Source organism: Streptomyces microflavus (assembly GCF_014650075.1).
GTDB classification, from domain to species: domain Bacteria; phylum Actinomycetota; class Actinomycetes; order Streptomycetales; family Streptomycetaceae; genus Streptomyces; species Streptomyces microflavus.
In genome coordinates, this window is sequence record NZ_BMUG01000008.1 from 342,499 (window position 1) to 455,512 (window position 113,014).

Annotated in this window: 115 protein-coding genes and 3 pseudogenes (1 of these 118 cut by a window edge); 77 read left to right on the plus strand and 41 right to left on the minus strand. The window is 69.7% G+C overall.

Annotated features, from left to right (window positions below):
- The 3 genes in view from IE264_RS24365 to IE264_RS24375 are tightly spaced (at most 7 nt apart) and all read left to right on the plus strand, a layout consistent with a single transcriptional unit that may run on beyond the window.
- On the plus strand, positions 1 to 51 hold the 3' portion of the coding sequence (locus tag IE264_RS24365; RefSeq protein WP_032755266.1) for a pyridoxal-phosphate dependent enzyme. The gene continues 1,047 nt to the left of window position 1, outside the view; the window shows 51 of its 1,098 coding nt (coding positions 1,048-1,098); its start codon lies off the left edge, out of view; the stop codon is at positions 49 to 51.
- Positions 48 to 1,271: an ATP-grasp domain-containing protein gene (locus IE264_RS24370; protein ID WP_032755264.1), complete on the plus strand. Its 1,224-nt coding sequence runs from the start codon at positions 48 to 50 to the stop codon at positions 1,269 to 1,271. Before IE264_RS24365 ends, IE264_RS24370 begins: the two co-directional genes overlap by 4 nt.
- A gap of 7 nt (positions 1,272 to 1,278) precedes the next feature.
- Positions 1,279 to 2,496 carry an MFS transporter gene (locus tag IE264_RS24375; RefSeq protein WP_032755261.1) on the plus strand — a complete coding sequence of 406 codons (1,218 nt, stop codon included), beginning with the start codon at positions 1,279 to 1,281 and terminating at the stop codon, positions 2,494 to 2,496.
- Here IE264_RS24375 and IE264_RS24380 read toward each other — a convergent pair.
- Both IE264_RS24380 and IE264_RS24385 read right to left on the minus strand, forming a co-directional pair.
- Positions 2,482 to 3,138: a sigma-70 family RNA polymerase sigma factor gene (locus IE264_RS24380; protein WP_373301935.1), complete on the minus strand. Its 657-nt coding sequence runs from the start codon at positions 3,136 to 3,138 to the stop codon at positions 2,482 to 2,484. The two genes, IE264_RS24375 and IE264_RS24380, sit on opposite strands and share 15 nt — an antisense overlap.
- 176 nt (positions 3,139 to 3,314) lie before the next feature.
- Positions 3,315 to 3,965 carry a hypothetical protein gene (locus IE264_RS24385; RefSeq protein WP_190167692.1) on the minus strand — a complete coding sequence of 217 codons (651 nt, stop codon included), beginning with the start codon at positions 3,963 to 3,965 and terminating at the stop codon, positions 3,315 to 3,317.
- A gap of 221 nt (positions 3,966 to 4,186) precedes the next feature.
- Between IE264_RS24385 and IE264_RS24390 the strand changes: the two genes are divergently transcribed.
- The 4 genes from IE264_RS24390 (at position 4,187) to lnt (ending at position 8,519) form a co-directional block, all read left to right on the plus strand.
- Positions 4,187 to 5,206, plus strand: coding sequence for a ferric reductase-like transmembrane domain-containing protein (locus IE264_RS24390; protein ID WP_032755258.1), 1,020 nt, complete (start codon positions 4,187 to 4,189; stop codon positions 5,204 to 5,206).
- Positions 5,207 to 5,241: 35 nt separating this feature from the next.
- A complete protein-coding gene (locus IE264_RS24395; protein WP_015607225.1) occupies positions 5,242 to 6,108 on the plus strand; it encodes a universal stress protein in 867 nt (288 codons plus the stop codon).
- A gap of 97 nt (positions 6,109 to 6,205) precedes the next feature.
- Entirely contained in the window at positions 6,206 to 6,685 is a 480-nt protein-coding gene (locus tag IE264_RS24400) for a nuclear transport factor 2 family protein (RefSeq protein WP_015607226.1), read from the plus strand.
- 238 nt (positions 6,686 to 6,923) lie between these two features.
- On the plus strand, positions 6,924 to 8,519 hold the full coding sequence (gene lnt / locus IE264_RS24405) for an apolipoprotein N-acyltransferase (RefSeq protein WP_032755256.1): 1,596 nt from the start codon (positions 6,924 to 6,926) through the stop codon (positions 8,517 to 8,519).
- Here lnt and IE264_RS24410 read toward each other — a convergent pair.
- Positions 8,440 to 9,348, minus strand: a complete 909-nt coding sequence (locus IE264_RS24410; RefSeq protein ID WP_032755255.1) for a Gfo/Idh/MocA family protein — start codon at positions 9,346 to 9,348, stop codon at positions 8,440 to 8,442. The genes lnt and IE264_RS24410 overlap by 80 nt on opposite strands.
- A gap of 123 nt (positions 9,349 to 9,471) precedes the next feature.
- On the opposite strand from IE264_RS24410, the gene IE264_RS24415 reads away from it, so the two are divergent.
- Positions 9,472 to 9,993, plus strand: coding sequence for a DinB family protein (locus IE264_RS24415; RefSeq protein ID WP_015607229.1), 522 nt, complete (start codon positions 9,472 to 9,474; stop codon positions 9,991 to 9,993).
- A gap of 249 nt (positions 9,994 to 10,242) precedes the next feature.
- Positions 10,243 to 10,581, plus strand: a complete 339-nt coding sequence (locus IE264_RS24420; RefSeq protein WP_308428523.1) for a hypothetical protein — start codon at positions 10,243 to 10,245, stop codon at positions 10,579 to 10,581.
- Positions 10,582 to 10,637: 56 nt separating this feature from the next.
- Here the strand turns inward: IE264_RS24420 and IE264_RS24425 are convergent, their stop codons facing one another.
- The 9 genes from IE264_RS24425 to IE264_RS24465 all read right to left on the minus strand — a co-directional run bounded on the left by IE264_RS24425 (position 10,638) and on the right by IE264_RS24465 (position 18,387).
- Positions 10,638 to 11,111, minus strand: a complete 474-nt coding sequence (locus IE264_RS24425) for a tetratricopeptide repeat protein (RefSeq protein ID WP_032755251.1) — start codon at positions 11,109 to 11,111, stop codon at positions 10,638 to 10,640.
- A 100-nt stretch (positions 11,112 to 11,211) separates the two neighbouring features.
- Positions 11,212 to 11,895 carry a uracil-DNA glycosylase gene (locus IE264_RS24430; RefSeq protein ID WP_032755724.1) on the minus strand — a complete coding sequence of 228 codons (684 nt, stop codon included), beginning with the start codon at positions 11,893 to 11,895 and terminating at the stop codon, positions 11,212 to 11,214.
- Between the two features lie 101 nt (positions 11,896 to 11,996).
- On the minus strand, positions 11,997 to 13,577 hold the full coding sequence (locus IE264_RS24435) for an ABC transporter substrate-binding protein (protein WP_032755249.1): 1,581 nt from the start codon (positions 13,575 to 13,577) through the stop codon (positions 11,997 to 11,999).
- A 118-nt stretch (positions 13,578 to 13,695) separates the two neighbouring features.
- Entirely contained in the window at positions 13,696 to 14,451 is a 756-nt protein-coding gene (locus IE264_RS24440; protein ID WP_015607233.1) for an SDR family oxidoreductase, read from the minus strand.
- A 20-nt stretch (positions 14,452 to 14,471) separates the two neighbouring features.
- Positions 14,472 to 15,233, minus strand: a complete 762-nt coding sequence (fabG, locus tag IE264_RS24445) for a 3-oxoacyl-ACP reductase FabG (RefSeq protein ID WP_015607234.1) — start codon at positions 15,231 to 15,233, stop codon at positions 14,472 to 14,474.
- Between the two features lie 193 nt (positions 15,234 to 15,426).
- On the minus strand, positions 15,427 to 15,810 hold the full coding sequence (locus IE264_RS24450) for a DUF3037 domain-containing protein (RefSeq protein ID WP_015607235.1): 384 nt from the start codon (positions 15,808 to 15,810) through the stop codon (positions 15,427 to 15,429).
- Positions 15,807 to 16,685, minus strand: a complete 879-nt coding sequence (locus IE264_RS24455) for a HipA family kinase (RefSeq protein ID WP_190167693.1) — start codon at positions 16,683 to 16,685, stop codon at positions 15,807 to 15,809. The genes IE264_RS24450 and IE264_RS24455 overlap by 4 nt, the downstream gene beginning before the upstream one ends.
- A 110-nt stretch (positions 16,686 to 16,795) precedes the next feature.
- Positions 16,796 to 18,031 carry a tyrosine-type recombinase/integrase gene (locus IE264_RS24460; RefSeq protein WP_032755243.1) on the minus strand — a complete coding sequence of 412 codons (1,236 nt, stop codon included), beginning with the start codon at positions 18,029 to 18,031 and terminating at the stop codon, positions 16,796 to 16,798.
- Positions 18,032 to 18,081: 50 nt separating this feature from the next.
- The gene (locus IE264_RS24465; protein ID WP_078657388.1) at positions 18,082 to 18,387 is read right to left on the minus strand and encodes a helix-turn-helix transcriptional regulator; all 306 of its coding nucleotides are present in this window, start codon (positions 18,385 to 18,387) and stop codon (positions 18,082 to 18,084) included.
- 793 nt (positions 18,388 to 19,180) lie between these two features.
- On the opposite strand from IE264_RS24465, the gene IE264_RS24470 reads away from it, so the two are divergent.
- The gene (locus tag IE264_RS24470) at positions 19,181 to 20,503 is read left to right on the plus strand and encodes a hypothetical protein (protein WP_190167694.1); all 1,323 of its coding nucleotides are present in this window, start codon (positions 19,181 to 19,183) and stop codon (positions 20,501 to 20,503) included.
- Between the two features lie 67 nt (positions 20,504 to 20,570).
- On the opposite strand, the gene IE264_RS38715 is transcribed toward IE264_RS24470, so the two are convergent.
- The 3 genes from IE264_RS38715 to IE264_RS24485 are packed head-to-tail and all read right to left on the minus strand — an operon-like array spanning position 20,571 to position 23,157.
- A complete protein-coding gene (locus IE264_RS38715) occupies positions 20,571 to 20,822 on the minus strand; it encodes a DUF6879 family protein (RefSeq protein ID WP_352396417.1) in 252 nt (83 codons plus the stop codon).
- Positions 20,771 to 21,673, minus strand: coding sequence for a phosphotransferase (locus IE264_RS24480; RefSeq protein ID WP_032755721.1), 903 nt, complete (start codon positions 21,671 to 21,673; stop codon positions 20,771 to 20,773). The genes IE264_RS38715 and IE264_RS24480 overlap by 52 nt, the downstream gene beginning before the upstream one ends.
- Before the next feature lie 32 nt (positions 21,674 to 21,705).
- Positions 21,706 to 23,157, minus strand: a complete 1,452-nt coding sequence (locus tag IE264_RS24485) for a helix-turn-helix domain-containing protein (RefSeq protein ID WP_491590527.1) — start codon at positions 23,155 to 23,157, stop codon at positions 21,706 to 21,708.
- Between the two features lie 334 nt (positions 23,158 to 23,491).
- Here IE264_RS24485 and IE264_RS38720 point away from each other — a divergent pair.
- From IE264_RS38720 to IE264_RS24510, 6 genes and pseudogenes are all read left to right on the plus strand, one after another.
- Positions 23,492 to 23,827 (plus strand): annotated as a pseudogene (locus tag IE264_RS38720) (ATP-binding protein); the annotation flags it as partial.
- Positions 23,828 to 23,880: 53 nt separating this feature from the next.
- Positions 23,881 to 24,114, plus strand: a complete 234-nt coding sequence (locus IE264_RS24490; protein WP_032755239.1) for a hypothetical protein — start codon at positions 23,881 to 23,883, stop codon at positions 24,112 to 24,114.
- Positions 24,111 to 25,265 (plus strand): GntR family transcriptional regulator, encoded by a 1,155-nt coding sequence (locus IE264_RS24495; protein WP_032755236.1) that lies wholly within the window; start codon positions 24,111 to 24,113, stop codon positions 25,263 to 25,265. The genes IE264_RS24490 and IE264_RS24495 overlap by 4 nt, the downstream gene beginning before the upstream one ends.
- The gene (locus IE264_RS24500; RefSeq protein ID WP_032755234.1) at positions 25,262 to 25,876 is read left to right on the plus strand and encodes a DUF6624 domain-containing protein; all 615 of its coding nucleotides are present in this window, start codon (positions 25,262 to 25,264) and stop codon (positions 25,874 to 25,876) included. Before IE264_RS24495 ends, IE264_RS24500 begins: the two co-directional genes overlap by 4 nt.
- A gap of 93 nt (positions 25,877 to 25,969) precedes the next feature.
- Positions 25,970 to 26,863, plus strand: coding sequence for an endonuclease/exonuclease/phosphatase family protein (locus IE264_RS24505; RefSeq protein ID WP_229887726.1), 894 nt, complete (start codon positions 25,970 to 25,972; stop codon positions 26,861 to 26,863).
- A 307-nt stretch (positions 26,864 to 27,170) separates the two neighbouring features.
- Complete coding sequence (locus IE264_RS24510) at positions 27,171 to 27,617, plus strand: DUF6082 family protein (RefSeq protein ID WP_032755230.1); 447 nt, start codon at positions 27,171 to 27,173, stop codon at positions 27,615 to 27,617.
- Between the two features lie 222 nt (positions 27,618 to 27,839).
- Here IE264_RS24510 and IE264_RS24515 read toward each other — a convergent pair whose 3' ends face one another.
- Both IE264_RS24515 and IE264_RS24520 read right to left on the minus strand, forming a co-directional pair.
- A complete protein-coding gene (locus tag IE264_RS24515) occupies positions 27,840 to 28,757 on the minus strand; it encodes a formylglycine-generating enzyme family protein (RefSeq protein ID WP_032755228.1) in 918 nt (305 codons plus the stop codon).
- A gap of 9 nt (positions 28,758 to 28,766) precedes the next feature.
- Positions 28,767 to 29,561, minus strand: coding sequence for an aminotransferase class IV family protein (locus tag IE264_RS24520; RefSeq protein ID WP_078657387.1), 795 nt, complete (start codon positions 29,559 to 29,561; stop codon positions 28,767 to 28,769).
- A gap of 220 nt (positions 29,562 to 29,781) precedes the next feature.
- Here IE264_RS24520 and IE264_RS24525 point away from each other — a divergent pair, with 220 nt between their 5' ends.
- The 17 genes from IE264_RS24525 (at position 29,782) to IE264_RS24605 (ending at position 49,349) form a co-directional block, all read left to right on the plus strand.
- Positions 29,782 to 31,287 (plus strand): ATP-binding protein, encoded by a 1,506-nt coding sequence (locus IE264_RS24525; RefSeq protein WP_078657386.1) that lies wholly within the window; start codon positions 29,782 to 29,784, stop codon positions 31,285 to 31,287.
- 70 nt (positions 31,288 to 31,357) lie between these two features.
- A complete protein-coding gene (locus tag IE264_RS24530) occupies positions 31,358 to 31,876 on the plus strand; it encodes a roadblock/LC7 domain-containing protein (RefSeq protein ID WP_032755226.1) in 519 nt (172 codons plus the stop codon).
- Entirely contained in the window at positions 31,873 to 32,283 is a 411-nt protein-coding gene (locus tag IE264_RS24535; RefSeq protein WP_032755224.1) for a DUF742 domain-containing protein, read from the plus strand. Before IE264_RS24530 ends, IE264_RS24535 begins: the two co-directional genes overlap by 4 nt.
- A gap of 7 nt (positions 32,284 to 32,290) precedes the next feature.
- Positions 32,291 to 32,923, plus strand: coding sequence for a GTP-binding protein (locus IE264_RS24540; protein ID WP_229887748.1), 633 nt, complete (start codon positions 32,291 to 32,293; stop codon positions 32,921 to 32,923).
- Complete coding sequence (locus IE264_RS24545; RefSeq protein WP_032755223.1) at positions 32,923 to 33,561, plus strand: GAF domain-containing protein; 639 nt, start codon at positions 32,923 to 32,925, stop codon at positions 33,559 to 33,561. Before IE264_RS24540 ends, IE264_RS24545 begins: the two co-directional genes overlap by 1 nt.
- An 87-nt stretch (positions 33,562 to 33,648) precedes the next feature.
- Complete coding sequence (locus IE264_RS24550) at positions 33,649 to 34,902, plus strand: acyl-CoA dehydrogenase family protein (RefSeq protein WP_032755221.1); 1,254 nt, start codon at positions 33,649 to 33,651, stop codon at positions 34,900 to 34,902.
- A 128-nt stretch (positions 34,903 to 35,030) separates the two neighbouring features.
- Positions 35,031 to 35,522 (plus strand): LuxR C-terminal-related transcriptional regulator, encoded by a 492-nt coding sequence (locus IE264_RS24555; protein ID WP_032755219.1) that lies wholly within the window; start codon positions 35,031 to 35,033, stop codon positions 35,520 to 35,522.
- 77 nt (positions 35,523 to 35,599) lie between these two features.
- Complete coding sequence (locus IE264_RS24560; protein ID WP_308428524.1) at positions 35,600 to 36,151, plus strand: hypothetical protein; 552 nt, start codon at positions 35,600 to 35,602, stop codon at positions 36,149 to 36,151.
- A 132-nt stretch (positions 36,152 to 36,283) separates the two neighbouring features.
- Positions 36,284 to 36,466: an FxLD family lanthipeptide gene (locus IE264_RS24565; protein WP_032755217.1), complete on the plus strand. Its 183-nt coding sequence runs from the start codon at positions 36,284 to 36,286 to the stop codon at positions 36,464 to 36,466.
- 167 nt (positions 36,467 to 36,633) lie between these two features.
- On the plus strand, positions 36,634 to 38,592 hold the full coding sequence (locus IE264_RS24570) for a lantibiotic dehydratase family protein (RefSeq protein ID WP_267884101.1): 1,959 nt from the start codon (positions 36,634 to 36,636) through the stop codon (positions 38,590 to 38,592).
- Positions 38,589 to 39,662, plus strand: a complete 1,074-nt coding sequence (locus IE264_RS24575) for a lanthionine synthetase C family protein (RefSeq protein ID WP_032755215.1) — start codon at positions 38,589 to 38,591, stop codon at positions 39,660 to 39,662. Before IE264_RS24570 ends, IE264_RS24575 begins: the two co-directional genes overlap by 4 nt.
- Before the next feature lie 36 nt (positions 39,663 to 39,698).
- Positions 39,699 to 41,741 (plus strand): methyltransferase, FxLD system, encoded by a 2,043-nt coding sequence (gene fxlM, locus IE264_RS24580; protein WP_032755214.1) that lies wholly within the window; start codon positions 39,699 to 39,701, stop codon positions 41,739 to 41,741.
- Positions 41,742 to 41,745: 4 nt separating this feature from the next.
- Complete coding sequence (locus IE264_RS24585) at positions 41,746 to 42,858, plus strand: hypothetical protein (RefSeq protein WP_032755212.1); 1,113 nt, start codon at positions 41,746 to 41,748, stop codon at positions 42,856 to 42,858.
- A gap of 234 nt (positions 42,859 to 43,092) precedes the next feature.
- Entirely contained in the window at positions 43,093 to 45,033 is a 1,941-nt protein-coding gene (locus tag IE264_RS24590; protein ID WP_032755210.1) for an ATP-binding cassette domain-containing protein, read from the plus strand.
- A gap of 90 nt (positions 45,034 to 45,123) precedes the next feature.
- Entirely contained in the window at positions 45,124 to 47,295 is a 2,172-nt protein-coding gene (fxlM, locus tag IE264_RS24595; protein WP_158706512.1) for a methyltransferase, FxLD system, read from the plus strand.
- A complete protein-coding gene (locus tag IE264_RS24600; RefSeq protein WP_190167695.1) occupies positions 47,292 to 48,557 on the plus strand; it encodes a M15 family metallopeptidase in 1,266 nt (421 codons plus the stop codon). The genes fxlM (IE264_RS24595) and IE264_RS24600 overlap by 4 nt, the downstream gene beginning before the upstream one ends.
- Positions 48,558 to 48,659: 102 nt before the next feature.
- Positions 48,660 to 49,349, plus strand: a complete 690-nt coding sequence (locus IE264_RS24605) for a PP2C family protein-serine/threonine phosphatase (protein ID WP_032755208.1) — start codon at positions 48,660 to 48,662, stop codon at positions 49,347 to 49,349.
- 25 nt (positions 49,350 to 49,374) lie between these two features.
- Here the strand turns inward: IE264_RS24605 and IE264_RS24610 are convergent, their stop codons facing one another.
- Positions 49,375 to 49,929, minus strand: a complete 555-nt coding sequence (locus IE264_RS24610; RefSeq protein WP_032755704.1) for a flavoprotein — start codon at positions 49,927 to 49,929, stop codon at positions 49,375 to 49,377.
- Positions 49,930 to 50,044: 115 nt separating this feature from the next.
- Between IE264_RS24610 and IE264_RS24615 the strand changes: the two genes are divergently transcribed.
- From IE264_RS24615 to IE264_RS24635, 5 genes are all read left to right on the plus strand, one after another.
- A complete protein-coding gene (locus tag IE264_RS24615; RefSeq protein ID WP_032755206.1) occupies positions 50,045 to 51,229 on the plus strand; it encodes a helix-turn-helix domain-containing protein in 1,185 nt (394 codons plus the stop codon).
- Positions 51,230 to 51,817: 588 nt separating this feature from the next.
- Complete coding sequence (locus tag IE264_RS38725; protein WP_078657382.1) at positions 51,818 to 52,291, plus strand: GntR family transcriptional regulator; 474 nt, start codon at positions 51,818 to 51,820, stop codon at positions 52,289 to 52,291.
- 207 nt (positions 52,292 to 52,498) lie between these two features.
- Complete coding sequence (locus IE264_RS24625; RefSeq protein WP_158706510.1) at positions 52,499 to 53,404, plus strand: hypothetical protein; 906 nt, start codon at positions 52,499 to 52,501, stop codon at positions 53,402 to 53,404.
- Between the two features lie 656 nt (positions 53,405 to 54,060).
- Complete coding sequence (locus IE264_RS24630; RefSeq protein ID WP_158706509.1) at positions 54,061 to 54,642, plus strand: hypothetical protein; 582 nt, start codon at positions 54,061 to 54,063, stop codon at positions 54,640 to 54,642.
- Positions 54,643 to 55,887 (plus strand): MAB_1171c family putative transporter, encoded by a 1,245-nt coding sequence (locus IE264_RS24635; protein ID WP_051821745.1) that lies wholly within the window; start codon positions 54,643 to 54,645, stop codon positions 55,885 to 55,887.
- A 15-nt stretch (positions 55,888 to 55,902) separates the two neighbouring features.
- On the opposite strand, the gene IE264_RS24640 is transcribed toward IE264_RS24635, so the two are convergent.
- Positions 55,903 to 56,724 (minus strand): helix-turn-helix domain-containing protein, encoded by an 822-nt coding sequence (locus IE264_RS24640; protein WP_158706508.1) that lies wholly within the window; start codon positions 56,722 to 56,724, stop codon positions 55,903 to 55,905.
- A 731-nt stretch (positions 56,725 to 57,455) separates the two neighbouring features.
- On the opposite strand from IE264_RS24640, the gene IE264_RS24645 reads away from it, so the two are divergent.
- From IE264_RS24645 to IE264_RS24680, 8 genes are all read left to right on the plus strand, one after another.
- The gene (locus IE264_RS24645) at positions 57,456 to 58,346 is read left to right on the plus strand and encodes a helix-turn-helix domain-containing protein (protein ID WP_032755200.1); all 891 of its coding nucleotides are present in this window, start codon (positions 57,456 to 57,458) and stop codon (positions 58,344 to 58,346) included.
- Between the two features lie 6 nt (positions 58,347 to 58,352).
- Positions 58,353 to 59,048, plus strand: coding sequence for a zinc finger domain-containing protein (locus IE264_RS24650; RefSeq protein WP_032755197.1), 696 nt, complete (start codon positions 58,353 to 58,355; stop codon positions 59,046 to 59,048).
- Between the two features lie 157 nt (positions 59,049 to 59,205).
- Positions 59,206 to 59,850, plus strand: coding sequence for a WhiB family transcriptional regulator (locus IE264_RS24655; RefSeq protein ID WP_032755195.1), 645 nt, complete (start codon positions 59,206 to 59,208; stop codon positions 59,848 to 59,850).
- Positions 59,847 to 61,469, plus strand: coding sequence for a hypothetical protein (locus IE264_RS24660; RefSeq protein WP_190167696.1), 1,623 nt, complete (start codon positions 59,847 to 59,849; stop codon positions 61,467 to 61,469). The genes IE264_RS24655 and IE264_RS24660 overlap by 4 nt, the downstream gene beginning before the upstream one ends.
- 501 nt (positions 61,470 to 61,970) lie before the next feature.
- Complete coding sequence (locus tag IE264_RS38080) at positions 61,971 to 62,597, plus strand: hypothetical protein (RefSeq protein ID WP_229887731.1); 627 nt, start codon at positions 61,971 to 61,973, stop codon at positions 62,595 to 62,597.
- Positions 62,594 to 64,315: a relaxase/mobilization nuclease domain-containing protein gene (locus tag IE264_RS24670; protein WP_051821742.1), complete on the plus strand. Its 1,722-nt coding sequence runs from the start codon at positions 62,594 to 62,596 to the stop codon at positions 64,313 to 64,315. The genes IE264_RS38080 and IE264_RS24670 overlap by 4 nt, the downstream gene beginning before the upstream one ends.
- 85 nt (positions 64,316 to 64,400) lie before the next feature.
- Positions 64,401 to 64,844 (plus strand): hypothetical protein, encoded by a 444-nt coding sequence (locus IE264_RS24675; RefSeq protein ID WP_032755189.1) that lies wholly within the window; start codon positions 64,401 to 64,403, stop codon positions 64,842 to 64,844.
- A 78-nt stretch (positions 64,845 to 64,922) separates the two neighbouring features.
- Positions 64,923 to 65,612: a hypothetical protein gene (locus IE264_RS24680; RefSeq protein ID WP_032755186.1), complete on the plus strand. Its 690-nt coding sequence runs from the start codon at positions 64,923 to 64,925 to the stop codon at positions 65,610 to 65,612.
- A gap of 337 nt (positions 65,613 to 65,949) precedes the next feature.
- On the opposite strand, the gene IE264_RS24685 is transcribed toward IE264_RS24680, so the two are convergent.
- The 3 genes and pseudogenes from IE264_RS24685 to IE264_RS24695 all read right to left on the minus strand — a co-directional run.
- Entirely contained in the window at positions 65,950 to 66,750 is an 801-nt protein-coding gene (locus IE264_RS24685; protein ID WP_032755691.1) for an SPDY domain-containing protein, read from the minus strand.
- Between the two features lie 2 nt (positions 66,751 to 66,752).
- On the minus strand, positions 66,753 to 67,034 hold the full coding sequence (locus tag IE264_RS24690; RefSeq protein ID WP_032755183.1) for a hypothetical protein: 282 nt from the start codon (positions 67,032 to 67,034) through the stop codon (positions 66,753 to 66,755).
- A gap of 77 nt (positions 67,035 to 67,111) precedes the next feature.
- Positions 67,112 to 67,465, minus strand: a pseudogene (locus IE264_RS24695) (SPDY domain-containing protein); the annotation flags it as partial.
- Positions 67,466 to 67,680: 215 nt separating this feature from the next.
- Here IE264_RS24695 and IE264_RS24700 point away from each other — a divergent pair.
- From IE264_RS24700 to IE264_RS24720, 5 genes are all read left to right on the plus strand, one after another.
- Positions 67,681 to 68,439 (plus strand): TnsA-like heteromeric transposase endonuclease subunit, encoded by a 759-nt coding sequence (locus tag IE264_RS24700; protein ID WP_032755181.1) that lies wholly within the window; start codon positions 67,681 to 67,683, stop codon positions 68,437 to 68,439.
- The gene (locus IE264_RS24705; RefSeq protein ID WP_032755178.1) at positions 68,436 to 70,328 is read left to right on the plus strand and encodes a Mu transposase C-terminal domain-containing protein; all 1,893 of its coding nucleotides are present in this window, start codon (positions 68,436 to 68,438) and stop codon (positions 70,326 to 70,328) included. The genes IE264_RS24700 and IE264_RS24705 overlap by 4 nt, the downstream gene beginning before the upstream one ends.
- Positions 70,325 to 71,377, plus strand: coding sequence for a TniB family NTP-binding protein (locus IE264_RS24710; protein ID WP_032755176.1), 1,053 nt, complete (start codon positions 70,325 to 70,327; stop codon positions 71,375 to 71,377). Before IE264_RS24705 ends, IE264_RS24710 begins: the two co-directional genes overlap by 4 nt.
- Complete coding sequence (locus tag IE264_RS24715) at positions 71,374 to 72,048, plus strand: TniQ family protein (RefSeq protein WP_032755173.1); 675 nt, start codon at positions 71,374 to 71,376, stop codon at positions 72,046 to 72,048. The genes IE264_RS24710 and IE264_RS24715 overlap by 4 nt, the downstream gene beginning before the upstream one ends.
- Before the next feature lie 231 nt (positions 72,049 to 72,279).
- Positions 72,280 to 72,603: a hypothetical protein gene (locus tag IE264_RS24720; RefSeq protein ID WP_032755170.1), complete on the plus strand. Its 324-nt coding sequence runs from the start codon at positions 72,280 to 72,282 to the stop codon at positions 72,601 to 72,603.
- A gap of 8 nt (positions 72,604 to 72,611) precedes the next feature.
- On the opposite strand, the gene IE264_RS24725 is transcribed toward IE264_RS24720, so the two are convergent.
- On the minus strand, positions 72,612 to 73,571 hold the full coding sequence (locus IE264_RS24725; RefSeq protein WP_229887733.1) for an alkylmercury lyase family protein: 960 nt from the start codon (positions 73,569 to 73,571) through the stop codon (positions 72,612 to 72,614).
- Positions 73,572 to 73,668: 97 nt separating this feature from the next.
- Between IE264_RS24725 and IE264_RS24730 the strand changes: the two genes are divergently transcribed.
- From IE264_RS24730 to IE264_RS38840, 3 genes are all read left to right on the plus strand, one after another.
- Complete coding sequence (locus IE264_RS24730) at positions 73,669 to 74,130, plus strand: heavy metal-responsive transcriptional regulator (protein ID WP_063605722.1); 462 nt, start codon at positions 73,669 to 73,671, stop codon at positions 74,128 to 74,130.
- Between the two features lie 181 nt (positions 74,131 to 74,311).
- Positions 74,312 to 75,625 (plus strand): hypothetical protein, encoded by a 1,314-nt coding sequence (locus IE264_RS24735; RefSeq protein ID WP_032755164.1) that lies wholly within the window; start codon positions 74,312 to 74,314, stop codon positions 75,623 to 75,625.
- A gap of 119 nt (positions 75,626 to 75,744) precedes the next feature.
- Positions 75,745 to 75,993: a DUF8825 domain-containing protein gene (locus tag IE264_RS38840; protein WP_078657380.1), complete on the plus strand. Its 249-nt coding sequence runs from the start codon at positions 75,745 to 75,747 to the stop codon at positions 75,991 to 75,993.
- A gap of 404 nt (positions 75,994 to 76,397) precedes the next feature.
- Here the strand turns inward: IE264_RS38840 and IE264_RS24740 are convergent, their stop codons facing one another.
- The 5 genes from IE264_RS24740 to IE264_RS24760 all read right to left on the minus strand — a co-directional run bounded on the left by IE264_RS24740 (position 76,398) and on the right by IE264_RS24760 (position 80,957).
- The gene (locus IE264_RS24740; protein ID WP_032755162.1) at positions 76,398 to 77,414 is read right to left on the minus strand and encodes a SpaA isopeptide-forming pilin-related protein; all 1,017 of its coding nucleotides are present in this window, start codon (positions 77,412 to 77,414) and stop codon (positions 76,398 to 76,400) included.
- A 35-nt stretch (positions 77,415 to 77,449) separates the two neighbouring features.
- Positions 77,450 to 78,193: an SPDY domain-containing protein gene (locus tag IE264_RS24745; protein WP_051821741.1), complete on the minus strand. Its 744-nt coding sequence runs from the start codon at positions 78,191 to 78,193 to the stop codon at positions 77,450 to 77,452.
- Between the two features lie 108 nt (positions 78,194 to 78,301).
- Positions 78,302 to 78,787, minus strand: a complete 486-nt coding sequence (locus tag IE264_RS24750) for a hypothetical protein (RefSeq protein WP_032755159.1) — start codon at positions 78,785 to 78,787, stop codon at positions 78,302 to 78,304.
- A 29-nt stretch (positions 78,788 to 78,816) separates the two neighbouring features.
- The gene (locus IE264_RS24755) at positions 78,817 to 79,680 is read right to left on the minus strand and encodes an SPDY domain-containing protein (RefSeq protein WP_032755156.1); all 864 of its coding nucleotides are present in this window, start codon (positions 79,678 to 79,680) and stop codon (positions 78,817 to 78,819) included.
- On the minus strand, positions 79,677 to 80,957 hold the full coding sequence (locus IE264_RS24760; protein ID WP_190167697.1) for an ATP-grasp domain-containing protein: 1,281 nt from the start codon (positions 80,955 to 80,957) through the stop codon (positions 79,677 to 79,679). Before IE264_RS24760 ends, IE264_RS24755 begins: the two co-directional genes overlap by 4 nt.
- A 103-nt stretch (positions 80,958 to 81,060) precedes the next feature.
- Between IE264_RS24760 and IE264_RS24765 the strand changes: the two genes are divergently transcribed.
- Genes IE264_RS24765 through IE264_RS24775 form a run of 3 tightly spaced genes read left to right on the plus strand, consistent with a single transcriptional unit; the run spans position 81,061 to position 85,044 of the window.
- Complete coding sequence (locus tag IE264_RS24765; protein WP_032755153.1) at positions 81,061 to 82,167, plus strand: tyrosine-type recombinase/integrase; 1,107 nt, start codon at positions 81,061 to 81,063, stop codon at positions 82,165 to 82,167.
- Positions 82,168 to 82,179: 12 nt separating this feature from the next.
- Complete coding sequence (locus tag IE264_RS24770) at positions 82,180 to 82,527, plus strand: helix-turn-helix domain-containing protein (RefSeq protein WP_032755150.1); 348 nt, start codon at positions 82,180 to 82,182, stop codon at positions 82,525 to 82,527.
- A 9-nt stretch (positions 82,528 to 82,536) separates the two neighbouring features.
- Positions 82,537 to 85,044: a site-specific integrase gene (locus IE264_RS24775; RefSeq protein ID WP_229887735.1), complete on the plus strand. Its 2,508-nt coding sequence runs from the start codon at positions 82,537 to 82,539 to the stop codon at positions 85,042 to 85,044.
- A 112-nt stretch (positions 85,045 to 85,156) separates the two neighbouring features.
- Here the strand turns inward: IE264_RS24775 and IE264_RS24780 are convergent, their stop codons facing one another.
- The 13 genes from IE264_RS24780 to IE264_RS24840 all read right to left on the minus strand — a co-directional run bounded on the left by IE264_RS24780 (position 85,157) and on the right by IE264_RS24840 (position 93,600).
- Positions 85,157 to 85,459, minus strand: a complete 303-nt coding sequence (locus IE264_RS24780) for a hypothetical protein (RefSeq protein ID WP_032755147.1) — start codon at positions 85,457 to 85,459, stop codon at positions 85,157 to 85,159.
- A gap of 32 nt (positions 85,460 to 85,491) precedes the next feature.
- Entirely contained in the window at positions 85,492 to 86,727 is a 1,236-nt protein-coding gene (locus tag IE264_RS24785; RefSeq protein WP_032755144.1) for an MFS transporter, read from the minus strand.
- Positions 86,724 to 87,257, minus strand: a complete 534-nt coding sequence (locus IE264_RS24790; protein ID WP_032755142.1) for a hypothetical protein — start codon at positions 87,255 to 87,257, stop codon at positions 86,724 to 86,726. Before IE264_RS24790 ends, IE264_RS24785 begins: the two co-directional genes overlap by 4 nt.
- Positions 87,254 to 88,096, minus strand: a complete 843-nt coding sequence (locus tag IE264_RS24795; protein ID WP_032755139.1) for a winged helix-turn-helix transcriptional regulator — start codon at positions 88,094 to 88,096, stop codon at positions 87,254 to 87,256. The genes IE264_RS24790 and IE264_RS24795 overlap by 4 nt, the downstream gene beginning before the upstream one ends.
- Before the next feature lie 41 nt (positions 88,097 to 88,137).
- Positions 88,138 to 88,551: a hypothetical protein gene (locus IE264_RS24800; protein ID WP_032755679.1), complete on the minus strand. Its 414-nt coding sequence runs from the start codon at positions 88,549 to 88,551 to the stop codon at positions 88,138 to 88,140.
- Between the two features lie 10 nt (positions 88,552 to 88,561).
- The gene (locus IE264_RS24805; RefSeq protein ID WP_032755136.1) at positions 88,562 to 89,008 is read right to left on the minus strand and encodes a hypothetical protein; all 447 of its coding nucleotides are present in this window, start codon (positions 89,006 to 89,008) and stop codon (positions 88,562 to 88,564) included.
- Positions 89,005 to 89,487: a hypothetical protein gene (locus IE264_RS24810; RefSeq protein ID WP_032755133.1), complete on the minus strand. Its 483-nt coding sequence runs from the start codon at positions 89,485 to 89,487 to the stop codon at positions 89,005 to 89,007. The genes IE264_RS24805 and IE264_RS24810 overlap by 4 nt, the downstream gene beginning before the upstream one ends.
- Before the next feature lie 100 nt (positions 89,488 to 89,587).
- The gene (locus IE264_RS24815) at positions 89,588 to 89,902 is read right to left on the minus strand and encodes an SH3 domain-containing protein (protein WP_032755130.1); all 315 of its coding nucleotides are present in this window, start codon (positions 89,900 to 89,902) and stop codon (positions 89,588 to 89,590) included.
- A 181-nt stretch (positions 89,903 to 90,083) separates the two neighbouring features.
- Positions 90,084 to 90,836, minus strand: a complete 753-nt coding sequence (locus IE264_RS24820; RefSeq protein WP_032755128.1) for a hypothetical protein — start codon at positions 90,834 to 90,836, stop codon at positions 90,084 to 90,086.
- Positions 90,837 to 90,859: 23 nt separating this feature from the next.
- Positions 90,860 to 91,549: a hypothetical protein gene (locus IE264_RS24825; RefSeq protein ID WP_032755125.1), complete on the minus strand. Its 690-nt coding sequence runs from the start codon at positions 91,547 to 91,549 to the stop codon at positions 90,860 to 90,862.
- Positions 91,550 to 91,569: 20 nt separating this feature from the next.
- Entirely contained in the window at positions 91,570 to 92,055 is a 486-nt protein-coding gene (locus IE264_RS24830) for a hypothetical protein (protein ID WP_032755124.1), read from the minus strand.
- Positions 92,052 to 92,603, minus strand: coding sequence for a DUF4913 domain-containing protein (locus IE264_RS24835; protein WP_032755121.1), 552 nt, complete (start codon positions 92,601 to 92,603; stop codon positions 92,052 to 92,054). The genes IE264_RS24830 and IE264_RS24835 overlap by 4 nt, the downstream gene beginning before the upstream one ends.
- A 241-nt stretch (positions 92,604 to 92,844) precedes the next feature.
- Positions 92,845 to 93,600, minus strand: coding sequence for a DNA-methyltransferase (locus tag IE264_RS24840; protein WP_032755119.1), 756 nt, complete (start codon positions 93,598 to 93,600; stop codon positions 92,845 to 92,847).
- A gap of 511 nt (positions 93,601 to 94,111) precedes the next feature.
- Here IE264_RS24840 and IE264_RS24845 point away from each other — a divergent pair.
- From IE264_RS24845 to IE264_RS24940, 20 genes and pseudogenes are all read left to right on the plus strand, one after another.
- Positions 94,112 to 95,233: a C40 family peptidase gene (locus IE264_RS24845; RefSeq protein ID WP_032755116.1), complete on the plus strand. Its 1,122-nt coding sequence runs from the start codon at positions 94,112 to 94,114 to the stop codon at positions 95,231 to 95,233.
- A 136-nt stretch (positions 95,234 to 95,369) separates the two neighbouring features.
- Positions 95,370 to 95,684, plus strand: coding sequence for a DUF6112 family protein (locus IE264_RS24850; protein WP_032755114.1), 315 nt, complete (start codon positions 95,370 to 95,372; stop codon positions 95,682 to 95,684).
- Entirely contained in the window at positions 95,684 to 96,376 is a 693-nt protein-coding gene (locus tag IE264_RS24855; protein WP_032755112.1) for a hypothetical protein, read from the plus strand. The genes IE264_RS24850 and IE264_RS24855 overlap by 1 nt, the downstream gene beginning before the upstream one ends.
- Positions 96,377 to 96,412: 36 nt before the next feature.
- A complete protein-coding gene (locus tag IE264_RS24860) occupies positions 96,413 to 97,786 on the plus strand; it encodes an SCO6881 family protein (RefSeq protein ID WP_032755109.1) in 1,374 nt (457 codons plus the stop codon).
- A gap of 81 nt (positions 97,787 to 97,867) precedes the next feature.
- A complete protein-coding gene (locus IE264_RS24865; protein WP_032755108.1) occupies positions 97,868 to 99,364 on the plus strand; it encodes an SCO6880 family protein in 1,497 nt (498 codons plus the stop codon).
- Between the two features lie 26 nt (positions 99,365 to 99,390).
- Complete coding sequence (locus IE264_RS24870) at positions 99,391 to 99,852, plus strand: DUF6238 family protein (protein ID WP_373301936.1); 462 nt, start codon at positions 99,391 to 99,393, stop codon at positions 99,850 to 99,852.
- Between the two features lie 28 nt (positions 99,853 to 99,880).
- Positions 99,881 to 101,395 (plus strand): VirB4 family type IV secretion system protein, encoded by a 1,515-nt coding sequence (locus IE264_RS24875; protein WP_032755102.1) that lies wholly within the window; start codon positions 99,881 to 99,883, stop codon positions 101,393 to 101,395.
- 14 nt (positions 101,396 to 101,409) lie between these two features.
- Complete coding sequence (locus tag IE264_RS24880; RefSeq protein WP_190167699.1) at positions 101,410 to 101,982, plus strand: hypothetical protein; 573 nt, start codon at positions 101,410 to 101,412, stop codon at positions 101,980 to 101,982.
- Between the two features lie 123 nt (positions 101,983 to 102,105).
- Positions 102,106 to 102,276 carry a hypothetical protein gene (locus tag IE264_RS24885; protein ID WP_190167700.1) on the plus strand — a complete coding sequence of 57 codons (171 nt, stop codon included), beginning with the start codon at positions 102,106 to 102,108 and terminating at the stop codon, positions 102,274 to 102,276.
- Entirely contained in the window at positions 102,266 to 103,315 is a 1,050-nt protein-coding gene (locus IE264_RS24890) for a hypothetical protein (RefSeq protein ID WP_032755100.1), read from the plus strand. Before IE264_RS24885 ends, IE264_RS24890 begins: the two co-directional genes overlap by 11 nt.
- 155 nt (positions 103,316 to 103,470) lie before the next feature.
- Positions 103,471 to 103,758 carry a hypothetical protein gene (locus tag IE264_RS24895; protein ID WP_229887737.1) on the plus strand — a complete coding sequence of 96 codons (288 nt, stop codon included), beginning with the start codon at positions 103,471 to 103,473 and terminating at the stop codon, positions 103,756 to 103,758.
- Between the two features lie 56 nt (positions 103,759 to 103,814).
- Positions 103,815 to 104,390 (plus strand): hypothetical protein, encoded by a 576-nt coding sequence (locus tag IE264_RS24900; protein WP_051821739.1) that lies wholly within the window; start codon positions 103,815 to 103,817, stop codon positions 104,388 to 104,390.
- Positions 104,391 to 104,407: 17 nt separating this feature from the next.
- Entirely contained in the window at positions 104,408 to 104,971 is a 564-nt protein-coding gene (locus IE264_RS24905; RefSeq protein ID WP_032755094.1) for a hypothetical protein, read from the plus strand.
- A 216-nt stretch (positions 104,972 to 105,187) separates the two neighbouring features.
- Entirely contained in the window at positions 105,188 to 105,760 is a 573-nt protein-coding gene (locus tag IE264_RS24910; protein WP_051821738.1) for a hypothetical protein, read from the plus strand.
- Between the two features lie 83 nt (positions 105,761 to 105,843).
- Positions 105,844 to 106,398, plus strand: a complete 555-nt coding sequence (locus tag IE264_RS24915; protein ID WP_032755092.1) for a hypothetical protein — start codon at positions 105,844 to 105,846, stop codon at positions 106,396 to 106,398.
- Between the two features lie 63 nt (positions 106,399 to 106,461).
- Positions 106,462 to 106,728, plus strand: a pseudogene (locus IE264_RS24920) (glycosyltransferase family 2 protein); the annotation flags it as partial.
- A 104-nt stretch (positions 106,729 to 106,832) separates the two neighbouring features.
- On the plus strand, positions 106,833 to 108,287 hold the full coding sequence (locus IE264_RS24925) for a site-specific integrase (RefSeq protein WP_032755089.1): 1,455 nt from the start codon (positions 106,833 to 106,835) through the stop codon (positions 108,285 to 108,287).
- The gene (locus IE264_RS24930; RefSeq protein WP_032755087.1) at positions 108,287 to 110,032 is read left to right on the plus strand and encodes a hypothetical protein; all 1,746 of its coding nucleotides are present in this window, start codon (positions 108,287 to 108,289) and stop codon (positions 110,030 to 110,032) included. Before IE264_RS24925 ends, IE264_RS24930 begins: the two co-directional genes overlap by 1 nt.
- Before the next feature lie 143 nt (positions 110,033 to 110,175).
- Entirely contained in the window at positions 110,176 to 112,200 is a 2,025-nt protein-coding gene (locus tag IE264_RS24935; RefSeq protein ID WP_158706507.1) for an integrase, read from the plus strand.
- 10 nt (positions 112,201 to 112,210) lie between these two features.
- On the plus strand, positions 112,211 to 112,708 hold the full coding sequence (locus IE264_RS24940; RefSeq protein ID WP_032755083.1) for a hypothetical protein: 498 nt from the start codon (positions 112,211 to 112,213) through the stop codon (positions 112,706 to 112,708).
- Positions 112,709 to 113,014: the final 306 nt, after the last annotated feature.

A 113,014-nucleotide genomic window follows, 5' to 3' on the forward strand; every position in this document is an offset into this window, starting at 1 on the left:
CCCGAACAGGGCTCCCCCGCCCCCGTACCGACCGTGGAGATGCTGCCATGACGATCGCCGCCCTGGAGTCCCTGTCCTTCGGGCTCGGCAGGATGGCCGAGGCCGCCGCGTCCACCGGGCACCGGCTGTGCCTGCTGACCGGCGACCGCTCGGTGTACCGGCACGAGCTGGCCACCCTGCCGGCCGGTGCGCTGGACGTCGTGGATGTCGACACCGACGACCCGGAGGCGGTCCGCCGGGCGCTGGCCGCCGTCCCCGCACTGGCTGGGCTGATCAACACGACGGACACCTGGAGCGTGCCCGCCGCGGAGCTGGCCGCCGAACTGGGGCTTCCGGGCCCGGACCCGGCGGCCGTCCGGCTGCTGCGGGACAAGCGCCGGGTCCGGGAGGCGCTGTACGCGCAGGGGCTGAGCCGGTCGGCCGCCGTGGCCGTACCGCCCGGGCCGGAAGGAGCGGACGCCGTCCTGCGTACGGTCGGACTCCCCGCCGTACTGAAGGACTCGGCGGGCACCTCCTCGCGCGGGGTGTGGATCGTGCACGACGAGGAGGCGCTGCACCACGCCCTGGCGGAGGCCGCCCGACAGCCGCTGAAGGGGGCGCTGTTCGCGGAGACCTTCCTCGCCGGTCCGCTGTACAGCGCGGAGACGCTGAGCTGGGAGGGGACCACCCGGCTGCTGGGGGTGCTGAGCCGTCAGACCTCCCGGGCGGCGGTGGTACGGGAGGAGGTCGCGGCGTTCCCGGTGGCGCTGCCGGACGGGGAGCGGGCCGCGATCGAGGCGTGGGTGGGGCGGGTCCTCGAAGTGGCCGGGCACCGCGGGGGGTTCGCCCATGTGGAGTTCATCCTGACCGCCGGGGGGCCGGAGCTGGTGGAGATCAACCGGCGGATCGGGGGCGCGCTGGTCGGGGAGGTGCTCTGCCGGACGCTGGGCACCAATGTGTACACGGCGATGATGGACGAGGCGCTCGGCCGCCGCCCCGCGCTGCTGGACGCCCCGCTCGACGGGCAGGGGCCCGCGTACGGCTTCGTCCTCGTCTACGCCGACCGCCCCGGGGTCCTGAAGGGCTGGCACGGCCTCGGCGAACTGGCCGCCTTTCCCGGGTCCGTGGAGTGGTACCCCGTCCGCGAACCCGGCGAGACCCTGGCCCATGTGGGCGACCAGCGGGGGTGCACGGGCATGGTGCTGGCCGAGGCGCCGACGGCGGAGCTGGCCCAGCACCGGGCGTGGAGTGCGGCGGTCCGGGTGCGCCCGGTGATCGCGGACACGCCGTGAGGGCGGGGTGAGCGCCGAACCGGCTTCGAAGCGGCGGCGGTTCACCGGTCCCCAGGGCTTCCTGCTGGCGGGCTCGTTCCTGATCACGCTGGGCAGCTTCGCCGTGCTGCCGTACATGTCGGTCCTGCTCCACCAGCGGCTCGGCCTCGGACTCGGCACGGTCGGCTTCGTCCTGGCGGTGGCCTCGCTGATCCAGTTCGCCGGGGGCGTGGTCGCGGGCCCGGTCGCCGCGCGGATCGGGCTGCGGCGGTCGATGCTGCTGGCGCTGGCGCTGCGGACGGCCGGCTTCGGCGCGTTCGTACCGGGGCTGACCAGTCCCGTACTGGCGATCGGCGCGCTGCTGCTGGTGTCGGCGGGTGCGGCGCTCTACCTCCCGGCCAACAAGGCCTATCTGGTGGACGGTTCGCCCGACCACGACCGGCCGCGGCTGCTGTCGGCGAGCAGTTCGGCGTTCAACGCGGGGATGGCGCTCGGTCCCCCGGCGGCCGCCCCGCTCGTACTGGGCTCCCCCGGCGTGCTCTTCACGTGTGTCGCCGGGCTGTTCGCGCTGGTCGGGGTGGGGCACGCGTTCCTGCCGCGCGACGGAGCGCGTCCGGTGACGGTCCCGGACCGGCCGCCGGGCGCCGATGGACCACGGTCGGGTCTCTCGCCGTTCCTGGTGACGGTGGTGAGCGTCTACGCGTTCATGTTCTTCCAGCACTACCTGGCGCTGTACGCGGTCCCCCGGACATCGGCGGGCTTCTACGGGGTGGTCCTGATGGGGTACGCGGCCCTCCTCGTCGTCGCCCAGCCGCTGCTGGCGGAGTGGATCGCCGCCCTGGGCTATCCGGCGGCGCTGCGGTGGGGGTTCGGGGCCATGGCGGCGGGCATGGCGGCGATCGCCGGGGGCGGGCACGTGGGTATCGCGGTGGGCGGGGCGCTGCTCTGTCTGGGCGAGATCGTGCTCTTCCTGAAGAACGACCTGGAGGCGCTGGCCCGTTCATCCGCGCCTCCGGCCACCGTGTTCGGCCGCCAGCGGCTCGCGGCGGGTATCGGCGCGTTCGCCAGTGGAGTGGTGGGCGGCCAGCTGTACGCGGCGGCGGAGTCGGCCGGTTCGGCGCGGGCGTTCTGGGTGGCCGTCTGCCTCCAGTGCCTGCTGCTGCCGGTGCTGCTGATGCGCCGGCGTAGCGCCCGGGGCCGGTCGGAGCCCCGGGCGGAGACGCCCGCCGGCCTAGGCGGTGGCTGAACCGGCGGTCGCCGTCACCCGGCCCCCCGGTTCCGTACGCCACTGCCCGGCCAGCTCCCGGCGGGCGCGCGCCACGCGGGAGCGCACCGTGCCGACGGGGCATCCCGCCGCGTCCGCCGCCTCGTCGTAGGAGAGCCCCAGCACCTGGGTCAGGACGAAGGCCTGACGGCGTGCCGGGTCCAGGCGGTGCAGGGCGTCGAAGACGGCGACCGACTCGTCGAAGCCGGGGAGGTGGCGCGGCTGGGCCCGTTCCGCGGCGCCCTGCCAGTCGGCGGTGTCGGCGGCCCGGGGGCGTACGGCGGCCGTGCGGTGGCGGTCGATGACGACGCGCCGGGCGATGGAGAGCAGCCAGGTGCGGGCGCAGGAACGTCCGGCGAAGCGGGCCAGTCCGCTCATCGCCCGCAGGTAGGTCTCCTGGGCGAGGTCGTCGGCGCCGGGGACGTCGGCGCTGAGGTAGGCGACGAACCTGCGGACGTCCTCGTAGGTCGCGCGGACGAAGCGGTCGGCGGCCTCCCGGTCGCCGCCGCCGGCGGCAAGGGCCCAGTCGGTGATCTGTACGTCGTTCTGGCGGGTGGCGTACACCCGGGTCGGCGGGGTGACCGGCGGGCGGGCGGGGAGTGAGGGGGTGGCAGTAAGGGTCACAGCAGTCCTTCGCGTCCTGGCGGAGCCGTGGTGCGGTCGGCGCCCGGCTCCGCGTGGCCGGCCGCTCGGACGGCCTGGGGCGGTCCGGCGGCAGCGGCATGCCTGTTACGGGTGTGGGCGCGAGCGCACACCCGTACCGCCACCGGGTCACACGGAACCGGGTGGGCGGCTGGAGGTCACAGGGAGAGGACGGGAAGCGGTGGACCGCGCCGGGAGATGGCGTGCAGGGCCAGGAGGTCCTGGGGGCGGCGGCCCGGCCTGCGGCGGGTGCGCCGCCGGACGGGTCGGCCCGCGGTGGGCGGGGTCGCCGACCAGAGGCGCCAGGCCGTCCGCAGCGGGGCCCGTACGAAGAGGGCCAGGGAGCGGCCAAGCCGGGCGAGGGCCACCTCGCCGCGCCACAGCCACCAGCCGCAGACCAGTCCGGCGACGGCGTGGGAGGCGGCCATCCCCGTGGTGAACACCGAGGCGTCGAAGGCCGCCAGCAGTTCCATCCGGTGCGGGGCGTCCCCGGCCGGGGACACGTGGGCGGCGTGGGGCATCACCCCGTGCGCGTGTGGGGCGCCCGCCTTGCCGGCGGCGGTGAAGCAGGCGTGCAGCCCCAACTGGCCCAGGACATGGGCCGAGACGGTGACGGGGGCGTTCTGGGCGCGTCCCGCGAGCCACCAGCCGGCGCCGGCGGCCGGCGGAAGGGCGGCGAGCAGGGGCAGCAGGGGCAGGGGCCTGTCGGACATCAGGGCGTGGCCGAGCCCGGACACGGCGACGCACACGACCGCGAACAGCGCGGTGCGGGCGAGGCGGAGTGCGGTTCCGGCTCCCATGGCGGCCATCGTGCCAGCCGCACCCACCTCGCGGAGAAGACCAGCAGATGCGGAAACAACGGGAGTTCACCCCGTTTGCCCCAGGCGTCACAGGTGTGATTCATGTCACACGACGTCCGGTGGAACTTTCCCCTCTCCCCCGCCGACTGCTCCAACAACGCGCCTGCACACGCCTCGTGGCCCGGGGCCGACGCATCCGCCCCGCCAGCCGACGTCCCCGAAGAGGCCGCATGACGAACCCGCCCCCCGCACCCGAACCGGCAGCGGCCGCCGAAGTCCCCACCGATTCCGCCGAGTTCGCATCGGCGGACAGCCGGCTCCCCGGCCCCCGGCAGCCCCGTCCTGACCGGCGCGTCACCCTCCGCTCCGATCTGCGCGCCTCCTGGCCCGACGGTCTCGTGGCACTCCTGGTGACGGCGGCGGTCTTCGTCCTGCTCTACATACGCATCCGCAACAAGACCTCCTCCACGGTCTCCGTGATGCCGTTCATGGCCGACGCGGGCGGCTTCTGGATGTACTTCCTCAGCCAGGCGTTCGGCTGGTCCGCGCTGCTCTGGGCCTGGGGAACGGTGATCCTCGGGCTCCTGCTGTCCGGACCGCGCCCGGGGCGCCTGCCCCTCTCGGCCCCCCGCCTGGAGCGCCTCCACCGCACCACGAGCCTCAACACCATCGCGCTGATCACGGCCCACGCGCTGCTCTTCGGCGCCGAACTGGTCCGCCACTCCACGGCGTCCTGGAACTCCGCGCTGACCACCGCCTTCATCGAGACGTTCGTCCCGGGCGGCTACGACTCGGGGACCGGGCAGATCGCCATCCCGGTCGGCCAGGCGGCCCTGTACCTCGCGATCCCGCTCGGCCTGCTCTTCTACGTACGCCACCGCATCGGCCCGAAGACCTGGCGCGTCCTGCACCGCTTCGTGATCGTGGTCTACGTGCTGAGCGTCTGGCACACCCTGCTGTACGGGACGAACGTCTGGTACGACGGCTGGTTCCGCACCAGCGTCTGGCTGCTCCAGCTGCCGATCGCCGCTCTGCTCCTCCTGCGCCTGCTGCGCCCGGCGCGCCGCTCCGAGAAGCTGCCCCTCTCGCCCGGTGCCACCGCCTCCCGGACGGGCTGGGCGCTGCGCCTGGGCGGCCGGCTCGCGGTGGTGGGGGTCATGGTGGCGCTGGTCGTGGTGGTGGTCAGCGGCAACGACGGCGGGCGGACCGTACCGCCGGACGACACCGCCTCCACCCACAACCACGACTGACCGGCAGCCGCACCCGGCGACGTACGCTCGGGTCCATGACCAACAACGATCTTCCCGTGATCGCCGCCGTCGACGGTTCCACCCACAGCCGGCAGGCGCTGGACTGGGCCGTGCGGGAGGCCGCGCGGCGCCGACTGCCGCTGGTGATCGTCCACGTCAGGCCGCTCACCCGGACCGTCGACGAGGAGACCCAGCTGCGCGAGGCGGACGAGCTCCTCGCCGAGGCCGTACGCCGGAGCGAACTGATCGCTCCGCAGGTGCGGCCCTCGACGCTGGCCCCGCTGGACTTCCCGGCGGCCGCCCTGGTCTCGCTCGGCCGTGACGCGTCGATGGTCGTGGTCGGCTCGCGGGGGCTCGGCGGCTTCCGGTCGCTGATCATCGGCTCCAACAGCCTGGCCACCGCGTCGATGGCGAGCTGCCCGGTCGTCATCGTGCAGGACGGCCGCCCGGACGAGGACGACCGGTCCGAGGACGAGGAGGCCTTCTCCGACATCGTCGCGGGGGTGGCGGCCGACGAGAGCAGCGAGGCGGTCCTGGAGTTCGCCTTCGCCACCGCGGCCACCCGGCCCGGGGCGCGGCTGCGGATCGTCCACGGCTGGACGATGTTCTCCTCCATGCTCGCGGGCGGACCGGTCTTCGACCGGGAGAGTGCGGCGGACTCGGCCCGGCGGGGTCTGGCGGAGCTGACCTCGGGGTGGCAGGAGCGGTACCCGCAGGTGGAGGTCGTACGGGAGCCGGTCAACGGTTCCGCTTCGCGCACCCTGGTGACGGCGTCCGCCACGGCGGCCCTGACGGTGATCGGCCGCCGCAGGGGCGGGGAGTCGCTCGGTCTGGGCCTCTCCCCGGTGGCGCAGACGACGGTCACGCACGCGCTGGGTCCGGTCGCCGTCGTGCCCTGCTGACGGGCCGGCTGTCGGGCCCTGCCGACCGGCCGCCCCGTCCATTTCCCGGCGGTGCGGGCCCCTTGGCGTGGCGGGCGGCCTGACCGAGACTTGACCGATGACACAGCGTGTGGCACTCGCGACCGTGATGGACCGGCTCGCCATCGATGACGTGATCACCGGATACGCCGTGACCGTGGACGACGGCGACTGGCCCGCGTACGAAGCCCTGTTCACCCCGGACGGCCGCGCGGACTACACGGGGGCGGGCGGGGTGGAGGGCCCGGCGGGCGAGATCGCGCGGTGGCTCACCGGGACGATGCGCCTCTTCCCGATCCGCCAGCACCTGATCGTCAACCGCCGGATCGACCTCCAGGACCTGGGCGGCTACCCGGGCGACCGGGCACAGGTGCGGGCCGACTACCTCAACCCGATGCGCCTGGCGCGGGAGGGCGAGACCTCTCCGGCCGGTGACACCGCGCCCGACTTCGTATCCGGCGGGCGGTACACCTTCGAGCTGCACCGTACGGAACCGGGCTGGCGGATCCGGAGCGTCACCGTCCACGAGAAGTGGCGCCGCACCCCCGGCACGGCCTGAACCGCCCTCGCACGGCCCGAACCGATTCCGGCACGGCGTGAGCTGTTCCCGGCACGGGCTGAACCGTTCCCGGCGGTTGGGATCCCCGCGCGGCCACGCTCCCTCGGCCAGAGGCCCCGGCCGCGTCCTGTGTCCGGCGGGGATCACCGCCCCCACACTGGGTACACAGAGCTGACCCGGCAGATCACGCGGCAGGTGACGCGGCTGCCCACCCGGCGCGGGACGAGGAGGGCACGGCATGCGGATGCGGAGCGGAGGGGTTCCGGCGTCCGGCTGGGTCCGCGGGGCCGCGGCGCTCCTCGCCGGGGCGCTGCCCGCGCTCGCGTTCCCCGCGCCCTCCCTCTGGTGGCTCGGCTATGTCGCGCTCGTCCCCTGGCTGCTGCTGATCCGCTCGGCGGGCACCACGCGCCGGGCTGCGCTGGACGGCTGGATCGGCGGAATCGGCTTCATCGTCGCCGTCCACCACTGGCTGGTGCCGAGCCTCCACGTCTTCATCGTGCTGCTGGCCGCGCTGGTCGGTCTGCTGTGGGCCCCGTGGGGCGTGCTGGTCCAACGGCTGCTCGGTGGCGCGCCCTCCGCGCTGCGGGCCGCCGCCGCGGTGGTGGCGGTGCCCTCGGGGTGGCTGGTGATCGAGCTGGTCCGCTCCTGGGAGGGGCTCGGCGGGCCCTGGGGGCTCCTCGGCGCGAGCCAGTGGGAGGTCGCCCCCGCACTCCGCGTGGCGTCGGTGGGCGGGGTGTGGCTGGTGAGCCTGCTGGTGGTGGCGGTCAACACCGCTCTCGTCCTGCTGACGACCGCGCGCACCCCGGCCCGGACGACCGGCGGGGTGCTGCTGGTCGTGTGCGCCCTGGCGGTGGGCGGGGTGTGGGCCTGGGCGCCGCAGCCGGTCACCACGGGGACGGCCAGGATCGCCGTCGTACAGCCGGGTGTCGTCGCCGGGCCCGGCAGCGTCGAGCGGCGCCTGGCCCGGGGCGAGGAGCTGACCCGTACGGTGGCGGGCCGGGACGTCGACCTCGTGGTGTGGGGCGAGAGCAGCATCGGGGCGGGTGCCTGGCGGGACCCGGGGACCTCTCGGCGGCTCGCGGCGCTCTCCCGGGAGACCGGGGCCGACCTGCTGGTCAATGTGGACGCCCGGCAGACGGACGGATCGGGCCGGAGCGGAATCTTCAAGTCGGCGGTGCTCGTGGGTCCTGACGGGCCGACCGGGGACCGGTACGACAAGATGCGCCTGGTGCCGTTCGGTGAGTACATCCCGGCGCGCTCCCTGCTCGGCTGGGCGACCTCCGTCGGCAAGGCGGCGGGCGAGGACCGGCTGCGCGGCGACCGGCAGGTGGTGATGACCCTGCCGGAGAGCGACCGACGGCTGCGGATCGGTCCGCTGGTCTGCTTCGAGTCGGCGTTCCCCGACATGAGCAGGCGGCTGACCCGGGACGGCGCCCAGGTCCTCGTCGCGCAGTCCGCCACCTCCACCTTCCAGGAGAGCTGGGCCCCGGCCCAGCACGCGTCGCTGGGGGCGCTGCGGGCCGCCGAGAACGGCCGTCCCGCGGTGCACGCGACGCTCACCGGGATCAGTGCCGTGTACGGGCCGCGCGGGGAGCAGGTCGGTGAGCCGCTCGGTACGGAGGAGAGCGCGGCGGCCGTGTACGACGTACCGCTGGCGCACGGCACCACGCTGTACGGCCGCTTCGGCGACTGGGCGGTCTACGCGGCCCTCGCCGCGCTGGCCGCGCTGTGCGCCGCCGAAGGGCTGCGGGCGCTCAGGAGGAGGCCTGCTCCAGGGACTCCCGGACGATCCGCTCGCACAGCTCATGGGTCGCCAGAGCGTCCTGAGCACTGAGCACCGTGCCCGCGCGGACCGCGTCCAGGAAGGCGTGGACGCACGCCTCGATGCCGCGCTGGCGGGCCACCGGCACCCAGTCGCCGCGTCGGCGGACGCTGGGCTGGCCCTTGTGGTCGACGATGTCGGCGAGGTTGAGGACCTGGCGCTTGGTGTCCCGCCCCGAGACCTCCAGGATCTCCTCGGTCGAGCCGTTCAGCCGGTTCATCATCCCGATCGCGGTGAAGCCGTCGCCGGAGAGCTGGAGCACCACGTGGTGCATCAGGCCGTCCACGATCCGGGCCCGCACGGTGGTGTGGTCGACGGGTCCGGGGGCCAGGAAGCGCAGGGTGTCAACGACATGGATGAAGTCGTCGAGCACCAGGGTGCGGGGGTCCTCGGGCAGCCCGACCCGGTTCTTCTGCATCAGGATCAGCTCGCGCGGGTGCTCGGCGCACTGGGCGTAGCTCGGGGCGAAGCGGCGGTTGAAGCCGACGGCGAGGCTGACGCCGCGCTCCTGGGCGAGGTTGACCAGCCGCTCGGACTCGGCGTACTCGTAGGCGATCGGCTTGTCGACATAGGTGGCGACCCCGGCTTCGAGAAGCCGTTCCACGATCTCGGGGTGGACGGCGGTCGGGGCGTGCACGAAGGCCGCGTCGAGCCCTTCGGCGAGCAGCGAGTCCAGGGTCGTGTGGCGGGCGCCGGCCGGGATGCGGTGGGTGTCGCCCACCGCGTCGAGCGTGGCGGGGGTGCGGGTCTGGAGGTGCAGCTCGACCCCCGGGACGGCACTCAGCACCGGCAGATACGCCTTCTGCGCGATGTCGCCGAGCCCGATGCAACCGACCTTCACAGGGGTCTCCCTATCGCCGTGCCGTGCTGATGTTCCGGTCCCGGCAGCATACGGGCCGCTGCCTGCCCGCCCTCGGCCGCCCGGGGAGGAAATGCCTGGCCAGGATCGTGATCATGGTTCAGGATGACCGGCATGACTGCCGCAGAACGCTCCGAACCCGCCATCGACGCCGCCGAACGCCCCATGCTGGAGGGCTGGCTGGACTACCACCGCGAGACGCTCGCCATGAAGTGCGCGGGCCTCACGGACGCCCAGCTGCGCGAGGCGTCCGTACCGCCCTCCGCGTTCTCCCTGCTCGGTCTCGTACAGCATCTGGCCGAGGTGGAGCGCTTCTGGTTCCGCGAGATCCTGGCGGGCGAGGAGCTGCCGGACCTCTACTCCACCGAGGAGGACCCGGACGGGGACTTCAAGGTCGCGGAGTCCGCCACCTGGGCCGGGACGGAGTCCGTCTGGCGGGCTGAGACAGCCGCGGCCCGGAAGAGCGCCGCCGCGTACGGTCTGGACGATCTGTCCCGGGGCGTCGGTTCGGCGGGCAAGCCGTTCAACCTGCGCTGGATCTATACGCACATGATCGAGGAGTACGCCCGCCACAACGGCCACGCCGACCTGGTGCGGGAGCGCGTCGACGGCGCGACCGGCGACTGACCGCTCCGGCCGCCCGCCCCGCCGTACTGCGGGGCCGGGCCGTGGCGCCGTGCTGACCGGGTCACTCGTGCGGGCCATTCCTCGCCCTCGGGCTGCCCGGACGCCTGCCCGCACCGCAGAGTTGGCCGCGTGCAGCGAACCAGATTCACCACGAGACTCCTGGTCGGATTAGCCGTCACGGCCGTCTCCGGTTGCGTGTCGGTCGAGCCGCAGGCGGGCCCACGGCAGCCTCCCGAGAGCAGCAGACCGGTGCAGGACGTGTTCCCGCAGGTCGTGCAGGAGCCCGGCCGCGAGGCGCTGGAGACCATCGTGGAGCCGAGCCCGTCGCCGGGCAGACCCGCTTCCCCCGCTCCTCGGCAGGCGGGGCGGGCCGCACCTCCCCCGGCGCCCCGGCCGGCCGAGCGGGCCTCGCCACCACCGCGACGGACACCGCCCCGGCAGGTGCCGCACATTCCTCCCGGCGTCCTGCCGTCCCTGCCGCAGACCCGGGGCGGCGTGCACGACGTGTGCGCGCTCGGCCGGGGGTACGGCGGCTGGCACGCGGGCAGCAGGGAGTCCAGGATCTGCGAGGAGACGTACGGCCGCTGAGCGCCTCCTCAAGGAGCCGGCGGGATCCGGGCCGCCCCCGCCCCGCTACCCCCGCCTCACTGCCCCCGCATCCGCAGCTCCAGCCGCTCGATGGCGGCCCGCACTCCCCCGCCGTAACCGTCGTCGTCCAGGACGCCCGCCGTGTCCCGGGCCTGGCGCAGATGGATGCGGGCCGCGTCGGGGCGCTGGAGCTTGAGGTAGTCCGCCGCCAGGTTGAGGTGCAGCGAGGGGTAGAACGCCTGGACCGCCAGGGAGTCCCGGTGCTCGGCGGGCCGCTCGTCGCTCAGCCCCTCGGCGGCCGTCAGGGCCCGCAGGTCCCAGGCGAGCTCGTCGCCGGGGTCGTCCTGGGTGTCGGCCATGTAGTGCGCGAGGGTGCAGCGGTGCAGGGCGTCGCCGTCGGCGCCGAGCTCCGCCCAGAGGAGGCCGAAGCGGTTGCGGGCCTCCTCCCGGTCACCGCCGTGGAGCAGCATGACCGCCTGGCCGATCCTGGTCATGACGGCGTCCTCGGACGCCTCCTGCTGCTCCACCACTGCGGTCTCCTCTTGGCCCGTCAAGCCGGTCGCGGTCCCTTCGACGCTAGCGCCGGTGGTCCGCAATCCCGCTCAGGCACGGGCGGCGGCCCGGTCGGCCTCAGCCGAGGTCGGGGATGCGCCAGTCGATCGGCTGGTGGCCCTGGGCCGCGACGGCCTCGTTGATCTGCGTGAAGGGCCGGGAGCCGAAGAACTTCTTCGCGGAGAGCGGGGAGGGGTGGGCTCCCTTCACCACGATGTGGCGCTCCTCGTCGATCAGGGGGAGCTTCTTCTGGGCGTAGTTCCCCCAGAGCACGAAGACGGCCGGGTCGGGCCGGTCGGCCACGGCGCGGATCACCGCGTCGGTGATCTTCTCCCAGCCCTTGCCCTTGTGCGAGTTGGCCTCGCCGCCGCGCACGGTGAGCACCGCGTTCAGCAGGAGCACGCCCTGTTCGGCCCACGGCATCAGATAGCCGTTGTCCGGGACCGGCAGGCCGAGCTCCTGCTGCATCTCCTTGTAGATGTTGCGCAGGGAGGGCGGTGTCTTCACGCCGGGCCGCACGGAGAAGCAGAGCCCGTGCCCCTGGCCCTCGCCGTGATACGGGTCCTGGCCGAGGACGAGGACCTTGACCTTGTCGTACGGCGTGGCGTCCAGGGCGGCGAAGACCTGCTCGCGCGGCGGATACACCGGCCCCTTGGTCCGCTCCTCCTCGACGAAGTCCGCCAGCTCCTTGACGTACGGCTTCTGCAGTTCTTCGCCGAGGACGCCGCGCCAGGACTCGGGCAGCAGGTCGATATCGGTCACGTCCACAACCTCCGGTGAGCAACAGGTTCTTGATCCCAGAACCTACCGCCCACCACTGACAACGGGCCCGGGGAGGCCGCCTCCCCGGGCCCGTACATCCGCTACCAGCTGGCCTTGCGGTACAGCTCCCACATCTGCATCACGGTCTGCGGGTCCAGTGCGCGCTCGCCGCCGCCGATGTCCTCGCCCGAGGCCACGTACAGCTTGCCCTGCCAGAGCGGCAGCAGCCGGACGTCCTCGACGAGGATCTGCTGGGCCCGCTCGAACTGCTTGCTGACCGCGCCCCGGTCGCTCTCCTGCCGCGTGGAGGGGATCAGCTGCTGGGTGATCTCCTTGTTGCGGTACGGGGTTCCGGTGACGCTCTCCTCGCCGACGAAGGGGGCGATGAAGTTGTCCGGGTCCGGGAAGTCGGGGAACCAGCCACGGCCGAAGACGGGGTAGTCGCCCTGGGTGAAGCCCTCCTGGAAGGTCTTCCAGGGGGCGCTCTCCAGCGTGATGTCGAAGAGCGCCGTCTTCTCCAGCTGCCGCTCCAGCTCTTCGAACTCGGGCTGCGTGGAGGAGCCGTACCGGTCGGTGGTGTACCAGAAGGTCATCTTCACCGGCGCGGTGATCCCGGCGTCGGTGAGGAGCTCCTTCGCCTTCTTCACATCCGGATCGCCGAAGGTGTCGAAGAAGCTGGTGGTGTGCCCGGAGATGCCCTTGGGGATCATCGAGTAGAGGGGTTCGGCGGTGCCCCGGTAGACCTTGGCGACCAGGGCGTCCCGGTCCACGATGTGGGCGATGGCCTTGCGGACGGCGGGCTTGGCGGCGGCCGGGTCCTTCGGGTTGAAGACGAGGAAGCGGATGTCCGCGCCGGTGGTCTCGATGATCTGGAGGCCGTTGTTGCCCTCCTTCTTGTCCTCCAGGCCGACGACCTCCTCGGCGGTCAGACCGCGGTAGGTGGCGTCGATCTCCTTGGACTTGAGCGCGTTCACCATGTCGCTGGACTTCTCGAAGTACCGGATGGTGACCGCGTTGTTCTTCCGGTTGGCGAAGCCCTTGTAGTCGGGGTTCTTCGTCAGCTCGGCGGTGACGCCGGCCTCGTAGGAGTCCAGGAGGTAGGGCCCGGAGCCGGTGACCTTGCCGTCGTCGCGGATCTTGTCCTTGGGGTAGTCGCCGGGGGCGACGAGGGACATGGCGGGCGTGGCCAGGATGAACGGGAAGGTGGCGTCGGACTTGTTCAGGTGGAAGATGACGGTGTCGTCACCCTTGGTCTCGATCCGGTCGAGCGAGCCGAGCATGCCGGCCGGGCCGCCCTTGAAGTGGATGTCCACGATCCGGTCGATGGAGTACTTCACGGCCTCGGCGTCGAGCTTCTCGCCGTTGGAGAACTTGAGGTTCTTCTTGAGCGTGCACCGGTAGGCCATGCTCGTGGCGTCGGTGAACGTGCAGGTGTCGGCCGCGTCGGGCTCGGGGCTCGTACTGCCGGTGGGGAAGCTCACCAGGGTCTGGTAGATGTTCCGCATCAGCTCCCAGGAACCGTCCCAGGCCGCCGCGGGGTCCAGGGTGGACGGGGAGCTCGTCGTCCCGACGGCTATCTTCTGGTTCTCTTCCGATCCGCTGTCGGAAAGAAGACCGCAGCCTGCCAGCAGAGAAAGGGATGCTAGGGCTGCAGCGGCCTGCAGACTGGCCCGGTAGAACACGTGCACGCTCCTCGATCAGCCATGGGTCGGCAGACCATACCGCAGCGCCCCGCCGGAACAATCCGTCGGTCCAGCGGGGCACTTGAGTCAATCAGGGCCAAACCGGTTCAGGCCACTCTCAGCCCACGCCGGCGTTGAGGAAAATTCCTCCGTCGACCACCAGGGTCTGCCCGGTGATCCAGTCCGACTGTGCCGAGGTCAGGAAGGCCGCGGCACCCCCGATGTCCTCGGGGACACCGAGCCTGCCGAGCGGATAGGCGGCAGCCGCCTCCGCCTCGCGGCCCTCGTAGAGCGCCTCGGCGAACTTCGTCTTGATCACCGCGGGGGCGATCGCGTTGACCCGGACGACCGGCGCGAACTCGTGCGCCAGCTGGGCGGTCAGGTTGATCATGGCCGCCTTCGACATCCCGTACGCGCCGATGAACGGCGAGGGGGCGACACCGGCGACGGAGGCGATGTTGACGATCGCCCCGCCGTTCTCCTTCTGCCAGGCCTTCCAGGTCTGCTGGGCGAAGCCGAGCGCCGAGATCACGTTGGTCTCGTAGACCTTGCGGGCCACGTTGAGGTCGAGCTCGGCCATGGGGCCGAAGACCGGGTTGGTCCCCGCGTTGTTCACCAGGTAGTCGACCCGGCCGAACGCCTCCATGGTCCGCTCGACCGCTGCCGCCTGGTGGGCCTCGTCGTGGGCCTTGCCCGGGATGGCGATGACCCGGTCGGCGCCGAGCCGCTCCACGGCCTCCTTGAGGGCGTCCTCGCCCCGTCCGGTGATGGCCACCCGGTCGCCGCGCGCGACGAACGCCTCGGCGATCCCGTAGCCGATGCCCCGGCTCGCGCCCGTGATGAGGGCGACTTTTCCGCTGTCCTGCACCGTCATGTCGTTCGCTGCCCTTCGGGTCAGTTGAGGGGGCCGCCGGCCACGTAGATGACCTGGCCGGAGACGAAGCCGGCGTCGTCACCGGCGAAGAAGGCGATGGCGTTCGCGACGTCCTCGGGGCGGCCGACGCGCTGGACCGGGATCTGGGTGGCGGCGGCGGCCTGGAACTCCTCGAAGCCCATGCCGACGCGGGCGGCGGTCTGCGCGGTCATCTCGGTGACGATGAAGCCGGGAGCGACGGCGTTGGCGGTGACGCCGAACTTGCCGAGCTCCTTCGCGAGGGTCTTGGTGAGGCCCTGGAGCCCCGCCTTGACGGCGGAGTAGTTGGCCTGGCCGCGGTTGCCGAGGGCCGAGGAGGAGGACAGCGAGACGATCCGGCCGAACTTGGCCTCCACCATGTGCGCCTGGACGGCCTTCGCCATCAGGAACGCACCCTTGAGGTGGACGTTCATCACGATGTCCCAGTCGGACTCGCTCATCTTGAACAGCAGGTTGTCGCGGAGCACGCCCGCGTTGTTCACGAGGATCGTCGGGGCACCCAGCTCGGCGGCGACCCGCGCGACGGCGGCTTCCACCTGGGCGCTGTCCGACACGTCACAGCCGACGGCGAGCGCGGTGCCCCCGGCGGCGGTGATCTTCTCGACGGTGTCCTTGCAGGCCGCCTCGTCGAGGTCGAGTACGGCGACGGCGCGGCCCTCGGCCGCCAGGCGTACGGCGGTGGCGGCGCCGATGCCCCGCGCCGCTCCCGTCACGATGGCGACGCGCTGCTCGGTGGTGGACATGCTTAGTTCTCCTCGCCCTTGGATAGCGGCCCAGCGGACGTCGTGGCCGTTCCCTGACAGAGAGGCCCGATGACTGAGCAACCGCTTAGTACCTTCAGCAGTCGAGACGCTAGAAGCCCTGGCACCCGGTGTCAACGGCGCGCGGCCCGGGGGGCCGCACGTCACACTCGGCGGCCCCGCCCGCGAACCGGGCTCAGCGCACCAGCAGGCCGAACAGCCGCTCCACCTCACCGGCCGGGTCGGTGGTGAGCCCGCTGTGCACGGCGCCGGGCTGGACGACCGTGGAGCGCGGCGCGATCAGCCAGCGGAAGCGCCGCCCGGCGTCGTCACCGGCCGCCTGACCGGCCCCCTCCCCGCCGCCGCAGACCCCTTCGACCGCGCGGAGGGCGGCCCGTACGCCCACCACGTCGGCGTCGGGGTCCAGCGCCCTCAGCTTCACCTCGTCCAGGTGCGTACGGGCGGCGACGAAGGAGTGGGCCCGGCAGTAGACGAGCACCCCCGCGTTGAAGCACTCCCCGCGCTCGACCCGGGGGACGACCCGCAGGAGCGCGTACTCGAAGACGTCGCGGCGCGTCATCGGCCACCCTCCTGGCCGGTACGGGCGGCTGCCGCGGCGCGGTCCTCACCGGCCGGCTGAGGCCGGGGTGGCAGGCGTTCGGTGAGCCAGCCCGGGGCCTGCGAGGGCCGGTTCGCGGCCGGCGCGTCCAGGGTGATCCGCTCGTGGATGGTGGCGGCCCGCGCCAGCAGCGGCGCCACATAGGCCCGGCGCAGCTCGTCGGTGGAGGAGAACCCGGGCTCGTCGGCCAGCCAGGCGTCGGGGACGTCGGCGGCCACCTCGGTGAGCAGCTCCTCGGTGACCAGCGGGGCGAGCTCGGCGGCCGCGGCCGCGATGTCCGGGGCGAAGGGGGCCAGGACATGGTCGGAGGCGTTGTACGGCTTCGCGGCCGAGGCCTGGGCGCCCGGCCAGTTGTGGTGCCAGATCATGGTGGCGCCGTGGTCGATGAGCCAGAGGTCGCCGTGCCAGACCAGCATGTTGGGGTTGCGCCACGAGCGGTCGACGTTGTTGATCAGCGCGTCGAACCAGACGACCCGCCCCGCCTCGGCCGCGCCCACCTCGTAGGCGAGCGGGTCGAAGCCGAGCGAGCCCGGCAGGTAGTCCATGCCGAGGTTCAGTCCGCCGCTCGCCTTGAGCAGCTCCTGCACCTCCTGGTCGGGCTCGGCGAGACCGATGACCGGATCGAGCTCGATGGTCACCAGTTCCGGCACCCGCAGCCCCAGCCGCCGCCCCAGCTCACCGCAGATGACCTCCGCGACGAGCGTCTTGCGGCCCTGGCCGGCTCCGGTGAACTTCATGACGTACGTACCGAGATCGTCGGCCTCGACAATCCCGGGGAGCGATCCACCCTCCCGCAGGGGCGTGACATAGCGGGTCGTTACGACCTTTTGCAACACTTTCCCAGGCCACCCATCTCTTCAACCTTGCAATCCACGGAAGTCGTCTCCGGAGCGTAGAGGCCGGGAACACAGGTCAACAGCGCTGGGGAGAATCTGGGGAGTTTCGACTAGCAAGCTGATACCCCGCGCTCCCCAAGCAGACCGTCGATGGTGCCGCGCCCCTTGCTTCCGGCCTCCGGCATGAAGTGAGCATAGTAACCGAGAGTGATCGCAGGCGAGGAGTGTCCGAGCCACCGAGCCAGGGTCACGACGGACTCTCCGGCTTCCAACATGATCGAGGCGTAGGTGTGCCGAAGCACATGGAAGCCGTCCTTCGGAGCCGCCGCCCACTGCCAGGCTTTCGCCCCCTCGGCGCGCGGCGGGATGACGCCCGCCTTGGCCAAGGCGGGCTTCCAGGTGTAGGTGTTCCATGTGTTCACCGCGACAGCGTTGCCGAAGCGCGTGGTGAGCAGCAGGGAGAACTTCTTCCTCTCCCCCTCCGGCTTGCCCCACGGCAGCTCTACTTCTACCGGCGGGAACGCTTCGATGTGACGCTTGAGTTCCTCGGCTACCGAAGGGGGCAGATCCACCGTGCGGATCTTCTTCCCCTTCGGCAAGGCGAAGTACAGCCTCCCGTGAATCGCCTGCACTTGGCGCCGAACGTGCAGCAGGCCGCGCCCGTGGTCGATGTCCTCGGGACTGAGCCCGAAGACCTCCCCCTGGCGGAGTCCGCACCCCAGGCCGACTACGACGGCGATCCTGTTCCGCTCACTGATGGCATCGCGGACGCGCAGTGCCGTGTCCATCGGCCACGCGTCGCGCCGCTCCCGTGGCGACTTGGGCCACCGCACGGATTTCGCGTGCATCGGGTTGCGCGCCAGGCGCTTGTCGTCTACGGCCGCTTCCAGGATGGAGGAGAGCTCGGACAGGATGCCGCGCTGGTAGTCGACTGACGAGACTGTCGACTCCAACTTGGTTATGAACGCGCGCAGATCCGTTGCAGCGATGCTCCTGAGCGGAAGCTGGCCCAGGTGCGGGACAATATGGAGACGCCACCTACGCTCCTGACCGTCCTGGGTCTTCGGAGCACCACCTCGCCCTGGTGCCCAGTGCGTCGCGATGTAGTCGGCCAGCGTAATGGACCCGTCGCGCGGGTCTACGAACTCGCCTCGCTCCTCGTCCGTGGCCGCCCGGCGAAGCCACGCCTTGGCATCCTCCAGCACCTCAAAGGATCGGTCTCGCACCCCAGGTATGCCAGCGACCTTGTACCGCTTGCCTTTACCGTAGCGAGCGGTCTTCTCCCTTCTCCCGGTGACCGGATCCTTCTTCTTCTTGAGCCACCGATCCTCGATATAGCCGGCCAAACAAGTCTCCTTTCAAGAGGGTACGAACCCGTCCGACAACATTCGATGCGTCAAGCACCGGGGTTCCCACGTCGCTGCGGAGCCGCGCTGAGTGGGTTCAAAGCAGGGTTGGAGCGAGAGTCCGCTCGTTCCTGGTCATGAATCCAGGCGTCGAGGGCCGTCCGCCGATACATGACGCGACCACGAGGACCCATGCGAAAGCTCGGCGGGCCCTGCCGTCGATGCCGCCAGACATAGAGGGTGTGCGGTGATATGCCGAGGTACGCGGCGGCATCCTTTACGTTGAGAAAGCAGGCGCGGCCCGCGCTGGCGGGGTCAGGCACAGCTGAGGGAGCGAGCAGCGATCGAGTAGGCATGGAGCGCTTCCTGTGAGAGACGAAAGAGAACGGGCACGGGCAGCCCACGTCCACTACGGCTCCACCGCCAAGCACAGCCGGATGCGAACACCTGAATGGTCCTGACGATCGCCGGTTTGGCTAACCGGCGATCGTCGGCTATGTTGCGCGCGCCCCGCCGATGAGGTCGCAGTACCTCGGATGGGTTTCCGTCAGTAAGCCAACCGGTACGAGCTCAGGGCCGGTGAGGCACCGTCTGCAACGAGCACCAGCGAACCGTCAGCTACTAGGCGATCCAGATTTCGCGCTACGCGGCGCTCGGGAACATTCACGGCCCGGGCCACGTACCTCCTCGCGGCCCGGGTGCGCTGCAATATGCACGAGAACTGCGCGGTCGCGATACCAGACGCACGGACCTCCTACGCAGAAACCACTCCAGGCCGCCAATCCCACAAGTCTGGGATTGCAATCTCTCCCTCCATTCCTGTCGATCACCTCCTCGTCCGCCTTGGCATTTTCGGGATGTTGTACGTTGACATGCTCCCGGCCTAGGTTCCAGTCTCTTGCCGTCAATCCTCGTCTGCCGTAAGCGAATGCCCGCTACCACCCCGCCGGGAAGTCGGCCACTTTGGGCGCGATAGGAAGTCCCTCCAAATGAGCATGCGGGGGGCGCCGGTCGCGATCCGCAGTCGCTGTCCGCTATTGCTGTGATGCGGACCGGATGAGGCACTGGTCCAGGGCCAGCCGGGAGGAAGCGCCGAATGTTCGGGAAAATCCCCGCATCCTCGTCTGCGGATGCGTCATGATCACGGGCATGCACCCTCGTGACGAAGAGATATGGCGGGCGATCGACCAGGGCCGCCGGGCGATCGACTGGGAGGCGTGGTTCGGTTGCCCGGAGGGTGCCGGCTACCTCTCCCCCGCAGGTCATCAGGTGACCGCCCGCGCCGTGGCCGGACTCACCGCGTTCTTCAACAGCCGCTGGCTGCCCAAGGCCGTGGTCCCCTCCCCCGCCCCGGGTCGGGCCAGCGACACCTTCGTCGGTCTGGGCCGACACGCCCCGGTGCTCCAGTTCATGGACGGAGCCGCCCCGGGAGCATGGGTGGAAGCAGTGCGGTGGTGGGCCGCATACGCCTATCTGGAGGAAGCCGCGGTGCCGGGCATTGCCTCGGTCAAGCGGGATGCACGCTGCGACGTCACCCTGTCCCGGTTCCTGCATTCCCAGACACAGGCCCGGCTCGCGCTCATGGGGGCGGCCCACGGACTCAGGGTCGAGCTGGAGCCGGCAAAAGCCAGTGGCGGCCCCGGCGATGTTCGTATCGGCCCCGTCTTCATCGAGGTCGTCACCTTCGCCGAAGATCAGAAGTTCCAGGACTACGAGAGGTTCCGCGAGAACGTCCGGGCTCATCTCTTCGCCCTGGACAGGGGCCGTGACATCTACTGGGAAGGTGACCTCCCCGAACTCCTCAGCGGCGGCGACTTCGAGACCTGGAAGAAGCGGACCGAGGAGGCCGCCCAACAGTGCGCGGCCTTGGAGGCCGCGGTCGATGTCCTCAGCAGCGCCGGGAGGCGGCTGACCGTCCACCCTGGCACGGCTCCCCAGGGCACCACCCTGACCGGGGACACCGTGGAGAGCGACCAGGGCAGGCGGCTCCTAAGCAAGGTGCACGGCAAGTGCGCCAAAACGGCGGGGGCAGGCACCGCCTGGATCTGGGTGGAGGACCACAGCGGTCTCTTCCACTTCCCGACTCCCTTCGCCGAGATGTCGCTCGCCGCCAAGACCGATGCGCTCGCGGACCTGTTGGGGCCGCTCCTGGCGGAGTACGTTCACGTCGCCGGGATCGTCGTCTCCAACGCGGCCCGCCGACGCCTGCCGCTTCCGCCGAACGAGGACGCGCTCCGCCCCGCCGCACAGGGCTTCCGGCGAGGACTGCCCCTCGACCGGGTCCGGGAAACGATCATGATCCCCCGACGAATCCTTCTGCCTGAACAGACCAGTCTGATCGCCCGAATGTGCGACGCCGAAGCTAATGCGCTCGACTGGGCTCTGGGGAAGCTCGGTGTTCCCCACGGTGTCGCATCGCTGCTGGCCGACTCCTCGACGCCGCAGCGGGTTTCTCCTCTGTGGACACCGTGAGCTTGCCGAGGCGGTAAGGCGGCTTGGAGGCGCCGTGCTTGAGTCCGGTGAGGGTGGGACGGTAAGGCTAGGTCGTAAACTCCTCGTGCGGGATGGCCCGTTCCCAGACGGCCTCGAACGCGGCGATCACCATCTTGACCGTGGCCGAGTCCTCGTTGAACTCGTGACCCGCCCACTCGCCAACACCGGTGAACCAGTGGAACAGCATGAGACGGCCGTCGATCGGCCAGAGGTCGTTGCCGGGGCAGCAGGGCTCTAGGCCGAACGCTAGAGGATGTTCCAGGGGAGCTGCGTGTCCCTCCTCCTGAGCCCGTCGAATCGCCGCCGGATCTCGCTCAAAGACTCAGGAGCATGTCGAACTTTTCGTGCGTTAGTGGTGATCATGCGCAGCTCCCGAATATCACGCAAAACCGAGTAGCCGGCGTATTTCGTTACGTCCCACCCGTAGGTGCTCGCGAAGGCTTGGTAGTGAGCTTGGCCGTAGCCGAACCGCCGACAGTGGACTTCGACCGTGACGAGGTCCCATTCCGGCTGACCATGGGCGACCGTGTCCCAGTCGCACAGCACCGCAGATCCGTCGGTGGTGTGCAACGCGTTTCGGTGCTGTGGGTCGCCCTGCATCAGTCCGGGGGGAAGCGCGAAGTCGACTCCCCACAATGCCCCCTCGAGTCGGTCTGCCTCCTCCTCCATGTATCGGATGGCTGCGGCAGGGAGACATGTGATCGCGGTCAGTGAGCGGCGGATCGCACGGATGTTGTCGTGCTCAGCAAGGGCGATCGGGGGCGGAGGCAGCGAGTGGAGCGCCTTGAGGGGACCGGCCAGCTGCCCGGCCGCCACCGGGTGCTCGGGTTGTGGCAGGTAGGTCCAGAAGGTGACAGAGTGCCCATCGACGATCAGCGGCTGATCGCAGGGGTGCAGCGGGGCGGTAGGAAAGCCTGCTTCGATGAGCCAGCGTACGAAGGTAACTGTGCGCGCAACGCTCTCGACGTCCGTTCCCTTCCGAGCGATCTTGGCCACCACCTGCTCCTTCTCCAGGAGGAGAACCGCGTTGGTGTGACCGCGCAGCAGACGCGCATCACGGCTGTCGAGGCCGGCCTTCGCGCAGGCCCGCTCTAGTACCTGGTACATCTCGAACTCGTCGAACCCACCCGGGGCCGGCGTGATTGTCATGTCGCACAGGCTTACCGACACGGGCCGTCCTGTCACATCCGGCCTGGCGGAAGCTCGATGATCTCAAGAAGCTCGCGCGCCGCCCGGCCTGTCCGTATAGCCGACGGAAGGACCTGTACAACCTCGCGGGCTCTTTCCTCCACGATCGGTGTGCGGTGGGCGGGGTCCATCCGCAGGAAGGTGGCGCCGGCCAGCTGGCACGCCTCGTCAGGGCTTCGGTCCCGCGCGTAGCAGATGGCTGCTTCAAGCCGGAGGAGGGCAGGATCGATCCCTGTCTTGTCCTGGTAGAGGACGAGCGCCTGATCCTGGACTTGGCGGGCCTCGCGCGTGTGCCCGAGGGCGGTCAGCGTCCCGCTCTTGTAGAGCAGGTAGCGGCGCTCCGGAAAGGCGAAGGCATCGTCCGCCGAGTCTCCGCCGAACTGTTCAAACACCTTCGTCGCGTAGCGCAGTGCGGCCTCGGCCTCGGCCTCGGCGCCAAGCTTGGCCAGGGCCCGCGCCTCTGCTGCTGCCGAGAAGGCGTGCGTGGCGCTGGTTCGTGCTCTGCTGCTGATCGCCCTGGCCTCCCGGCACAGATTCACCGCCTGGGTGATCGGACCGTAGTAGAAGGGCAGCATCGCGGCCTGAGCCCTGACGCGAGCTCGAAGCTCCGAGTTTCCGCTGTCGTCCGCAGCGGTACGCGCTGTGGCGTACCAAGATCGCGACCGCGTGAGGTCTCCAAGTTTCATGAGTGCGTCGGCAGTCAGCGTGGAGAGCATCGCAGTCAGCTCCGAGAGCCGAACTTGGACGGCGGCTGGCTGTCGGCATGCGGCCAGCTCCTCGGCCTCGGCAAGGAGGTCCAGAAGGCGGGTGAGCATCAGGGCCGGCGGGGTGGAGATGTACTCCTGGCTGGCCCAAAGGACCATCTCGTCGATGTGGTCCAGCTGGTTGGAGTTGACCGTCGCGGAGGCCAGGGTACGGTCCACCGCACGCCGCGCGGCGTCAACCCTGTGCGAGAGGTGCTCGGCAGCCGTCGGGATCCGCTCGCCGATGGCGGACATGGGGGTGATCTCGGCGCGGTGCCCATGCCGGGACTCTGCTCGGAGGACGATGCCAGCGACGGCCTCGGTGTCTTCCAGGCCCAGCCCCCCGGGCGAGCAGCCATAGAAGGCGGCGAGCACGAGCACGGTGGAACGAAGCGGTTGATGCCCTCCCGTTTCCCAGAGCCGCAGCTGTTCCACGGTGACCCGGGGGGCCCTGTCCAGGTCAGAGACGAGCTCGCGGATCTGGTCCGCTGCCTCGGTCAGGGTGAGGCCCATGGCCAGACGCTGTGCGCGCAAGGGGGAGACGGAGCAGTGCGTCTGAATCGTGCGGGCGATCTCGTCGGTTGACTGTCCGCGTTCGGCACCGCTCTCGCGTAACCGCTTTGCGCAGGACGGACGATGGGGTCCAGGGCCACGTCGCATGGAGTTGATTCCCTTCGAACTCGCCGACCAGCGTACTGACATGCTGTCCGCTCTGTTTCAAGAAAACGCGGCTCCGTCAAGTACGGCCCTGGAAATACGTGAAGCGTCACGCAAGCCGGTCACGTTTACGTGAACCGTCACGGTTGCCGCTCCTAGTGCACGGGGGCAACTCTTGCCCTCCTCGGGCTTCCCGAGACCACAAGCGGCTCGCCGGCCACGACACCTGACGGTCTTGGCTCGTGAGCCTGCGGGTGCCGCCACGCTCCGGACATCGGCCGGCGGCACCCGCCATCCAGGATTGGGGGTGCGCTCAATGACGTCGACTCGGAAGACCGGACAGTTCCTCGCTGTCCTGGCGCACGGTGTCGAGGCGGAAATGGCTACGATCCATCTCGCGAACTCGGGACAGGCCGTGCCCCAGTCGCGGCAGTTCCTTCAGAAAGAGCTCTTGGGTTGGGGATTCAGCCGCAAGGATGAGCTGACGGACCGCGTCCTTCTCGTGGCCAGCGAGCTGGTGACGAACTCCGTGCTTCACGGGCGAACTCGGCCAGCGGGAGAGACCGAAACGCTCGGGCTGTCGCTCTCCGTCAAACCCGGCGCGGCACTCGGCATCCTGGTGACTGACAACTCGCCGAATGTTCCCGCGCCGGTGTTCCGGCCCGACACCGCGGACGGTGGACGCGGTCTCCGGCTCGTCTCCGCGATTGCCGACCACTGGACGGCGGCTCCCGCGACACGTGACGGAGAGGTTGTCGGCAAGGGAGTGTGGGCCTTCTTCCGCTGGCCGGGCGAGGCGGAAGTACCACTCGTAACGAGCGGTACGTCGCCTACAGCGACCAGGACACCCTGCGGTGGATCCTCGCCACCCAGCTCGTCCGCGATCTCACCGGCTGCGAGCCGGTCGATGACCTCGACCCCCCGCTCAGGGCCGGGCAGGCACACGCCAGCCCCGCCGTGGGCCTCCCCTTACACGATGTGAAGGACGACAGCCCGTCATGACCACGCCCCTGCCGGAGCGCACCCTCCTCCTCGGACCGCCCTACGGGCATGTCCGGAACGCCCTGCGCGAACTCCTCATGGTTGAGCGGGCCGCGCCCGAAGCCAGCACAACTGTGGCACCGGTGCCCGTACAGCTGACCGATCTGGCTGACCAATGGGTGAAAGCCGCACACGCATGCGTCGCGGACATGGGGTCGGTGACGCAGCGCACCCGGTGGCAGGCCCTGATCGCGGCCGTCGAGACGAGGCAGGGCACCCACGCACCGGCCGGGACCGACGTGCCCGCGCTCTGCACGGCCCTTCGGAATCTCCTTCTCGCGATGCTGGAGTACAGCCGGTTGGAGCCGCCCGTGACCGGGATCAGCGACTACCTGCGTGGCCGGATCGCGGACGGCACCTGTCCGTCCGGCTCCCTGCTGGGAGCACGGCGTACCGCCGCCGAGCTGTGTCTCGCTCCCGTGTCCGTTGTGCGGGTCAAGCTGGCACTCGCGGACCTGGAGGTGGAGGGCCTGGTCGAATCGAACCGCACCGGCACACGGGTCACCGGCGCCCCCGCAGGGCGCTCGGAGCGCTCCGCGCAGGTGGCTCAGTGGCTGCGCACCCTGATCCGGGAGGGCGTCTACCCGCCGGGCTCGGCGCTGCCCCGGGTGGCCGATCTCACCCGCCCCCTGGTTACCCCGAGACCGGTCATCTCCTCGGCCGTGGCCCTCCTGTACGACGAGAGAACCGTGCGCTCCGGGGTGGGCAACCGGGCCGTCGTCGTACGGGATCCCGGGTTCGCCGTCGCCGCGCCCCTCGCCCTCACCACCGTCGGCCTGCGCCTGACGCTCGCCGGCTCGGCCGGGAGCGACACCAGCCCCCAGCGGGTCCGCGAGACCTGCCGCCGGGCCCGGTCCTGGTGTCACCACCGCATCACTCCAGCCCCCGGCAGGGTGCCCCATACCCACCGCACCCTGACCAGCATGGCCGCCCATCTGATCCCGGCCCCCCACGCCCACCACCAGACCCCCCAGGCCGAGGCGACGATGCGGCGAGCCGCCGTCACCGCACTCGCCCCTCAACCCGATGATCCGCAGGAGCAGTTGCGGCGCACAGCGTGCCTGGCCGCCGCCGTCCTCGAACTCCAGGATCTGGCAGGGGACTCCGCATGACCACGCCACCGATCGGGCTCCTGCCGGGCCCGCGCCGGCCGGACTTGGCCGCCGAGCTGATCCACTGCCTGGACGCGGCACGGGAGCACTGGCAGCGCCTCGCCCGCCAGCCCTTAACCGCCCGGCCGGCCGGGCTCGGTCCGGGCCGCCACACCGATTACCGCAACGCGGTGTTCCTCGGTCGGCTGATTGGCGACTACGGATGGCCCGACCTGCCCCTCGTCGGCCAGGACGCGGCCGAAGCCGCCTACCTGATCGCGCTGCACGCCGACCCCCGCCGGGACATTCAGGTCGCCGCGATGCGCGAGATGTACCAGGCCGTACACCGGGGCACCGCGTCGAAGCGGGACTGGGTACACCTGCACGACCGGGTCCTGTGCGCGGACGGGGCACCGCAGGTCTACGGCACGCAGCACCAGCTCGGCCCCGACGGTATCCCGGTCCGCCTGCCCGTCCGAAACCCGGAGGAGCTGGACGAGCGGCGGTCGGGGGTCGGGCTGCCCCCGGCGGCCGAGGCCCTGGCCACTCTCCGGCAGAAGCTCGCCGCCGAACCGCCCACCCACGCCGCGGCCGACGACCTGCCCACCGCCAACCTGACCGCCGCAGCATGACCGTGGGCACGGGCGACCGCTCCCCCATACCCCCACTCCGCCGTTCCCCGTACGTGACCTGAAGGGATTCTGATAACGCCGACGCCGCTGACCGTGGTCTGCTGGAACTTAGAGCGCAACGGCAAGGGCGACCCGGATATCCGACGGGCCGCCGACGAGATCCTGCGCCGCCTTGAGCCGGACATCGTCCTGCGGCAGGAGATGCTCGGCGCTGACGCGCGCGGCCACACGGTCTTCAACGAGCAGTGCCAGGCACTCGGGATGCGCGGCGTTCTCGGTCCCGGAGCCTGCACCGCCATCTTCTACAACCCGGAGCAGTTCGAGCTCGTGCGCGACTGGTCCACCGACCGCACCCCGGGCTTCGTCCTACCGCCCACCATCATCACCGTGCGCCTCACGGAGGCCGGGCCCGACGCGGTGCCCTTCAACCTCGCCAGCTACCACCTCGCCTACGGCAGTGCCCAGCAGCGCCTGCTGGAGGCCGAGTGGATGACCACCTGGGCCGACAAGGGGTGGACGGCCCCGGACGGCTGCCAGATCGTGCTGCCCTTCGCGGGCGGCGGCGACAACAACAGCTGCCCGGAGCCAGGCGCACCGGGCGACCTGCCCCTGCCCGTCCTCTCCGAAATCAGGGACCGGCCTCACCGTCTCCACCGCTCGCGCCGAGGCCCGGATGGTGTCCGCGTTCCTGACACCGAACCGGACCACACGCTCCGCGAAGCGGGCCTCGAAGACGTCGCCCGCTACTGGGCCGAGAAGGGCAACCCTGCCGCGCTGTCCCGCACCGTGAACGGCACTGCGACCCACGGCCCCGACACCCGGATCGACCGCATCTACGTCACCACCAGCCTCCTGCCCGCCGTGATCGGCGTCGAGGTTTTCGAGGTGCCGCTCGACGCGTCCGACCACCACGTCGTCGTCTGGAGGGTGAACCGCAGCGCTCTCGTCGACATGCTCACCAACTACGCGTTGTTTGCCCGCACCTGACCTTCTGAACTCCGCCGTACGGCCTTGAACTGTGCCAGGGCCGTACGGCGGACACGGGGTTGCCCCAGTACGCAGCGTCCGCGTCCCTTCCTCGCAGGACCACGGACTGAGGGAACGGCGCCCTCGCGCCCCGGTCGATTCGGACTTGAACACCCCGACTCGACCGGCCCGCTGTTCGTCTCCGCCCCGGCTGAGGGTCCGGGGCGGAGACGAACAGGCCCGCCGGGAACAGATCCCCGGCAGCCGAACCCGCTGCCCTTCCTCGGCCGAGGCGGGGCAGCACCGACCGAAAGGACTGTTGCAACCCATGAAGACCAGCAACGCAGTTCTCATCGCGGCCGCATCTGTTGCGGCTGTCGGCGTCGCCCACCTCGTCCAGAAGGACCGGCAGCACAAGCAGACCATCGACGCGACACTCTCGCGCATCCAGATCGATTGGCTGGCGCGGACCTCCCAGGATGAGCAGGAGGCCGCGCGTTGGGCGCCCGAGGGGATCGAGCCCAAGCAGTACCAGCGGATGCTGTCCGGCAACCGGCTGCTCTGCCAGTTCAGCCTCCGCTGGAGGCTGGGCCTGGTCACCCGCCGCCAACTGGACCTTTTCGCGGGCCACGCGATGGAGAGCGCCACCTGCCGCGACTACTGGAAGCAGTTCGGCTCGCTCCGAGTGGCCGAGGCCGTGGGTGACGAGAAGAGCGAAGTGTTTAACCAGGCCATCGGCGACGCCTACACCCGCGCCACGAACCTGGCCGCGTAGCAGACGGACGCCAAAGGGCTGTCCCATTCCGGCCTGCCGGGACGGGACAGTCGAACCCCAACCCCCGCGTCGACGTGTCCGGTCGTCAGCGTTCCGGAGAGGACTCCTCTCCGGAACGCCAACGAGTCACTTGGAGTAGTCATCACTCGAACCGTAATGCAGGGCAGCCAGGTTCATGACCCGCCGGCCAACCAGTCAGACCAGCTCGCCTTGGACGTTTCCCTACTGGTGGTCGACGCAGCGGAAGCCGGTGTCGTTGTCTTTCATCGACTCGACGGCCGTGTTGAGCAGCAACGGTGCTGCCCGGGCGATCGGGGACGTGAAGGCCGAGCCTTTCAGGTGGTATCGGCCGTTGCCGGGCTCTTCTGCGGTGGAGCACCACTCCCATACGTTGCCGCAGAGGTCGAAGACTCCGAACGGGCTGGCTCCGGACTGGTACCGCGAGACAGGGGTTGTGGTGTCGATCCCGGCCTCGGCTGTGTTCGCCTTGGCTGCCGTCGGCTCATTTCCCCAGGGGTAGATGCGTCCCCGCGGTCCGCGGGCGGCCTTCTCCCACTGCTGCGCGGAGGGCAGGGACTTGCCGGCCCATCGGGCGTACGCGGTCGCGTCGTGCCACGTCACCCACACCACGGGGTGCGTGGCAAGCGTGACGGGGCAGCGGCCATCGGGCCAGTGCTGGGGTGGCCGATGTCCGGTGGCCAGCACGAACTTTGCGTAGTCCTCATTGGTCGTCGGGTAGACATCCATGAGGAATGGCTCCAGCCATACCGAGTGGTTGCCGGGGCCGGAGAGGTAGATGCCTTCTTCGACGAGGGCCATGACCTTTCCGTCGACCGGATGCCGACGCGTGGTCGGATCCCTTCGCAGCAGTTCCTCGGCGCGCTGGTCGTGTTCAACAGCGGCGCGTTCGGTCATGAGCTCGGCGAACCGCTGCTGGACATCAGGCGGAGCTTGGGCGAGGAGCGTGTCCAGGGCCGACTGGTTGTCGAGTTCGAGTTCGATCGTTTCCCCCCGACTCTTCCATCGTGGGATCTGGCGAGGGTTCACACCGACCTGATCGGCGAAGTCCTTCTGCTTGCTGCGCATTGCGACGCGCAGCAACTCGGCCTCCCGCCCTGTCCACCTGAGTACCCGTGCCATGGTCTTGCTCTACAGGATTTCGCCGGGGATCGACAGGTACGTCTCCTGCAGGTGCCTCAACACCGGGTGATCTACGGGGAACTCGGTGTCGTCGATCGCGGCGAGGGGACGTACGCCGATCGAGGTATTCGTGGCGAAGGCCGCGGCCATTCCCTTCGCCTGCTCCAGGGTGACGGTCGCGGTGCGGTGGTCGCCTCGCTGCTGGAGCAGGGTCATGGTGACGCCGGGAAGTACAGGAGCCTCGGGCCACACGACGGTACCGGCTTGGTCCACGAACGCCACGTTCCAGGTTCCGCCTTCGGAGACGAAACCGTCGCGGCCGACGAACAGGGCGTCGTCGTAATCCGCCCTCTGAGCCGAACCCCGGGTGTGCAGGGCACCGAAGAGGCCGGTGTGCTTCACCTGCGGCAGGTCGCGCTCGTATACCTGGCTCTGGGCTCGCAAGGGGGCCGGAGGCAGTGTGCCGGCGCCGCGAACGGACACGAGTATGTGCGGCTCGTTGGCGGCGGCCGGGCGACCCATCTCGATCCCCGGATCGTAGATGGTGACTCGCACGACGCACGGGAGTGTCTGTCCCTCCAGCGCCTGGCGGACGCACTCGCGGACCCGGCCGATGTCCAGGGCCGCGCCCCACACGATCGTGCAATCACGTGTGAGGCGTTCCAGGTGAAGGGCCAGACCGCGGATGCTGCCGTCGGCGTCGACGCGCATGGACGTGAAGTGCCCAACGTTCGTGAGTGCCAGGGGAAGCAAGTCGTCTGCGGATACGGGCTTTCCATTGAGTGTCGCCATGCGGCCCAGCATGTCAGGACCACCTACTCCGATGGCACCCCAACCATGGTTACTGACGGGTCAACGTCATCTGAAAGTCATTCCCAAGCCATTGCGGCGGGGTGTTCGCTGGTCACCGTGCAACTACGTCGAGTGATCGACGGCGCGATCGATCCTGCGGGCCGCGACAGACCGCGCAAGGCCCTTACGTCGCAGAACGCCTAGCCGAACCTTTCCACTGACGAGGATTCCCATGTCTGACAGCGCGTTTCCGGCCCGGTCGACCGCCGTCAGCCACCGCCGACGGCGGTCGCTGCGGACCGATGCCTCCACGTTGCACCACGTCCGTCGTGCCGTGATCCTGCCGGTGCTGCTTCTCGCGGCGCTGCTGGGCGTGGCCTTCGCCGTCTGGTCGATGGGGGCGTTGCCTCCCGGCTGGTTACTGGTCGGGCTGCTCGGTGGGGTGGTCGGCGTCGCGCTGGTCACGGCCCGCGGAGTGCATATCGCCGCCGACGCCGCCGAGACAGCGGCGGAAGAACGGCGTGCAGCGGTACTGGCGGCCGTCACGGGGGCCTCGGCGGCCGTCGAGAAGTCGGTAGTGTGGTCGGCGGACGAGCTGTGCCGAGGGGCACGACCGCCGCTGCCAGATGTGGCGACCCTGCCACCGGCCCGTCCGAACGCCGAGGTCGACACCGTGTTGGGTGGGCTCCAGGCGCACGTCGTTGCCTCGCTGATACGCGTGCACGACGAGTCCCAGTCCGTGGTGCTTCTCGAAGTGCTGCGCGGCCTGGCCATGCGGGAGCACGGCTTGGTCGGGAAGGCCCTGGCGGCGCTGACCGAGCTGGAAATGCTGACCGACGACCCGGAGTTGTTGTCGAAGGTCTTCGAAATCGATCACCTCGTGACGCGGGTGCGTCGTCAGGTGGAGAGCACGGCGGTGCTGGGCGGCCGGTCCCTGCGCAGCGTGCGCCGACCGGTTCCCGTCGCGACCGCGCTGCGGGGTGCGGTCTCCGAGGTGGTGCAGTACCCGCGTGTGGTGGTTGCGGCCGGTTCCGTAGGCGCGGAGCTGGGTCTTCCGGGACATGTGGGTCCGGATCTGACGCACCTGGTGGCCGAGCTGATCGAGAACGCCTGCGAGTGCTCCGACCCGGCGAATCGGGTATGGGTGCGCGCGCAGCGAGTGCCGAACGGGCTGGCGATCGAGGTCGAGGACCGGGCCATCCCGATGCGTCCGCAGACCCGCGCGCAGATGAATCATCTTCTCCAGGCCCCCGACGAGGTCGACGTCAGCGGCCAGGTGCGTGCCGGGCAGCTCGGCTTGCTGGTCGCCGCGAAGATCGCCCAGACGCACGGGCTGTCGGTTCTCCTGCAGGAGAACGTGACGGGCGGCACCACCGCTCTGGTGGTCGTTCCGGACCGGCTCCTGGTCGCGATTACTCCCGTCGATGAGACGCAGGCCCATCGCCCGACGATCGGCCCCGCCGCATCACCGTCGACGCAGCCCGCCGTGACGACGGCTGGCCAGGTGAGCCACCCGGTCATCGGGCTACCGGCGGCAGGAGAATCGCAGCGCTCTGTCCCTGCGCCCGCTCTCCCCCGGCGTACACGTCTAGCTGGCGCATTCAGTCCGCCACACGAGCGAGAGCGGCCCCCCGCGACTGCGGCGAGGCCGGGACTCGCGGGCGCCTTCCGCGACGGCGTCGAGGCCGGCAGAAGCGCCGCCTCGCCCCCCGCTTCGGCCGGACAGCTCCGGCACTGACGATCCCCCTCACGCGCCCAGTCCCGTGGCTGGCCATGCCGCTGGCCCTTCCCCTTCTGGAGAGACACCCATGAGTACACCCCCTGAGACGAACTCCGCGACGACCAGCGTCTCGTCCGTACCCGCGGCGACCACGAACCATCAGCGGGAGGACATGGCCTGGCTGCTGCGGCAGTTCGTCGCCGATGTCCCGGGCGTCACGCACGCCGTCCTGCTGTCACGGGACGGGCTGCGCCTGCTGGACAGCGAGGTCGACAAGGACTGGGCGGACGAATTGTCGGCCGCCCTCAGCGGAGTGGCCTCCATCGCCTCCAACATCACCGGCCCGAGCCACAAGAAGCGGCCGGCCAGGCAGGTTGTCGTTGAGCGCGATGACTGCCTGTTCTTCGTTCAGAGCGCCGGTCAGAGCGCGGCCTTCGGAAAACACCCCGGCAACGAGCACGGTCTGGTGGACACGGTGCTCGCCGTCATCGCGGCCACCGACGCCGACGCCGGCAACGCCGGGTTCGAGATGGGGAGGCTGGTGCAGAAGTTCGCTCCCTTCATGCAGATCCCCGTCCGAGCCAGCGCCGGTGATGAGGTCCGGTGAGTACCCACGGCGACGCGGCTGAAGGGGCGTTCGTCCGCACCTACGTTCTGACGCGGGGACGCACCAGGCCGCGGCACCGGCTTGGCCTGGACACCGTGCTGGAAGCCGGTCCTGGACGGGCCGGACCGGGCCAGGCTGAGGAAAGCGCGAAGATCCTCTCCCTGTGCGGGGAACACCGACGTTCGGTGACCGAGCTGGCGGGACGACTCGGCCGCCCCGTCACCGTGGTCAAGATCCTCGTCTCCGACCTCCTGGACGCCCATGCGCTCAACGTCGCCGTCACCGATGCCTTTGCCGCCTCCGGGCCAGGTGCCGATGAACGCCCCACTCCGGAGCTACTGACGGCCCTCTCGGTGGCCCTGAAAAGGAGGTGGCCCGATGCCGCCGCATATCCCCAGGCTGGATGAGGTGTCCGTGGTGCCGCAGACTTCGTCCCGACCCGCGGCCGGTGCACCGACCGTGCTGAAGGTCGTGATCGCGGGGGGCTTCGGCGTCGGCAAAACCACCGCCGTGGGCGCCGTCAGCGAGATCACACCGCTGAGCACGGAGGAGTACCTGACCGAGGCGAGCGCGGACGTCGACAGCCTGGCGGGTGTCGAGGCGAAGGAGACCACCACGGTCGCCTTCGACTTCGGCCGCCTCAGCCTGCCTGACGCGCCCGTGCCTCTGGAGCTGTTCCTGTTCGGCACGCCCGGCCAGGACCGGTTCGGCGACCTCTGGTACGACCTCTCTCGCGGAGCCGTCGGCGCCGTCGTCCTGGTCGACACCCGCCGCCTGGAAAGCAGCTTCACCCCCGTCAGCTTCTTCGAAGACATCGGCCTGCCCTTCGTTGTCGCCGCGAACCACTTCGATGGAGCCCACCGCTACCACCCCGAACAGGTCCGCGCCGCGCTCGCACTGGCCCCCTCCGTACCGGTGGTGAGCTGCGACGCCCGCATTCCGGACCATGTCGCCGGCGTCCTGCTGACGCTCGTCAGCCACGCCATGACGAACGCACCGGCAGGCACCGCTCACTCCACATCCGCCACGACTCTCCAGGACGCTTGATGTCATACCAGCCCAACGGCCCCCGCCTCGTACCGCAAACCGCCCCAACGACACAGTCCTTACCGCACCGCGGCGTACGTGGCGGTGCCAACGGACGGTCCGCCATTGCCGGCGCCGCCGCTACGCAGCTCCCGCACGCAACCGCACTGGCACAGCGGGACGAGCTGCTGCAGCGCCTGGGCGTGTCCACCGCCGCCAGCCAGGACTTCGACGATATGGCCCGCGACATGGCCGAGCAGACGGGGTTCCTGTACGGGTTCGTCAATCTGTTCCTGGAGAAGCAGACCTTCGTCGGACTGCATCAGCCACCGCCGGACAGCGGGTACGTCATCGTCGGCCGCACCATGAGCCACGACCACGGCTGGTGCCCGGAGGTCGTGGCGCGCAAGAAGGCCCTCCCCCTGCACGACGTGCACGCCAGCCCGCGCTTCAGCGGCAACCACGTGGTCGACGCAGTCGGGATCCGCTCCTACTTCGGAGCCCCGCTCATCCACCACGACAGCGGCACCGTGCTGGGCACCGTCTGCGTCATCGACCCCGAGAAGCGCCCCCTGCACGAGGCCCGACGGCTCAGAGACATCGTCATCCGCGCCGGCGCACAGGTGATGGACCACATCGCCCCCGCACCCAGCCGCTAGACCGGTTCCACCACCCCCACCCGGGAGCCGCTAGCGATCCCCGGCCGCACCACCGCGCGACCTTCACCCAGGGAGAGGGAGACGACCATGCCCGCCACACCCGCCACACCGCCTCCGGCGCTGCGGCCCTACCTCACCGCCCGCCACGAACTGCTGTGGGCCGAGGCGGACGCCTTCGCGGCCGAGCACATCGCGCCGCGCGCTGTGCGGATGGAAGCCGCTCCGGGCCGGGTGGAACGCAAGGTCGCCGATCTGATGGCCGCGCGGAAATGGTTCGCCATCACCGTCCCCTCGGCCTTCGGGGGTCTGGCCGCAGGCCATGTGGCCAAGACGGTCCTGATCCACCGCATCGCCTGCGTCTCGGCAGCTGCCGCAGCCATCCTGCAAGCCACCCAGATTCCCGTCGGCGCCCTGCTGAACTTCGCCACCGTCGAACAGCAGGCCCGCTGGCTGCCCGGCGTGGCGGACGGATCGCTGCTCCTATCGATCGCGGTCACCGAACCGGCCGTCGGCGGGCACATCGGCGGGATCGAAACCACCGCCGAACGCACCGGCAATCAGTGGATGATCACCGGTACCAAGGCACACATCGGCAACAGCCACCTCGCCGGAGCCCACCTCGTGCTCGCCCGGACCGCCGAGGCGGGCGTGCGGACCTCAAAGGCGCTGACCGCGTTCATGGTCGAATCCGACCGCCCCGGACTCGCCGTCGCCAGCCACCGCCCCGGCCTCGGCCTGCACGGCTTCTCCGTCGGGCACCTCGACCTCGACCACGTCCGCGTACCCGCCGAGAACATCGTCGGCGAGATCGGCCAAGGGCTGAGCGTGGCCCAGAGCAGCAGCATCCTCTACGGCCGGCCCAACCTGGCAGCGGTGAGCCTCGGGATCCACGAAGCAGTCGTGGCCACCACGACCGCTCGCCTCAAGGCACGCCCCCGCTACCGGGGTTCCCTGTCCGACCTGCCGGTCCTTCGGGACCGCATCGGTGACATGGAGGCTCGCCTGCGGGCCGGCCGCATCCTCGCCTACCAGTCCGTGCACCTCCTCGATCAGGGCCTGTCCTGCGATGCCGACCTGATCAATGCGAAGTACCTGGGCCACCAGTGGGCCATGAAGTCGGCCCAGGACGCCATGGAGCTGCACGGCGCCCAGGCCCTGGACCGCGACTACGTCCTCCAGCGCCTGTGGCGCGACATCCAGCACACCTATCCGCCGGCAGGAACCGGTGAGGTCCAGCGAATACGCCTCGCCGACGCCGCGTTCGAGGAGGACCACATCCAGTGGTCCGAACGGCTGGCCGCCGACGTCGCCCGAGCCCAGCCTGACCCCACGGCCGCATGAACCCCCGTGCGCGGCGCCCCGTGGACTCCAGCCGCCGCGCGCGGGCCGGTGCCGCCGGACCCTGTCCCCCGCGGGGACCGGCGGCACCCCTTTCCGAGACCGTCAACCCAGCTGAGAAAGAGACACCCGTGCCCCTGTCCATGACGACCAGCGCACCGATCACACCGCTGAATCCTGCTGAGCATCGTGTCGCTCGACAGCTCGTGGACGGTCTCTCCACCCGGGAGATCGCCGCGAGGAGTGGCCTGTCGATCCATACGGTCCGTGAGTACGTCCGCGTAATCCGGCAGAGCCTCCACTGCCCGCCCCGCTGCAAGCTGCAGGTGGTCGTGCACTTCGTCCTGGCTTCCGGACAGGTCGCCCCGCCCGCAACGGAGCGGCCAGCACCAGTGCTCAACAAGGCACAGGGGTTGCTGCTGAGAGCGGTCGCTGAACACAGCGCTCCCGGCGACGTCGCCCTCGCTGCCAGGATCGCCCCCGTCGGCCTCCGGTCCGCACTCGGCGAACTGCTCGACAAGACGGGTGCCGATGACGTCACCCAGCTCGTCGTCCTGGCCCACGCGTGGGGCCTGCTGGGCACCAGGCCGGCCGACACGGTGGAGAGCGGGGCCGCCCGGTGAACACGTCATCCGCCGCGCCGTTCACCGAGCCGTCGCCCATGCCTCTGGGCCAGCCCGCGTCGGCAACCGTGTACGAGATGCGCACGCTGTCCACGGACGCCGAGCGGGCGGAGGCCGTCGCGCTTGTACAGGACCGTCAACGTTGGCTCTCCGTGCGCGGCCTGCGCGTACCCGCCCGAGCCGACATACCGGCCCTGTTCCGTGACCCGCAGTCCGTGCCGGCCGGGCTGTTCGAGGACGGTCTGCTGCGTGCCTGCATGGTCCCTCAGCGCATGTCCAGCCACGGATGGTGGGACAAAGGCTCGTGTCTCTTCCTGAGCTGCGTCCACACCCTGCCCGGCCAGGGTGACAACACCGTCCAGCTGATCACGCTGTGGGCTTCCGACTTCGCCGCCCGGCTGGGCCTGCCGCTCGTGCGAGCGGAGGTCTTCGCCCGTGATCCTCTTCACGATGATCCGATCGCCCCCTTCCTCCGTCGTGTCATCGACATGGGCTGGAACCTACAAGGAACTGGCATGGGACAGCACGGCGAGCCGGTCGCCCGGCTCGAACTCATCGCCGATCGTCGGCCTGGGCTGAGAGCTCTCATCGGCTGCCAGGTACAAACTCCGCAGCCCGCCCCAGCCTGACAGCACGGCCCACCGACTCCAGGCGCCGCGGCCCAGGCAACTTCACCGGCCCTCCCGTCTGGCAGCAGACCCCGGGGCCCGACCGGGTTCCGGTATCCCCACCGCACCATCCATCACTCCCAGGAGGCATACATGACCGCTATCCAGACCGAGAAGCCGGCCACCCCCGCGCAGGCGGATCTCATGGCACCCGACGACCCGTTCGCGCTCGACATCACCTTCATCGAGGGCACGCCGGCGACCGAGACGGTCCTGATGTGCAGCACCGGCGACACCTGCGGCAGCTCCTGCCCCAGCGCCTGCACCACCTCGTAAGCCGGGACACCCCGGTACCGCGTGCCGGACGGGGACTTCCCCGTCCGGCACGCCCCGCCCGTCACACCAGAATGAGGAGTGCGCTGATGACACGGCAACGGCCCAGACGGTACGAGGGCACAGGACAGGCCATGCTGCGCGCCGCGGTTCACGTCACCGCGCCCGCGATGCCGCCCTGGCCGGCGTCCACAGCGCCTGCCGAGGTGTGGCGCGCGTGGCTCAGTGCGGTGTGGTCGGATACCGCTTTTCGAGGCGCCGTGTCGCATGCGAGTCCTCACTTGGCCGAGCAGGTGCAGGCCATCATCACGGGCCGCACGCCGAAGGTGCGCCGGATGCGCCGGGCGGCGCTGGCCACCGCCCGCTACGCGATCCGTCACACCCACCGATCAACCCCTTTCGGCCTGTTCGCCGGAGTCGCGCAACTCGACTTCGGCCAGTCCGGGGCCGTCCGGTTCGGGGCTGAGCACCAGGTCGTTACCCGGCCCGACCCCGTCCGTCTCGACGAGATGCTGAGCGCTTGGGAGAGCGATGCCGGGCGCATGGCCGACGCCGAAGTCTGCGTCAACCCCCTTGTCCGGACGGTCGACCAGCAGGTCTACGTGCCATCCGAAGGCGATGCCGAGTTCCGGCTTGCCCTCGGCCCCGCGCTGCGTCTCGTCCTCGATTTGGCCCGAACACCCATCGCGTACTGCCAGTTGGCCGACAAGCTCAGCGCGGAGTTCCCCGCCTTGAGCAGCGTGGAGCGCGACAGGTTTCTGGGCGAACTGCTAGGGGTCCGGCTGCTGCGCTCCTCGCTGCGCGCCCCCGCGACCATCACCAACCCAGCAGACGTCTTACCGCCTGCGGTGAGTGCCCGGACGACGGACCTGATGACAGCTGGCGACCTGCGGCTGGATGCCGATGTGCGACTGCCCGTGCAGGTGCTGGCCGAGGCGGAGACGGCAGCGACCGTCCTGGCCCGTCTGGTAACCCATCCGAACGGGACACCGGCCTGGCGTCGGTGGACCGAGCAGTTCACCGAGCGCTACGGGGAGAACACCACGGTGCCGGTGGAGACGGCCACAGATCCCGGCCACGGCATAGGCTTCCCGGCAGGGTTCGTCACGGCGAGCGAACCGCCCCGGCCGATGTCCCGGCGGGACCGCCTGCTGCTGGAGCTGGCCGGTAGCGCCGCCGCCGAGGGCCGTCACAGCCTTGCGCTGACCGGGGCGATGATCGAGGAACTGGAAGCTGCGGCGGACGGCGAGTCCCAAGGGCCGGCGCCCCACCTCGAACTGGCCGCCCAAGTGCACTCCGCATCCGTTCAGGCCCTGGCCCGGGGCGACTTCCGGCTGCGCGTCCTGACCGTGTCCCGCTCGGCAGGATCGATGACCGGCCGGTTCTGGCACCTGTTTCCCGGCACCGAGACGGCGTACGCGAAACTTCCCACGGTCGATCCGGAGGCGGAACTCGCGCAGCTGTCCTTCCACGCCGGGCGGGTGCCAGCGGACCTGCTCACGCGCGCGCCGCAGGCACTGCCCCGCGTCGTGAGCGTCGGTGAATTCCGCCGCCCAGCTCCGCACGTCCTGTTCCCCCGCGACCTGTCGGTCACCGTCACCGGGGGCAGCGCGCGACTGGTGGAGTCCGCGACGGGCAAGCCACTGGAGTTGCTGGCCCCCACCGCCATCAACTTCCTGTGGAACAACTACACCCCGCCGATGGCCCGCTTCCTCGGCGAGATCAGCAGGGCCGCCTCCCCGCAGGTGACCTGGTTCGACTGGGGCGCCGCTTGGGCCCTGCCCTTCACTCCGGCCCTCACCTACCGGCGTACCGTCCTCACCGCCGCCCGGTGGAAGATCCGCAGCCGTACGCTTCCCCACCGCACCGCACCACTCCATGAATGGGCGGACCAACTGCGCTTCTGGCGAGCGCGATTCAGGGTGCCGGAGCGAGTCCTGCTCGCCGAGGACGACCAACAGCTCCCGCTCGACCTGTCCCACGACGTCGACCTGGACCTCCTGCGCGCGCACCTGGACGCCAGCCCCTTCGGTATCGCCACCCTGCACGAGGCGCCCCCGGCCGACGCCGACGGGTGGATCGGCGGCCGGGCCCACAGCATCGTCGTCCCTCTGGCCAGGCGCTCATGACCACGACGACGGTGCCCCGTACGCAGGACCTGTCCGAGGGAGCCCTGGGGATGGCCCTGCTCGACATCGAGCGCCGCGACCTATCCACAGCACGCCGCCACCTCGCCCAGGCCACCGCCCGGGGGGTCAGCACGGGCAGCAACGCCAGCCTCTTCCACGGCGCACCCGCCCTGGAGTTCGTCCTGACCCGCGCCCACGGGGCCGGGGACAATGTCCGGACGGCTGTCGACCGCGTCGTGGACGCCCGACTCGCCGCCGCCCAGCACCGTCAGGCGGCCGACGAGCTGCCCCACCTCGCCGAGTGGGACCTCATCCGCGGCCTGACCGGGCTTGCCGCCCTGCTGCTCTCCCGCCAACCTCCCGCTCCCCGGCTGCCCGACGTGCTCGCCTGCCTCGTCGCACTCGCCCACCCCACCCGGGGTAGCGGCCGACTGCTGCCCGGATGGTGGTCGGCGCTCGGCCCGGACGGGAAAGAGATGCCCGGCGGGCACGGCAACAACGGCATGGCCCACGGCATCGCCGGGCCCCTGGCCGTGCTCTCCCTCGCCCTGCGCGAAGGAGTAACCGTCCCCGGTCAGGAAGAAGCCGTCGGCACGATCGCAACCTGGCTCGACCGGCACGGCACCCACTACTGGTCCACCGCAGCCCACCTGGATGCCGAGCAACCGCCCGCACCGCCAGAACCGGCCCGCCAGTCCTGGTGCTACGGCCAGCCCGGCATCGCGCGCGCCCAGCAGCTCGCCGCGCTCGCCCTCGGCGACCCCGCCCGCCGCCGCACAGCCGAGGACACCGTCGAGACCATCCTGACCGACCCGCTGCGCCTCGCCCGTATCACCGACGCCACGCTCTGCCACGGCTGGGCCGGCCTGCTGACGCTCACCCGCGCGGTCGCCGCCGACAGCCCCGCCCCCGCACGTTTCAACCCAATCATCCAGGACCTGCACCGACAGCTCGCCACCAGTTGGGAACACCTGCCCAAAACAGGCTTCATGGAGGGCCGCGCCGGAGCCCAACTCGCCCTGCACACCACCGACACCACCGGCTGGAGCCGCGCCCTCCTGCTCACCTGACCCCCGAACCCGAACCCTGCAAGGAGCTTCCAACCGATGACCTTCCACGACGAGAACCTGCCGATCCCTGCGGAACGGTCCTGGTGGCACGCATCCGTGGCCTTCCCCACCCCGCACAGCGGCGCCGCCCGAACGTTGGCGACCGCGCTGGCTGGACAGCGCTTCCACTTTCTACGCAAGGACGCAGGCGTGCGCCTGCGCACCGAACAGCCCGTCACCGGCCTCCTGGACCAGCTCGTCGCTGACCGCGTGCTCACCGGCTGGACGGGCGGGATCTACGAGCCGGAGACTCATGCCTTCGGCGGTCCGGAAGGCATGGCGGTCGCCCACGACGTGTTCTGCGCCGACAGCCCGGCCGCGCTCGCCGAGACGGGTACCTCCGGAGCCCGCGAGCGCACCGTGATGCTGCTGTCCGCCATGATCCGCGCTGCCGGGCTGGACCCGTTCGAAGCTGGCGACGTCCACGCCCGATGGGCTGCCCTGCGGCCACCCGTCGCCCCGCCGCACGGGCCCGCCCTGGACACAGCCCTCTCCGCGATGCGGCGGCTGATGAACGCGGACGCCGCCCTGCGCCCCGACGCGGAAGCGGGCTGGACCGAGCGCGTCGCCGCGTTCGAGGACGCCGGCCGCCGCCTGCGCCTGCTCGCCGACGACGGCCGGCTGATACGCGGAATCCGGGGCGTCCTCGCCCACCACGCGATCTTCGCCTTCAATCGCGCGGGCATACCTGCCGAAACGCAGGCCGCCACCGCGTGGCTCGGCCGTCACGTCGCCTTCTCCACCGGAGAAGGCGACGTGTCTACCCGCAAGTCCGCTCCGGCGGAACCTAGCCTCCCTCGAATGGAGACAACCGTGACATCCGCAACCGACCCCCACCAGTACCGCGAAGCCCTCGCCCAGCGGCTCGTCGACAGCGGCCACCTGCACAGCCAGACGGCCATCGACGCCTTCCGCACCACCGACCGCCACGCCTTCCTGCCCGACGTCGACCTGGAGAGCGCGTACAAGGAGGACGCGGTCCCGATCAAGCACGACGACCACGGCGAGATGATCTCCTGCATCTCCGCGCCGTCCATCGTCGCCACCCAGCTCGAACAGCTCGGCGCCCAGCCCGGCCACAAGGTCCTGGAAGCCGGAGCCGCCACCGGCTACAACGCCGCCCTCCTCGGCAAGATCGTCTCCCCCGGCGGGCAGGTGTGGACCCTCGACGTCGACCAGGACCTCGTCGCCGGGGCGGGCAAACACCTCGCCGACGCCGGCATCGACAACGCCACCGCGGTGATGGCCGACGGCGCGGCCGGGCTGCCCGAGCACGCGCCGTACGACCGGATCATCTTCACCGTCGGCGCCGGCGACGTCCCCGTGAAGATCCTCGACCAGCTCGCCCCCGGCGGGCGCCTGGTCCTGCCGATGCGGATCCGCGGCAGCATCTCCCGCAGCTTCGCCTTTGAACGCGACGGAGAGACGTGGAAGACCGTCTCCTGCGAGATGGCCACCTTCATCCCGCTGCGCAAGGGCGTCTGCGACGACGTGTACACCCTCGTGCCGATGGCCGGGGAGGGCAACGTGCGTCTGGAGACGTTCAGCGAGCAGGATGTCGACCGCGACGCCCTGCGCACCGTTCTCGACCAGCAGCAGACCAAGCTCTACACCGGAGTGAAGTTCCGCCAAGGCTTCGCCTGGGAGTGGCTGTACCTGTACCTGGCCTGCGTGCTGCCCAACGGCCTCTCCCGGCTGCCGGGGCAGCGCCCCGGGTTCACCCCGCACTTTGGCTGGGGCTCCATGGCCGCCCTTGACGGCGGATCACTCGCGTACCTGACGATCCGCGAAGGCGAGGACAACGAGGGACGGTACTGGGAGATCGGCGTGATCGGTCACGGCGAGGTGGGTACCGACCTGGCCGAGCGCGTCGTCGACGAGATCCGCGCCTGGGACGCGACCGGTGGCAACGGCGCCCCCGAACCCGGCTTCCGGATGGCCGTAGCCGACTCCCGTGACCGGCTGGCGTCCAGCGACCCTCGCTTCGTCGTCGACAAGCCCTACAGCCGACTGGTCGTCGACTGGGCGCGCAAGGGCTGAACCGATGATCCCCGCGATAGCCAGCCGCATCCCCCTGGTCCGCCGCACCAAGGCGCCCGCGCTCCCCCTCCGGGAGCGCATCAACCACCTCACCGGGCTGACCGTCGCGCCCGCAGGTGCGAGCCACCACGACCTGGTGGCCCGCGCCTGCGGGGTCCTCAACTACGCCGCACTGATCGCCTCCGACGTCGGCTTACCCGGTCTGGCCGAGGATCTGTGCTGGCAGCAGCACCAGGTCTTCGCCGACGCCGGACGGCTCGACGGACAGATCGCCGTCATGTCGCTGATGCCGCTGGTCAACCTTTCCCGATTGCAGACCCGCGCTGGCCACGGTGAGTCCGCCTACAGGTTGCTGCACCGCCTCAACGAAGCAGCTCGGCACCGGACCAAGACCGACGTAGACGGCCGTACCGTCGACCTCTCGGCCCTGACCGGTACGGACGAGGACCACCGCACGGTCTGCCACGAGCTGTACATCGCCCTGCTCGTCGACGGCGCCCGCGCCCTCGCTCAGAGCAGCCGCTGGACCGAGGCCGCCGACGCCATGGCACGGCACCGCGGCATCGGCAACCGCCTCCTCGACGGCCGCCAGATCAAGATCATGGCCCTCATGGAGCAGGACCTGGACCAGCAGGCCCGCGACCTGATCGACACCACCCAGCCCACCGAGCCGTGGGAGAACCACGTCGCCGAACTCCTGCGCACCCACTGCCGCCCCGACCCGGCACACCTTCCGCCCGCCGACCTCGACCGAGCCCAGCGTTCAGCCGCCGCGCTCCTCACCGACCCCGAACCCTCGTACGCAGCGTTCCAGACCCGGGCGGGCCTGGCCGCTCTCGATATCGACGGCAGCGGGCCGCACACCGACTCGCTCGCCTCCGCTCTTGCCGCCGCGGCACGCCTCGACGCCTACGCCGCCCGGGAGGTCCTGGGCCACCCCGTCGCCGCCACCGGGTTGGACGAGGAGGCGAAAGACGTACTGAACGCGGTGACCGCCGCAGCCGGACTGGGATCCGGCGCCCTGTCCGCCGACCACCACGAGGCTCTGGCGTGCGCAGTCGATCACGCCGAGACCCAGCTGGGACTGCTGCTGCAGGCCGAACCGGCAGCCGGATAGGAGGCGTGGACCCGGCTGGCTCGCCGGCCGTCACCGGTGATGCGGCGGGCATCGGCGTTTCGGCCATTTCCCGCCCGCAGCCGCACCAAGCCAGTCCAGGGATCTCGCGCCCACGGGGTCACCGGGCGCAGGAGATAACTGGCTCCGCAGCACGACCGAATGACGTGCGTTCGATATCGCGGCCGGGTCGTTAGACCTCACGACTCTGCCGACGCGACCGTCCTAGGGGGAACGATGACCTCGGCCATCACGCAGGACCAGCCGCCGCGACCGGAGAAGGGAACCGCGCCGGACGACGAAACCCAAGGGGCCGGTGTTCGAGAGGAGGAATACCTCTTCCGCGACGAATCCCGGCTCCAGGCCGGCTCTCTGCTGACCTCCCGCACCATGGCGCGACGTCTGCCCTCGCTCGTACGGCGCTCGATCCAGATGGCCTGGCACGTGGATCGCGGAGCGACCGTCGGACTGCTGGTGTGTCAGACCGCGACCGGCGTCCTCGCCGCCCTCGGCCTCCTTGCTGTCACCGGCACCATCAACGCCCTTATCTCGTCCGGTGACATCACGCAGCGGCTCTGGGACGCCGCCCCGCAGCTGGCCGTGATCGCCGGAGCGGCCGGTCTGCGTGCGCTGCTGGGCATCACCGTGGTCTGGCTCACCGGCCGGCTGCGCCCGGTGCTCGGCCGGGCCGCGGAGCTGACGATGATCGAGGCCGCACTCGGCGCCGAACTGGCCGCGAACAACTTGCCCGGCTACAACGACGCGTACGACATCGCCGACCGCGGCGCGCAGGTCACTCCAGACCTCGTCGAAGAAGCACAGGACGTCCTCGCGGCGACTGCCACCCTCGCCGCCGGGGCAACCGTCCTGACCGTCCTGCACCCGCTGCTGTTGCCCCTTCTCTTCCTCGCCTGCCTGCCGCAGGCCGCGGCCTACGTGCGCTCCGCCCGCGTGATCTACCTCGCCGGACTGGAGACCTCGGGCCGACGCCGGATGCTGGGCAAACTGCGCTGGCACATGGCCTATCAGGAGTCCAGCGAGGAGATGCGCGCCTGCCTTGCCGGCCCGTTCCTGATTGCCCGCTACCGGCGGCTGGCCGCCTCGGTCAACGCCGCCGAGCGCACGGCCGCGAACACCGGTGCCTGGATGGGACTGACCGGGGCTGCGGCCGGCGGAGTCGCCTCGATCGCGGTGTGGGCGGCGCTGCTGTGGCTCCTGGCCTCGGGGCGGATGGACCTGGCTGCGGGCGGCGGCGCCGTCTTCGCCCTGCAGACCGCCACCGGCTCGGTGCGCGGCATCATCAGCGGCGGGGCCCGCCTGGTGCGCACCGGCTGGTATGTGCAGGACTGGCAGAACTTCCTCGACAACGCCCACGGCCAGGCCATGACCGACTCACGGGGCACCTCACCCGTGACCGCACCCCCGGAGCGCTTCGAGGTCCGCGACGTCACCTACCGCTACGACGGTGCCCCCAAGGACAGTCTGAGCAACGTCTCCCTGCACGTGAAGCGCGGGGAGATCGTGGCGCTCGTCGGGGAGAACGGCTCGGGCAAGACGACCCTGTCGCGCCTGCTGTGCGGACTGCTGCTACCCACCCAAGGCGACGTGGCCTGGGATCACAACTCCACTGCGGAACTCGACCCGTGGGGATCGTGGGAGCACGTTGCGCTGGTGCCGCAGAAGTTCACGTACCTACCGCTGACGATGCGCGACAACATCACCTTCGGCCAAGGCGACACCAGCGACGCGGCCCTCCTCGCCGCATGCGAGGCGTCCGGCGCCGCGGAGATGCTTCCCGGGCTCCGCTCGGGCCTCAACACCCTCCTGACCAGCGAGTGGTTCGGCGGCCAGCAGCTCTCCGGCGGACAGTGGCAGCGCCTGGTCCTCACCCGCGCATTCCACCGGCAGGCGTCGCTGCTCGTTATGGACGAACCCACGGCGGCCCTCGACGCCCGCGCCGAGCACCGGATCTTCACCGGCCTGCGCGAACTGGCCAAGGACCGAGCCATCCTCCTGATCACCCACCGCCTCACCAACGTCGCCGTCGCCGACCGGATCGTGGTCCTGGACGAAGGGCGCATCGTCCAGGAAGGAACCTACGCCCAGCTCACCCAGCAGCCCGGCCTGTTCCAAACCCTGTGGGCACTGCAGCGCCGGATGAGTGGCGACACCTCCTGACGCTGCCGCGCCCCTCCGCGCTCCCGGCCACAGACCGGCCCGATCTTGTGCTCCCTACCCCACCGCCTCAGCGCTCCCGGAAGGAATGCGGTGACGACTTCGCCCACCACCGACGTCAGCGACGCGAGCGAGCTACGCCACCAGCTCGTCGAGCAGCTCCAGACCGCCAAACACATCCGCTCCGCCGCTGTCGAGCGCGCCTTCCGCACCGTGCCCCGACACACCTTCGCCCCCAAGACCGCCGTGGAAGCGGCGTACGCCAACGACATCGTCGCCACCCGTCGCCGCGACGACGGCACCATTACCAGCTCCATCTCCGCACCCTGGCTGCAAGCCGACATGCTCGAAGCCGCCCGCCTCCAACCCGGCCACCACGTTCTGGAGATCGGCTCCGGCGGATACAACGCCGCCCTGATCGCCGAACTCGTCGGTCCGGCCGGCCACGTCACCACCCTCGACATCGACCCCTCCGTGACCGAGAGGGCGACCTGCTTCCTGGCCGAAGCTGGGTACGGCGCCGTCGACGTGGTTACCGCGGACGCCGAGCATCTGCCCGACGAGGTCGTGCCCGCGGGCGGATTCGACGCCATCATCGTCACCGTCGACACCTGGGACCTGCCCTGGATCGACGCCCTGGCCGAAGGCGGCCGACTCCTCGCGCCGCTGCGCCTGCACGGCTACCACTGGGCCATCGGCTTCACCAAGGCGAAAGGGGTCCTGCACAGCGACGAGCCGCTCGTCGTCTGCGGCTTCGTCGCCATGCAGGGTGACGGCGCCTGGAATCGCAACCGCCGCACCGTCCCCGGCACCGGAGTCCACCTCTCCTGGGAAGACGGCACCCCACTGCCCGTGGACCAACTCACCCCTGCCCTCACCGGGGATCCGACCGTCACCCGCACCGGCGTCACCGTCGGGGGCCAAGAGCCCTTCGACCTCCTCCAGCTCTACCTCGCCGGCGCACTGCCCGGCTTCTGCCGCCTGGAAGCTGACCCCGACAGCGACCACCCCCTGCTCAACCCACCGCCCCCGCACTGGCCCGCCGCCGCGATCGTCCGCGAAGCCTCCCTCGCCCGGCTGACGCATCAGCGCATCAATGACGGGGACGACGGCAAGGGCCGGTACGAGTTCGTCGTCCACGGGTACGGCGACCACGGTCACCGCGCCGCGCAAGAGATGGCGGAGCACATCGAGATCTGGCAGCGCCACCACCGCAGCGCCCGCTGCCCCCTCATCACCGCCCGCCCGGCAGCAGACCATGTTCCGGCGGGACCGGTCCACGCCCCGCACATGTTCGCCAAGAAGCACACCCACATCACCGTGGACTGGCCGACCTCGCCCGTCACAACCGCCCGCGAACCAGAGAGGGCCAATGCCTCGGCCCTGATCTACAACGACCGCGGCCAGTACCTGCTCCACCTCCGCGACTACTTCCCCGGCCAGATCTGGGAACCGGGCATGTGGTCCCTGCTGGGCGGCGGCCGAGAGCCCCAGGACACCACCCTGGACCACACCGTACGGCGGGAACTTAGCGAGGAAGCCGGCCTCGACCTCGCCGACCTGACCCCGTTCGGCACCGAGTACGCCACCGACGACGCCGGCGCGACCGTCCCCATCGCCATCTACACCGGCCGCTGGAACGGCGACCCACGAGAACTGCAGCTGACCGAGGGGGTGATGCTCGCCTGGTTCGCACCCGGCGACCTCCACCGCCTGCGCATCGCGGACACCACCAGCGAACTCGTACGCCGCCACGCCGCCAGCCTCCCGACGACGCGAAACGAACCCGCATCCGAGGAGGGACGCCGGACCTCGCCGCACGGCACGGTTCTCAACGTCGTCGGCGTCCACCTCTACCTGGAACGGCCCGACGGCGGCGTGCTGCTCGGGCTGCGCCACCCCAGCAGCGCCTTCGCGCCGTCCACGTGGCATGCCCTGGCCGGACACTGCCAGCAGGAGAACGCCATCGCCTGCCTGATCAGGGAGGCCCGGGAGGAAGCCGGCTTGCGCATCGAGCGCCAGGACGTCGAACTCGTCCACGTCGTTCACCACATCGACCATGCCGGGGACCGGCCCCGCCTGGGCCTGTTCTTCCGCGCGCGCATCTGGCGCGGCGAGCCGGAGCTGCGCGAGCCGGACAAGTGCACCCAGTGGAAGTTCTGGGATCCCGCCGCCCTTCCCGACGACCTCGTCCCGTACACCCGCACGGCCATCGAAGGCATCCAGAACGGCGAGCTGTACAGCGAAACCGGCTGGCCCGCATGACCGCCACACCGACCAGCGCGCCCCGTCACGTGCCCGCCGCGACGGCGACCGGACGTCCCGACACCCGCCTCGTAGTGATCCGCGGAAACTCGGCCTCGGGCAAATCGAGCGTCGCCCAGGGCCTACGCGATCACTACGGCCGGGGTATCGCCATCGTCGGGCAGGACGTGATCCGCCGAAACGTCCTGCGCGAGCACGACACGACAGGCGGCACCAACATCACCCTGCTCGGCAGGATCGCCCGCCACGCCCTGGACGCCGGCTTCCACGTCGTACTCGAAGGAATCCTGTACGCCGACCGCTACAGCCACATGATCACGTCCCTGGTCCGCGACCACCGCGGCATCTCGGCCTGCTACTACCTGGACGTACCCCTGGACGCGACGCTGGCCCGGCACGCCTCGAAGGCCGACGCCGCGTACCTGGAACAGGTCACCGACAGACACCTCACCTCTTGGTACCGCGTGTTGGACCTTCTGCCCGGCCAGCTAGAGACCGTGGTCCCGGCCGACAGCGCCCTGGAGGACACCGTTGCCCGGATCGTGCGCGAATCCGATCTGACCGCTGCCACCCCCGCCCAGCCGCCGCAGGCCAAGCCACCACAGGGAGACTCCATGCACCTGGTGCTGATGTCCGATCCGCACGTCGCGGCGATCCCGGTGCGCGAGTGCGGAGAGCCACTCGTCGACGTACGCGACAACGACTTCCGCGTCGACCCCCGCAAACAAGACCCACAGGGCGCGTTCGCCCACGTCAGAGAAGGCGTCCTCGCCCGGCTGACGCAGGCCCGCTCCCTCCTACCCGCCGGCATCGACCTGCTGTTCATCGAGGGCTACCGGCCGCTCGCGCTCCAGCAGCGCTACTTCACCCAATACCGTGACCAATTGGCTGCCGCCCACCACGACTGGACGCCCAAGCAGCTGCACGAGGCCACCAGCCAGTACGTCTCACCGCCGGACATCGCGCCGCACTCCGCAGGCGCGGCCGTGGACGTGACCCTCGTCGACCAGGACGGCCACGAACTCGACCTTGGCACCCGCGTCAACGCCTCACCGGAGGAGAGCGACGGGGCTTGCTTCACGCACGCCCCGAATCTCAGCGACCACGCACAGCGCCACCGCACGGTGCTGCTCAACGCTATGGAGGGCGCGGGTTTTACGAACTATGGGACCGAGTTCTGGCACTTCTCGGCGGGCGACCGGTACGACGCGCTGATGCGGCAGGAGCCGCACGCGCGCTACGGACCGATCGAACTGCCCTGATCCGCCGTGCGTTGCGGTGACCGGATGCCGGACAACCCGGTCTTCGCTCCGCCTGCCTAAGCACCCCAAGCACATCTATCACAACGCAGTAGAGGATCCGACATGACCATCATTGGCGTTGCCCAACGCGAAGGAACGGCAGGTTCGATCGCGGATGCTACGGCCAGCTACAGGTCCGCCAGTACCGCACACACAGCCGTGGCTCTGATCGACGGCTCAGGTCATGACGACGATGTGGTCCGACTGGCTCCGATGCTGGCGGAGACGGCCGCCCGCGTCGGAGCAGTTCGTGGCCCCCTTGCAGGTCTATTGTCGGCTGGAGCACTGGTGCACGATCCGGGTCCGATTCCGTCGGGCCCGGACGCGGTGGGTGTCCTCTACGTCAGGCGACCGGACGAACGCGGGTACGTGGTGTGGGTGGGAGACTGTCGCGCCTATCACTGGGACGGCAAAGTGCTCCAGCAGATGACCACCGACCACACCCTCGCGGCCTATCTTTCGCGGGCAGCCGGGGAGGCAGGGAACGTGCCCGTGACGGCGTTGTCCGATTTCGTCGGCATCAAGCTGGGCCAGGCTGTACCGGCGACCGTGCCGTTCGTCTCGGTACGAGCCGCTGGGACCTTGCTCCTCACCACCGACGGGGTCCATGACCAGGCACCGCACGAAGTGATTGAGGCTCTGGTCCGAGAACACGCCAACGACCCGCAGACCTTGGCCAACGCGCTTGTGGCAGCCGCCCACTCGAACTCGGCCGGCTACCGCGACGATGCGACGGCCGTCGTCGTCAGGTGATCTGTCAGCGCCCGTGCGTCGGAGCTTAGGTGTCCGTGGCCAGGTCGAGTACGTCGGCGACGGCGTCCAGAGCAGCCCGCCACGGGTAGGTGGCGGAGTTCCCCTGGCCCGGCATGTTCGGGATAAAGCCGCCTTCTCCGTACAACGCCCGAACCCCAGCTCCCTGGAGGGTGGCGATCGACCGCTCGAACTGCGGATGGGCGACGTATGCCCTGTTCACGCAAGGCATCATCGCCATGGGGATGCCCTTGCCGATACCTTCCGCGACCACTCCGACGAGCCACTTGTCGGTGATCCCTAGCGCCCACTGGTTGATCGTGGTGAACGTCGCTGGTGCGACAACGATCGCATCCGCCTTCGGCCACACGTCCGGCTGGCCGGGCATCCGGTAGTCCCAGCGAACCGGGCGACCGGTAAGGACGGCCAGCGCGTCGAGAGAATCTCTGAGCCAGCGGGCGGCCGTGGGTGTGAGTCCGAGGCACACCTCCCAGCCGTCGGCCTGCGCTTCCTCGATGACGCGGGCAACGTCAAACACTGGCGGAGCCGCGCTGCCGAACAGGTACAGGGTCGGTTTGGTCATGCCGCCCATCCGACCACAGCCGAGGCGCCATCGAGGCGGCGGCCGGGGAACCGGCGGTCCGAGGCAGCGGACAGCGCGTACCGTACGAAGGACGGGTCGGAGACGGGAGACCGCGGTGCCGAAGCAGAGCGGCGATCACACCGGTACGCGGATCCAGGAGCAGCGGAGGCTGGCGAGGCTGACACAACGGGTCTTAGCTGACCGGATTCCGTACTCGTACAGCTGGCTGACCCAGGTGGAGTGCGGGGCTCGACCGGCATCCGTGGACTTCACCGCGGCGGTCGCGCGGGCGCTACGGATCGACGTCACCGTGCTGACGGGGCAGCCGTACGTGACGCAGCTGCAGGAGGACCGGCTGGCGGAGCTGGTTCGGCCGATCCGTGAGGCCATGGACCTGTACGACCTCGGCGATGATCCGCTGGTCACCACGCGGACGGTCGCCGAACTCATCGCTGCTGCGGAGGAGTTGTGCGCCCGTGTTCGGGCTACTCGTCTACATGCGGCGGCAGCAGCGCTACCGGACTTGATCACGGAGCTGACCGCCCTGTGCTGGCGGGCGCCGACGACGGAACTCTGGCAGGCACTGGCATCCGCCTACCGCACCGCACACGACATCACCGTGAAGCTCGGGTTCTACGGCCTCGCAACGGTTGCGCTCGACCGGCTCGGCTGGGCCGCGGAGCGGGCTGGGGATCCATGTCTGGCGGCCATGAGGCAGTATTTCCGGGGGTTGGTGTATTTCCGCGAAGGCGAGTACAGCATCGGCTTGCGCCTGGTCCGCTCCGGCCGCGGCCTGCTCGGCTCGGACGGATCGAGCCGAGCAGCCCTCACCGTTGCCGGCCAACTCCACCTCGGAGGATCGGTACTGGCCGCCCGGGCAGGGGAGGCGGGCCTGGCCGCTGAACACATCGCGCAGGCACGTGAGCATGCCGGGCGGGTCGGCGACGCCAGCCGAGTGCATTGGTTGAACTTCAGCTCGACGAATGTCGCCCTGCACGAGATGAGCGTGGCGATGGAGATGCGCCGTTACGACGAGGCCCTTCGGCAGGCCAAGGCGATCCGGCTGCCGGCAACGGTTGCGACATCCCGTCGCGCGCACTTCTACATCGACCGCGCGCGCGTGGAGTTGGAGCTGGGCCGGGGCGAAGCGTCCCTGAAATCGATGGTGGCGGCACGGCGGTCGGCACCGGAACAGACCCGGTATCACCCTGGGGCCCGGGAGACGATCCGCGGGCTCGTTCACCTTTCCCGCCGGGCTCCAGAGCCACTGCGGGCGATGGCGACCTGGATCGGCATGTAAGTCCGCTAGCTCTTTCTCAAGTGAAAGAGTTTCCGGGGTTTCCGGCGGTCACGATGACGGCGTGAGCTCTGACACGGACCTGCCGAAGGAACTGCTGCACGGGCTGTCGCGCGAAGGAGTCGAGCAGGCCCTCGCGGCGATGGCGCCCCACGGCGGACCACCCGACGCGGAGGGCCGCGTGCAGCGGGGGGTGCTGGGTTCGCGGGGTCTGCAACTCCACTCAGATCGCACCGTGAGAGCGAGACGCCGCGGCGTCGACCGCAGAGGCGCTGCCCTTGTACGCACGCATGGCGCTCAACGGCGCCTTTCACGGCGTCATGGCCCGCTATCGGCTGCCGAATTGCGCGGCGGCCGTGGCGTACACAATGCGGCAAGGGCTCATCTGATGCCCCAGGCAGAGGGCCGCAGCACCGAATCCGGCACCCGCAAGGAGATGAGCAGCGCGGTGGACGCCAGGGCATCCACCGCCAGTCAGCGAATCCGACGTGCGGTGAGTCCGAGGCTGGCCGCAACGCCCGACGTACACCACGACCCGCAAGGGTTGAGCTCGCTGAGCACGACCGACCTCCCACTTTTCGAGGCTGCGGTATGAGCCGGAATCAACGGCCGAACTCATTGCCTGATCGGGTGGCCACAGAGCTACGCGCCCGAATCACCGATGGCCGTTGGCCGCCGGGCCGCGTGCTTACATACGCAGATATCCAGCAGCTGTACGGAGTCAGTCGCGAGACGGTGGCTGCAGCCCTTACGAGGCTGCGCGATGCAGGACTGGTGGAAACCCGACGCATGGGCACCCGACCCAGGGTCGCGGGAAAGAGTTGGCCCGCTGCCACAGGGACCTCGATTCAGGACGAGATCACAGCCCACGTTCGAGACCAGGTGAATCGCGGCGTCTACGGCCCCGGTGATCGCATCCCATCCCTGGAGGCACTCGCCGCCGAACACTCCGTTTCCGTGGCGACAGTCCGAAGATCGCTTTCCCCCTTGCTCGACGAGGGCGTCTTGATCACTATCCGGCCGCGCGGCACGTTTGTGGCAAACAGTCCCGCCGACGTAGATTGAGCAGCCGCTGCGCCGCTCTCCTATGGGCGCCACGCGCGTGTACGGGAACCGTCCGTTACGTAAGGCCGTAGAACGCCCGCCCCGTTATGGGGCCTCGTCTCCGGGTGGATTGGGCGCGTACTGAGGTGGCGAGCCCTCTGCATCCCCCCGGGCACACAGAGTGGCATTATGCGCGTTACGTCACATTCGGTTCATAACGTTCGCTATATGACGCAAACTGACGATATGGACATAGCCGCATCGAGTGGACTTTCGATACCGGACCTTGCCGCCCATCTGATGCGAACGGCGCCCACGGAGGAGCTGCAGCCGCCGGTCACACTCGGCACCCGCCCGGCGCAACCCCTGGTGCGATCGGGCACCGAGAGGCTTCGGCAGGCGATTCACGCGGTGAGCGAGAGCCTCGGCCCGCCGACGCTTTACGGCGGGAGCGCCGTCGGGCCTACGATTCGCTGGCGGACGCCATCACACACCGTGATCCTTGATTCACCCGATGCCGCAGAGGGTGGTCTGCAGCTCTCGGTGCGCCGGACCGAGGCCCTGGAGCTGTCCGAGGCCGCAAGCTTCCGGCACGCCACGGGGTGCGACACTGCGGACCTGCCCTTTCTGTGGCAGTGGCAGCCGATCCCGACCGCACCCCCTCCGCCCTCCGTACCCGTCGCACACGACTGGACGAGCCTGCGAGCTTCCCTCGAAGCCCTGCTCCGCGCCTGGTGTGAGCAGCTCGAAGCGCAGCTGGGCCAGGACGACGCCGGCTTCGACATCGTGGTCGACACGGAGGGCAAGCCGCGGCGGCTGGTGGTTTTGGTCAGCCCCGCAGACAGCCTGACGGTGCTTGTCGATGACCGGGACGGCGCAGACAGCGACGATCACCATGCCGAGATGACCGGCCGAGGGTGGCAGGACTTCATACCCCTGCATCGTTGGTGGGGTGCCTACTTCGAGCGCACATCGGCGGGGGCCGCCGCAGCAGCCGAGCTGATCGGCACGGAGCTACGGGCGCGTGGAGCCCAGACCCCTCACGACCTGCGCCTGGCAGACGTCGGAGCTGGCGAGGGCCACGGACTCCTGACCCTCCCGGCCCTCGGGATCACCCCCGCCCTCCCACGGTAAGAGCGCTGCAGCACAAGTGGATGAGCTACACCCCCGCGGAACTGACTAGCCGTCACCACATCCCGATGGATTACTGATTGCCTCGCCCGATTCCCCGGGTTGATCGTCGAGTGCTGCGGCCAACCCCGCATCGCGGAGTTGAGCAAAGTCCGCCCAGAAGCGGGTTGGGCTTCCGCCTTTGTGAACACCCTCCGAGGGGCGCATAATTGCGCACCGAGGTCGGATTACAGTCAACCGAATATTCACACCCACTTCCTAACGACCACCAGCTGTAGACCAGCGGGGGTCTAATGCCGAAGCCATGGGCGCGCTGGTACATTCTGCAACGCACAGAATTCTGCAACGCACAGAATGCGGAGTACCGGCGTAGAACAACCCAAACCTTGACGGGGACGTTAGGCATCCACTGTCCGCGACAAGACATTTTAGATCGCCCGCGTCAAGGTGATTCGCCTCACGTGAATTTCTAAGAAGTCTTTACCGTTTCGCCTGTCTCGGTCAAATCAGGCGAACCGGAATTCGACCTGCCCCCGCTTCCAAGGCACCAGACGACCGGCATATGGTCGGCCTTCCGGGATCTGCTCTTCCCACATGCCCCCTTTCGGCATCCGGGGAGGAGCTTGCAATCGCCCGGTTTCGATCGGATGGAAGCTGGGGTGAGAACCATGCTGCGGGCCTTGCGTGATGCAGGCGAAAGGCGCAAACTGCTCAGGTATTGCGCAAGGGAGGTCGCCGACCTGCCGGTCCCGGATCCGTTCTCCCTTCCCGCCCTGGTGGGCGCGATGGAGGCCGCCAGTGGACGCGGTATCCGGTTTGTTGCGCTGGACGCGCCTGAAGCCAATCTCCAAACGGCCTGCGGATTGCGAATCCGAGGCCCCGAGAGCACCTGGGTGATCTATCGCCCTCGGCCCACTCCGCACCAGACCGAGCACGTAGTGCTGCACGTCCTGGCCCACGAGTGGCTGGACCATGGCACCACCGTCCCGCTCGCCGAGGCGATACAGCCCCTGCCGACCGCTCTGCAGCACGGCGTAACGGAGGCATTCCAGGGGGCGCCTGTTCACGCACACGCTCGGTACCGAAGCGTGGACGAACGTGAGGCCGAGGCGTCCGCGTACCTCATCAAGCAACGGATCGGCCGGAGCCTTGAATCAGGGTATGACCTGGTCAGCAGGCTGGAGGCGACTCTGTCGCACCCTCTCGCGCGGCGCGGCCCTCGACCGGAAGAGGTCGCGTAGATGACCACCATGCTTTGGGCCGTGGCCATCGGAATGACCATCACGGCGGTATGGCGTTTCCCGGCTCTCAGGCACGGCGATCCGATGCGGCGAGCCTTGTGGGCGTGCTCGGCCGCCTTCGCCGCCACCGTATGGTGCAGGGTTCCGCAAGTGAAGCAGGCGCTGGACAACTCGCCCGTGACGGACCTCTCGGCCTTGCTGAAATACCTGACGTCCCTTGTCGCGATCCTCGCGGGCCTCCGCTACATCACGGCCGTCTACGGGGAGCCCTCGGGGGGCTCCGACCGGCACATTGCCATGAGCCGGCGCATCAGCCATGGGGCGCACACGTGTGCACTGGCGGCGATGGTCGTCCAGGTCGTGCTCTTCTTCACCGTGGTCGACCGGAGTCACCCGAGTACCGACTTCGCCTCCGCGCAGGCCGGCCAGTGGGGCGGCGCGCTCTTTCTGACGATCCAGTACACCTACCTCGGGGTGGCTGCTGCCACCTGCGGGTACCAATGGGCTCGGGCAGCCCGACGGGCCGAGAAGCGCGCGCTGAGGATCGGGCTGGCACTGATGGCAACGGCCATGGCGATCTACACGATCTATCCCGTTCTTCGCACCGTGACCATGTGGATCCCGCCAGAGGTCAGCGCGCTCACGATGCGCACGGTGGCTGATTCCGTGAACATGGTGGTCGCCTGCCTCTGGGCCGCCGGCGCCGCCGTACCGTCCACCATGGCGCTCTCGACCCGCTGGAACGCCTGGAGAGCTCTGCAGAAGCTTGAACCGCTCTGGTCAGACCTCATGAACGCGTTCCCGCACCTTGTGCTGGAGCGACCGGGAGCGAGGATCTTCGAGTCGCTGCGCTGCGTCCCCTCCCTCGACGTACGCCTGGACCGGCGGACGCAGGAGATCGCCGGCGGCATCGAGCTGCTGCGCCACCACGCCTCCCCAGACCTGCTTTACGTCGCCGAGGACCTGGCCGAGTCCCACGAGGACCCCGAAGCAGCGGCCGAAGCGTACTGGATCAGGGCCGCGCAGCAGAGTCAGAAATCGGGTAGGCGTTGCGCCGTACCCTCCAGGAGAGTGCGCGAGAAACCGTTGACCAGCGCTATCGCCGAAGCGAACTGGCTGGCGCGGGTCGCTGCAGTGCCCGTGCCCGACCGGCTGGTGCAGCTTCTGCACCAGCGGGCAGGCGAACCGCCCATCGACACTGCCCTTCAATCCGGCGGCCAGAGCTCGGCGGGCACTTGGGCGTGAGCAGTTTCGGCCGTGTCATGCTTCCGAGAGGTTGGCCCGCCCAGGGCTGAGCAGGCCCGACAGCAGGCTGATCATCTCGGGCGTGACGCCACCCTCGCCGCTGCGAGCGGCGAGGTCGACGTCGTAGCGACTCGCGAGGTAACGAAGGTCGTCCAGGACTCGGCGCTCGGGATCGTCATCGAGACGGAGCACGGACACGCCGAAGTAGCCGGCCATGCCGGTGATAGCTACGGCTCGGGCTACCCGAGCCCCCCCGAAGACGCGCTCGGCGGATATGCCGCGGAGCAGGGCTTCGACCTGGTCCCCTCGAACGACTTCGGTGCCAGCTTCGCTGTTGACTCCGGCCGCGATCGTCTCGGGCGACGGTGCACCGTCCGGGAAGCGGTCGCCGACCAGGGCGCGCAGTGCCTGGGTGAGCGGCGGCAACGCTGCCGGCGTGGGGGCTGGCACCTCCTCGCCGAAGGACCGGCGCTGGGCCGCAAGCAGCTCGTCCTCATCCACTCCGTACAGCGCCGCGAGGGGGGCAATCCACTCCTCGTTGAGCCGGCGAGCGCCGCGCTCGGCACGGCTCAGGCTGTACTTGCTGATCTGGAGCGCCTCCGCGGCGGCAAACTGCGCGTACCCAGCGTCACATCGCAGGTCGGCCAGATCGCACGCACCCTCGCGGGGGAAGAGAACGTCGATATCGGCGCGAACCCCCCGGGCGATGGCCGGGAGCTTCTCCCCGGCCGGGAACGTCCTCTCCGCCTCCCAGTCCCCGACGATCGCCTGCGACTTAGCCCCCACCGCAGCTGCCAGCTCGCGCCGAGAAACATCGACGGCGCGGCGCGCCCTCATCAACTGAGGGCCATTAAACCGGCGTGGCGGCAAGGCTCACACTCCTGAATGTGCTGGTGGGTGGCGGTGGAGCCGCACAATAGGGTCTTGCAACAGAAACATACATCAGATAGTTTTCGTTGCAGAGCCGGAGGGGGCAACCCTCCCACGGCTCACCCTATTCCCCTTCTCCATCAAACAGGCTCCCTGGGTGCCGCCGCTATCAGGCAGGACTCGCCCCTCATGCCCGCCGACCGAGGTCTGCCGTCAACACCGGCAAGCATCGCCCGGCAGCACTGCGGGCGGCCAGCCAGCCTCGTGACTCTCTGTGACTAGTGGAGGATTCTAGTACCAACTCTGGATCTTGCCGAGACTTCCTGCCATGTTCGTCGTCCCCGGGCAAGCCGCCCGGCAGAACGAGCGTGAGGAGTACGGCAGACCGAGATCGCGCAGCTCCGTAAACGGCGGCGGCGTCCAGGAGCGGGAACTCCCGGACGCCGAACGCTCAACGGCATGCCCGCCCCTGCAAGGGCGGAAATTGCCCACCATCACCACGCTGATCCCTTCCACGGGGCGCGTCAGCGTGGCAACACCAAAGGGGATTGTTGCATGCATCCTGCCCTGCGCAAAAGGCCAGTTCGCCTGGCCTGCGCGGCAGCCGCCCCGGCCTCGGCACCTGCGCGCGCCGAGGCCGCGTACGCCCACCCGGCCCAGAACGATCCACCGGCCCGATCCGTAATCGGGGGCACGCGATGAGCCGGGATGCCCGGGAATGGGTGTGGGAACACAGCTCCAGCCGCGGTGCAGCCCGTCTGATCATGCTGTCGCTGGCCGACCGCGTGACCGATGAGCAGTGCGTCTGCTGGGCCTCCCTGAGCAGCCTGGTGAAGCGCACCGGCGCCTCGAAAAGCACCGTGCAGCAGGCACTGGACCGGCTGCTCGACTCCGGAGAGCTGAACGAGCTGGTGGACCTGACCGGTCCCCAGCGCAGCACGGTCTACCACCTGCCCATCGCCGCCACGGCAGTGGCACAGGCCGTGAACGACCAGGAGACGGACTCCGACGAGGCTCTGGTGCCGGAGGCCGAAGCGCACCAGCCACTGCGGATCTCCGCCCTTCAGCGGTACGGAATCCGCCCCCGCGAGGTACCGGAATCCTCGGCGAAGGACCGGACACCGGCAGGTCCGGGAACCGGTACCCCGCACAGGAAACCGGTACATCGCCGTACCGGAGACCGGTACAGGGCCGTACCGGTCTCCGGTACACAGAACCGTAGTGAACCGAAGGTGAACGGTAAGTACAGCAGTGCTGCTGCCGCCGTCACCACAGTCGACGTCTGGGAGGTCGACCCAGCCACCCACACCTGGGCTGACCAGCAAGGGCACCTCGACCGACTCGGTGAAGAGGGCCTCGCCGCCGCCGACGCGAAGTGGCGGGCACACCGCTCCGAGTGGAAGCCACGCCCTGCCGCCTTCTGGGCTGCCGACTGGCGCTCCTGGATCGCCCGGGAACACGCCCCTCACCGGCCCACCACCCACAACGGGCCCAGCACCAGCCCTCCGGTCAAGGCCGGGATGACCCGCGCCGACGCCCACACCGCCGCCCTTCTCGCAGCCATCGACGCCCCGGCCGGATCGGAGTAGCCCGCCATGGACCGCCGCGAAATCGCAGCCCTGCTGGCCTACATCGGCCGACTCGACCCCCGCACCATCCGCACCGACGAGGGCGAAGCCCGCTACCAGGTCGACCAGTGGCACGCGCTCCTGGGTGATGTGCCAATGGCGACGCCGTACGGCTGGGACGCCCGCGTCGCCGCCCACCAGCACATCCGGACCTCGCAGTACCCGATCCTGCCCGCCGACATCGGGCGCCCGTGGGACAGCTACAAACGCGACCGCCTGAGCCGGCACACCGATCCGACCCCGTGCGTCGACCCGGACGACCAGGCCGCCTGGACCGCCGAACTCCTCGGCACCCGGCGCGCCGTGGCCGCCGGCCACGCACGGCCCGCCCAGGACCGGGCCATCACCAGCGGTCGCGCCGGGCCCGACCCGAAGCTCCAAAAACGCCTTCGGGAGATCGGCTCTCCCATACCTCCCGCTGCCCGAGCCGCACTTGCCCCTCTACGGCCGACGCGAGCAGCCCGCGAAGCCGCCGTTGCCCACGGGCATCCCGACCCGCTCGGCGTGCCATGCGACTGGTGCCAGGCACCTGTCGATGAACCCTGCCGCCGCAGGCGCGTCGGCCCCGACGGCACGACACGCGGCGGAGCTTTGATGCCCGCCCCGCACCCCAGCCGCCTCGACCTCGCCGTCCAGCAGGCACCCCAGCACGCCCCGGCCTGACCGGTCACCGGAGCCGAAGCCGAACGATCACGTGCGGCACGCTCCCCCACCACTTCCGACCGGCTGCCGACTCGCCCGCCGCAGCCGGGACCCGACGCCGCGTACGTCGGCCCGAACATCGGGTACGGCAACGCGCAGCAGCTCCACGGAGATCACCATGCGTACCAATCACCACGTCCCGGTCACCGGACTGCGCGGCATCGCCGACACCTTCTGGCAGCCCGACAGCGCCTGCTACGGCATGGACCCCGAGGACTCCGAAGCCGTCTTCTTCCCCACCCGCCGGGACCACGAGGCCATCGCCGAAGCCAAGGAACTCTGCGGCATGTGCCCGGTCGCCCGCGAGTGCCTCACCTTCGCTCTGGAGAACGACCTCACGGAGGGCATATGGGGCGGTCTCACCGAGGACGAACGGGCACCCTGGCACAAGGGACTGCCCGACCGGCTCGACTACGGCCGGATTGTCGCGTTCTTCAACGGCCGCGACGTGCACCTCACCGAGGCCGAGCGCGACATCGTCGTCGACCACGCCTACGCCCGCGGGTGGCGCCCCGCCCGACTCGCGACGGCTCTGAGCATCGGCACCAAGCACGCACGCGACCTGCTGCGCAAAGCCGAGATCAAGATCGTCGATCGCGACCTGACCCTGGGCGTGCCCCCCAACCCCTACAAGAAGAAGGCGAAGCGGAAGCGGAAGCGGCGACCAACGGCGGCCGTATCTGCAGCCCCGGACTCGGGCCAGCCGGTCACGCACACGGTGAAGTCGATCTCCTCGCACGCCCCTCTCGGAAAGGCCGCATGACCCACCACTCCGCCATGCCGCTCGGTGTCGCTCCCGAACACGTAGTGATCGCCATCGGTATTCCCGCCGCCGCCTTGGCACTCGTCGCGGTCGGCTGGCTGCTCGGACGTCGGCGGAGTCGGCCGACAAGGCAACGAGACAGCCTGGCAGTGACGGTCTCCTCGATCGCCGCAGCCGGGTGCACCGCCTACAGCGGCGAGACGAGCTGGGCGTTCGCCACCGACTATCTCGGCATGAACGGAGTTGCCCGAGCGGCGCTCTTCGGCGTCGCCGAACTCGGCCTTCTTGCACTTGCCCTGATTGCCCGCCAGCAGCTGCTGAACGAGGGAACGCCGGGACTCCCGGGAACCCTGGTCTGGGTCGTGACCGGAGTGATGGTGGTCCCCGCCTACGCCGAGAGCGGCCTGGTGGGCGGTTCGGTGCGGGCAGTCTTCGGCCCCATCCTGGCCGCCGTCCTCTGGCACTTCGTCATGGGCATCGAACTCCGGTCGCGCAAGCCGGGAGCTGCCTCGCAGAGCATGCTCGCCACCCTGGGGCGCGAAGTACGCGAACGGCTCCTGTCCCGCCTTGGGATCTCCGCCCGGGACCGCAACGCGGCACAGATCACCCGCGACCGCGCCACCTCCCGTGCCGTCGAGCTCGCAGCTCGCCTGGCCGAATACTCGCCGCAGCAACGGCAAAGGTGGCGCGGACGCCGGCTCGCCCGGCAACTGTCCAAAGCCCTCGGCCGTGCCGCGGTCGGGACTGACTCCCGGCAACGCGACGAACTCCTCGCCCGGCTTGCCGCCCGCCGCCACGCCCTCACCCTGGTCACGACTCCCCTACCGTCCCCGTGGACCTCGGACCGGGAAGACACGAACGCGGTCGCGCCCCGCCCGGAAGACGCGCTGGCTCTCTCGGTCCGCGCCCGCCGGTCCCCGGTCCCCGCACACTCCTACGGGGACCGGGGACCGGAAACGGCGGGCCCCGTCCACTGCGGCGGGGACCGAGCGACGGGGACCGAGGACTCGCCGCCCGGGACCGTGGACGGCGTACACAAGTCCCAGTCCCCGGGTTCGGAACCCGCCAGCAGCCGGGGACCGAGAAGTCCCGCAGCGGGCACCCGCGCCACCAGGAGCCAGGAACGAGCACAGGAGGCCCTTGTCCCCGACGAAGGACGGGTCGCGGGGACCGACACGGCGGTCACCGGCAAGCCCTCCGAAACGGCAGAAGTAGGGGCAATCAGGGAGAGCGGACCGGAGCACGTCGGCGGTAAGGGACCGAGAAGCGCCGAGTCGGGGACCGAACCCGCCCAGGACCGGGGACCGACCACCCCCGACACGGGGACCGAACCCGCCCAGGACCGGGGACCGACCACCCCCGACACGGGGACCGAACCCGCCCAGGACCGGGGACCGCGCCAGGTGGAGATGTCCATCGAGGACCTCGTCGAGCGGGTCCGTCCGCATGTGCCGGCCCTTCTCGCTCGGGACCGGAACGCCGCGGTCACCCGGGTCCAGGTACGGGAGATCCTCCGTGCCCAAGAGCTTCCCGGCGTCGGAAACAAGCGCATGGGCCGCGTCCTGAAGCAGCTTCGGGACGCGGCAGAGGAGTCAACCGCAGGGAGTGCCGCCGCATGAAGACCTGTTCCCGCTTCGCGTCGCTCCGTGCGGAGCACGAGATGGAGATCAGCTGTATGACCAACCACTCCACGTGGCACGTCGGCAGGCCGGCGGCGAAGTCGAGTGCCAGGCAGGCGGTATCAGCGAAGCAGCGGATGGCAAGGGCCCTGAGCAGCCACGTTCAACGGTGTCCCGAGTGCGGCTGATCGCACGTAAAGCAGCAGGTCAATGCTGCTCCGACCGCCACAGCAGCTACACGCCCCGTAGCGCTATCAGGAGGCATCCCTTGATTCCCGCCCCGATCCGACCAACCCCTTCCGTGGAGACCGAGGCGAGCGTCTGGGCAGACGTCCTCGTCCGCCGAGGCTTCCTCCATGCCGCCGTCCTCGCGCCGACTGGCCACTGGCTCATCCAGGAACAACCTGACGGACCAGTCCGCTGCCTCACCGACCCGAAAGGGGTGGTCGAGCTGGCAGCCGCCATCCAGCACCGAATCCGCTCCAAGAGGTCCCAGCGACGATGACGAACCCGAAGCCGGGCGACACCGCCCCGGAATCCAATCCCCGCTCCAAGTCGGTATCGGGGCGAGCAAGTTGGGGCGGAAGCATAGCTTCCGCCGATCCCGCCCCCGAGGGGGCGGGATCGGACCTGCACCGGGGGGCGCAGGTCCGTCAGGCTTCGACCGGGGGCGGATCGAAGCCGGGGCAGGAGGAGAAGCAGACGCAGCCGCGCAGCCGCCGAGAGCGCGCTCCGCGCTCCCGTCAGCGACCTCGTCAACCGCCCGAGAAGAAGCGCCTTCGCCAGCCCGCCACGCGATTCAACGAAGACGAGTACGCCCTGATCCGATCCGCCGCCGACCGCTGCAAGCTGTCGGTCGCCGGGTTCCTCGCCCGTGCCGCGCTCGCCGCCGCCCGCGACCTCGACCGAACCAGCGCCGAGATCGCCGACGAACGCGAAGTGATCACCGCCCTGTTCGACAGCCGCCGTCGGCTCGGCTGGGCCGGCAGCAACCTCAACCAGGCAGTCAAGGCGCTCAACTCCGGCGCAGAGGCTCCCCAGCTCGAAGCGGCCATCGCCGCGGTACGGCGTGCCGCCGACACTGCCCACGAAGCCACGACACGGCTGATCAAGCAGAACGGATCATGATCCCCAGCGTCAACCCGTCAGGGTCAGACACCCGAGGTCTCCTGTACTACCTCTACGAGACCGGCAAGTACGAAGACCACACCGATCCCCACCTCGTCGCCTCCTTCGACGGCATGTCCCCCGACCCGGGCCGCGATCCGAACGCCACCCTCACCGACCTTGAGCAGCTCCTGGACCAGCCCGTGATGGCCCTCGCCCAGCGTGCCCGGCCGGTCAAGCACGTGTGGCATACCTCCGTACGCGCCGACCCGGGCGACCGGATCCTGTCCGACGAGGAGTGGGCCGGCATCGCCCGCCGCATCGTTGCCGCCACCGGCATCGATCCCGGCGAGGGACAGCCCGGCTGCCGCTGGGCCGCCGTACGGCACGCCGACGACCACATCCACATCGTCGCCACCCTCGTCACCGAGGATGGCCACCGCCCCGACGACTTCCGCTCCGGCGCCCGCGCGCAGGCCGAAGCCCGGCTCATCGAGAAGGAACTCGGCCTCCACCAGGTGGCGCCCGGCGACGGCACCGCAGCGCAACGGCCCACCAAGGCTGAACTCCGCAAGGCGCAACGGCAGGGCCGCGAGCGCACCCCCCGCGAGGAACTGCGCGAAACCGTACGGCGCGCAGTGGCCGGCGCGACGAGTGACGAGGAATTCTTCGGCCGGCTCGCCGCAGCCGGTCTCCTGATCCGCAAGCGCACCGCCCCCTCCGGCGACCTGCTCGGCTACAAGGTGGCCCTGGTCGGTGACGTCAACGCCCAGGGCGAGCCGGTGTTCTACCCCGGTGCCCGCCTCGCCCCCGACCTCTCGCTGCCCCGCATCCGCGAACGCTGGTCCTCTGACTCCGAGGCCCCCCACCACGCCCAGAACGACGAAACGAGCCGTACGGGACCGAGCGCTCCCGCTGAGGCACGGCGCGGCACGGCATCTGCCGTCTGGCAGGCCGTACTCGTCGTCGAGCACGGCGACGACGCCGTCGCCGCCGCCCACATCGCCGCCGCCGGTGAGATCCTCGACGCCCTCGCGAAGACATCGGCCGGACACACCCGTCGCGAACTGCGCGACGCCGCGACGGCCTTCGAACGGGCTTCCCGCTCGCACGTCCGCGCCGTACGCGGGCACGATCGGGCACTGCGGCAGGCCGCCCGCGACCTCGTCCGGGGCGGGCCCGCTCTCGGCCGCGGGGAGGACGGCGCGACCACGGCGATGGCGATCGACATGCTGTTCTTCCTGATCTCCGCAGCCTCACACTGGCATGCACGGAAGGGCCACGCCCAGCAGGCCGCCGCAGCCCGACAGGCCGCCGAGCATCTCCGCAACGCCTACCGGACCGCCGCCGCCCATCCCCTCGCCGCACTCCACGAGCGTGGCCGTCATCTAGGCCGAGCGATGGCCGTACGGCAGGCCGCGGTCCTGCGGGACGCGGTACCGCAGCTCGCCGAACGGGTGCTCGACGAGCCGGGCTGGTACGCGCTCGCTGCGACTCTCGCCGATGTCGAAGCGGCCGGACACGATCCGGTCGAGCTGCTGGGCGACGCCGCCGGGCGACGGGAGCTCGACACCGCCGAGTCGATCTCGGACGTTCTCGTCTGGCGGTTGCGCCGGGCTGCGGGCCTGCCTGCCGACACCAGCGACCAGCTGGGCGGTAGCCCCGGAGGAGGGCCCTCAGTGCCTGTGGTGGGCCAGCGGGCGTCGAAGCGGACCGAGCGTCGGCGGGGACGACCGTGACTGTGAACTGTGTGAATTGAAGCCGGTGCGGGAGTTAGGGCACGATCATGTTGCGTGCAGGACAAAGCGAGGGAGGACGAGCAAGGTGTTCGAGCGAATACGTCGCCGCAAGGGGCCCAGTGAGATGGAGCGCCGGCACTTCGAGGTATGGGCGCGTCTGGAGGGCCAGGTGCCGCCAGAGGTGGAGCGGACACGAGCCGAGCTGCTGCGTGCCGCGGAACCGGCCGCGCAGGTGGACGACTTCCCCCCGCCGGAGCTGCGCGTCCCGAGCCACGACCAGCTGGACGGGAGGATGATGCCCTGGCCGTGGCCTATCGTCCTGGACGAGGAGCTGGTCGCCTGCGCCGAGTGCGGGACGTACCGGGACTGGCTCGTCCTCTCCACGCGCGACCAGGTCTGGCTGCGCTGCCGTGCAGGCCATCAACAGCACGAGCCGCGCCTCGACACGGCCTGGTACAACCGGAACGCCGGCCCCGCAGACGCGGCGCACGAGACGTTCGAGGACGGCCTCCGGCACCTCGGCCACTGACCCCCACTCCTACGACCCCAACGGGCCCCTGGGCCCGTACTGCCCAACCGTCACCTAGCTCCAAGGGGTCAGACCTCCATGCGCGTACGCGTCACCACGACCGCCCTCGGCATCACCGCCCTCGCCGTCCTCGCCCTGCCCGCCTGCTCCACCGATGCGAACCCCACCTCAACCTCCTCCTCGGCGGACAGCGGGAAGCCTGCCGCCGCCGACCAGGCCGAGGCTCCTCTCTCCTCCGCCTTGTTGGAGGAGCGTCTGCTCGACGAGACCGATCTCGGCAGCGGCTACACGCGCAAGCCCGAGCAGCCCGCCCAGCACGACGACGTCACCGTCCTCGGCTGCCCGGCGCTCAACGACCTCGGCGGCGCCGCGGCCACCGGAGGATCGCTCGACTTCACCCGACAGGCGAAGGCCACGTTCACCTACAACAGCGGCAGCTCCTCGGAGATCTCCGAGGAGCTGTACAGCGACGCACCCGCCAAGCTGTCCGCAGGTACCAGCCAAATCTTCGACGCGATGACCGGGTGCCCGGAATACCAGGTCCTCGTCGGCGACTCGGCGATCGACGTCACCACGCAGAAGGTGCCCGTACCGCCGCTCGGCGCCGAGCGGTGGAGCCAGCTGATGACCTTCTCCGCCGGCGGGCGCGACACCGTGGTGAAGCAGTCCGCGATCCGCGACGGCAGCGTGCTGGTCATCGTGTCCGGCTCGCCCGCCCTGGTGGACCGGCACATCGACAAGGCCCTCGCCAAGGCAGCTGACCGCTGAACCTGAGAGGCTCCGCGTGCCCCGGCTTCCGCTCTGCGGGCCGGGGCTCTGCTGTCCTCCACGAGGGCAGGACGGCTGCCCGCCGCAGTCCCTGTCGGCTGAGAAGCACGCAGCCCGGCCCCCTGGTGGAGGAGGCCGGGCTGCGCTGGTCGGACACCGGTCGCTTCGACGCACTGCCGGTGTGCTCACGGATTAGGCGAGGCGGGCGGGCCCGGGGGCGCCATTCCGACGGTGGTTGGGCTCAAGGGCCCGGGGCTGTCTTCGGGCGTACCAAGGGCCGCCCGCCTCTCCCGCTCTGGCCGAGAGCGGGGGCCTCCACCGCCCTACGGTGCACACCTCAACTCGCGGGAGCCCGAAGAAGTCGGTCCCGCGTGCTCTCGGGAAGGACCCGGCGAAGGACGGGCGCGCTGGAGCTGAGCGCCTGAGCGAACGAGGCGACGAGGTCGTGCGGCACTCCGGCGCTGAAGGACACGACCCACAGGAGGGACTCTCCCATTACCGGCTCGGAGAACGCCTGCCATCCCAGGGGGCCCATGTCATCGGCTTGCAAGGTCAGGGCACGGGGGTCACCGTCCTGGATGAGGGGTGGCACCTCGCCGAGGCTGATCTGGGTCGTGAGGGTGGCGTCCAGCGCCCGGGCACCGGGTTGGTCGTGGTCTCGGAACCATCCGCGCGCAGTCACCGCCTCCAGGACCAGCTCGGGGTCGCCGACCGGGAAAACGGGCTCGTCGCGTGCGTCGAGGGCGAGGAGGAAGTCGACGAGGACTTCGCCCGGGATGTCGAGGGTGAAGGAGGCCGTCCACTCGGCGAGCGGGGAGCTGGTGTCCGAGCGAGCGGAGACCTGCCAGGCGACCGGGCGCGCGCCCAGCTCCAGCGGCTCGTCCGGCAGCGACCATTGGGCCCACCGGAGGGTGTCCGGGCTGATGTGCAGGACGGTGCTGCGCAGGACCATGCGGTCCTCCTCCGCCTCCTCCGGCATGCGTCGTCCGCGGACGATCGTCAGGCTCGACCAGCCGAGTCCGGCAAGGGCGTCCGCGACGGTGTCGTAAAGACGTCCGTCATCCCCGGCGAGGTGGCGGGGGCCGACCCAGTATGCGGACGGGTCGTGCGGGTGATCGGGGTACAGGGGCGCCTCCAGATCTAGGTGCGGTTCGCGCCGGCGGAGCGGCGGGCGCGGCGTGGGGGTGGCTGGACGGGAGAGTGCCAGGCCAGCTTGACGGCGACGTCGGGCGGGAGATGCCCGAGCTGTGTGTCTGCGTCCCGCCCCTCGGCGAGGTAGACGACGGGGCGGCCAGTCTCGTCCGCGGACTGGATGAGCTGGTGCGGACGATGGGCCATCGGGAAGAACGGGTTCATCGCCAGGCGCAGCCTGGCGTGTGGATCGCAGGCGGACAGCAGCTCGATCGCTTCGCCAACGGTCATTTCCTTGCCCACTGCGAAGGGCCTCCTTGTGCTGGGGAACGAGGCTGAGATGCGCGCGCCCCGGAGTTCGAGGCGTCGACGGGCCGGGCGGTCTCCAGGACGCGGGCCACGGCGGCGGCAACGACGGCAGCCGGCGTCTCCCGGTCGAAGGATGCCTGGTATCCGGGCTCGTCTCCGGTACCGGTGACGACGAGCTTCCATCCTTCTCTCGGGGAGCCCCGGCGGCCCTTGGGATACCAGCCAAGGTAGAAGCGGCCGTCCTTGCTGGCGACGTGAACGTCGGCGCGATCATCCACGATGAAGTGGAAGTCCTTGGCGCGGAAGAGATCCGTCACATCGCACGGCTGGCCAGGGCCGAGCGACCATTCATGCAGACGGAGGTCCTCAATCGTGGTGGCGAATCCATAGGGGCGGGTCGTCGCCACAGTCACGGGCATCACCTCTCTGACCTGTGGTTTTCCGGGACGGTCGTCTACGTTGACATGCCCCTGACCTCGTTGGCCAGTCTTTCCGCGATCTTTCATGTCTGCCCCCGGCGAACTGCTGTCCTTTGTCATCCAATCGAGGCGTTTGACAGCGAACTCAGTCGTTTCGGCTTTTCTGACAGTGAATCTAGTCGGAGGGGCGATCACGCTGGGGGTGTCGAATGCCGGAATCGACAGGGGTGGAGAGCACCGCCCCGTACGTCGAGGTGTCGTGTCGTACGGACGACAAGCGCGGGAGTAAGCGACGTCGTCCGTTGCTGGACTGCGCGACGGACAGGTTCGAAGACGCGGTGCCGGTCCGGCCGTTTCGGTGGTCGTGGGGTGGGCGCCATTTCCCCGGGTGGTACTGGGCTGCGACAACAGGACAGCACGTCGGTTTCGAGTCGTGGTTGGAACGGGACCGGCTGGTGCTCATGGACTTCGATCCTGCGGTGGTGGGGATGGCGTCCCAACCGTTCTGGCTGCACTGGCACGACGGAGAGCGTGAACGCCGGCATGCCCCAGACTTCTTCGTACGCAGGGCCGACGGTTCGGCGGCAGTCGTCGATGTCCGCGCCGACGACTGGATCGCTCCACGGGACGCCGAAGCATTCGACTTGACGCGCCGGGCCTGCGCGGAAGTTGGCTGGACGTTCGAGCGGGTGGGGACGCCGAAGGCAGTGCTACTGGCGAATGTCCGGTGGCTGTCGCGCTACCGCCATCCCCGCTGCCGACGGGAGCCAGTCACTGCGCGGCTGCTGGACGTCTTCTCGCAGCCGGGGCCGCTGATGGCCGGGGCTGATACGGCCGGCGACCGGCTCGCAACACTGCCCGTGTTGTTCCACCTCTTGTGGAAACACGAGGTGTCGGCCGAGCAGATGGACATTGAACTGCTCGGGCCGCGCACGGTCGTGCGCCGGGCTGTAGGGAAGGCCGGATGACCAGCGAGGAGCGTCGGGTCCCGCCGACGGCGCGGATCGCGGAGTTCCCTAAGAGGGCTGCTGATCAGGCCCGTTGGTGGGAAGGACACATCCTGGAGGTGCTGCACGGACTGCCGCCGGATGCACCCCACGGGGCAGTGCCGCGACCGGAGTTCGACCCTCGGCAATGTTGCCTGGCCGAGCGGGAGCGGGCCAAGGCCGCCGAGCTGACAGCAGCGGGCCATCGGATGACGGCCAGCGGAGTCAAGCAGCGGCGCCAGCGTTATCAGCGCGACGGTCTGGTCGGGCTGGCGGACGGGCGGTCGGCCAAGAAGCTGCCGGACTTCGGCCAGATTTCCCCGTTGGTGGTCGAGGCGATGAGGCAGGCGATCGCTGAGACGACCGATGCCTCCTCGCGGACGGTCCGGTTCACCATTTGGCGGACGAAGGAGATCCTGGCGTCCCGCGACGATGCCGCCGGCATCGAATTGCCCACGGAGCGCACGCTTTATCGTCTGTTCGACAAGTTGGCGGTCGGCACGCACGCGACCGGTTCGGCGAGGACACGGCGCTCGTTGCTGGCGCGTCCGGCCGGCCCGTTCGGGGAAGTTCCGGCTATCGCGCCGGGCGAGCTGATGCAGATCGACTCCACTCCGTTGGACGTGTTGGTACGGCTGGATGACGGCATCGCGGAGAAGGTCGAGTTGACCGCGCTGGTCGACATCGCGTCCAGGTCGATCACGGCGGCAGTGCTGCGTCCGACAACGAAGGCAGCCGACGCCTCCGCCCTCCTAGCCCGCAGCATCACACCGGAGACGATGCGGCCGGGCTGGCCACAGGCGCTGCGGATGTCCCGGTCGGTCATGCCGCACCGGCGGCTGCTGGCCCTGGACGAGAGGCTGGAGCAGGCGGCGGCGCGGCCGGTGATCGTTCCAGAGACGATTGTCTGCGATCACGGAAAGGTGTTCATCTCGCACAACTTCCGTGCCTCCTGCCGCTTCTTGGGCGTCTCGCTTCAGCCGACGCACAAGGCGTCGCCCTTCGAGAAGGGTGTGATCGAGAAGACGCTGGGATCGGTGGCAACGCTCTTCGCGCAGTTCGTCGCGGGGTATACCGGCCGCTCGGTCGACCGCCGTGGCCGACATGTGGAGGACGGACCGCTGTGGTCCTTGCCCGAGCTGCAGGATCTGCTGGACGAGTGGATCGTCACGGTGTGGCAGAACCGGCGCCACGACGCGCTGCGCGATCCCAGCTCGCCGAAGCGGGCGTTCTCGCCGAACGAGAAGTACGCGATGCTGCTGGAGTCGTGTGGCTACGTTCCGGCCCCGTTGAGCGGTGAGGACTACGTCGAGTTGCTGCCGGAGCGGTGGCACGCGATCAACTCATACGGCATCCGGATCAAGCACCGCACCTACGACAGCCCGGAGTTGAACCCGCTGCGTCGTCAGCACTCCGGGGTCGCGGAGAGGAAGGGCTTGTGGGAGGTCCACTACGACCCCTATGACATCTCGCGGATCTGGGTACGCGACCGCCGAGGCGAAAGGGACCGGTGGATCACCTTGTTCTGGCGGCACCTGCACCGCGTCGGCGTCCCGTTCGGCGAGATGGCCTGGGACCACGCCCGCCAGCAGAATCCGAACGGCAGCGAAACCCAGATCGCGGAAGCGGCAGCCGCCCTGCTCAAGCGCGCCCACAACGGCCCTACCGGCGAGGAGCGCCCTCCGGGCAAACGGTCAAGGAAGGATCGCCGGGTCGCAGCCCGCACCCGAGCGACCGCCCCGAGCCAGAAAATCCCTGATCCACCGGCCGAGAGCGAGCCCATGGACGAGGACACGACCGACTCCGCGCTGGCAGAGGTCATCCCACTGGGCCTGTTTGACCCGCTGGCCGATCCTTGGAGGCGCACGTGACCATATCCAAACCGGCGGCCCGACGCACCACGCTGCAGGAGACCGATGCCGATACCGACCGGCAACTGAACACGTTGACTGGATGGCGCAGGTTCATCGACGGCCCACCCCCTCCCCCGGTCTTGGCACCGCGCAGTGCGTGGCAGCAGATGAACCCAACCGAGCGGGATCTCTATGACGAGTCCCGCCTTGACCATCACGCCCGGATGCTCACCGTCGCCACCTCGTTCATCGAGCGGACGGCGATCTGCGGTCGCCGTCTGGTGCTGCTGAACCGGCACGCGATCAGCGCCCGCCGCGGGCTGATCGTCTCCGGCCCAGCAGGAACCGGAAAGACCATCGCCATAACGCAGTTGGGGCGCTCCCAAGAACTCCTGGACCGGGCCCGGCACCCCCATGCCACCGACCGGATTCCGGTCGTCTACGTCACCGTCCCGCCCGCCGCGACCGCCCGCATGATCGCGACCGAGTTCGCACGCTTCCTGGGTCTGCCGGTGCGGGCCCGATCGAACATGACGGACATCATCGAGGCCGTTGTCGGTGTCTGCACCGACACCCGTACCGCTCTCGTGCTGGTCGACGAGCTCCACAACATCTCGCTCACCAGCCGCCACGGCGCCGAAGTCGCCGACACCCTCAAGTACTTCTCCGAACGCCTGCCCGCCACCTTCGTCTATGCCGGCATCGACATCGACGAATCCGGCCTGCTGTCCGGGACACGCGGCGCCCAGATCGCCGGCCGCTTCACTCTGATCCCCTCCCGCCCCTTCCCCTACACCAGCGAATGGAAGGGCCTGGTCGCCACCATGGAAGCCACCCTGCGGCTGCACGAACACCGCTCCGGCACACTCACCGACCTGGACCGCTTCCTGCACAACCACACCGGCGGCATGATCGGATCTCTCTCCCATGCCATCCGCGGAGCCGCCCTCGACGCCATCCTCACCGGCACCGAGAAGATCACCAAGAAGAGCCTCCAGGCCATTCCGCTCGACCACACCGCCCACACCACAGCGTCGATGGCCACGAAGACCGCTACGTCCCGATGAAAAGCGAACTGCCGCCCCGGTACGCGCCGCTGCCGATCCGACTCCGCCCCTGCCTCGGCGAATCCACCAACTCCTACATCCGGCGCCTGGCCCGCGCCAACCACCTCCAACCGAGCTTCCTCTACTGCTACCTCTGCGGCCCACCGCAGTGGTTCGGCAGGCCGCTCCTCGAACACCTCGCCACCACCGCCGGCCACTCGCCCGAAGCACTCGAACGGGCTCTCGCCGACGCCAACTCCCTGGGCGGCATAAGCAGACCACGCCGACGCCTCCCCAGGAGGAATCCCTTCGCCTGGCGCCAAGACCTGGCCCACCACATCGCCCAAGAGGCCCTCAGAGGGACGCAGATCCGCACGCTCGTAAAGCGCCACAACCTCCGCTGCTGGGACGTTCGCTTCGCCCTGGAGGTGCCACGCCTGACCGCCGCAGAGACGAGTCAGCTGACCGACCCCATCACAGGGGAACTCGCCGACCTGGTCGAGGGCATGATCGGCAGGAAACTCAACGGGAGGCAGATCTGGACAGAACTCATGGACCACCACGACTACTTGGTCACGTACGACAGCCTCCGCCACTACATCCGATACACACGCCCCCGAACCGCGTCAGTACGAGCCGGGTCGTTGGCATCCAACCCAGTCGCCCCAGGTCAGCGCGCTGCACACGACTAACAGCGGACCCAGTCGTACAGATGGGCGGACCGGCGCCCGAGACAGGCGCGAATGGCCGGGGGTCTTGCCGTGACCGCTGGGCGAGGGTCACGCTGGGCGGTGAGGTGTCGACGAGCCGTGGAGGCGGTCGTGGCCAAGGACTGTTCCGGCAGGTCGGGCCGTTGTGCGGCGTGCCTGCGGTGTGGGCGTCGCCCGTGTACGTCGTGGCAGGGACCCCGCAGCGTCGTCCGGTTGGGTCGGACGGTCATCACCTACCGGGCGTGCATGCGCTGGTCGCTGGTAGCCCCGGCGGCCGTGGTCGGGCTGCTGATCGGCGGCTCCGTCGCAGAGGTCCTGGTGCCGACCGGCACGGGGGCCGCATTCGTTGTCCTTGTCTGGGCGGCGTTCACGCTGCGGGTGATCCGTCTCGCTCCGGCCTGCCCCGCCCCTAGCGGCGGCCCTGGGCCTGGGGGCACGGGGGTGCGCGAGCCGCGCCGGCCCATGCCTGCCCCGCCCGCCGGCACGATCGCATTGCCGCTGCCCGAGAACCCGGCCGCGGGTGCCGCCGGCGCCTGACCTCGATGTCAGCTGACCAGCAAGGGGCCGAAGGTCTGGCGCCCGATCTGCTCGGCGCGTGCCTGGCTGGCGACCTCGCCCCGTACGTCCGGATGCTGCGTGGTCCAGGACTGTGCCGAGGCGGCGGAGGTGAAGAAGTTCAGGGTGTCGCAGCACACCGCGGCGGCCGGACCGTCGCAGGAGCGGCGGCCGACGAACACCACGGCCGAGGCTGGCTCCCACTCCATGCGGCCGTTTCGGCTGGTGACGGTGACCGCCTCGCCGGTGACCGGGTCGGACGAGGAGATCACCGCGTCCGTGGTGAGCATCTCGGGGATGCCCAGGGCATCGATCGCGCACATCGACCACACCTGCGTCCCGTCTGCCAGGGTCACCCGGTGTGCGGTCGGCGCGGCGGAGAACGGGTACGCGGCGTGGATCTGTCCGTCGTCGTCCAGGGTGAGGAAGTCTTCGCGCGCCAGCTCGGCCAGCACCTCCTCGGCGGTGCGTCCAGCGCCTGCCGCGACGGGGCCCAATTCGGTGATTCGTGGGGCTTGGCCGGTGGTGGCGAAGTGCCGCAGTACCGCCTGGTGCACCGCCCGCAAGCCGCAATCGGCCGGTGCACGCCGCCCGCGGCCGGCTCGGCCGATCGGATCGAGCAGGTCCTGCTCGCAGCAGCGCCCTTCCCCCGGCATGGACGAATCCGTGGCAGCCAGGGCCTGGCGAAGTTCGTCCGTGCTGGGGGCTCCGTCCACGAGGCCGTCGGCGTGCCGGTAGATCCGGCACGACACGCTCGGCGCGGCACCGGCCTGCCCGAACGGATCGGTGTCGTCGAAAAGGACGGTGGGCGAGCCAGTCATCCCCAGCTGGACCGCTTCCGTCTCGTCGTGCACCTCGACGAGCTCGACCTGTGCCGCGCGCCCCGACAGAGCAGCCTGGATACGTTCGTGCGCCACCGGCGCGTTCGGGCAGCCGGGCACCGTCAGCACCGTGATCCGCATGGTTCCTCATCCTTCCAGTTCAACGCCCCTCCCAGCGACGTTAGACCTTCCAGTGCACTGGAAGGTCAAGGGCTACGCTTGAGCTATGCGCATCGGAGAACTGGCCGACGTCAGCGGAGTGCCGTCCAAGACCATCCGCTACTACGAGCAGGCCGGACTGATCCCGGAGCCACCCCGGACGTCCAGCGGCTACCGCGACTACCCCGACGAGGCCACGACCCGCCTCACGTTCATCCGCGACGCCCAGCACGCCGGGCTCACCCTCGCCGAAATCCGCGGCATCCTCGCCCTGCGCGACAGCGGACAGGCCCCCTGTGACCACGTCGGCGACCTCATCCAGCAGCACCTTGCCGAGATCAACCGACGCATGGCCGAACTCCGCAAGACCCGCACCGCGCTGCGCGAGCTCGCCCAACGGGCCGCCGAAACCGACCCGGCATCATGCACCGACACCGACATCTGCCGAATCATCAGCACGCCCAACCGACATCGCGACGAGAGAACGAGTGGCTGGCCAGGGCACTCGACAGCATCAGCCTCCCGTTGACATTCAACCCAGTCGACCCAGGTCAGCTCGCTGCACACGACTAACTTCAATGTCAAAGGACACGAACTGCTGACGCACGTCATTTCGCGTCGAACCCACGGAGCCACCTGAAGGGAAAGAGGTGGCCGACGAAGGCCCTCCTGGTGCATGCTGGCCCGTTTCCCATCGCGAGGAGAAGTGCATGGAGATCCGGCCTCTTGCAGAATTGCGCGCCGCGGACAATCTGTCTCTAGCGTTCAACCCCTATGGGCTCGGCGGTCGTATGGAGCCCGAGGACGCTGCGGAATTCCAGCAGCACCAGATCGCGGACTGCGACCTGGCGGACGGCGTCGCGGCTGGAACCCGCGACTCCTTCGAGCGGCTGCGCACCGTCTTCGCCTATGGCGTGCTGTGCTACGACGTGTACACCCTGGTCGGTGACCAAGCACTCCTCATCTACGAGCAGGCACTGCGCGACCGCTTCATGGAATGGTGTGCCGGCACCATCACGTTCCGCCGTCCTAACGGCCCGGACGTCTCCTGCACCGTCACGTCGTACGACGACGTGCCGAAACTCGCAGGCAAGATGACGCGCGAGCGGACGAAGCTGGTCGTACATGCCCACGCCGTCGAGTTCAACGGAATGCTGCACGGACTCCGCCTCTGGGCCCGGGCCGCGGGTCTGCTCCGCGGGCGCCGCAGCCGCACGGTCGAGGACGCGCTCGCCAAGCTGCGCAACCACGTGGCCCATCCATCCGGCCACCATGTCGACACCCCCGTCGAGGCAGCCCGAACGGTGCGAGACCTGGCGGAACTGATCAACCAACTGTGGGGGCAGGCCACTACCGATGGGCGCCTCTACCCGGCCCCGCTGCGCCGGGAAATCGCCCTGCTGAGCTGGAACGAGTCCGGGCGTACGCGAATGGAGCCCGCAGGCGCGTTCATCCTTTCCGATCCCAAGGAAGACCAGAGGGACGAGGCGTACCAGCACGTAGTGGTGCGGTCCATCCCCTTCGTACCGGGCAGCCAATGGGATGACGCTCACTGGGCGGAGTTCGACACCCGGTACGAGACCACACGATTCCCGACGGACTACCTGTGGGGACCGGGCACCCGAGAGGAGGCCCGAGCCTGGCTGGACCGAGAGCGCCCCGAGGGGGACACCGTCGACTTCACCGACCGGGTGTTCCTCGTCCAGGACCACCAACGCCTCCTCCCACCGATGCGGCCGGCGGTAGCAGCCGGACTACCCGAGGAGGAACGCGCCGGGATCTGGCATGCCGTGCGCGCCGACTTCCCGGACGACGCCTTCTCGCACGTCCGAGGCTCCGCGGATCGCAGCACCGGTCACGCCCGCCGCCCCGGTGACTGCTCGGCCTGTTCCGCCGAACTCCTTGGCTTCGGCTCCCACGACGAAGCTCTTCGCGCTGCAGCAGCCGCGCTCGGCCCGATCCAGGCAGTACAGCTGCCCTCCGTCCGGCTCCCCCTGTCCCCCTTCCGGCCCCAGAGGCCGTGAGCGGTCGGTGCGACCTGCCCGCCGCGCGTGCCTAGCCCCTGCTCGCTACAGCGACGACGCACAGACCTCCTCACCTGGAAAGATGCGCAGTAAATCGAACACATGATGCAATAGCTAGTATGCGTTGCTCTGCTCTCCCCAAGGACTTGATCGCCGCGCAGTGCGCCTGGGAACGGACCTATCGGAGCCTTGCCGATCCGGCCAACCGGCAGCGGACGACCGCCTTGCGCCGCCGTTTGCTGGAGCTCTCGGCCCGGGTGTGGTGGCATCCCTACTGGGAGCAGGCCGGGACCGGGCAGCGGGCAGCGCTACGCCTCTCAGTTCGGGAGCTCGAATCGAGGACCGTAGGTAAGCACCCCGCACAGTGACTGCCGGGCAACCCGATCGTCGGCGACTGTCGTAACGTCCACCTTGCCGGACGGACAGGAGGCCGTACGGGCCCGCACACATGGCTAGAGCGGTTCATCGCCCTCAACCGGCCCGCGTGGTGGGCCCCTCGAAGCGACAAGTGGGCGGCTTGCGGGCATCCAGGCCAGATATGCCTGAAGCCCGACCGGATCGCGCCGCCTCCGAAGGCACCTTCGGACCGAGAGATGGAACGGGCGTGCAGTCTCCCGGTCGGCGGGCCTCCTGGCCTGCACGCATCTCGTACCGGCGGGGCCGGGCATCAAGGGTTGGTGTGCCAGGACGGTCCGCGGTGAACGACGAAGCCCCCGGATTCCAGGCAGTGGAATCCGGGGGCTCGGAGTCGTGGGCAGTCGCGAAGAGCGAGTCAGCTGTCGGTGGAGCGGTCGGCGCGAGTGGACGGACGGTTGCGGCGGGCCAGGAGGAGAGAGCCTCCGCCGACTGCGATCAGCACGGCCGCGCCGCCGATCAGCCACGGTGTGGCATCGGCGCCGGTGCGGGCAAGAGAGCCCGTCGGCGTGGAGTCACCGACCGGAGCTGCGGCGACGGATGAGGAGTCGGTATCGGGCGTGGGCCTGACCTTGGCCGGGAGCGTCGCCTCGCTCGTACCGCTGTTCGGCTTTCCGGGGCTGGACGGGGAGGGGGTGGGGGTGGGCTTGTGCGTCGGCTTCTCTGAGGGGTCGGGCTTCGGGTCGGTGATCTTCTTGGCGTTGGTGACGGTCACGGTGACCGGGGCTCCGGGGCCCGCGGTGAACGTCTTGGAGGGCTTGTGGAGGTCGTAGCCCGTGGGGGCCTTGATCTCCTTGACCCAGAACTCTGTCTTCCGGCTCGACACTGGCAGCTCTCCGGAGGCTGTGCCCTTGGGACCGGTGGTCAGGGTGAGCAGCGTCGAGGTGCCGGTGCCGATGTTGACGGTCGCGCCGGGCAGGAGTTGTCCGGTCTTGTCGTCCTTGGCCTGCAGGAGAACGGTGGCGGCCTTGAACGGGTCGGTGATCGTCAGCCGCGTGGTTGCGCCGGGGGTGATGATGACGTCCTGGTCGGCGACGACTCCGTGGAGCGGGCTGCCGGAATCCGTTTCCTTGAGCCGGTAGACGCCCGGCTCAAGGTCGGGGAAGGCCAGCCGTCCCCGGGCGTCGGTCTTCCCGCTTCCGGCTTCCTGGCCGGCGGAGTCGAGCAGCAGGAACGCAGCGCCGAGCAGCGTTTGCCCCTCCGGGTCCTTCTTGGTGATCTCCACGCTGCCCGCCTCCTGGGCCAGGGTCTCGGCGGGGGCGGCGGAGGCCGAGGGGGTCGGCTCGGATGACATGGCGCTGGCGGCTGGCGCCCAGGCGAGGGTGCCGGCCACCGAAATGGCGGCGACGGCGGATCGTACGAGACGTGCGTGCACGGGGAGGAGGGCTCCTTGACGGGTTGTGGGAGGTGTCATCGGGTCCGGCCGGGGGCCGGTCCCGAAGGGGGTGGAACCGCCACGGGCTGGTGCGCTGTCGCGGCTGCCGTGTAGAGGCGGTGTCGGAAGTCGAGCGGTACGTCCTTGACGGTGCGGTGCAGCGGTTCGGTGGAGATCAGAGAGGCGGTGAAGGCCGCGACGAGCGTGGCAGGGGCACCGCGCGGGAAGCGTGCCTTCCAGTGCGGATTGGCCCAGTCGCCGGCCCAGGCCGTCCAGGCCGCGCCACCTGGTCCACCGGATCTATCGGGAGCGAACCGGTGCCGCACGGCACCGAGGCCGTCCGGTGAGCGGAAGGTCTGCGTGCCGACCATCTGCACCTCGTGGCTCCAGCCGCGGGCGAACAACGGCGCGTACGCCGTGTACGGGGCCGTGTCATCGTCGAAGAGGCGGTCCCGGTCTCTGTAGCGGTCTTTGAGGTAGACATCGAGCAGTTCGGCGTGCACGTCGTGTAGGAGTTCGGCGGGGGTGGTGACGTCGAAGGTGATCTCCCATGCCTTGGGGCCGAAGGGGATGTGGTTCGCGCCGATGGTCCACGTTCCCTGACCTCTCGTGTCGGGTTCGAGGACGAGGCGGGTCCACAGCCGGGCGCAGGGGCTGCTGGAGAACGTCATTCCGTCGGCGGCCGGGTGAAGGTGCCAGCCGTCGTCGAAGGGGAAGGGCCAGATCGAGAGAAGGTCCCTCTCTCCTGGGCCGGCGAGGTGGCGAGGCAGGACCTTCACGTTCTGATCCGGGCCGAAGTTGTTGAAGGGGGGTCAAGGGGCGGGTCAGACTGCATGGCGGCTCCTGCAGGGAGGTCTCCGGGCGTTGAAGGCTGATCGGGACGCGGTTCACCGTCCGCGTGCTGCGTTCACGGCCGGTGCTCCGGGCGCCATGTGAACGGTGTGGTCGATCGCGCGGCTCTGACGGCGGGCGGCCCAGGCATCGGGGAACCAGACGGCGGTGTACTTCTCAATGGCGTCGCGCAGCCCCGTGGTGACAGCCCCGTGCCACGGCGGGCGTCCGGGGAGGTGGTACTTGTCGAAGGTGGCGTAGTCCTTGGTGTTTGGGCGTCGGTCGGTGGCCTCGTCACGGCGGTGAAAGGTCCCGTGGTCCAGGAAGCTGAGCACCACCGCGTCGGTCTCACCGCGGTCCGGGTGGACGACCGCCACGCGCAGCCCTCCGTAGGTGTCGGCGTGGATGGTCTCGGCGAAGTCGATCCGAAGCCGCAGGGGTGCGCCGGGGACAGGGGCGGCGAAGTAGGTGTTGCCCACGACGGTGTGGTCGTAGAAGGGGAGGCACAGCTCGGCGAAGAACTCGGCGGCTTGGAGGGACAAGTAGGTCTCCGGACGGGGTCGGTGTGGTCCTACCGGCGTGGGCCGGGCAGGGCAGGCCGGCTGGTGGTGCTCCAGCGCGGGACGCTGGTCGCGGGGAGTGCGGCCGGGCGGCGGGCTGCGAGGGCCCGCCGTACGTCGCGCGGTGTGGGAGGCGGCGGGAGGATCGGGGTGAGCTGGGCCATCCCCTTGATGTAGCTGTAGGTGTCCTGCCGCCATCGGAGCAGCGGAGCTGGATCGGCGACGCACTCGGTGACGGCGGTGAGCAGGGCGACGGGGGTGTCGGTGCTGGCCGTGGCGTACCAGACGGGCCGGTCGATGGACTTGCCCGCCCACAGCTGCCAACGGGCGTCCCGTGTTGACAGCTCGGCTTCCGGATCGAGATCACCGGTGGCGAACTCCATGCCGGCGAGTCCGTCCGGGGCCTGGATGGCGAAGACGCCCCAGCGCGGGCGGTCGATCTCCCACCCCTGCTTCAGGAGCGGGACGATGGCGAGGAAGGGATTGTGCTCGTCGATTCCGGCGACCGGCCGGGCCAGGTAGGTGGCCGGACCCTGCTCGTACGCCGTCGCGAGGGCGGTGGTGAACGCGGTCACGAACTCGGTCGGGGTGCGGTCGTTGAAACAGGCGCCCCAGGTCGGAGGGCCGAACGGGTCACGGTAGGCATTGATGCGCCAGAGCCCGTCGTCCTCTCCTCCGGGCAGGTAGCCGACGCGGACCTTGCGGTCGGGGGCGTTGGTGTAGGCGTTGCCGAGGTCGTCGTGCTCGATGCTCCAGCCGAGGTCGAGGAGCGGGGCGAAGGCGGGGTCGCCGGTCCCGGTGGTGGAGGCGAGGTGGCGCGGGGAAACGTAGACGTCGCCGTCGGTCTCGTGTTGCGGAGCGGGCTTCTGGGTCATCGATCCGCCCTGGTGGTGACGGTGATCTCGTCGGCGGCGGTGTCGAGGCGTTCGGTGACCTCGGCGGTGGTCCGGCCGGTGACGATGTAGAACCCGGCGCGGGCGACGTACAGGTCGCCGTCGGGCGGCAGGACGAGCTGGTCGCCGATCTCGCGGATCCACCGCACCTGCCGCAGCCACGGGGTGTGGGCGGCGAACGGCTGGTTGATGTTCCGTTCGGTGAGGGTGCCGGAGGTGTCCGGGTAGAGCATGCGGATGCCCGCCGCCCCGTTGCGGGTCGGGGTGAGGTCCGGTGTCCGCCCGCACGCGAGGTCGGCAGCGGCCCGCGGCAGGTCAACACCGGTGGCAAGGTGGACCAGGTGGCCGATCATGTCGCCGCCAATCCTGGCATTGACCTCGATCAGCCGGGGCCGCCCGTCAACGAGGCGCAGCTCGACGTGCTGCACTCCGTCGGTGATCCCCAGGGCCTTGACCGCCGCAGCGGCGGCGGGGGCGACCTGGGCCAGGAGCGGGTCGTGGGCGTCGACGGTGTGGCCGGTCTCGTCGAAGTACGGTGCGGGGCCCAGGTGCTTGCGGGTGACGGCGACCGCGGTGGTCTCGCCGCGGTGGGTGACGCATTCGACGGAGAACTCCGGTCCGTCGAGGTACTCCTCGACCAGGACGCTGGTGTCCTCGCGGCTGCGGCTGGCGCCCTGGGAGGCGAACGCGAAGGCGTCGGGCAGTTCTTCGGGGCGGTCGACGCGGATCACGCCGATGCTGGCGGCGAACGCGGCGGGCTTGAGGACGGCAGGGTAACCCAGCGTCATCGTCGCCAGGCCCGCCTCCAGCAGGGTCCGTGCCTTCATCGAGCCGGCGGACGGTACGCCGTGGCGGGCGAACAGGGTGCGGGCGGTGGCCTTGTTGCGGCAGGCTCGCATCACCTCGACGGAGGGCGAGGGCAGACCCAGCTCGTGGGTGAGGACGGCGGTGGGGACGAGGTTCCACTCGTCCCAGGTGACCACCCCGGCGAGGTCGTGGCGCTCGGCCAGATCCCGGCCGCCGGCGAGCAGTGCGGCAGGGTCGCTCAGGTCGACGACGGCGTGGCCGACGATGAACGGCTTCTCCCACGACGGCTCGGTGCCGGTGAGCAGGACGACGTCGTACGCGGCGGCCACCTGCTCAAGGCAGTAGCCGCGATAGGTCTCGTCACCGGGAGACACGACGAGGACGAGGGGGGTCCGCGCGGAATTGCGTTCGTTGCACGATTCGGAGGGGTTGAACGTGGTGGTCTGCGACATTGTGCGCGTTCCTTTCAGGGGAGGTTAGTGGCATTGACCTGCACCGTTGCAGGGATGCCTGCATTTGATGAATGATTCGCCCACCTAGTGGATGGGTGGGTCTGTGTCTGGAACGGTCGCGAGCGAGAGTTCAGCCCGGTTGGTTCTGCTATCTGGTGTCTCGCTGCTGCATCCCGAGGAAGCGGTCTTCGAAGCGATGCTGGAGGGGTGGGAACGGCAGCAGCGGGGAGGCCGCCAGCTGCAGCCCGACACGGTCCGGGGGCGACTGAACCTCATCCGCCGCTTCGGGAAGTTCACCAACCGCTACCCGTGGCAGTGGGCGGCGGCCGATGTCGATGAGTGGATGACCCACTTGACGTCCGAGCTACACCGGGCGGAATCGACAATCCGCGGATACCAGACGGGACTTCGTCTCTTCTGCGACTACATCACTTCGCCCCACTACCAGTGGCCGGCGGAGTGCGAGTCCCGGTTCGGCACCCATCCGGTGCAGGTCTGCCACGAGTGGAACACCGTCTCTCATCTGGTCGACTACGAGGGCGACCCCGACCGGCGGCCGATGACCCGCGAAGAGATCCAGCTCTTCTTCGACTACGCCGACGACCAGGTCGACCGCGCGATCCGGCTCGGCCGCAAGGGAGCCCTCGCCGCCTACCGCGATGCGACGGTCTTCAAGGCCATTTACGGCTGGGGCCTGCGCTGCACCGAGACCTCGAAGCTCGACATCACCGACTTCTACCGCAGCCCCAAAGCGCCCGAGCTCGGCCGGTACGGATCGCTCCACGTCCGGTACGGGAAACGGTCCAAAGGCACGCCGCCCAAACGCCGGATGGTGCTCAGCGTCATGCCCTGGGCCGTCGACGCGGTCGAGGACTACGTCGTCAACATCCGCTCGCGCTACACCTCGGCCTCGAAGAAGCCCGCTCTGTGGCTGACCGAGCGTGGAGGGCGCCTGCGGCCCCGAGAGATCGAGGAGCGCTTCGCCGCCTACCGCGACGCGCTCGGGCTGGACAAGGAACTGGTCCCGCACTGCCTGCGGCACAGCCACGTCACGCACCAGATCGAGGACGGCGCCGATCCCACATTCGTCCAGAACCAGGTCGGACACCGGTATCCGTCCACCACCGCCCTCTACACCGGCGTGAGCGGGGACTTCATGAACACAATGATGCGCAAGGTTTTGGACCGTGCCCTGAACAACGGGCAGTAGGGAGTCGTCGACGTGACCGCCAAACTGGACTACCGCTGGCACCTGCGGGAGATCATGGCCACCCGCGGCATGTTCTCCACCACGGACCTTCGCCCACTGCTGGCCGAACGCGGCATCGATCTCTCCCCCAGCCAGACGTACCGCCTGGTCGTCGAGCGGCCCGAACGGCTGAGCCTGAAGACGCTCATGGCACTGCTCGACATCCTCGGCTGCACGATGAACGAGCTGATCGAGCCCGTGGCCGTCCCCCGGGCGGGCCGCCGCAAGGCCGCCGCGGGCGGCACCATCGAACAGCCCGGCCAAGGCCCCTCCGGTGTAGGCGACTTCAGGCCCAAGCGCGCCAGGATCGTCCCCGAATAGGAGAACCACGTGGCCTCTGCCCCTCTGCCCCGCGTTGCCGTCGAGCCTGAACGCGTGATCGTGGAGGCCGTCCTGGCGGCCGAACCGGACCTGTCGGCCCCGCTGGTGGAGGCCATCCTCGTCGCGACGGTCAAACGCAGACCGGCTCGGCGCGAGCTCGCCGAGGCGCTGATGGCCGACCCCGGCCTGCTGACCTCCGGCCGCCCCGAAGGGCCGCGGGCCGTCGAGCGCCTGATCCGCGCACTTCTCGACCAGGGTGCCGTGAACCTGAAACTGCCGTGCTGCGCCCGCTGCGGCAACGAACGGCCCCTCAAAGCGTGGGACGGCGACCAGCGGATCTGTGGCTCGTGCCTGGCCCGCCGTATCGCGGTCGCCAACCCGTGCGTGATCTGCGGCAGCAGGAACTTCTCCGGCCGCGACCACCTCGGCCGGCCCCGGTGCCGTCGGCACACGCCGGACGAAGGGCTCGACGTCCTGACCGACCTGTGCAAGCGCATCTCCGTCCTCGCCCCGGGCCTGTCGCACTTGGACATCGCCGACGCCGTCCGCACCGCGGACAGCAGCCGCAACGGGCAGACCCGGCTCCTTCGCGCCCTGAACAAGGTGCCCGGATTGCTGAGTGGAGACGGCGCCCACGGACCACCACGAACCATCCGTCTGATCAAGGCCCTCGCCGACCGCGGAGCTTCGGCGCTGGTCATACCGCCATGCCCCTTCTGCCACCGCGACGTACCACTCAGCCACACGCGCCAGGACCTGCGCTGCTGCACCTTGTGCTGGCGTGCCACCCGCACCCAGGAGTGCTCGCGCTGCCACCGGGAGAGATGGATCGCCTCCCGGACAGCCGACGGCGCACCCCTGTGCGGGCCATGCGGACAGACCGACATCATCAACCAGCTGCCCTGCACCAGCTGCGGGAATACCGCTCACATCGTCCAGCGCACCGAGGACCAGGCCCTGTGCCAGCGCTGCTACCAGCGCCCCACCACGACCTGCTCCACCTGCGGACAGCTCCGGCCGTGCTACTACGCCACCACCAGCACCCCCAGGTGCGGGCCATGCCACTCCAAGGCGCAACCCCACAAGGTCTGCACCAGCTGCGGAACCGAACGCCGCGCTGTCTACCGAACCCCGGCGGGCGACCCTCTCTGCACGCCCTGCGGAGCCCCACGTGTCCCATGCGTCACCTGCGGACACACGCGCAGGGTCGCTGGCCGCACCGCGCAGGGCGAACCCCTTTGCGAGGGCTGCTGGGAGAGACACCCGCGAGCACGCCGCCCCTGCACCACGTGCGGAGCCGTCGAGAGGCTCTACCACCACGGCCTGTGCACCGCCTGCGCCGCTCAGCAAACGCTGCTCAGTCTGCTCACCGGACCCGACGGCGCCGTACGCGAAGACCTGACCCCATCCCTCCACGCCATGCGGCTCCTGCCGCCGGCCGCCGTCCTGCGATGGCTCAGGGGAGTACCGGCCCTGCGCGCGATCCTGAAGGAACTGGCCTCGGCTCAGGGGCCCGTCACCCATCAGACCCTCGACCTCTGCCATCCGCCGAAGGTCGTCAGCGCCCTGCGCGCTGTCCTGGTGGCCGGCGGCGCCCTGCCCGACCGGGACGAACATCTCGCCGCCCTCGAACAGTGGCTGCCCCGGACCTACGCCCGCATCGAGAACACCGCAGACCGCAAATCGCTTCGCAACTACACCGCTTGGAACCCCATGCGCCGGCTGCGCCGGTTGCCCTCCGGGAAGAAAGTCACCCACGGACAGGCCGACGCCGTCCGCCACGAAATCCGCAACGCCGTACGACTCCTGGAATGGCTCCGAGCCCAGGACCTCGCCCTGCGCGACTGCACGCAGGATCACCTCGACGCCTGGCTCGCCGACGGCCCCGACGCCCGTGCGCTCGTTCGATCCTTCCTCCTGTGGGCCCACCGCCACGGCCACGCCCGACCACTCGACGCTCCCAGCCTCAACAGCAACGCCGCGGTCAACCTGATCGCCCGGGACCAGCGCTGGAGCATGGTCCGCCACCTCGTCCAGACCACCAGTCTCGACGTCGTAGACCGCGCGGCAGGACTCCTCCTGCTGCTCTTCGGCCAGCCGCCGAGCCGCATCATCCAGCTCACCACAGACCACGTCGTCGACCACGGAGACAAGATCACGATTCGCCTCGGACGCACCCCAGCCGAACTGCCCGCTCCCCTCGACGACCTCATCCGCCAACTCGTCGACCGGCGTCAAGGTCACGCCGCCGCGAGGCCCGCCGAGGAGTCCAAGTGGCTCTTCCCCGGTGGACTCGTAGGCCGACCGCTCAGCCCTGCTCATCTGAGTAAGCGCCTGAAGGCCGCAGGGGTCCGGCCCCGCCTCGCCCGCAACACAGCCCTGATGGACATCGCGTCCGAGCTGCCAGCCGCCGTCGTAAGCCGCCTGCTCGGTGTCCACCAGAACACCGCCGACGCCTGGCGCCTCGAAAGCGAGGGCCCTGGAGCCGCATACGCGGCAGATCTCATCCGCCGCTGAGCATCCATTCCGCACGTTCTGACAACGCGGGTTACCAATACGAGCGGACAAGAAGGGGTGCTCCGTATCGGTGGACAGCAGGGGAAAAGACGAGAGAGCGGGTGCCGTCGGGTCAGGCGGCACGGCGGCGGCGCAGCTCGAACGCAGGTGCCCAGTGGGGGTGTTCGTCGATCAGCTGGCGTGCGTAGAGGGCGGTGTAGTTGTTGTTCAACCCGGCGACGCCGTGCGGGAGCTGCCCGCGCAGGTCCTCGAAGAGGTCCTTGAGGCTGATCCGGGTCGCGCCGGCGGCCAGGCGGCGTGCGGCCATGCGCTCCAGGGCCCGGTAGACGTGCGGGTTGTGGGCGTCGAAGGTGCGGAACTGCTCGGTGATACTGCGACCGGTCGCGCGGTGCGATCCGAGGATGGCGGTGGGCATGAGGATCTCCACAGGCTGGGGGTGTGCCGGGTTCAGGTGCGCAGGGCGGGGTCGGTGCGCAGGCGGGCGAAGGCGCAGAGCAGGCCGAGGGCCTGCAGAGCGGCGCACGCGGTGATGACGTGGCCCAGCGCGTCGGGCGGGGTGAGCGCAGTGAGCACGCCGGCGACAGGGAAAGGCAGCAGGAGGATGAGGATGGTCGCCGACAGGGTGCTGCCGAACTTCTCCGGCGGGATGAGCCGGGAGCGCAGGGTGCGCAGCACGACCGCCATGCCGCCCTCGGCCGCCATGAGGACCGCGACCAGGACCAGGTAGGAGCGGTAGTCGGGGGCCTGAGCGGCGGCGAGGCAGGCGAGCGAGGCGAGGGCCGCGCAAACTGCGCCGATCGGCCACAGACCGAGGCGGTCGAGTGCGAACCGGCAGATCGCAACGCTGAGGAGCGTGGCCGCCGCAGCCGCGGACCAGACCAGACCGACGGCGGTGGTGGACTGCCCGAAGTGCTGGACGACGATCACCGGGCCGGCCGCCTGGAGCAGCCCGGTGGCCAGGTTGGACAGGGTCAGACCGGTCACGAGCCAGCCGAGCGCGGGCAGCGAGCGGATCGTGCGCCACCCGGTGCGCAGGCCGGAACTCTGGTGCCCCTTCGGCGCACGGGCCGGCACTACGGGCGAGGGGGGTGTGCGCAGGGCGAGAAGCGCGGCGACCAGCGAGAGCACGGTGACAACGACGAGCATCGGCGGCGGACCGGCCAGCAGAAGCAGTCCGGCGAGCGCCGGGCCCGCCAGCATCGCTGTCTGGTCGATGCCGAGCAGGACGGCCTGCACCCGGTGGGCTCGCCGTCCCGCCCTGCGGCCGGCGGCACCGCCCGCGGTCTCGGCCGCGATGTAGCTGAACTCGGTGAGCACGCCGGTCATCGCGGCGAGCACCATCACGGTCCCGCTCGCCACGTGGCCGGACGGGTGCAGGTAGAGGACGACCGCCCCGGCGGCGAGCACCAACGCACGTCCCAGGGAGGCGAGGTGGAACACCACCGCCGCCCCGCGCCGGTCGACGACCGCTCCGGCCCACCCGAACGCCGCCAGCCTGGGGATCCACTCCAGGGCGAAGGCCAAGCCCGTCAGCGCGGCGGAGTTCGTGGTGGCCAGGACCAGCAGCGGAATGCCGTAGGTCGACATCGCGAGAGCCAGCGCGTCGGCCGTGCGCGGCAGGTAGATGCTGCCCATCAACCCGGTGGGGTGGCGGGCGTGCCGGGGTTCGACGCCTAGGCTCACGCGGCGCGCCCGTATTCGGGATCGGGTTCGAGGAGCGCGGCGATCTGCGGATGAGCGTCCAGCCACTGCAGCAGCAGAGCCCGAGGTCCGGACGGCGCCCAGCCGACCTCGGCATCGGCCAGTTCGACGCCCGACCGGCGGGTGGAGCCTCCTGCCGGGCCCGGGGCGGGGAGGGATTCTACGAGGCTGAGGGTGTGCCGGATGCGGCTCGTGAAGTCGCTGACGCGGGTCGGGTAGGCGTGGTGTCGGGCCCATCGGGCTATGGCGTCGTAGAAGTCGGCCAGCTCCACGCCGGAAGTCGTGAGTTCGAGGCCGGCGCCGGGGGCGGAGCAGACGAGATCGTGCACGCGGGCAACGTCCTTGATCCGGCGCAGGTGGTGCGTGGAGAGGTCGGGCAGGGTGCTGGCCAGCTTTCGCGGCGGGATCGGCCCGTTGTCGTCGATCTCGGTGATCAGCCGGATGAGTGCCGGTGAGGACAGGAAATCGGCGGCGGCGTGCAGGTTGGCGGAGGTGAAGGAGGAGGTGGTCATCGGCGCGGGCCTCCCGCCTGGATGGCCGCCGTCGGGCGGACAGCCGTGGCGTGGGAGAAGAGATCGCGGTTGTGCCACGTGGGGGCGGCCTCACCCGTCCGGGCGGGCGGGAGTGCCGCTGGGGCGGGTCGGGACTGGCTGCTGACCCACGGCCTCGGTGCGGGCTTCGCCTGGGGTTGCCCCCACACGGGGTGGTGGGCGGCCTGGTTGAGGGGCTGACCGGCGGACCATGCGGACAGGGTGCCGAGCACGGGGCCCAAGCCGTCGCCCGCCGCGGACAGCCAGTAGGGCCGGCCGATGCCGTCGGTGTCGACCAGGCCGTCGGCGACGAGCTGCCGCAGCGGCGGGTACACGTTCGTCCAGTCGCTCTTCGGCATCACGATCCTGGCCAGGGCCCGGCCGCTGACCTCTTGGCGGGACTTGAGCACCCACAGGATGGCTGCGGCATGGCGCCGGGTGAGCAGGGTGAGGCTGTCCTCGATCTGCTCGATCGCGGGCAGCGGGTGGTCCGCCTGCTCCAGGTGCTCCTCGGCCCAGGTGACGATCATCGGCAGGACCGGCAGCAGGGCGGCTCCGCGCTCGGTGTGGCCGTAGGTGACGTGCCGGGAGGAGTGTTCGGCACGCTCGACGAGGCCGGCGTCGCACAGGGTCCTGAGCTTGGGGTGAAGCTGGCCGCTCTGCAGCCAGGAGACCTTGGCCGCCAGCTCGCTGTACCGCAGCGGCGGGCCGGAGAGAGCCAGCATGATCCGCACGTTCCAGCGCGGGGTGATCATGGTGAGGGCCTCGGTGACCCGGGCGATGTCGGTGTCAGTGTCAGGGGGCAGAGCGGTGATGGCCATGGGAGGAACTCCTGGGTGTGTAAGGAGAGATCGCGTGCAGATCAGCGGCTGGGTGCCGTGCTCTGAGCCGGAAGAGGAGGAGCCGGAGCGGGCGGCGCGACAGTCGGCGGGGCCGGTGCTGGGGCCGGAACGGAAGCCAGGCTCTGCAGGACGGCAAGGACGGACTTCGCTTGGACGTCGCGTACGGCGACTGCCTCGGCGAGCCGACGAGATCCGTCGAGGAGGTGGGGAACTTCGTGTCGCCCGATCTGCCGCTCGGGGTGAATAAGCCGGGCGAGGTGGTCGCGGTGGAAGTCGATGCTGCGCTCGGCGAGAGCGAGGTCTTCGTGCATGCCGAGCAGGGCGGAGAGCATGCCGGGCGGCTGGTCCTGAGCGTGGGCTTCCAGGTCGGTGAGCGGTGCGCCGTACAGGTCCTCGATCCGTCCGGCTATCTCGGTGGACGTGAGGTGGGGCAAGCGGGGGCTTTCACGGTCGGGGGGCCGGGGCCGCCCCGGCACGCGGGGGTGCCGGGGCGGCCGAGGCGGGCAGGGTCGCGGTGGCCCGGTGCTGCGTGGTGCGTACGGGACGGGCTCGTTGATCGGGCGGAGGCATGGTGCGCAGCAACTCGCCCAGGGCGGCGCGGTACCCGTCGCGGGCATCCAGCGCGGCTTCCAGCCACTGCGCGTCGAAGCGGAGCTTGTCCGCCGACAGCTCGCCCATGTCGCGGTCCGGGTCCATGTCCGCGTGGACGCGGTCGCGGACGCGGACGCGGGCGACCTGCTCCTCTGTGAGCGCCAGGAAGGACCGCAGCTCCAGGGCTCGAGCGAGGGCGGGCGAGGCGTCGTGGCCGACAACGGCTTCGGACAGTACGGGGATCGGCTTCCCGAAGACCTTCTGGAGGTCGGCGTCCATGGAGCTGGCCTTTCGGCTCATCGGACGGGTCCTCCCGCTCGCCATGCCGATGCCGGCGCGGGTGTGCCCACGGGACGGTGGGGTGCGGTGGCCGGCACAGCGGGTCCGGTCCGGGGGCGAAGGCGGGCGAGGCGTTCGGCGGCGAGGCCCGTCTTGCCCGGAGCGTTCGGGTCGAGCAGCCATCGCACGACCATGGCCCGGCCGTCGCGGGTGGTGACGGCCGCGTTCACCCGGTGGGCGAGACCCACGGTCGGGTCGTCGACCTCGCTGGGCTGAGTCTCCAGCGCGGCGAGAAGGTCGTCCTCCGCCCGCTCCAGCACGGACTGGGCCTGGATGAGCAGGCCGTGCCACTTCACGACGTCGGTGGCATCTGGGTTCGCGGTCGGCTTCGCGGTGACTGCAGCCTTCAGCTGGTCCATGCCCATGGCGAAGCGCGCTTCGATTCGTTCGGTGAGCACGCCCACGACGTCCTCAGCGTCTTCGGATATGCCGTCGGACAAAAGAGAAACTCCTGTTCTTCAAGGGCCGATGCCTGGCGGAATGCGAGGGGTGGCCGTGCCCGGGCGGCTCAGCCGCTTAGGGGGTCTGGTCGGATTCCTGTCAGGACAGGCACATACGGACGTCGCGGTAGACGTACGTGCCGGACACCCAGCCCTTGACGCCGGTCGACTTGTCCGTGATGTAGAGCCAGTTGCCGCTCTTCTTGTGCACGCCGAAGCGGTGGCTCATGTAGAGAATGCCGACGGCGGTGGACTTCGAGCTGGCCTTGGACCGGATGGTCACGGCCTTGGTGTGGACCTCGTACGGCAGCGGCGGCAGGTGATGGCAGCTGTACGCCGGGAGCGCGGCTACGGCTGCGGGTGCCGCGCTGGCGGGAGTGGCGGACAGCATCGGCACGGCGAGCGCGCCGAGCATCACCGCGGATACAGCAATTCGGGTGGAGCGCATGCGAAAGAAACCTCCGTAAAGGCATAGGGGTTGAGTGGAAGGGCACCGCTGGAGTTGTTCCGGCGGCTGTATAAGAGTCCGGAGAATCGCCGGTTTGGCTAACCGGCGATCGTCGGTTATGTTGCGCCGCCCGCCCTGCGAAACGCGCTCAGCGCTTACGGCTGGGCGGGCGTGGAGTGGGGGTCGTCGTCGTACCGGTCGGGCGGCCGACGGTGGCTGCCGGCCGGACCGGCGGGAGCGGAGCGGCCGTACCGCTGTGCCGCTCGTTGCACCATTGCCAGGCGTCTTCGAGCCGGTTGAATCCGCCCTCGCGCAAGGTGTAGGTGTCCACGTCGGCAGCGACCTCCTCGACCAGCACGCGGAAGGGAGAGGGCGCCTGCTCGTCGAGGGCACGCAGCACGATCAAGGTGACCATGTCGTCCGGGTCGTCGTGCGTGTAGGAGTAGCCCATCGCGAAGTGGTCCCCGTCGCCCACCAAGCGCCGTTCCAGGGCCCGGGTGGCGTCGTCCGCGGGCCGGGGCCCGAACTCGTGGGTGAGGGCGATGGCTTCGGAGGGGCAACCACGGTGGATGAGCCAGGACTGGGCCATCGGCACCAGCGGCAGAGGGGCGTGCTCGAAGTCGAATGTCGACCTCTGCTGGTCTCGGCGCAGGTGGACGGCGAGATAGTGAGGATCGCCGGGGTGACCGTAGGTGGCGCTGCGGTCGAACAGCACGTAGTAGCTGTGCGCCCCGTCAGGGGTGTGGTGTTCGGCGAGCGGAACGAACGAGTCCTGGTTCACCGAGACGTGGAGGAAGAAGTCGCGGTACTTCCCTGCATCGGCGTCGAGGTCGTCGACGTGGAAGTCGAATTCTTCCCGGGCGACGCGCTGGTGGTCGGACGAGGGATCAGGGGAGGACAATAAGGGCCCTTCACGTCGGGAGGTCAGCGCCTCGGTGTTGGGGTGGAGGGCCATGCGCCGGTCGGGGCCGTTGTCTTCGGCCTCTGTGCCGTGGGAGCCCTGCGGGCAGCGAACAGCACGGCGCGCCCGGCGTCGGTGAGCGCGACCGGCTGGCCGGCGTGCACGGGGTGGCCGGTGTCCCGGACGACCAGGCCCGCGCTCTCAAGGCGCTGCAGCTTGGCGTGCGGGATGCGGGTGCCGGAGGCGGCGGTCACGGACATCCGGCCGGTCAGCAGGTGCTCGTAGAGCTTGGCTCCGCCGGCGATGGCGAGCAGCGCCGCCTGATCATCAGTCGAGAGCGTCCTCGCGTCGTGCGTCGGAGCTGCCTCGATGGGCTCCAGGGCGGCGATCACCGCCTGGGCAGCGGCGGCGCGGGCATCCGTGGCCTGCTCCAGCTGGCTCATGGTGCGGGCGATGCGCGTGAACAGGGGGGCGTCGACCTCAAACTCGCCGCTCGACAGCCGGTTGAGGAGCTTGAGGTAGAACACGACGCCGCTCTGGGCCTTGGCCAGCTCACGGTGCCGGTCGACCAGGTGTGCGTGGGACTCGTCGAGTACACCGCGGTCGCGGTAGCTCCACAGGGTGTCGATGTCGTGGCCGGTGGCGGCTTCGACGCGATGGTCGAGCGGGGAGACCGCACGCCGGGCTGGTGTCGGCGCGGGTTCAGGAGGCATGGGCGGGGGCTTCCGTAGGTTCAGCGGGTGTGATGGTCCGCGGGGTGGGGTGCGGGACGGGGCAGACCCGGCAGTGCGGTGGACGGCGGGCCGGGCCGGGGCACGGGGCCGCGCGCGGTCAACTGCGGCGGGCGGGAGCGGGCAGCGTGAGTGCGGGCGCTCAGCGGGCGTCGGGTCATCCCCAGCCGGGCACCCACCGTGTCGTAGATGTCGTTGCCCGCACGCGGCCGGACCGCGACAACGTGGATCTCCTTCTGATGTGCCGACTCCGCCGGTGCCGGGCGGAGGCCGTAGACGACACGCCACTCCTTGCGGGAGTCCACGAACAACTTCCGGTATCCCTCCAGGTCACCGTCCAGGCGCAGCCCGAAGCGCTGCGCCTGGACGACTTCCTGCAGGCAGGCGAGGGTGAGGTCGCGGATATCGCTGGGAGCCTGGAGGAGGTCGGTCAGGGCTCGGGGATCGAAGCTCAGGCCGAAGGCGGGCTGCCCCTGTCCCGCACTCATGACGTCGGCTCCTCCGGCTCGGCAGGCCCGGCGCCCTCCGCCTCGGCCGCCTTCTCCGTACGCACGGACCGCGGTGGGCCCGGCAGAAGACGGTGCGCGGGACGGTCGGGAGAGGTCATGCAGGCCGACAGCGGGCCGCCCGGTGCGCGGATCGCCGCGACAGCGTGGGTGAGGAAGTCCCGGTGCCATACGAACAGCCCGGACAACCCGGCGTCAGGCTCACGGTGCTGCTGGTAGGCGAGCCACAGCGCATGGAGCCAGGCCACGACATCGTCGTGCTCCTGCCACTGCAGGCACCAGGGTGCTGCGGTGGTGACCTCCGCCCCGTAGACCGGGAGGAAGAAGTCGTCGACCCAATCGGAGAGAGCATCGACCTCGTCCTCCCGTTCCTCTCCCGCCAGTTCCAGGATCGGGCGGGGCTCCGGCGGGGCAGCGGGCGGCGGTCCGCCGAGCCCCGGCATGCCGAACGCGGCGAACGGCGATCCACTGGGTTCCGGGGCGGAGGCGAGGTGGTCGAGCTGCTGGGCCTGCTGCGCCGACTGCTCCATGAGCCGCCGCACACTTGCTTCGATTTCCTCCAGCTGCTGATCGGGAATGCGAACCGGCTCCAACTCCCCATTGTGCTCTGGGCTTATGGGTTCGGGCATGAAAGGTTTCGGCCTCCTACGAGACGCGGGAAGAAGGGCGGACAGAGGGGCGTCGCGCGGGCCGGTCGGCGATTCACCAGATCTGCCGTACTGGAATTCCGCCTGGGACGCCGGTCGCCTGAATGGGCAGCGCTGTCGCAACTCAGGCGGTGAGGACCACGTCATCCTGCGTGAGGGTCTCGCGGATCGTTTCGGTGAGTCGGTCGGCCGCGATCGAGGCGTAGTGCTGGGTCTTCTCCACGCCGATGAAATCCCGGCCCTCCAGCAGGGCGGCGACGCCCGTGGATCCGGAGCCGGCACAGAAGTCGAGGATCGTGCCGCCCGGCGGGGAGATCTTGACCAGCTCGCGCATCACGGAGACGGGCTTCTGCGTGATGTGCTGGCGCTTGGACCCCGACGGCTGCGACGCGGAGTACATGCCGGGCAAGTAGACCGGGTTCCGGGAGCCGTCGATCGGGCCCTTGCTGGCCCACACGATGAACTCACAGTTTTGGGTAAACCTTCCGCGCTGGGGCCTGGCCTGCGGCTTGTGCCAGGCCAGGACGCCGCGCCACAGCCATCCGGCCGCCTGGATCGCGTCCGTCGTCGTCGGGAGCTGGCGCCAGTCGGTGAACAGCAACGCCGCCCCGCCGGTCTTCGTGAGGCGGTGGGCTTCGGTCATGATCTGCGTCAGCCAGAACGAGTAGGACCTCTGGTCCATGTTCTCGCCGGTGAAGTCGGCAAGGTCGTTCTTGGCATCGGCAGAGGTGTACTTCTGCTTCGCGGAGCGGGTGGTGCGCTCCTTCGCGGTCCGACCGCCCGAGTTATACGGGGGGTCAGTAATGACGGAGTCGACGCATCCGTCCGGAAGGCCGGCGAGAACGCTGAGAGCGTCACCCTGGTGCAGAGAAAAAGGCAAAGAGGAACCCCAAGTCGGGTGAGGGAATACGGTGGGACTCGCCTCCTCTCACAAACGTCCTCGCGGGCCGGAATCGGGCATGCAGAAGCCCAGGGCCACAGACCGAGGAAGGAGAGGGGGAGTCCAAAAACTGTAGAGGCGAATCCGCCGACGGCCAAGAAATGCCCGCTGAGGTGCCGGATTCCGGCACCTCGTGCCAGCCTTTTTGGTCAACCGCCGATCCGGGCCTACTGTTTTTGAACCGCCCGGCGCACACCGCCGCTGGCCACTCCCCGCCACATCTCCCGGAGGTACCCCCTGCCCCGGCACACCTAGCTCACGGCCCGGCCACGCGATACGAGCTGCAACTCGCCCGCACCGGCCAGCCACTGATCGCCCACCCCGGCCGCCGCGCCTTCCGAACGCCCCGCGCACGCGGCACGCCGGACACCGCACCCCGCAAGGACACGTTCATGACCTCTCGCTACCCGCCCCTGCCCGAAAACGCTGACCGGCGAGCGGCCCGCTCGGGTTGAAATGGCTCGCCGCCGCCATCGGCGTCGTCTTTCTCGCCCCGATCCCGATCGCCGGCACCAGCATGATGCTGGCCTCCGCCGCCGACGCCGTACAGAGCAACGGCCTCGTTAGTACCTGCCTGCCCGGCGTCGACACCGACAAGGTCACCGAGCAGGTCGGCAAGATCCTCGACGGAGCGTCCGGCAAGGACGTCCGAATCGAGGGCCTGGACCTGCCCGCCGAGCAGATCCCCCACGCCCAGACGATCGTGGCCACCGGCCTCTCCCTCGATGTCCCCACCAAGGGGCAGATCATCGCCCTCGCCACGGCGATGCAGGAGAGCCGGCTCCGCAACCTGGGCTACGGCGACCGCGACTCCCTCGGCCTCTTCCAGCAGCGCCCCTCCCAGGGCTGGGGCACCGCCCAGCAGATCCGCGACCCCGTCTACGCCTCCGAAAGGTTCTACAAGGGCCTGCTCAAGGTGAGCGGCTGGCAGCAGATGACCGTCACCCAGGCCGCCCAGGCCGTGCAGAAGTCCGGCTTCCCGGACGCGTACGCACAGTGGGAGAACCTAGCCACCGCGCTCCAGACCGCCATCGCCAAGACCTTACCCAACAGCGGTGCTGCGGACGGCAAGGACGCGGACCAGGACGAGAAACCGTCGTCCGGCTGTATGCCGGGCCAGGACGGTTCCGAGTTCGGCCGCATCCCGGCCGGCAGCGTCCCGAAGGGCTACTCGATCCCCAAGGACGCCGATCCGAAGGCACGCAGGGCCATCTCTTGGGCGATGCGGCAGCTCGGCACGCTCTACCAGTGGGGCGGGACCTGCAAGGACGCGCACGGCCCTGACCCCATGGGCCGCTGCGACTGCTCCAGCCTGATGCAGCAGGCGTACGCGCAGGTCGACATCACGCTCACCCGCACCACGTACACGCAGGTCAACGAAGGCAAGGCGGTCCCGCCTGCCCAACTGCAGCCCGGTGACCTGATTTTCGCCCGCGGCAGCGTCGACCGGCCCGAGCACGTCGGCATGTACATGGGCGCCGGCCTCGTCATCGAGGCACCCCGCACCACCAAGCCCGTCCGGATCACCCCGATCAAGGACTGGGACATCCTCGCCGCCCGCCGCGTCCTCTGACGCCGCCCCGCCCGGACACCACTCCAGGGCGTGCCACCGCGGCCCCTTCCGCGCCCCGAGCGCACCTCCCCCTCCGCATTCCCCTTCCCGCCGGCCCTCCCCTGGCCCGCGTACGCAAGGAGTCCCCGCCACACCTATGCCCTTCCCTCTCGCAGACCGCGTCATCCAGCTCGCCTACGACCCAGGAATCTCACCCAAGGGCGGCGGACTGCCCGGCCTCGCCGTGCTGAAGAACGTCGTCAACTCGATCAACCTCTTCGGAATCGTCGCCGTCGTCGGCGCACTCGCCGTCTCGCTCGGTGTGTGGGCCTGGGGTCATCACAGCGGTGGTCACCAGGCTGAGGCCAACGGCAAGAAGGGCGCCGTCGTCGCTGCCGGCGCCGCTCTCGGCCTCGGTGCCGCGAACGCTGTGGTGGCCTTCTTCTCCAACCTGGGGTCGCAGGTCCAGTAATGCAGAAACGACTCCCCTCCCTTTCGCCCTCCTCGTACGGCGCGGGCTGGCCGGCCAGCAAGCGCATCGCGATCGGCGCCTCGGCCGTCGCCGTCCTCCTCGCCATCGCTGTGGTCGTCGCCCTGCTGACGGGCGGCGGGAACGGCCATCGGGCTCCGGAAACCGCCGCGCCCGCCCCAACCGGCAGCCAGTCCCCCTCCGAGGCCGCCCCGAAGCCTTCCTCCGGATCCGGGGCGGCGCCCCACCCGCCGCAGATCGCCGAACCGGTCGCGTACGCCACGGCAGTGGCCAAGATGCTGTGGTCCTACGACACCCGTAGCACCAGCCGCGACCAGCAGCTCGCCGGCATGCGCGCCTGGATGTCCACCGAGACCACGTACGCCGACTGGGCCTCAGTCTCCGGACAGGTTCCTGATCCGGTGCTGTGGTCGCGGATGGCCGACCAGGATCAGCACGCCACCGCCCACGTCACCGAGGGGCACTACCCGTCCGCGTTCAAACAGGCGCTGGCAGATGACCCGTCCGCGATCACGAAGGCGTACATCTACGTCGTCACCGTCAACGGCAAACAGCAGATCGCCTGGAAGAGCGGCGGTGGCGGAGCCGAGGAACGGGCCGTGACCCTCGCCGTCCAGTGCCGCCCGAACCACGACTGCACCCTGGCCGCCATCGCCCCGAGCGTCACGCAGTGACTCGGACCTGAAAGAAGAAAGGAGGGGCAACTCCTCATGGCCTTTTGTGATCTCCCCCTGGCAGACAAGCTGTGCTCCGTCGGCGACGCGGTCGACTTCGCCTCGGACCCGGGCAAGGCCATCGGCGACTGGATGGCCAAATCGGCCGGCGAACTCGCCGCCGCCGCAGCCGACCTGGCCGCCGAGGCAGTCGACAGCACCACGAAGGTGGATCTCAATGCCACCTGGTTCGTCGACAACTACGAGATGCTCCTGCCGCTGGGCCTGGTTTTGATCGTCGCCACGTTCTGCGCGCAACTGGTGAGGGCAGCCGTCCGGCGCGACGGCCAAGCCCTGACACAAGCATTCACCGGCACCATGAGTGGCGTCCTGTTCGCCTTCTGCGCCATCGCCTTCACCACGGTCGCGGTTGAAGTCGTCGACGCCATCAGCGACGGCCTGTTCAAGACCGCGAACCTGAGCATCGAGAGCGCGGTGCGACGCGTCGTGAGGGTGAACCAGATCGCGGCCCTGACCAGCCTGGGCTGGCTGATCCCGGTCGTCGTCGGCCTCGGCGCCGCCACCGGAGCCTTCATGTACTGGTGCGTGATGATGGTCCGCAAGGTCGGCATCCTCGTCATGGTCACCTTGGCGATCTTCGCGTCGGCCGGTGGCGGCTGGGAAGTCGCCCGTCGCTGGCGCAAGGGCTGGATCGAAGCCACCGCAACCCTCGTCGCGTCGAAACTTCTGATGACAGTGATCTTCGTCCTCGGTATCGCCGCCATGGGCAAGACCGAGGCAGACGAGGGCATCGCCGCCCTGGCCGACGTCATGTCCGGCATTGTGATCATGGTCTTGGTGCTGTTGTGCCCCTATGCCGTCTTCAAGTTCGTGCACTGGGCGGCCGACGGGACCGACGGCGAGTCCATCCACCGTGCCGGTGGGGCTGGTGCGCAGATCGCGAAGGCGCACGCAGAGAAGGCCGGACGCAAGGCCGCCTCGATGGCGGCCACCGCCGGAACCGGTGGTGCCGCGGCCGGAGCGGGTGCTGCCCCGCAGGGCCCCGACGCCGGCGGGGGTGGTTTCCCCGGCGACGTCGCCGCCAACCCGAGCGGTGGAGGCGGAGGGGAGAAGGAAGGTTCGCAATCCGGCGGAACGGGCGTCTCGCCCGGTGGCGACGCCCTCAAGTCCGGACTGGAGAAAGCGGTTCAGCCCGCGCCGACCAGCGTGTCCGACGACACCAGTGGCCAGGTGGGCGGCAGCCAAGGGCCCGGCGGATCCGGCGCGAACGCCGCATCCGGCCAGGGCGACGGGTGGCAGTCCACCCCGCCGAGCACGACACCGCCGCCCCAGGGCGCACCGTCGTCCTCCGGCTCCCAGAACGCCACGTCCAGCGGGCCGGCCACGCCGCCGCCCCCGACCGGCCTCTGATCCTCTGCCCCATTCCCAGGGGCGGGACGTGCCCGCCACCTCCCGCCCCCGGGTTCCACCTGCGCCTCCAGGACCCGCCCCTTGACTGATCTCTCCGTCGCGCCGATCACGGTGAAGTTTCCCCACCGGTCCCGCCGCGGCATCCTCCTCGGCCTCTCTCTCCCTCAACTCGTCCTCGTGTCATGCTCGCTGGCCCTGCTGCTCATGACGGTGATCTCCACCGGGCTGCTCGGTGCCGTCGCCCTCGCCCCACTGTGGGCGGTCTCCGGGGCACTCGTCGTGATCCGCCGGCACGGCCGGTCCCTCATCGACTGGGCGCCGATCGTCATCCGCTACGCGCACCGCCGCCGTACCGGCCAGACGCTCTGGCTCGCCCGGCCCCTCACCCGGCCGCGGCAGGACGGTGTCCTCCACCTTCCGGGCACCACCGCCTCGCTGAAGGTGGTCACCCCCGGTGATTCCGCCAACGGCGCCTCCGCCGTGCACGACCCGCACCAGCAGACGCTGACCGCCATCGCCCGTGTCACCAGCCGGGCATTCGCCCTCCTCGACCCCGCGACCCAGAATCACAACGTGTCCAGCTGGGGGCGTGCGCTGGCGGGGATCGCCCGCACCGGGCACATCGCCACCGTTCAGGTGCTGGAACGCACCGTGCCAGACAGCGGCGACACCCTGGCCCGTCACTGGGCCCAGAACGGCCAGCCCCAGGCCCCGGTCGCGGGGCAGATCTACTCCGAGCTGGTCGCCTCGGCCGGTCCCGCCGCCGCCCCCCACGAGGTCTACCTCGCCATCTCCCTCGACCTCAAGGCCGCCCGGCGCCTGATCTCCCAGGCCGGCGGAGGGCTGCCAGCAGCCTTCACCGTCATGGAACAGACCACGTCCAGCATTGCCCAGGCCGCCCGCAACGCCGGTCTCCAGGTGACCGGGTGGCTCACCTCGCGGGAGATCGCCGCCGTCATCCGCACCGCCTACGACCCGAAGGCACTCGCCGCCCTCCAGCAGTGGTCCGAAACCGGCCGTGCCGAAGCAGACCCCGCAGCCGCCGGTCCCGTCGTCCAGTTCGAGGAGTATGACCGCCTCTCCACCGACAGCGCACGGCACACCACGTACTGGGTGGAGAACTGGCCCAGGACCGAGATGGGAGCCGGATTCCTCCACGGAATCATGTTCACCCCCGGCGTGCGCCGCAGCCTCTCCCTCATATACGTGCCACAAGGGCTGGAGTCCGCGCTGCGCGACGTCCAGCGGAAGAAATCGGCGATCATCTCCGACGCCAACGAACGCGCCCGCCGCGGACAGGTCGACTCCGAGGTGGACTCGGTCGAGTACGCCGACGTCAAAACCCGCGAACGCCAGCTCATCGCCGGACATGCGGACGTGGCGCTGACCGGCCTGGTCACCGTCACGGCCGAGACCGACGCACTCCTCGACGCCGCCTGCGCCCAGATCGAGACCGCCGCCATCACAGCCGGGGTCGACCTGCGACGGCTGAACTACCAGCAACCCAGCGCCTTCACCCTCGCCGCTCTTCCCCTTGCCCGTACCGAGGCGCAGAGGAAGTACGGTCTCGCCGCCTGAACCGGCCCACCCGAAAGGCCCCCTTGATCCACACGCCTTCCGCGCACGACGATGCGCACCCCTACCTCCGCGCGGCGACCGCCGGAGTGCGTCACCACACGCGAGCGCTGACACCGTCGGAGACGAAGCCGCGCAAACCGGCGGACCGCCCGAACCTCGACGTGCTGCACGCACACCTCGCCGCTCTGCTCCAGCTCCTGGACCGGCTCGCTGACAGCACCCGGCCCCCTCACCCCGCCGCCGGCCGTCACCTCGCCACCGCACACACCCGGCTCTGGCAGGCCACCAGCGAAGTCCACGCTGCCTTCCACCTGCTGCCCAGCACCACCGTGGCAGAAGCGGAGGCGAGCGTCTGCCACCCGGAGCAGTTTCCGGAGGGGCCACCCGTACTGACGGTCTGCCAGCGTCACCTCGCCGCCGGGCACGTCGTCCGCCGCAAGACCACCCCCACCGACCTCCGTCCACACACCACGGCCTGCGTGCGATGAGGACCGTCAGCAGAATCGAGGGACTCTGATGAGCCACCGGCCCGGCCGGCGTTCCCGCCGAGGGTCCGCCAGCCCGCTGTTCACCCCCCACGGGGCCGACCGCGCCAGCCGCAAGGTGGCCCGCCAGCAGCTTGCCGAAGCCACCGCCAAAGCACGTGCGGAGGCCGGCGCCCACCAGAGGGACACCCCGTCCACCGAGCCCGAGATGCCTCCAGCTCTCTATCCACCCGGCGGACGCCCCGGTCCTGCCTCCGCCCGATGGAACCGGCTGAAGCTGCCCGCCCACCGCATGACCACCGCGGTCGCGGCGGGTGCTTATCCTTTCCTCGCCGAGGGCGGCCTCGGCGCCGAGGGCGTCTACATCGGCCGCGATGTCCATGCCGAAGCAAGCTTCGTCTTCGATCCGTTCGAGCTGTACGGACGCATCGAGGGCTTCACGAACCCGAACGTTCTGCTGGCCGGGGTCATCGGCCAGGGCAAGAGCGCGCTCGCCAAGTCGATCGCGCTGCGTTCGGTGGCCTTCGGGGTCCGCATCTATGTGCCCTGCGACCCCAAGGGCGAGTGGACCCCTGTTGCGGAAGCGCTCGGAGGCCGGTCCGTCGCCCTCGGTCCCGGGCTGCCCGGCCGCCTGAACCCCCTGGACGCGGCCCCACGTCCACAGAGCGTCTCCGAAGCCGACTGGGTCGGGGAGATCCGCAAGCGCAGGCTCCTCCTCCTCGGCTCCCTGGCCCGGACCGTCCTGGGCCGGGACCTCATGCCCATGGAGCACACCGCCCTGGACGTCGCGCTGGACGCCGTCGTCACCCGCGCCGCCGACGCACACCGCACCCCGCTCCTCGGCGACGTCGCCGCTACCCTCAACGACCCAGCCGCGCTCCACGAGGCGGCCGGCATGATGTCGGGCCAACTCGGCGACGCCGCCCGCGACCTCGCCCACGCCATGCGTCGGCTCGTCCATGGCGATCTGGCCGGAATGTTCGACAGTCCCTCCACCGTCGACTTCGACCCGACCGCGCCGATGCTCACCATCGACCTCTCCCGGCTCGGCGGATCCGGCGACGACACCGCACTCGTCCTCGCGATGACCTGCGCCTCCGCCTGGATGGAGTCCGCCCTCTCCGACCCGAACGGCGGACGGCGCTGGATCGTCTACGACGAGGCGTGGAGGCTGATGCGACACGTCGGCCTGCTGCAACGCATGCAGGCCCAATGGAAGCTGAGTCGCGGCCTCGGCATCGCCAACCTCATGGTGATCCACAGGCTCAGCGACCTGCTCACCGCCGGCGACGCCGGATCACAAGGCAGGGCCCTGGCCGAGGGCCTTCTTGCGGACTGTTCCACCCGGATCATCTACCGCCAGGAGACCGACCAGCTCCACGCCGCGGCCTCCCTGCTCGGCCTCACCTCCGTCGAGATGGACGCCATCGCACACCTCGCCCGAGGCAGGGGCCTGTGGAAAGTCGCGGGTCGGAGCTTCATCGTGCAGCACCTCCTGCACAGCTACGAGCTGACGCTCTTCGACACCGACTCCCGTATGCACTGAGGAGAAAGAAGCCCGTGAGGCCCGACTTCGACCGCGAACTGATACCGCGCGACGACGCGCTCCACCTTATCGGCGCGCTCAACGTGATGAAGGACAAAGCACACAATGCCGCCCACCAATGGGAGCTGCTGGACGAGGACGGACGCGTACCGGCTGCGCCGTCGTACACCGTGCTCCTCCAGCACGCCACCGACGCACAAGACCTCTCCCGCGAAGTCCTCCGGCTCACATCCGAATTCGCCCGAAGCCCCCACCACACCACCCGCGACGGCAGCACCGTCCTCAAGAAGCTCGCCTCGGCAACGACCGCGTCGAGCCACGCTCCCCCGTACTTCGCCAAGACCGCGGAGTACGCCCTGTCCCTGCTCCGGTCCACCACCCCGGCCGACCGGCAGTACCTCTCGAACAACATGGTGCACGACCACGCCACAGGCCGCTCCTATCTCCGACGCACCTCGGAATCCCTCCGGGACGCGGCTAAGGAACTCCACGACCACCTCGGCTTCCAACGCTTCCTCGCGCAGCTAACCCGTCAGGAAAGTCCGCCGGCGCCTCCGGCCCCCAGGCCGGGCGGTCGACCCCGCTAACCGCGCCGAGCCCGCAATCCCGATCCACTCGCATCCCCAAGGAATCCTCTGAAACGCCCCCCTCACTTCAGCGACGCCGACTGGGCCGAGTACCAGCAGTGTCAGGCTGAGCATGACGACCTCATGGAGCAGGTCGCGGACCGCGAAGCCCAGCTGGAAAGCGAACTGATTCCGACCTACGACGAGTACGAACTCGACTTCAGTCCCGTTCCGACGCCGGACGCCGACCCCGCCCGCCGGATTCGTCCGCCGAGCCGATCTCCGGCCTCCCGCAGGAGAAGTCGTGGCCGCTGACGAGCAGAACACACCACCCGCTCACCAGGCGGTTCCGATCGCGCCTCTTCCCGACCACCGCAACGTGAACACCTCGTGGTGGCAGGAGCTCTGGCGCCGGCACGCCCACGTCACCACACCGCTGCGGCAGCGCGGGCTGTCGTGCGACATCGAGTTCGGCCTCAGCGCCTATATCGTGCGCATCCCGCTCCCCGATGACAGCTACCTGATCATCGGCCCGCCTCAGGAGCCCGTATCCGGCCGTCCGCCGGGAGACCCGGAGGGATGGATCGCGACCCGGGAACACCCCATCGACCAATCGGTGTTCGAGGTCGTCTACGACTCTTCTCCCTCCGACGATCCCGGCGCCCCCCAGCGGCCCGAGGCCCGTCACGGCGGCAGTGCCGAGCCGCTGATCGCGGCGATCGACCAGCGACTCGCCGAGCTCGGGCTGCTTCCCAGCCCGGAGCTTCACACCTTCGAGGTCACCCAGGACGCCACGGTCAGCTTCACCCTGCAGGCCCGGAACCTCGCCGACGCCCACGAACGCATCGCGGACCTCGAATCAACGGAAGCCGTAACCGACACCGCCCTCGACGGTGGCACTCGTCTGACCCACATCACGTACGGCAGCGTCCACGACACCGACATCACAGCCGGAAGGAACGCCGCCACCGGCGTGGCTACGGCGTGCGGTGACGCCCTTCTGGAACTCACCGACCAGATCAACGGCAGCACGTCCCACGTCCAGGTCGCCGCTCTGCTGCGCCAGGTCCTGGACCCGGATGACGGGGTGCTGGCACGACTCGCCGATTCCCTCGAAGCTGCGGCGGACAAGGCGAAGGAAGCGGTGGAGGATGACGGGTTCGACCTGTCCCACGACCTCGCCGACGCCGCCGCCGAGGTACGCAACCTCGGAGAGGACCTGCAGACCACCGAGGCCCGGATGCGGACGCTGACCTCGCCCGCGCCGGGTCCTCCTCCCCCGCTTTCCCTGAGCCGTACGCCGCCCCTTCCTCCTCGCCCCCTCCCGACGACACCCCCACGGCACACACGCTGACCCGGAACGAAGACGTGAACGAACAGTCACAACGCCCCATACCTCCAACTGCCCATGGGCACCAGCTCGTTCTCAAAGCCCTCCAGAAGCAACCGAATGCGCTTCGGACCCTCCACTCGCCCGACAGTGCAGAGAACGAACTCGCAGAACTCGTGGTGCGTGCCGCACGGAATCTCGACAGCCTGCAGAGCGAGCTGGTCGACCGCTGCACCTGGGCCGCCGACGACCTGACCCGTGTCGCAGCCGGAACCGCCGCGGCGAACCCCCTGGGCATCCTGCAGACCTCGGGCACTCAGATCGACATCCTGGCTGCACGCCGCGCCGACGCCATCACCCACCTCAAGTCGGCGTTGGCCGCGTACCAACGCGCCACCACTCCGCACTCCCAGCGCGCCGTCTCCGTCCCGCCCTCCCCGTCCCGAACACCACGACAGACGCGCTGAGGCTGCCCCGGGACCATCGCCCTCACAAACCAATCCGCAGACCGGAAGCCCCTCCTGTGCCGCACACCACCCTCGAAACCCTCGCCTCCGGCATAGCCGCGCGCCTGCCCGGCGGCTGGACCAGCACCTACCAGCACTACGCCCTTTACGAACACCAGTTCCCCACCACCAACCGTCTCTGGGACACCGGACACGTCCAGCACATCGCCAGCACGCACGTCCTCGGACACGGTGCCATCCTTCGTGGTCCCGAAGGTCAGGAGCTATACGTCACCGACCGGCCCCGATACCTCCACGAGATTGTCGTCGCCCCACTCGAACCCGACCGGGCCGGGATCAGGCCCCGCCACTTCGACGGCGTCGAGGAACCGTCCGGCATCGCCGTGCCCACCGACCCCGTACGCGCCGCCGCAACCGTCACCCGTCGGCTCCTCCCCCGCTACGAGCAGGCTCTGCTGGAGGTCCTCCAGCAGGTGGAGGATCTACCCGAGCCGGCCCACCACGCAAGCCGGGCCCGCACCGCCCCGGTCATCACCGGCCTCGGCGAGCTGGAGGCCGGGCTGTCCACGACGGCGCTCGCCCGGCAGCCAGCTTCCACCCTCGGCGGCCGGTCCCCCATCCGCAGATCCTGAGAGCTTCCGTCGGCACGATGCACCACTCTCTGGACGACAGTGCCGCGCTGCTCAGCATCGCCGACGAGCTGCACGGAGCGGCGGCCGAGATTCCGATCTCCACCGCCACCGGGTACGGCATCGGACTCGCCGAGGACCTTGAAGATCAGATTCGCCGCCTGGGGCTTCTGCTCGCCTCCTTCGCCAACACGGTGGCTGTGGAGAGCCGGGCGCCACGAACCCAAGGCGGCCCGGCGGCCAGAGCACACCGACGAGTGATCATGGAGGCTCACGCGGCGGGCAGCGTTGGAAAGGCGCTCGCCGACCTCGCAGAGGCCATGGTCCAGGTCGCGATCCTCCAGGACCGCCCCAGCCTCTACCACCCAGCCGGACGCGCGGACACCCTCCGGTCAGCACACGCCGCCCTCGACCGTTTGTTCAACAGCGCCCAAAATCGTCTTCACCACGCCGGGCACCAACTTCAGCGCAGCGCGGATCACCTCTACCGCCCCGTGGCACCGGTCACCTCCAACACCACGGAACCGCGCGTCCCTCCCCGCCCCCCGGCTTCGGCAACAGGGCGCCGGTCCAACAACCGCTGATCCGCTCGCGGTCATCCGCCACAACATCTGGAAAGTAGACGCCTTGGCTCAACACCCCAGCCTCGACGAGTTCGTGCAGGGCCTCGCAGACCGGCTCCCCGGCGGGTGGCGACCTCACGGCCCGACTCCTGCGTCCGCAGACGCAGTCGGCACCCGGCTCTGGGACATGGGCCCCTCGGATACACCGGGACCGTTCCCGACCGGCCCGTATTTTCCGTGACCACCTCGCTCGCCGGCCATCAGCTCTATGTCACTCCGCGGCCGGGCCGCGGGGACCAGTTCGTCGTGGCACCGCTCCTGCCCGCCGGCACCGAACACGCACACACGAACGACGTCCCCGCGCCACGAGGTATCGCCGTCCCTGCCGACCCGGTCAAAGCTGCAGCGCTCATCCGTCGACGTCTGCTCTTCAACTTCCGCCTCGCCGCCATGAAAGCCCAAAGCAATACCAGCTCCGGACCAGGCATACCCGTCGCCATCACGCTGGACCCGAACGGCCGGCCCGACGTACTGGTCGCCAATGCCCGCGGTCTGTACGAGCTACTCGGGCGCGAGGGGTTTCTTCTCGATCCAGCGACCGGCCGCTGCCGACTGCCTGAAAGCGTCCGTGAACCGTCGGAGGTCGGCTGGCGGACCAACCGGGCGGTACGGAAACTGGAGCGCCTCGGCTTCAGTGTCACGACCCAGCTGGCCGACGGACGCACCTTCCGGTACTCCGTTCAGGGCCACGCGGCCACGGCCGAAGGCCCGGTCACCGGCTACGCGCACACGCCACGCCGATCACGCTGACCAGGCCACTGCCGGCCGCAACCAACGTGGTCGGCGCCCGCAGCCCTGGACAACGCCTCGCCCCTCTCTGACCGGGATGTCCCATGGATCGACCTGACTTCGAACCGTACGACAACGTCGGCAGGACGGCCGAACAGATCGCCGCCTCGTACACCGGCACGGCCACACGCGACGACCTGCGGCGCTGGTCCCGCAGGGATTCCAAGGAGTTCCTCGCCCAGCACCCTCTGCCCGGCACTCCCCCGCCGGCGCTGGACCCCGGCCCGTACATCGCCGCCCTCGCCGCAGCCAGGACGCCCGCAGAGGTGAGCGCCGTCACCCAGCACCTCCTGGACGCCGTCTTCCCCACCGTCCGCGAGGTCAGCCACCTCCTCGTCGACATCGCCCGATGGGAAGGACGGCACCGGTCCGCCGCCCCGGACTCCCCGCCCAAGATGCTGATGACCGCCGCCAGTCGCTGCCTGGACGCCCTGGCCCTCGCGGACCAGGCCGACATCCGAGCCCTGCGCGACGAGTACGACCCTTCCCCCAAGCCACCCCAGCCGGGCACGGAGTCCGCCCCGGGCGTCCCCTCGTCTCCACCGGCCTCACCGCCCGCGTCAGCACCGCACCGCCCCGCCCCGCGGCCTACCCCGTGAGGGCCGCCGAACGCCCGCTCAGCCACTGGCTCAATCCGGAGAAGTCCCCTGCACACCGCCCCCCTGATCACCGTCGTCATCGCCAGCCAACTACGCGATGACCGGCTCGACTACTTGTCCGCCATGCACGCCAGCCTCACCCGGCAGTCGGCGCCGTGGGAGGCCGTGATCGCGCTCGACGGCGCCTCACCGGACCGACTCCCGGCCCCGCTCGCGCAGGACCCCCGCGTCCGCACCCTTGTCCTGCCCCGGGCGGTGGGTGCCGCCTGTGCCCGCAATCTCGCCCTCAACCTGGTCCGGACGCCGTACGTGAACTGGGCAGATGACGACGTAGTTGCTGCTTAACGGCCGTGTCGCATTGCCAATCCCAATTCATATAGGGCCTGTTGCAGTGCGTTGCACTCTGCTGTGTCGGAAACCTATGGTCTCCAGCCATGCAGAAGATCAGCTTTTCGGCTTCGGGCTGGGAGACCTGGGATGTGGCGCGTCAGCCGCTGATCCGCGAGCAGATGCCGGTTCTCATCGACGATGATTTGCTCTTTGAGGACGCCCCCGGGTCCCCGCGACCGACGACGGTGGCGAACAGGTACCTCGCGGAGCTCCCGATCAACGGCGCGCCGGCGGTACGGACATGGGAGAACAGCGCTGGGTGCCTGTCTGCGTGGCTCACGTTCCTTCAGGAGCGCGGGGTTCATCCCTTCGCTGATCGCCGGGAGTTGCGTGGTGCGCTGAGCATGTACACCGAGTACCGACTGGCTGGCCCCCTGAAGGCGCGGTGGGACCACACCACGTGGAATCTGCACGTGAGCATCCTGTCCGCCTTCTACGACTGGGCGAAGGACGAGGGTGTGCTCAGCGTCGTGCCCTTCACCTACCGCGTGGGGCACAGGATGGCCCACGGCGTCCTGGAGAAGGTCAGGAAGAACATGGCAAAGCTGGGGCGCCCTCGGCCTCACACGACGATCAAGCATCTGGAGTGGGACTTCGCCGAGCTCTTCGTGCGAGCACTCGCTGGTCTTGACCCGCTCGGTGAACCTGACCTCCGCTACCGCCGCCCTCGGGAAGGCGCCCGGAACGCCGCGATGGGTGGCTTCGTACTGTCCAGCGGGCTGAGGCGGAAGGAGTTCACCCACCTGACGACCTACGAGATCCCGCCGCTCCCAGCCCGCCCGACGACGCTTCCCGTGCTCTTCCCGCTCGCGTACGCGATCAGCAAGGGCGAGAAGGACCGTACGACGTGGATCCACTACGAGCCGCTGGCCACGATGCATCAGTACATCGACCTGGACCGGGCCGCTTCGGCGGAGGGCTTCAGGTGGCGGCCCCCGTCGAAGCTCGGCGAGCCGCTGTACGTCGAGGAGCCCGACTGGGAGGGAGCGCGCCTCAACGGGGTACGTCGCTCCTGGAAGAGTCTGCGGCCGGCCGAGCGCCTGTGCCTGATCACCCCCGAGGGCCAGTCCCCGCTGGTGGGCCTGCGGTCCACCGGCGAGCCGTTCGTCGACTGGGCGACCGTCTTCCGTCGGACCTCGGCGCGCATCCGCGAGAGATACGAACCCCGGTTTCCGACCGTGGCGCCCCACCGGCTGCGCCATTCGATGGCGATGCGAACCTTGGAACAGCTGATCAAGGGCTACTACGCACGGCTTGCCGACCTGGTGGAGGACACCAATGCCGATGCGGCGCTCGCGCTCTACCTGCGCAAGCACGAGCCGATGCTCATCCTGCGTGACCTGCTCGGTCACTGGAGCGTGACGTCCACGGAGCTATATATCGCTCGCCTGGACATCACCCGGATCTACAAAGATCTCCATCAGGGTGCGCTCGCCAGGATCGACAGGGCCGCTGCAGCCGAGGCAGACGCCGAGTTCGACGGCGAGGTGAACGCCTGATGCCCGCCACCATCGTGCATGAGCCGCTGGGTGTCCACTTCACCTTCGTCGACGGCACCGACTGGACGGTCAGGCTCGCCGGGTTGCCCAACCCGCAGCTGGCACGCGACCTGGCGGTAGGTCTCGCGGCCAACGCCCATCCCCACGGAGGCATCAAGAGGCGGGCCACGGCCAATGGTTACGGGATCGCCGCGCGAAGGATGGTCCACGCGCTGTCGAAGGACGGCTTCAGCGGGCCCGCCTCCGAGCTGACGCGCGGCGTGCTGATGCGGTTCTGGATGGCCAGCAACCACACCCGGGAGCGAAACACCCGTCAGCTCCTCAAGGACCTCGACTTGGCCACCGGGTGCTTGCGCCCGGATGTCCGCGCGTACCTCGACGGCGAACCTGTCCAGGCCCGGCCCGTGCTGAGCACGTACAAGGCGTACACCGAAGCCGAATGGGAGCGGTTGGAGACGACGTGCAGAAAGGCGGTCGACGAGAGCTACGCCCGCTACAAACTGGCGGTCCAGAGCGGCAAATGGGGCTCAGATCCACTTCTCACCGATCGGAAGGACGCGGAGGAGGACTTCGCGTGGCTCATGCTCCGGCGCGGCCCGCTGACGTACAACGCATACCTCGACTACTTTCGGGCCCGCACTGGTGAAAAGCGCGGAATGCGCAAGACGTTCTCCACCACTGGCTGCTCAGCCGCGCAGCAGGTGCGGGACGATCTCTTCCCGAGCCGCCCGATCATGGCCGCCTACAAGGCGCTGCTCGGCGTGTACTGCGGCGTCGTGCCCGACGGAATCGCCGACCTCGGCGTCGGCGATGTGGAATGGGCGGGCGACGCGAGGATTCTGCTGTCCTATGTGAAAGGCCGTACGACACGGGAGAGTTCGGTCCTGACGGGTCCCGCGGTGCGTCTGCTGGAGCAGTGGCTGGATCATTCCTCCACGCTGCGGCGCTTTGCCGCCGACGACCTCAAAGAGGAGCTGTGGATCGGCGTCACCGAGCACAAAGCTGACGCGGCCCGCGATCATGTGAAAGGGGCGCATCGGCGCAAGTTCGTGGCACTGAGCGGGCTGGTCGATGACCAGGGCCGAACGTTCTCCATCCATGGAGGACGCATCCGGCACACCTACGACGAGCGGCTGGCCCGTCGTGGCTGGACCGGTCGCGCGTTGATCGATCCGAACCACAGTGCGCGCACCGAGGGAGATCACTACGCCACTCCCACCGACCCCGACCAGCTCGACGACATCGATTCGATCATCAACGACGGGCAGGCCGACATCCTGCGCAAGGCGCTTCCGCCCGTCGTTCTGACCAGCGAGAGGGCCGCACAGTTCGCGGCTGACTTTCCCGACGAGGTACGGCGCTTGGGCCTGGATACGGCCGCTATCGCCGAACTCGTCGGCGGCGAGCGCGATGTGTTCACCGCGGCCTGCACCAACCAGCTGGCCGGAGTCCATGGCCCGGCCGGGAAGCCGTGCCCGGCGCGCCCGTGGGTGTGCCTGCTGTGTCCGCTGGCGGTGTTCTTGCCGCGGCATGCGTCGAACCTGCTGCGGCTCAACGCCTTCTTCGCCCGCCAGTTCCAGCAGATGACGACCGACCACTACCTGCGGGTGTTCGGCCCGTACGCGCACCGGCTCACCCACGACATCCTGCCGAAGTTCTCCACGGAGGCGAAGGCGAAGGGCGCGCTGGACCTGGCCGACGACGACAGCGAGATCCCCCTGCGGCCCGAGGAGGCCACCCGATGAAGCTCCCCCGCCCTCTGCGGGCCCCAGCCACGATCACCCGCCGTCCCGTCTCCGCTTTCGCCGGCTGCTACGTCCACGAGGCCATCGGACTGGCACTGCTGCCCGGCTCCGTACGCTCGCGGTTCGAGGATGACCTGTGGGACTTGTGGGGCCTGGCCGACAAGCCCCGGTCCATCAAGCAGCACGAGCTGACCTGGAACTTCTTCAAGATCGTGAACCCGAAGTGGCGTGTGGTCGCGAAGGAGATTCTGGTCGCGCTGCTCGCCCCGCAGCACGACAGGGTGCTGGAGTGCGCTCTGGCGCTGCGCAAGAACCGCAGTCCCCGTACCTGTAACCGCTTCCTGCGGCAGTTCACCGCGTGGTTCAACTGGCTCACCGCGAACGGGGTCGCTTCCCTGGCGGAGGTCACGCAGGAGCACTGCGACAGGTTCGCCGCCGAGGCACAGTGGTACATCCCCAAGCCGGGTGCAGCACCGGTCCAGGCGGAGCCCGAGACGCTGGCCGAGAGCGTCCGTGTCGTACAACTGATCACGCTGTACGGCGACCTGCTGTCCACGGACAGCTACCGGGCGGGTTTCGTCCCGTGGGACGGTCGGAGCACGATTAAGGTCGTCGGCGGCACGTGGCTGCGGGCCAATCGCACCCCCTCGGTACCCGATCACCTCCTGCAGCCTGTGCTGGCCACCTGCCTCTACCTGGTCAACACGGTCGGGCCGCACCTCGCCGATCTCGTCGAGAAGGTCCGCGAGGACGCGGCCGTGGCGAAGGACTTCCCGCGTGGCACGCTGGCTCACGTCCCGGACTTGAAGCGCCTGATCGCCCAGATGCGCGCCGATCGCGTGCCGTTGCCGCAGGCCGACGGTCGAGCCGACAGCCTGCGCATCAGCACCGGCGACCTCGCGCCCCTGAAAGACCTTGCGTGGTATCGCCTCGCGTACCAGGTCGGCACCAGCACCATCGCCGGAGATTACCTGCGCGAGAAGATCGCGCCCGAGCTGCTCGCGCTCGCCGAGGACGTGGGCTTCGAGAACTACTGGGCACGTACCGCACCCAAGATCGCCCGGGAGGAGGACGGCGCACTGGTGCCGTGGACGGCCCCGCTGTCCGACGCCGGAGTCCGGTCGATGGTCGCCAACGTCCTTGCCGCCTGTCTGGTGGTGACCAGCGCGCTCAGCGGGATGCGCAACAGCGAGTTGCTCGAGCTCAGCGTCGGCTGCCGGCGCCAGACCCAGACCGAGTCGGGCGGTACCCGGTACCGGCTCGCCGGCAGGTTGATCAAGGGACAGAAACTCGGCGGGGTGCCCGACGAGTGGGTCGTGATCGAGGACGTGCATCGCGCCGTCGCCCTGGCTGAGCGCCTGCTGGGGGCGCCGCGCGGCGCCGCGTTGTTCAACACGGTCGCCCTGTCGTTCAGCCTCGATCGTATGAGGAAGTGGCTGGAGGAGTCGGGGAACCGGGAGCGCTGGGGTCTGCCGGTCATTCCGGCCGGCCCCATCAGCGCCCGGATGCTGCGCCGGACGCTCGCTCTGTCGATCGCCGCGCGGCCCGGCGGGCTGCTGGCCGCGAAGATTGCGCTGAAGCACATCTCCGTCGCCACGACAGAGGGGTACGCCGCGCACCCCGGCGGATCCCAGCGGCTGTTCCTCACTGAGGTCGAGGAGGCCGAGCAGGAGAAGCACATGGAGCTCACCGTGGAGGCGTTTCGCGACCTCAAGGAGGGCCGCAAGCCCGCCGGTCCTGGTGCCCGCGGGCTGATCGAGGCGCTCCAGCATGTGGATGCGCAGCTCAACGAGGCCGCCCGCAACGATCCGAAGGTTCTGGAGGATGACCGGCACCTGGAGAACCTTCTGAGCAAGCTGTCGAAGGTGCTGCACGTCGGAGCGGCGAACTTCTGCTGGTTCCGCGACCCGTCCAAGGCGCTGTGCCTCAAGCTCGCGGGCACCCCGAACGCCAAGAAGCCGCTGGTGGGGATGTGCGACTCGGCCCGCTGCCCGCAGGCCACCCACCATCGCAGTCACCGGCCGGTGTGGCTCGGACAGGTCACCGTGATCGACACCTTCGTCGAGAGCCCTCGGGTGGCCAAGGGCGAGAAGAACCGGCTCCTGCCCGAACGCGACCGCGCCCTGCGCGTGGTCGCCGAGATCGACGCAGCTTCTCCGGCGGCGTGAGAGGAATGTGATGGCTCGGCTCACCGAGGAGGACAAGGCCCGCAACGAGGCCGCCATCCGGGCCGCGATGGAGCGAATCTTGAGCGGCAACCTGCCGCCGGGCGGCAAGACCGACCTCAAGACCCTGGCTTCGGTCGCCGGAGTCACCCGCACTGGCTTCTACCCGAAGAAGAACCGCGACGGCACCCCCAGGCCCGGCGCCTACCAGCACCTGGCCGAAGAGTTCGAGCGCCGGGTGAGCGAACTTCAGCAGGCCGGGAAGATCGTCAACCCGCGCGAGGCACAGATCGAGCGGCTGAAGGCCGAGCGGGAGGAACTGAAGAAGCGCGTCGCGGACCGCGACGCGCTTGTGGAGAAGCTCACCGGATTCAAGCAGCTGGCGATCTCCCGGTTGGCCGCCCAGCACGAGGAGATCGAACGCCTCCGCCTTCAGATCACCGACGGCGCCAACGTCCGGGCGCTGCCCGCCACCGCAGACCGCACGGCGCCGTACGGATCGTGCAGCTGACCGATCCAGCCCCGTCCGACGCGCGCGGATCTCCAGGTCCGCGGACGGTCAGCCGCACTTCGGCTGTCCGCCGGCCTCGCATCGGAGGCGGAAGCATCCTCGTTCCGCGGTGCGGACCGTCCGCCGCGATCACGGTGTCGCCTCCGGGACGCCGACGCACATCCACCGGCCACCCCGCCTCTCGCGGTCTAACGTCCCGGCATGACGAATCTCCACCCTTGTGTAGCTGGCACTGCCGGCCCGGGCCGACCCGCGAATTCACTGCTGCGAGACGTTGGAAATTATCCACAGCCGACCCATTGGACA

Bases quoted from the DNA above. Each gene is read 5' to 3' on its own strand.
- IE264_RS24370 (WP_032755264.1), top strand. From the start codon at position 48: ATGACGATCGCCGCCCTGGAGTCCCTGTCCTTCGGGCTCGGCAGGATG.
- IE264_RS24385 (WP_190167692.1), bottom strand. From the start codon at position 3,965: ATGGCCGCCATGGGAGCCGGAACCGCACTCCGCCTCGCCCGCACCGCG.
- IE264_RS24390 (WP_032755258.1), top strand. From the start codon at position 4,187: ATGACGAACCCGCCCCCCGCACCCGAACCGGCAGCGGCCGCCGAAGTC.
- IE264_RS24395 (WP_015607225.1), top strand. From the start codon at position 5,242: ATGACCAACAACGATCTTCCCGTGATCGCCGCCGTCGACGGTTCCACC.
- IE264_RS24400 (WP_015607226.1), top strand. From the start codon at position 6,206: ATGACACAGCGTGTGGCACTCGCGACCGTGATGGACCGGCTCGCCATC.
- lnt (WP_032755256.1), top strand. From the start codon at position 6,924: ATGCGGATGCGGAGCGGAGGGGTTCCGGCGTCCGGCTGGGTCCGCGGG.
- IE264_RS24415 (WP_015607229.1), top strand. From the start codon at position 9,472: ATGACCGGCATGACTGCCGCAGAACGCTCCGAACCCGCCATCGACGCC.
- IE264_RS24440 (WP_015607233.1), bottom strand. From the start codon at position 14,451: ATGACGGTGCAGGACAGCGGAAAAGTCGCCCTCATCACGGGCGCGAGC.
- fabG (WP_015607234.1), bottom strand. From the start codon at position 15,233: ATGTCCACCACCGAGCAGCGCGTCGCCATCGTGACGGGAGCGGCGCGG.
- IE264_RS24450 (WP_015607235.1), bottom strand. From the start codon at position 15,810: ATGACGCGCCGCGACGTCTTCGAGTACGCGCTCCTGCGGGTCGTCCCC.
- IE264_RS24465 (WP_078657388.1), bottom strand. From the start codon at position 18,387: ATGCCTACTCGATCGCTGCTCGCTCCCTCAGCTGTGCCTGACCCCGCC.
- IE264_RS24470 (WP_190167694.1), top strand. From the start codon at position 19,181: ATGCACCCTCGTGACGAAGAGATATGGCGGGCGATCGACCAGGGCCGC.
- IE264_RS24480 (WP_032755721.1), bottom strand. From the start codon at position 21,673: ATGACAATCACGCCGGCCCCGGGTGGGTTCGACGAGTTCGAGATGTAC.
- IE264_RS24485 (WP_491590527.1), bottom strand. From the start codon at position 23,157: ATGTCAGTACGCTGGTCGGCGAGTTCGAAGGGAATCAACTCCATGCGA.
- IE264_RS24495 (WP_032755236.1), top strand. From the start codon at position 24,111: ATGACCACGCCCCTGCCGGAGCGCACCCTCCTCCTCGGACCGCCCTAC.
- IE264_RS24500 (WP_032755234.1), top strand. From the start codon at position 25,262: ATGACCACGCCACCGATCGGGCTCCTGCCGGGCCCGCGCCGGCCGGAC.
- IE264_RS24510 (WP_032755230.1), top strand. From the start codon at position 27,171: ATGAAGACCAGCAACGCAGTTCTCATCGCGGCCGCATCTGTTGCGGCT.
- IE264_RS24515 (WP_032755228.1), bottom strand. From the start codon at position 28,757: ATGGCACGGGTACTCAGGTGGACAGGGCGGGAGGCCGAGTTGCTGCGC.
- IE264_RS24520 (WP_078657387.1), bottom strand. From the start codon at position 29,561: ATGCTGGGCCGCATGGCGACACTCAATGGAAAGCCCGTATCCGCAGAC.
- IE264_RS24525 (WP_078657386.1), top strand. From the start codon at position 29,782: ATGTCTGACAGCGCGTTTCCGGCCCGGTCGACCGCCGTCAGCCACCGC.
- IE264_RS24530 (WP_032755226.1), top strand. From the start codon at position 31,358: ATGAGTACACCCCCTGAGACGAACTCCGCGACGACCAGCGTCTCGTCC.
- IE264_RS24545 (WP_032755223.1), top strand. From the start codon at position 32,923: ATGTCATACCAGCCCAACGGCCCCCGCCTCGTACCGCAAACCGCCCCA.
- IE264_RS24550 (WP_032755221.1), top strand. From the start codon at position 33,649: ATGCCCGCCACACCCGCCACACCGCCTCCGGCGCTGCGGCCCTACCTC.
- IE264_RS24560 (WP_308428524.1), top strand. From the start codon at position 35,600: ATGCGCACGCTGTCCACGGACGCCGAGCGGGCGGAGGCCGTCGCGCTT.
- IE264_RS24565 (WP_032755217.1), top strand. From the start codon at position 36,284: ATGACCGCTATCCAGACCGAGAAGCCGGCCACCCCCGCGCAGGCGGAT.
- IE264_RS24570 (WP_267884101.1), top strand. From the start codon at position 36,634: ATGCCGCCCTGGCCGGCGTCCACAGCGCCTGCCGAGGTGTGGCGCGCG.
- IE264_RS24575 (WP_032755215.1), top strand. From the start codon at position 38,589: ATGACCACGACGACGGTGCCCCGTACGCAGGACCTGTCCGAGGGAGCC.
- fxlM (WP_032755214.1), top strand. From the start codon at position 39,699: ATGACCTTCCACGACGAGAACCTGCCGATCCCTGCGGAACGGTCCTGG.
- IE264_RS24585 (WP_032755212.1), top strand. From the start codon at position 41,746: ATGATCCCCGCGATAGCCAGCCGCATCCCCCTGGTCCGCCGCACCAAG.
- IE264_RS24590 (WP_032755210.1), top strand. From the start codon at position 43,093: ATGACCTCGGCCATCACGCAGGACCAGCCGCCGCGACCGGAGAAGGGA.
- IE264_RS24600 (WP_190167695.1), top strand. From the start codon at position 47,292: ATGACCGCCACACCGACCAGCGCGCCCCGTCACGTGCCCGCCGCGACG.
- IE264_RS24605 (WP_032755208.1), top strand. From the start codon at position 48,660: ATGACCATCATTGGCGTTGCCCAACGCGAAGGAACGGCAGGTTCGATC.
- IE264_RS24610 (WP_032755704.1), bottom strand. From the start codon at position 49,929: ATGACCAAACCGACCCTGTACCTGTTCGGCAGCGCGGCTCCGCCAGTG.
- IE264_RS38725 (WP_078657382.1), top strand. From the start codon at position 51,818: ATGAGCCGGAATCAACGGCCGAACTCATTGCCTGATCGGGTGGCCACA.
- IE264_RS24625 (WP_158706510.1), top strand. From the start codon at position 52,499: ATGACGCAAACTGACGATATGGACATAGCCGCATCGAGTGGACTTTCG.
- IE264_RS24635 (WP_051821745.1), top strand. From the start codon at position 54,643: ATGACCACCATGCTTTGGGCCGTGGCCATCGGAATGACCATCACGGCG.
- IE264_RS24640 (WP_158706508.1), bottom strand. From the start codon at position 56,724: ATGAGGGCGCGCCGCGCCGTCGATGTTTCTCGGCGCGAGCTGGCAGCT.
- IE264_RS24645 (WP_032755200.1), top strand. From the start codon at position 57,456: ATGAGCCGGGATGCCCGGGAATGGGTGTGGGAACACAGCTCCAGCCGC.
- IE264_RS24650 (WP_032755197.1), top strand. From the start codon at position 58,353: ATGGACCGCCGCGAAATCGCAGCCCTGCTGGCCTACATCGGCCGACTC.
- IE264_RS24655 (WP_032755195.1), top strand. From the start codon at position 59,206: ATGCGTACCAATCACCACGTCCCGGTCACCGGACTGCGCGGCATCGCC.
- IE264_RS24660 (WP_190167696.1), top strand. From the start codon at position 59,847: ATGACCCACCACTCCGCCATGCCGCTCGGTGTCGCTCCCGAACACGTA.
- IE264_RS38080 (WP_229887731.1), top strand. From the start codon at position 61,971: ATGACGAACCCGAAGCCGGGCGACACCGCCCCGGAATCCAATCCCCGC.
- IE264_RS24670 (WP_051821742.1), top strand. From the start codon at position 62,594: ATGATCCCCAGCGTCAACCCGTCAGGGTCAGACACCCGAGGTCTCCTG.
- IE264_RS24680 (WP_032755186.1), top strand. From the start codon at position 64,923: ATGCGCGTACGCGTCACCACGACCGCCCTCGGCATCACCGCCCTCGCC.
- IE264_RS24690 (WP_032755183.1), bottom strand. From the start codon at position 67,034: ATGACCGTTGGCGAAGCGATCGAGCTGCTGTCCGCCTGCGATCCACAC.
- IE264_RS24700 (WP_032755181.1), top strand. From the start codon at position 67,681: ATGCCGGAATCGACAGGGGTGGAGAGCACCGCCCCGTACGTCGAGGTG.
- IE264_RS24705 (WP_032755178.1), top strand. From the start codon at position 68,436: ATGACCAGCGAGGAGCGTCGGGTCCCGCCGACGGCGCGGATCGCGGAG.
- IE264_RS24715 (WP_032755173.1), top strand. From the start codon at position 71,374: ATGAAAAGCGAACTGCCGCCCCGGTACGCGCCGCTGCCGATCCGACTC.
- IE264_RS24730 (WP_063605722.1), top strand. From the start codon at position 73,669: ATGCGCATCGGAGAACTGGCCGACGTCAGCGGAGTGCCGTCCAAGACC.
- IE264_RS24735 (WP_032755164.1), top strand. From the start codon at position 74,312: ATGGAGATCCGGCCTCTTGCAGAATTGCGCGCCGCGGACAATCTGTCT.
- IE264_RS38840 (WP_078657380.1), top strand. From the start codon at position 75,745: ATGCGTTGCTCTGCTCTCCCCAAGGACTTGATCGCCGCGCAGTGCGCC.
- IE264_RS24755 (WP_032755156.1), bottom strand. From the start codon at position 79,680: ATGACCCAGAAGCCCGCTCCGCAACACGAGACCGACGGCGACGTCTAC.
- IE264_RS24760 (WP_190167697.1), bottom strand. From the start codon at position 80,957: ATGTCGCAGACCACCACGTTCAACCCCTCCGAATCGTGCAACGAACGC.
- IE264_RS24780 (WP_032755147.1), bottom strand. From the start codon at position 85,459: ATGCCCACCGCCATCCTCGGATCGCACCGCGCGACCGGTCGCAGTATC.
- IE264_RS24790 (WP_032755142.1), bottom strand. From the start codon at position 87,257: ATGACCACCTCCTCCTTCACCTCCGCCAACCTGCACGCCGCCGCCGAT.
- IE264_RS24795 (WP_032755139.1), bottom strand. From the start codon at position 88,096: ATGGCCATCACCGCTCTGCCCCCTGACACTGACACCGACATCGCCCGG.
- IE264_RS24805 (WP_032755136.1), bottom strand. From the start codon at position 89,008: ATGAGCCGAAAGGCCAGCTCCATGGACGCCGACCTCCAGAAGGTCTTC.
- IE264_RS24815 (WP_032755130.1), bottom strand. From the start codon at position 89,902: ATGCTCGGCGCGCTCGCCGTGCCGATGCTGTCCGCCACTCCCGCCAGC.
- IE264_RS24825 (WP_032755125.1), bottom strand. From the start codon at position 91,549: ATGCCTCCTGAACCCGCGCCGACACCAGCCCGGCGTGCGGTCTCCCCG.
- IE264_RS24830 (WP_032755124.1), bottom strand. From the start codon at position 92,055: ATGAGTGCGGGACAGGGGCAGCCCGCCTTCGGCCTGAGCTTCGATCCC.
- IE264_RS24835 (WP_032755121.1), bottom strand. From the start codon at position 92,603: ATGGAGCAGTCGGCGCAGCAGGCCCAGCAGCTCGACCACCTCGCCTCC.
- IE264_RS24850 (WP_032755114.1), top strand. From the start codon at position 95,370: ATGCCCTTCCCTCTCGCAGACCGCGTCATCCAGCTCGCCTACGACCCA.
- IE264_RS24855 (WP_032755112.1), top strand. From the start codon at position 95,684: ATGCAGAAACGACTCCCCTCCCTTTCGCCCTCCTCGTACGGCGCGGGC.
- IE264_RS24860 (WP_032755109.1), top strand. From the start codon at position 96,413: ATGGCCTTTTGTGATCTCCCCCTGGCAGACAAGCTGTGCTCCGTCGGC.
- IE264_RS24875 (WP_032755102.1), top strand. From the start codon at position 99,881: ATGAGCCACCGGCCCGGCCGGCGTTCCCGCCGAGGGTCCGCCAGCCCG.
- IE264_RS24885 (WP_190167700.1), top strand. From the start codon at position 102,106: ATGGAGCAGGTCGCGGACCGCGAAGCCCAGCTGGAAAGCGAACTGATT.
- IE264_RS24905 (WP_032755094.1), top strand. From the start codon at position 104,408: ATGCACCACTCTCTGGACGACAGTGCCGCGCTGCTCAGCATCGCCGAC.
- IE264_RS24915 (WP_032755092.1), top strand. From the start codon at position 105,844: ATGGATCGACCTGACTTCGAACCGTACGACAACGTCGGCAGGACGGCC.
- IE264_RS24925 (WP_032755089.1), top strand. From the start codon at position 106,833: ATGCAGAAGATCAGCTTTTCGGCTTCGGGCTGGGAGACCTGGGATGTG.
- IE264_RS24930 (WP_032755087.1), top strand. From the start codon at position 108,287: ATGCCCGCCACCATCGTGCATGAGCCGCTGGGTGTCCACTTCACCTTC.
- IE264_RS24940 (WP_032755083.1), top strand. From the start codon at position 112,211: ATGGCTCGGCTCACCGAGGAGGACAAGGCCCGCAACGAGGCCGCCATC.